The organism is Variovorax sp. MPBD4-3, assembly GCF_058809745.1.
Map to the genome: position 1 here is coordinate 55886 of NZ_JBXASW010000010.1, position 94082 is coordinate 149967.

Genomic DNA, 94082 nt, shown 5'->3' on the forward strand with positions numbered 1-94082 from the left:
TCGCCCAACGGCCGTTGCCGTCCATGACGATGGCAACGTGATGCGGGTTGCGCGGCGTTGACGAGGCCATGGCAGGCCTCAAACGGCCATGATCTCCGCTTCCTTGGCCGCGACCAGGCGGTCGATTTCCGCGATGTGGCGGTCGGTGACCTTCTGGATCTCGGCTTCGGCGCGTTTCTGGTCGTCTTCCGACGCCAGCTTGTCCTTGACCAGCTTCTTGACCGACTCGTTCGCATCGCGGCGCAGGTTGCGCGTGGCGATCTTGGCGCTTTCGCCTTCGTTGCGGACCAGCTTGGTCATTTCCTTGCGGCGCTCTTCGCTCATGGCGGGCAGCGGCACGCGGATCAGGTCGCCCATCGAGGCGGGGTTCAGGCCCAGGTCGCTTTCGCGGATGGCCTTCTCGATCTTGGCGCCCATGCCCTTTTCCCAGGGCTGGACGCTGATGGTGCGCGAATCGAGCACCGACACGTTGGCCACCTGGCTAAGCGGCACTTGCGAGCCGTAGTACTCGACGTGGATCGAATCGAGCAGCGCCGAGTTGGCGCGGCCCGTGCGGATCTTGGTGAGGTTGTTCTGGAATGCGGCGAGCGACTGATTCATCTTCGCGTCGGTCGCATTGCGGATGTCTGCAATGGTCATCTCAAATACTCCTAGGCATGCACCAGCGTGCCCTCGTCCTCGCCCATCACGACACGCTTGAGCGCGCCGTTCTTGAAGATCGAGAACACCTTGATCGGCAGCTTCTGGTCGCGGCACAGCGCGAAGGCCGTGGCGTCCATGATGCCGAGATTTTGCGCGATCGCCTCGTCGAAAGTCAGCGTGGCGTAGCGTGTTGCATTGGGGTTGGTCTTGGGGTCGGCGGTGTATACACCATCGACCTTCGTCGCCTTGAGCACCAGCTCGGCGCCGATTTCGGCGCCGCGCAGCGCGGCAGCCGTGTCGGTGGTGAAGAACGGGTTGCCCGTGCCGGCGGCGAACACCACGACCTTGCCCTCTTCGAGGTACTGCAGGGCCTTGGGGCGCACATAGGGCTCGACCACCTGCTCGATGGCAATGGCGGACATCACCCGGGCCACCAGGTTCTGCTTGTTCATGGTGTCGGCCAGCGCCAGCGCGTTCATCACGGTGGCCAGCATGCCCATGTAGTCGGCAGTGGCGCGGTCCATGCCGACGGAGCCTCCCGCGACGCCGCGGAAGATGTTGCCGCCGCCGATGACCACGGCCACCTCGACACCCATGTTCACCACTTCGGCGATTTCCTCGACCATGCGGACGATGGTGGCGCGGTTGATGCCGAAAGCGTCGTCGCCCATCAACGCCTCTCCCGACAGCTTCAACAAGATTCGCTTGTGGGCTGGGCGGGCATCAGACATGGGCAATTTCCTTGAGTTGGCGGGGGCGAGTGTAAAACGTAGCGGTGAAAAAGCGGCGGCACGCGTTCGCGCACCGCCGCTTGTATGGCGGCTGGATCAGGCAGCGGCCTTGGCAGCGGCAACTTGCGCGGCCACTTCGGCGGCGAAGTCGTCGACCTTCTTCTCGATGCCTTCGCCGACCACGTACAGGGTGAAGCCCTTGATCGTGGTGTTGGCGGCCTTGAGCATCTGCTCGACGGTCTGCTTGTCGTTCTTCACGAACGGCTGGTTGTGCAGCGAGACTTCCTTCAGGAACTTCTGCACGCCGCCTTCGATGCGTTTGGCAACGATGTCGTCCGGCTGCGGCTTCTTGCCTTCGGCTTCGGCCGTCTTGCGGTCTTCGTCGGCCTTGCCCTTGGCAACTGCGCGTTCCTTTTCGATCAGGTCGGCAGGCACGTCGGAAGCCTGGATGGCGACCGGCTTCATGGCGGCGATGTGCATCGCGACGTCCTTGGCCGAGGTGTCGTCGCCTTCGAACTCGACCATCACGCCGATGCGCGTGCCGTGCAGGTACGAAGCCAGCTTGCCGTTGCCCGTGAAGTGCTTGAAGCGGCGGAAGCTCATGTTCTCGCCGATCTTGCCGATCAGGCCCTTGCGCACGTCTTCGAGCGTGGGACCGAAACCGTCCTGCTCATAGGCCAGTGCGCTCAGGGCGGCGATGTCCGCGGGGTTGTTCCTGGCGACCAGCATCGCGGCAGCGTTGGCCATGGCCAGGAAGCTGTCGTTCTTGGTGACGAAGTCGGTTTCGCAGTTGATTTCGATCATGCCGCCGGCAGCGCCGTCGACGAAAGCCGTGACCACGCCTTCGGCGGTGATGCGGCCCGATGCCTTGCCAGCCTTGTTGCCGAGCTTGATGCGCAGCAGCTCTTCGGCTTTTTCCATGTTGCCGTCAGCCTCCGTCAGGGCCTTCTTGCATTCCATCATGGGCGCGTCGGTCTTCGCGCGCAGTTCGCCGACCATGCTTGCGGTGATTGCAGCCATTTGTGTATCTCCGTAAATCCAAAAATCAGGTTAAAAAAAAGGGGCACCAAAGCCCCTTCTTCAGGCTCGCGAGCGCGCCGATCAGGCCGAAGCGCCTTCTTCGACTTCGACGAATTCGTCGCTGCCGCCTTCGGCGATGGCCTTGACCACGTCACCGGTGGCGCTGTTGCGGCCTTCGATGATGGCGTCGGCGATGCCGCGGGCGTACAGCGTGACGGCCTTCGACGAGTCGTCGTTACCGGGGATCACGTAGTCGATGCCTTCGGGCGAGTGGTTGGAGTCGACCACACCGATCAGCGGAATGCCGAGCTTCTTGGCTTCAGCCACGGCGATCTTGTGGAAGCCCACGTCGATCACGAAGATGGCATCGGGCAGAGCGATCATGTCCTGGATGCCGCCGATGTCCTTTTCGAGCTTCTCGATTTCGCGCGAGAAGGTCAGTTGCTCCTTCTTGCTCAGCGAGTCGAGGCCCGCTTCTTGCTGAGCCTTCATGTCCTTCAGACGCTTGATCGAGGTCTTGACGGTCTTGAAGTTGGTCAGCATGCCGCCGAGCCAGCGGGTGTCGACGAAAGGCACGCCGGCGCGGCGGGCTTCGGCAGCCACGATTTCACGGGCTTGGCGCTTCGTGCCGACCATCAGGATGGTGCCGCGGTTGGCCGTGAGTTGCTTGGCGTACTTCATCGCATCCTGGAACATCGGGAGCGACTTTTCCAGGTTGATGATGTGAATCTTGTTGCGGTGACCGAAGATGAACGGGGCCATCTTGGGGTTCCAGAAGCGGGTTTGGTGACCGAAGTGGACACCGGCTTCCAGCATTTCGCGCATGGTGGTAGACATTGAAATTACTCCAAAGGTTGGGTCTAAAATCCAGCCCGTTTTGTGCTCTCTTGGATGGAGTCACAACACCTTGATTGGGCCGGTTTGCGGATGTGTTTGACTGGATGCAACGGGAGCCGTTGCTCAACCAGCGAAACCCAAAGAGTATAGCACGGCCACTCTGCCCCTTTCCTGAACCGAGCCGTCCACGCGGCACCGCAGCCCTACCCATGAACGACCTCCACGCCACCCGTCTCTCCCTCCTGGCAGGTGGCTCCGATGCACGCACCGAATTGGAGCGCGCCATCGACGTCTCGCAGTCGGCGGCCTGCGCGCATGTCTTCACCCGCACGATGTTCGACGAGGCTCGCCAGGCCGTTGCCGGCGTCGGCACCGAAACCCGGCTTGCCGGGCTTGCCTTCACCAGCAAGGACCTGTTCGACATCGCGGGCCAGCCCACACCTGCCGGCTCGGTGGTGCTGTCGCATGCACCAGCGGCCAGCGCCGACGCCCTCGCCGTGGCGCGGCTGCGCGCCGCGGGCGGCGTACTGACCGGACGTACCAACATGACGGAGTTCGCCTTCTCCGGCGTCGGCGTCAATCCGCACCACGGCACGCCCGCCAACGTGAGCGACGCCGCCACGCCCCGCATTCCGGGCGGCTCGTCGTCAGGCGCCGCGGTTTCGGTGGCCAGCGGCGCCGCGTTCATCGGCCTGGGCTCCGACACGGGCGGCTCGATCCGCATTCCGGCGGCGCTGAACGGCATCGTCGGGTTCAAGAACACCGCCCGCCTCACGCCCGCCGATGGCGCGCTGCCGCTTTCGACCACGCTCGACACCGTCTGCGCCATGACAAGGTCGGTGCGCGACGCCATCACCGCACACGAAATCCTTGCCGCGCGGCGCGTCACGGCCGGCAATGCGCCCCTGGCCGCCTACCGGATCGCCGTGGTGAAGAACGTGTTCTTCGATGACATCGAACCCGCCGTGGCCGCCGCCTTCGAGCGCTCGTTGAAGAGGCTGCGCGCCGCCGGCGCCCGCATCGAAGAGATCGCGCTCCCCGAGTTGGCAGAACTGGCGACCATCAACGCCACCGGCGGTTTCTCGGCAGCCGAGTCCCACGCCTGGCACCGGCTGCTGCTCGAACGCAGCGGCGCGGGCTACGACCCGCGCGTGGCCCAGCGCATCCTGCGCGGCGCCGGCATGAAGGCGCATGAATACATCGACCTGATCCATGCCCGCCGCGACTGGATCGCCCGAGTCGAAGCCGCACTGGCGCCGTTCGACGCGGTGCTGTCGCCCACGGTGCCGATCACCGCGCCCTCCATCGCCAGCGTGGCCCCGGGCGCCGAGCGCGACGACGAGTTCTTCCGCATCAACGGGCTGCTGCTGCGCAATCCGTCGATCGTCAACATGCTCGACGGCTGCGCCGTCTCGCTGCCTTGCCACGTCCCCGGCGAACTGCCGGTCGGCCTCATGCTGTGGCATGCCGCGCTGCACGACGACGCCGTGCTGGCGCAAGCCCTGCAAATCGAGCGCACGCTACAGAATCAATAGCTGGCTTCGCCCATACTACGGGCGTCCGCCGTCTCTCTTATCTAGAACATTCAATGAAAATCGCGATCGTGGGCGCCGGCATCATCGGCGTCACCACCGCCTGGGAACTGGTTTCCGACGGCCATGAAGTGACCGTGTTCGAGCGCCGCGGCGCTGCCGCCGAAGAAGCCAGCTTCGCCAATGCGGGCGTGGTCGCCCCCGGATACGTCACCCCCTGGGCCGCGCCCGGCATGCGCGGCAAAGTGCTGCGCTCGCTGCTGTCCTCGCACGGCGCCATCAAGCTGCGCTGGCCCCTGAGTTCGCGCGACATCGGCTGGATGTCGCGCTGGCAGAAGGCCTGCAAGCTCGAGACCTACCTCGCCAACCGCGCCCGCATGCAGCGGCTGGCCTTCTACAGCCGCACCCGGCTGCACGAAGTGACCGAGGCGCGCGAGCTGAGCTACGAGCGCAGCGACGGCTACCTCGTGCTGCTGCGCTCCAAGCGCGAGAAAAAGATGGTCCAGCCCGGGCTCGACGTGCTGCGCGCGGCCGGAAGCGTCTTCAAGGAAATCGATGCCGACGAGACCCGGCTGATCGAGCCCGCGCTCAACCCCGAAACCCCGCTGGTGGGCGCCATCCACCTGCCGGAAGACGAGGTGGCCAACTGCCGCCAGTTCGCGCTGCTGCTCAAGTGGGAGGCCGAGGCGCTGGGCGCGCAGTTTCATTTCAACTGCGACATCGCACCGCTGAGCCGCGCCGCGCCCACTTCGCTCTCGCTGGCCAGCGGGTCGGATCCGGTGCGCTACGACGCCATCGTCGTGTGCGCCGGCCTGGCCTCGGCCGCGCTGCTGCGTCCGCTGGGCCTGCGCATCCCGATGGCGCCGGTCTACGGGCATTCGGTCAGCGCACCGGTGCGCGAGCCGCTCAATGCCCCGCGCAGCGCGGTGATGGACGAGCGCTACAAGGTCGCCATCTCCCGCTTGGGCCAGCGCGTGCGCGTGGCCGGCAGCGCCGAGATCGGCGGCTCGCTGGACACGATGAACCCGGCCTCGGTGCAGTTGCTCTACAAGGTGCTGCACGACTGGTTCCCGGGTGCGGCAACCCTGCAGTCGGGCGTGCAGCAATGGAAAGGCGCACGGCCGATGCTGCCGGACGGACCGCCGGTGCTGGGCGCCAGCGGCATCCCGGGCGTATGGCTCAACCTCGGCCACGGATCGAGCGGCTGGGCACTGTCGTGCGGCAGCGCCCGCGTGCTGGGCGACCTGATCGCGGGCCAGGACCCGGGAATCGACCTCGAAGGGCTCGGCGTCGAGCGGCTCAGTCTTTAGGATCCCAGCGGCGCAGGCGCTCGGGGCTTGCGGGCTGCTCGACGGGAAGCTCGGGCTCCGGCGGCGGCCGCACGCGCTCCGCGATCCATCCCAGCAAGCCGGGGCCGATCAGCGCAAAGAACACCAGGCACATCGCACCGGCACCGAACAGGGCCAACCGCGCCAGCCCAGAAACGCTTCCAGCCGGCAGATCGAACCAGCGGATCACGCTGATGCCGATGCCGACATTGGCGGCCCATGCCACATCCCTCAACGGCACCCAGCGCTTCAGTTGGGCCAGCAGGAAGACGCCCCACACGGCACCCAGCAGTGCCAGTACCCATGCCAATCCGGCGATCCAGGCAACGGTCGCGGCAAGGAAAAAGGCGAGCCCTGCGACAAGCAGGGCGAGCACCCACGCGACGCTCTTGAAGTTCATCCGCCCATGATAGGGAGGCAACGCAGCGGCACAATGGATCGATGCAACGCATCACACCCGCCACCGCCGCAAACCTGTTCGACATCGCCGCCACACGCCGCATCGAACAGGCCGCGGCAGCCGCCCTGCCCGCTCACGCGCTGATGCAGCGTGCCGGCCTCGCAGCCGCCCGGCTCGCAATGGCCATCGCACCCCATGCGCGAACCATATGGGTGGCGTGCGGACCGGGCAACAACGGCGGAGACGGTTTCGAGGCGGCGGCGCAATTGCGTCATCGGGGCTTCTTTCCCGTGGTCACGTTCGCCGGGGACGAAAGCCGGCTGCCGCCGGATGCCAAAACATCGCTGCAACGCGCCCGCGACGCGGGCGTCGCCTTTGCGCAGAACCCGCCGAGCGCCTACGAACTCGCCATGGATGCGCTGCTCGGCATCGGCTCCACGCGGCCACCCCAAGGCACGATGGCCGAATGGCTCCGGCAGATGCATGCGAGCGCGCAGCCGGTGCTCAGCGTCGATGTGCCGTCAGGGCTGAACGCGGACACCGGCGTGCTGCCGAAAGACGCCGCCCGCACGAACGCCTCCACACGCCACTGCATCACCTTTCTCACGCTGAAGCCCGGCCTCTTCACCGCACAAGGGCGCGACGCGGCAGGCATCACCTGGTTCGACGATCTCGGCTGCAGCCACGTCACGGATCAGCCAGCAGCGGTGCTGACCGGCACGCCGAAGGCACAGCCGCGCGCGCATGCCTCGCACAAGGGCAGCTACGGCGATGTCGCCGTGATCGGCGGAGCGTCCGGCATGGCGGGCGCGGCGCTGCTGGCAGGATCGGCCGCGCTGCATGCCGGCGCGGGCCGGGTGTTCGTCGGCCTGCTCGACCCCGGCGCGGCCGTCGTCGACACCTCGCAGCCAGAACTGATGCTGCGCGACGCCCGCTCGCTCGACCTGTCGGGAATGACCGCCGTCTGCGGTTGCGGCGGCGGCGAAGCCGTGCGCGAACTTCTGCCGCGCGTGCTGGCGACAGCCGCCGCGTTGGTGCTCGATGCGGATGCACTCAACGCCGTCGCGGCCGACGGCGCGCTGCAGGCACGACTCGCATCGCGCGGAAAAGACGGATTGCCCACCGTGATCACGCCGCATCCGCTCGAAGCGGCGCGCCTGCTGGGGTGCACGGCCGCCGACATCCAGGCCGACCGGCTAGCGTCGGCGCGGCAGCTTGCGTCACGCTTTGGCGTGGTCGCGGTGCTCAAGGGATCGGGGACGGTGGTTTCGGACGCAAGCGGCGCGCCTCCAGCCATCAACCTGACAGGCAACGCCGCGCTGGCCACTGCCGGGACTGGCGACGTGCTGGCCGGCATGATCGGGGCCGCACTGGCGGCCGGTCGCCCCGCCTTCGAGGCGGCCTGCGAAGCCGTCTGGCAACACGGCCACATCGCCGACACCTGGCCGGCCAACGCCGCCCCGCTCACGGCAGGCACTCTGGCCCGCCGCGCGCCCGCCTGACGCGGCTCTTTGCTTAGCCGCGCCCGACGAAGGGCATCTTCGTCGCCATGATGGTGTGGAACAGCACGTTCGCTTCCAGCGGCAGGTTCGCCATGTAGAGCACCGACTGGCCGACGATCTTCACGTCGATCAGCGGCTCGATCGCGAGTTCGCCGTTGGCCTGCGGCACGCCCTTGGCCATGCGCGCGGCCAGTTCGGTCATCGCGTTGCCCACGTCGACCTGCCCCACCGCGATGTCGTACTTGCGGCCGTCCAGCGACGCGGTCTTGGTGAGCCCTTCCACCGCATGCTTGGTCGCCGTGTAGGCCGCCGAATTGGGCCGCGGCGCGGTGGCGGAGATGGAGCCGTTGTTGATGATGCGGCCGCCCATCGGCGTTTGCGCCTTCATCGTGCGGAACGCCTGCTGGATGCAGAAGAACATGCCCGTCAGGTTGATGTCGACCACGCCCTGCCATTGCTCCGGCGTCCAGTCCTCGAAGGGGCCGGGCGGGTTGCCGACACCCGCGTTGTTGAACAGCAGGTCGACACGCCCGAAGCGCTCGACCGTCGCTGCGAACAAGGCCTGCACCGAATCGGCCTTGGCCACGTCGGTGGGCACGGCGAAGGCGCGCGCACCGGCGCCCGACTCTTCGGCGACCTGCTCCAGCGGCTCCAGCCGGCGCCCGGCCAGCGCCACGCTCCAGCCGTCGCCCAGCAGTGCCAGCGCCGCGGCGCGGCCGATGCCGGAACCCGCCCCCGTGACGATGGCGATGCGGCCCTTGTTGTCTTCAGCGCTCATGCTGTCTGTCTCTTTCTTTCTTGAGGTTGTCGATGGTTCATGCGGCAAGTCATCAGCGGCGCGGCTTGCGCCCCTTCATCTTGTTGGCGGCCTTCTTCACCGCAGACTTGAAAGCCTGCATCGCCGATTGCGGCCCGGCCGGCGCCGAAGCACCTCGCTCCAGGCGTGGCTCGCCGACGCCGCCGGCCTCCGCCGCCTTGTGGCGGCTGCCGCGCTTGGCCGACGCCTTGACCGGCACGCCCGACGATCCCACGCCCTTGTCCTTCATGGCGCGCGCCGTGAGCTCCTCGCCTTCGCGCACGAGGCGGAAGTCGATCTTGCGGCCGTCCAGGTCGACGCGGCTCACCTGCACCCGCACCCGCGTGCCGATGGCATAGCGGATGCCGGTGCGCTCGCCGCGCAGTTCCTGGCGCATCTCGTCGAACTTGAAGTACTCGCCGCCGAGCTCGGTGATGTGCACCAGCCCTTCGACGTACATCGCATCGAGCGTGACGAAGATGCCGAATGTGGTGGCAGCGGTGACCACGCCGCCGTACTCCTCGCCGAGGTGCTCTCGCATGTACTTGCACTTGAGCCAGGCCTCGACGTCGCGGCTGGCCTCGTCGGCACGGCGCTCGTTGGCGCTGCAATGCAGGCCCGCGGCCTCCCATGCCAGCACTTCCTTGCTGGGCGCGACGGTGGCCTTCTGCGGCTTGTTGGTCGGCGCCTTCACGCGCGAAGCGAGCCGCTTCGCCAGCTTGGCATGCGCCTCGCCGGGGGTCGGCAGCATCGGCAGCTGGTAGCGCGTCTTGCCGAGGATGGCCTTGATCACGCGGTGGACCAGCAAGTCAGGGTAGCGCCGGATCGGGCTCGTGAAGTGCGTGTATGCCTCGTAAGCGAGGCCGAAGTGGCCGCTGTTGATCGGCGTGTAGATCGCCTGCTGCATCGAACGCAGCAGCATCGTGTGGATCTGCTGCGCGTCCGGCCGCTCCTTGGTGGCCTCGGCGATCGCCTGGAATTCACCCGGCCTGGGGTCGTCGGTGATGCTCAGGCCCACGCCCATCGCCTTCAGGTAGCCGCGCAGGATTTCCTTCTTCTCGGGCGTCGGGCCTTCGTGCACGCGGAACAGGCCCGGGTGCTTGCCTTCGGCGATGAAGTCGGCGCTGCAGACGTTGGCCGCGAGCATCGCTTCTTCGATCAGGCGGTGCGCTTCGTTGCGCGTGCGCGGCACGATCTTCTCGATGCGGCCGGCGTCGTCGCAGATGATCTGCGTCTCGGTGGTTTCGAAGTCGACCGCGCCGCGCTTGCCGCGCTGCTTGAGCAGGGCCTTGTAGACGTCGGCAAGGTTCAGCAGGTCCTTGACGCGGTCCTTGCGCTTGGCGGCTTCGGGGCCGCGCGTGTTGCCGAGGATGGCGGCCACTTCGGTGTACGTGAAACGCGCGTGGCTGAACATCACGGCGGGATAGAACTGGTAGGCGTATATCTCGCCGTCGGCCGCGACCAGCATGTCGCACACCATGCACAGGCGCTCGACCTCGGGGTTGAGCGAACAGAGGCCGTTCGACAGCTTCTCCGGCAGCATCGGGATGACGCGGCGCGGGAAGTAGACGCTGGTGGCGCGGTCGTAGGCGTCGATGTCGATGCCCGAACCGGTCTGCACATAGGCGCTCACGTCGGCAATCGCGACCAGCAGGCGCCAGCCCTTGCCACGGCCCACCTTCGCGGGCTCGCAGTACACGGCATCGTCGAAGTCGCGCGCGTCTTCGCCATCGATGGTGACGAGCGGAACGTCGGTGAGGTCGACGCGCCCCTTCTTGTCGGCGGGGCGGACCTTTTCAGGCAGCGCCCTGGCTTCGGCCAGGCACTCCGCGGAGAACTCGTGCGGCACGCCGTACTTGCGCACGGCGATCTCGATCTCCATGCCGGGGTCGTCGATCTCGCCCAGCACTTCTTTCACTCGGCCCACGGGTTGGCCGAACAGCGCCGGCGGTTCCGTGAGCTGCACGACCACGACCTGGCCCACCTTCGCGGGGCCGGTCGCACCCTTGGGGATCAGTACGTCCTGGCCGTACCGCTTGTCTTCCGGCGCAACGAGCCAGATGCCGCCTTCATGCAGCAGGCGGCCGATGATCGGCTGCTCGGGGCGCTCGACGATCTCGACCACGCGCCCCTCGGGGCGGCCACGCCGGTCTTGCCGCACCACGCGCGCCTTGACGCGGTCCTTGTGCAGCACCGCGCGCATCTCGTTCGGCGGCAAATAAATGTCTGCTTCACCGTCATCACGCTGCACGAAGCCGTGCCCGTCGCGATGTCCTTGAACAGTTCCTTCGAATTCGTCCAGCAAGCCGCTGGAAGTGCCATTATTTTTGATATGATCTCCTTCTTTCCTGAAATTCAAAACGCAGTTGCTTCTGCAACTACGTGGGCCCAGATGGCGGAATTGGTAGACGCACTAGTTTCAGGTACTAGCGAGTAACATCGTGGAGGTTCGAGTCCTCTTCTGGGCACCAAGTTTAAACAGACCTTTACCAGGTCATTCGATTCAAGCCACCGGCCTCCGGTGGCTTTTTTCATGGTCGCTCGCATCTGCGTGACACGCGACGCGTTCACGAGATTGCCCCCACGGACACCGACCTCGCGCGCACGAACACGCTCGCCCGTGTTCGGCAACACACCGTCCACATGGGCAGAACCATGCAGGCGCAAAAATTTCGACTGGCCAAAAAGGTTGCGCCGAATCTGTGTATATAATCGCAGTCTTTGCTGAAAAGCAGAGAACGCCCAGATGGCGGAATTGGTAGACGCACTAGTTTCAGGTACTAGCGAGTAACATCGTGGAGGTTCGAGTCCTCTTCTGGGCACCAAATTCACACTGACCCCCGCCAGGTCGTGTTCCGAAACAAGCCACCGGTCTCCGGTGGCTTTTTTCTTGTCCGTTCGAATCTGCATCAAATCGGCAGGGCGATCAGGTCGTGGCCTTCGGCGCCCACGATGCGCGCGCGCGTGAACTCGCCGACCTTCAGCGTCTTGCTGATCTTCTCGGGCGGCAGCAGGCGCACGGTGCCATCGATCTCCGGCGCATCGGCGTACGTGCGCCCCACTCCACCCTTGCGGCCCAGGCCCGACGCCGAATCGACCAGCACCTGCATGGTCGAACCGATGCGACGCTGGAGCTTGGCGATCGACACAGCCTCCGCCACTTCCATGAAGCGGGCACGGCGCGCTTCGCGCTCCGGTTCGGGCAGCATGCCCGGAATGTCGTTGGCAGTGGCGCCTTCGACCGGGCTGTAGGCAAAGCAACCGGCACGATCGATCTCGGCTTCGCGGATGAAGTCGAGCAGATGCTCGAATTCCTGTTCGGTTTCGCCAGGAAAGCCGGCGATGAAGGTACTGCGGACCACGAGCTCCGGGCACACCTCGCGCCAACGCGCAAGACGCTCGAGGTTCTTCTCGCCGCTGGCCGGGCGCTTCATGCGCTTGAGCACATCGGGGTGGCTGTGCTGAAGCGGCACGTCGAGATACGGCAGCACCTGTCCGCTCGCCATCAGCGGAATGACTTCATCCACGCTCGGGTACGGGTACACGTAGTGCAAGCGAACCCAGGCGCCGTACGGCTCGGCGATCTCACCGAGCGTGCGCACCAGTTCGAGCATGCGGGTCTTGACCGGCTTGCCGTCCCAGAAACCGGTGCGGTACTTCACGTCGACGCCGTAGGCCGAGGTGTCCTGGCTGATCACGAGCAGCTCTTTCACGCCGCCCTCGAACAGGGCCTTGGCTTCGCCCAGCACATCGCCGACAGGCCGCGACACGAGGTCGCCGCGCATCGACGGGATGATGCAGAAGGTGCACCGGTGGTTGCAACCTTCGCTGATCTTCAGGTAGGCGTAGTGCCGCGGCGTCAGCTTGAGGCCGGCAACGCCGAAGGTGTTGGGCACCAGGTCGATGAACGGGTCGTGCGGCTTGGGCAGGTTCGCATGCACCGCATCCATCACCTCCTGCGTGGCATGAGGGCCGGTAACGGCCAGCACGCTCGGATGCATCTGGCGCACCAGGTTGCCGCCTTGGTCGCCGGTCTTGGCACCCAGGCAACCCGTGACGATGACGCGGCCGTTCTCGGCCAGCGCTTCGCCGATGGTGTCCAGGCTCTCCTTCACGGCATCGTCGATGAAGCCGCAGGTGTTGACGATCACGAGATCGGCACCTTCGAAGGTCTTGGCGGTCTGATAACCCTCGGCACTCAGCTGGGTCAGGATCAATTCGGAATCGGTAAGGGCCTTGGGGCAGCCCAGGCTCACGAATCCGACCTTGGGGGCGGTCGGCGTGGCCGTTCGTTCGGGGGAGGCAACTTCGCTCATATGCCTCTATTGTCCCAGCTATCGGCGACGGCCGGGCGCCCTTCGAAAAACCTTCGACTTACGGCGATCGGGCGGTACTCACGGACGCTTGATGCCAAAGGCCCCCAATACCTGCTCGGTGTTTTTCTGCATCTGCTCCTGCATCTGCAGGAAAACGTTCTTGGACTGCTCGACGTAGTTGCCCATCAGCCCCTGCAGCATCGGCGACTGCATGGTCATGAAGCGCGACCACATCTCGGGCGTCAGGCCCTCGGCCTTGTCGGCCAACTGCGCCTGTACTTCGGTCATGGCCTGGATGTTCTTCTCGAGATACGGCCCCATGTACCCCTGCATCGCCTGACCGTAGAAGCGAATGATGTTGGCCAGCACCTGCTCGGTGAACATCGGCGCGCCGCCCGCCTCTTCTTCGAGAATGATCTGCAGCAGGATGCTGCGCGTGAGGTCGTCGCCGGTCTTGGCGTCGCGCACCACGAACTGCGCATTCTGGATGACCAGCTGCTTCACCTCGGTCAAGGTGATGTACGTCGATGTCTCGGTGTCGTAGAGCCTTCGGTTGGGGTATTTCTTGATCACACGCTGCACCGGCTTGACCCCGGACTTCTTGCTCTGCACTGCGGACTCCTTCACATGGACGCCCATGTCATCGGATGATTCTAGGGAGCCGTTTTGCTGCATCGCGACAAGGTTTACCCTGACCGCGCGCCGCACATTGTTCAATCCGGCGATGTTGCGTACTCCGCGCCGCACGCGTGGCAGAGCGCGGTTTCGGGCCGCTCTGCGGCGGTATCACGAAAACGCAGCGGATTCTTCTGCCCGTAGACAACCCAGCAGCGCGGGCAGTGCTCCTGCCCGGCGGTAGGCAGATAGGCGCGCGCACGCTGTTCAGCCCGCTCTTCGGTCACCGGCATACCCTGGCGTTGTGCACGCGCCACCTCGCGTGCGGCCATGGTGTCGGTGCGGCCGCTCGAGTGGTCGTTGATGCCGTAGACAGCGCGTGCAAACTCGAGAGGAGCCTGCCTCATCAGCGCCGCGAGACGTTTCTCGCCATGAGCCGGATCAACCAGCGTTGATCGCGTATGTATCGGATCGCTAATCAAGAAAATTGGAATGAAATTTCAGAGCCCTCAAGGTAGCACAACAACAAGGCCGAGGTCTTCCAAAACCAGACTGCATGACGCAAACATCCGAACGCTGATGTCGGATCTGTGCGAGATGAATTGAGGGTGCCATCACGGCGGCAAGAAAGAAAAGTTGCAGGCTGCTTTTCTAGGCAGCTGCAGTTTTCAAATTTTCCCTGTGGGCCTGAAGACTGGTCTTCTTCAGAGGGAAAATTGGTAGGCGCGATTGGACTCGAACCAACGACCCCCACCATGTCAAGGTGGTGCTCTAACCAGCTGAGCTACGCGCCTAAGGATGTGTCCGAGAAGCAGCTATTGTAGCAGGAGAAATGGCACTTTTTAGCGACGACGTGCAGATCGCACACCAATTACTGCAGTGACCACGCCAAGCACCTGCGTGAGCCGCGCGGCGTCGGCGATCTCAACAGTGAACGTCATCCACGCCGTGCCCTTGATCGATTGCGTCTGCACGCCGATGACGTTCATCTTCTCGCGCGCAAAGACATCGGAGATATCGCGCAGCAGACCCTGGCGGTCGGCCGCTTCCACGGCCACGTCCACCGCATATACGGGTACGTCGCCCCCCTTCTTGGGAGCACCCCACTCGACATCGATGACGCGCTCGCCATCCTTGGCCGCCATCGTGCGGAAGTTGCTGCAATCGCTGCGGTGAACGCTGACGCCATGCCCGCGCGTGACGAAGCCGCGAATCGCATCCGGCGGCGCCGGCTTGCAGCACTTGGCCAGTTGCGTCATCAATGAAGACACGCCAACCACCAGCACGCCGCCCTTGCCCGACTTCTCGCTGCCGCGCGCCTTCTTGATGAGCACGCCGTCGTCCGGCCCAGGCGCCGGCTCCGGCGGACGCAACAGCGTCTCTATGTTGCGCAGCGAGAACTCGTCCTTGCCGACGACTTCGAACAGATGGTCCGCCGACTTGAAGCCCAGCTGCGAAGCCAGGTCTTCCAGCCGCACCGCCGTCTTGCCTTCTCGCTGCAGCAGCTTCTCGACCGCCTCGCGCCCACGCGCCACAGTCTCGTGCGTGATCTGCGCGTTGAACCATGCGCGCACCTTCGCGCGCGCACGATGGCTGGCGAGATAACCAAGCTCGGCGTTGAGCCAGTCGCGCGACGGCCCGCCTTCCTTGGCGGCGATGATCTCGACCGTCTGCCCGTTCGACAGCGGCGTGTTCAGCGGCACCATCGCGCCGTCGACACGCGCACCGCGGCAGCGATGGCCCAGCGTCGTGTGCACGGTGTACGCAAAGTCGACCGGCGTCGCACCTTGCGGCAGCTCGACGATCGCCGCATCGGGCGTCAGTACGTAGATGCGGTCGTCGAACAGGCCCTGCCCCTGCAGCCCGCCGGACAGATCGCGCTCCCACGCCAGCAGTTGCCGCAGCACCGCGATCTTGGCGTCGTACTCGCCGCTCGCCCACACGCCCGCATAGCCCTTGTGGCCAGCTTCCTTGTAGGCCCAATGCGCGGCCACGCCGTGCTCGGCATGGTCGTGCATTTCCTCGGTGCGGATCTGGATCTCGATGGGCTTGCCCGGCTTGCCGTCGACCAGCTCGCGCACCACGGTGTGCAGGGACTGATAGCCGTTGGGCTTCGGCCGCGCGATGTAGTCGTCGAACTCCTCGTCGATGGGCTGGAAGTGCGAATGCACCCAGGCCAGCGCCGCATAGCAGTCCTTTACGTCGGGCACCACCACGCGCAGCGCGAGGATGTCGAAGACCTGCGCGAAGTCGAGCGACTTGCCGCGCATCTTCTTGACGATGCTGTAGATGTTCTTGGGCCGCCCCTGCACCGTGGCCTTGACGCCCTCGGCCTGCAGTTCGCGCTCCAGTTGCGAGCGCAGTTGCTCGACGTGCCCTTCGCGCTCGATGCGCTTCTCGTCGAGCAGCCGCGCGATCAGCTTGTAGGTTTCGGGCTCGAGGAAGCGGAAAGAAAGATCCTCGATCTCCCACTTCACCTGCCAGATGCCCAGCCGGTTGGCCAGCGGCGCGAACACCTGCAGCGACTCCCGCGCCACACCTTCGGGCGCCGGCTGCTTGCTTGCCGCCGCATGCCGCAGGGTCTGAAGGCGCGAAGCCAGCCGCAGCATCACCACGCGCAAGTCGCGCGAGAACGCCAGCAGCATCTTGCGCACGTTTTCCGTTTGCGCGCCCGCGCCTTCGGCGTGGTTCCCCTGCGAGGCCGAGCGCGCCTGTTCCTGCACGCGCACCAGCTTGGTCGTCTCGACGGCGAGCGCCGCGAAGTTGTCGCCGAACACCTTGGCGATCACTTCCTGCGGACGGTTCAGGTGCTGGCAGGCATAGACCAGGTAGCTCGCCGCCTGCATCGCCTCGGAACCGCCCATCTTCGCGACGATGGCGGCCACCGCATCGGCATGCGCGAGCGTGTTTTCGCCCGTGTCCAGCTTCTCATCGGCAATCAGCGGCTCGGCGAATGCGCGCGCACGCGCCAGCATGTTCTCCATCACCGGCGAGCGCTCGGCTGTTGCGGCGGACAACGGATAGTCGACCATGGCCGCGTCGGTCACGGGCGCCGTCTGGAGGCTCGAGGAATCGCGCTTCACGCTTCTTCACTCAATCGAAGAGGAAGCGGGTGACGACGGCGATCTGTGCGGGGTCGACGAAGGTCGGCGCATGGCCCACGCCTTCGAACTCGACCAGCGCGGCGTGCGGGCCGCGCTGCGTCATCGCTTGCGCGGTTTCGCGCGACAGCAGATCGGACACGGCGCCGCGCGTGATGAGCGTGCGCGCCTCGATGGCGTCGTACAGGCCCCACATGATCGCGCCGCCCTGCGCCGCGGCCTCGGGAGTGATGGCCCGCAGAGCCACGCCGATGGCGGGGTCGTAGTGCAACAGCCAGCCGCCCTCTTCACTGCCCTCCTCGCCGCTTGCCTCGACCTTGGCCGAGCCGTCGGCCGTGCGCCGGGACGCCGGCACAACCATGTGCCGCGACAACGCCAGCCATTGTTCCGGCGTGTGCGGCCCGAAAGTGGTCGACAGCGCCCACATGGCATCGGCCGCTGCCTGCACGCTTTCGTAGCGGCCGCTCTTGCCCACGTAGGCGCCGATGCGCTGCACAGCAGCAGGCTCGATGGTCGGGCCGACATCATTCAGGACGAACCGGCGGATCGGCCGGGCCAGGGGCAGCTCCTTGTGCCCCGCGAGCACGAAGCCGATCAGCCCGCCCATGCTGGTGCCGATGTAGTCGAGCGTGTCGATGGGCTGTTCGCGATGCAGCTGCGCCACCAGAGCCACCATGTCGGCCGCGTAGACGGGCACCTGGTAGAAGGACGGATCGCGCAGCCAGTCGCTGCGTCCGCGCCCGACCACGTCGGGGCAGACCACGCGCACGTTGCCGCCGGCGCGTGCCACGATGGCCTGTGCCAGCAAGTCGAAATCGCGCCCCTGCCGGGTCAGGCCGTGCACGCAGACGACGACGTGCGCACTGCGTGCGTCGCCCCATTGCCAATAGGCCATGCGATGGCCGCCTTGGGCGTCGTCGCACGCCACGTAATGAAGCGTCGGTTCGGTCATGAAAACGAAGTCGTCCTGGTGCGGATAATTGTCTCGTCGCATCCTAATTCATCCGGAGATTGATCTACATGCTCAAAGGCAAAACCGCGCTTGTCACGGGGTCCACAAGCGGCATCGGCCTGGCTATCGCCAAGTCGCTCGCGCAGCAGGGCGCGAACATCGTGCTCAATGGTTTCGGCGACGCCGAGGCCCCAAGGTCGCAGATCGAGGCGCTGGGCGTTCGCGCCGAATACCACGGGGCCGACATGAGCAAGCCCACGCAGATCGAGGACATGATGAAGTTCGCCGCGTCGAAGTTCGGCCGCGTCGACATCCTCGTGAACAACGCCGGCATCCAGCACGTGGCCAAGGTCGAGGACTTTCCCGCCGAACGTTGGGACGCCATCATCGCGATCAACCTCACCAGCGCATTCCACACGACCCGGCTGGCGATTCCGGCGATGCGCGAGGCCAACTGGGGCCGCGTCATCAACATCGCCTCCGCCCACGGGCTCGTGGCGTCGGCACAGAAGTCGGCCTACGTGGCGGCCAAGCACGGCATCGTCGGCCTGACCAAGTCGGTCGCGCTGGAAACCGCGACCACCGGCGTCACCGTCAATGCCATCTGCCCCGGCTGGGTGCTCACGGCGCTGGTGCAAAAGCAGATCGACGACCGCGCGGCGCGCGAAGGCATCACGCCCGCGCAGGCGCAGAACGAACTGCTGGGCGAAAAGCAGCCTTCGCTGCAGTTCACCACCGTCGAGCAGCTGGGCGGCCTGGCCGTGTTCCTGTGCTCGCCGGCGGCCGACCAGGTCCGGGGTGTTGCCTGGGCCATGGACGGCGGCTGGACTGCCCAGTAAAGGGTAGCCCGGCGGTACGCAGCCTTCTTATTTGAGCTGCACGGAACCCGACACGTTCACGACCACGCTGGTCTTGCCGGCCTCGACCGGCACGGCCGAATCGGAAGAGAACGACGCCTTCGCCTGCATCGCCATCATGCGCGGGCGCGGGCCGTTGTCGCTCGCGTTCACCGACACCTCGCGCAGCGTGTAGCCGCCGAAGCCGAAGCCCTTGGCCAGTTCGGCAGCCTTCTGCTTGAAGTTCTCGATGGCGATGCCCTGCGCCTCGGCCTCGGTCTTGGCGCGCTGCTCGCGGCTCAGGCCGAAACCGACATTGCCCACGCTCAGCGTGCTGATGCGGCCGGCGGTCTGGGTGATGCGCGGGAAATCGCGGCCCTCGAGCACCAGCTCGGTGGAGCCCTGCCAGCCGTTGATCTTGCCGTCCTTGGTGTAGCGCGGCGAGAGGCTGAAATTGCCGGTGTGCACGTCCAGCTGGCCCGGCTGGGCGGTCTTCCTGGCCTCGCTCAGGGCGGCGTCGAGCGCTGCCTTGAGCTGCGTCTGCACGGTGGCGGCATCGGCGGCGTCGCGGGTGGTGGTGAGCGTCATGCTCAGCATGTCCTGCTGCACCTCGACCGTTCCGGCCGCCGACAGCTGCAGCACGTTCTGCGGCGCGGGCGTGACGACGCTTTGCGCGATGGCGGTGCCGGCCATGGCCAGGGCCGCGCAGGCCGCGAGCAATTTGATGGATTTCAAGGTGTAGTTCTCCCCAGTTGGTATGAAAGACAAGCCGAGGCCGGCAGGCCATCCGGCTGGCCCGCCGGAACGCCTCAGCGGCGTTGGCTGCTTGGAGACGTCAGCGGGCGGGCCGCGGTCGGCGGTGCCGGTGCGATCCGCTCGGCCGGCTGCGATTCTGCCGAATTGACCAATGCACCCGCGGCGGGCGGGGTCCATTGGCCGCGAACCTGCTGGCGCAGCTCGAACAGTTCGGCGGCCGTCAGCCGCCGGCCGGCCATGGCTTCCTCGCGGCGGACCTCTTCGCGCTGCCCGGCCCGATGGGCCGCGACGGCATCGCGAACCTCGCTGCGGCGCACCTCGCCCACCCTCAGGAAATTGCCGGGAACCGCCTGCGCCCACAGCGGCGCACACGCACAGGCGACAAGAAATGACCGGGCGAAATATGGTTGTCTCATTGAGCGAAAGTCATAAGGCAGCAGTGACTTTGCCACCTCAACGCGTACGGCTGGTGACCAGACCGCGAGCGTCCGCAAGTTTTGTAACTTAGTGTCAAACCATAAGTAAATCTGGCTCAACGGGTGCTCAACGCCTTCAGAATCGGCCCTGTTACAAATTCATCGTTGTAGAAATGACTCAAGTTCCCGCTCGCACCGACAAGATCGTGATCGTCGACGACGACGCCCGCATCCGCGACCTGCTGCGCCGCTACCTGACGCAGGAAGGTTTTGAAGTGATCGTGGCCGAGGACGGCAAGGCGCTCAACCGCATCCTGTTGCGCGACACGGTCGACCTGATCGTGCTCGACCTGATGATGCCCGGCGAAGACGGCCTCTCGGTCTGCCGCCGCCTGCGCGCCGCCAATGACCGCACGCCGATCATCATGCTCACCGCCAAGGGCGAGGACGTGGACCGCATCGTCGGCCTCGAAGTCGGCGCCGACGACTACCTCGGCAAGCCCTTCAACCCGCGCGAACTGCTGGCCCGCGTGCACGCCGTGCTGCGCCGCCGTCCGCCGCTCGAGGCGCCCGGCGCCCCTTCCACGGAGAACGAGACCGTCACCTTCGGCCCGTTCGCTTTCGATCTCGGCTCGCGCACCCTGAAGAAGGATGGCGAAGAACTCTCGCTGACCACCGGCGAGTTCGCGATGCTGAAGGCGCTGGTGCGCCATCCGCGTCAACCGCTGTCGCGCGAAAAGCTGGCCCAGCTGGCGCGCGGGCGCGAGTTCGAGCCCTTCGACCGCAGCCTGGACGTGCAGATCTCGCGCCTGCGCAAGCTGGTCGAGTCCGACGCCGCCGCGCCGCGCTACATCCAGACCGTCTGGGGCGTGGGCTACGTGTTCGTGCCGGACGGCACGGCCTGACCGCCCGTTTGAAAGGTGCCCATCGGCCAACCCGCCAGACAGGGCCTGGTCCAGGAGGACGGCGCACAGGTCACGATGCCGAGCCCGCTCGAGGCGAGTTCGCACCGTGACCGTCGGCCCGGCCTCAAGCTGGGTTTCAGCCTTTTCTGGCGCACCTTCTTCCTGCTCGCGCTGCTGCTGATCGGCTGTACGGTCGCCTGGCTGCAGACCTTCCGCTCGCTCGAATACGAGCCCCGTGCCATCCAGACCGCGCACCAGATCGCCTCGCTCGTGAACCTCACGCGCGCGGCGCTGGTGTATTCGGACGCGATCACGCGGGTCTCGCTGATCAAGACTCTGGCCGACCAGGAAGGCGTGCGCATCCTGCCGCGCGAGCCCAACGACCGCTTCGAGCCCTACACCAGCGGTGCGCTCGACCTGCGCGTGACCGAGGAACTGATCGACCAGCTCGGCGAAGGCACCACGGTGGCGAGCCGCGTGAACGACGAAGCCGGCCTGTGGATCGGCTTCACCATCGAGAGCGACACCTACTGGCTGCTGCTAGACCCCACGCGCTTCAGCCGGGTGGGCGGACGCACCTGGCTGGTCTGGCTGAGCACGGCGATGGCGCTGTCGCTGGCGGGTGCGGCGCTGATCACGCGGCTCATCAACCTGCCGCTCAAGCAGCTGTCGCGCGCGACCATGCAGGTGCGCGAAGGCGAATACGAGGCCCACCGGCTCGACGAGCGCGCCCGCACCAACGAGATCCGCGCCGTGAACATCGGCTTCAACCGCATGGCCGACCAGCTCGCCAAGATCGAGCAGGACCGCGCCATCATGCTGGCCGGCATCTCGCACGACCTGCGCACGCCGCTGGCACGGCTGCGGCTCGAAACCGAGATGAGCGTGGCCGACGAGGACGCCCGCGACCACATGGCCGCCGACATCGCCCAGCTCGACGCGATCATCGACAAGTTCCTCGACTACGCCCGGCCCGACCATGTCGATCCGCGCCCGGTGCTGCTGCGCGACGTGGTCGACGCCTGCACCTACGCCGTGCAGGACTACGACGAGATGAACATCACCGTCGACGTGCCCGCCGACCTGCGCGTGCTGGGCGACGAGGTCGAACTCACGCGGGTGATCTCCAACCTGGTAGAGAACGCGCGGCGCTACGGCAAGACGCCCTCCACCGGCGTGGCCGACGTGACGATCCAGGCGCAAGCCAACAACGACGCGGTGCTGATCAAGGTGCGAGACCACGGCGCGGGCGTGGAGCCTGCCCTGCTCTCGCAGCTGACCAAGCCCTTCTTCCGCGGCGACACCGCCCGCACCTCGGCGGCCGGCGCGGGCCTGGGCCTGTCGATCGTGGCGAAGAACATCGAGCGCATGGGCGGCACCTTTGCGCTGACCAGCACGCCGGGGCGCGGTCTCGCGGCCCACATCCGGATGCCGCGCGCAATGCCGGCGGCGGCCGGCAAGCCCGGAGAGTCGCAGGGCGGCAAGAAGCCGGCCTGAGCGCCGCCGCCTCAGCGGTGGAGCAGAACGGCCGCGCGCGCTTCCATCGCGCGGCCCTCGCCCACCGGGCCCAGCTTCTCGGCCGTCTTGGCCTTCACGTTCACCTGTTCCAGCGCCACGCCCAGCGTGTCGGCGATGCGCTGGCACATGAGCGGAATGTGCGGCGCCAGCTTGGGCGCCTGGGCGATCACGGTGCTGTCGACGTTGCCGATCTCCCAACCCGCCGCGCGCACCCGGCGTGCCGCCTCGGCCAGCAGCACCGACGAATCGGCACCGCGGAACTGCGGATCGGTGTCCGGAAAATGCCGGCCGATGTCGCCCAGCCCGGCGCCGCCCAGCAGCGCGTCGGTGATGGCATGCAGCAGCACGTCGGCGTCCGAATGGCCCAGCAGGCCGGTGACGTGCGGCACCTCGATGCCACCCAGGATCAGCTTGCGCCCGGCCACCAGCTGGTGAACGTCCCAGCCCTCGCCGACGCGGATGTTGAAAGCGCCCGTCATGCCATGCCCTTCCTGCGGCCGAGCAGCACGGCCTCGGCCAGTGCGAAGTCTTCGGGGTAGGTCACCTTGAAGTTCTGGGCGCTGCCCGGCACCAGCAGCGGCGACAGGCCGATGGCCTCGATGGCGCCGGCCTCGTCGGTCACGGCGTCGCCGATGCGCTCCAGCGCGTCGAGCAGCATGCCGATGCGGAACATCTGCGGCGTCTGCGCCAGCCACTTGTCGGCGCGCGGCAGGGTCTGGGCCACGCGGCTTTCCGTCGTGGACGCTTTCAGCGTGTCCGCCAGCCGGTGAGCCAGCAGGCCGCCCACGGCGTCGTGCTCGCAGGCGGCAATCAGCGCCTCGATCTGGCTGGAGCTGACGAGGCAACGCGCCGCGTCGTGCACCAGCACCCAGTCGTGCGCGCCGGCGCCCTTCTGCCGCAGCGCCGCCAGGCCGTTGCGCACCGTGGCCGCCCGGGTCAGGCCGCCCACGCGCAGCAGGTATTCGTTCTCGGCGGGAAAGCGCGGCAGCGAGGCATCCACATCGCGGTCGTCCGGCGACACCACCAGCGCCAGCCCCGCAAAGCGGCCCGACAGCGCCCGGAAGGCCTCCAGCGTGTGCGCCACCATCGGCAGGCCGGCCAGTCGCTGGTACTGCTTGGGCTGGCTGGACTGCGCATGGCCCGCGCGATGGCCGGAGCCGGCGCAGGGAATCAGCACGAAAAGTCGGGAAGAAGACATGAGGTCCTGTACGGGCGGGCCAATGGCCGACAAGCGGATGAAGGGCCGCCATTCTAGAATTGCCCCTCGCACACCCCTCGCCAGCCGGCGCGGGGTGTTGTGCATTTCCTAAGCGTTACATGGACCTCCCCCACCTCACGGCGGGCAAGCGTTTCACGCTGCCGCGTCCCCCGTTGTCGGCCGATGCACTGCTGCTGGCGCAGCTGGCCATGCGCGAGAAAGCCGCCGGGCGCGCCACGGCGATGTTCACCGCCGATGCCAACGACGCCCAGCGCCTGATCGACGAGATCGCCTTCTTCGCGCCCGACCTGCGCTGCGCCCTGTTCCCCGACTGGGAGACGCTGCCCTACGACAGCTTCTCGCCCCACCAGGACCTGATCAGCGAGCGCCTGGCCACCCTCTGGCGCATCAGCCAGAAGGAAGCCGACGTGGTGCTGGTGCCCGCCACCACCGCGCTCTACCGGCTGGCGCCGCCGTCCTTCCTGGCCGGCTACACCTTCCACTTCAAGGCCAAGCAGAAGCTCGAGGAATCGAAGCTCAAGGCCCAGCTCACGCTGGCCGGCTACAGCCACGTGACGCAGGTGGTGAGCCCCGGCGAATATGCGGTGCGCGGCGGGCTGATCGACCTGTTCCCCATGGGCTCGCCGGTGCCCTTCCGCGTCGACCTGTTCGACGACGAGATCGACTCCATCCGCACCTTCGATCCCGACACCCAGCGCAGCCTCTACCCCGTGCCCGAGGTGCGCCTGCTGCCGGGCCGCGAGTTCCCGATGGACGACGACGCGCGCGGGCGCTTCCGGGGCCGCTGGCGCGAGCTGCTTGAAGGCGACCCGACCAAGAGCCGCATCTACAAGGACATGGGCAACGGCGTGGCCACCGCCGGCATCGAGTACTACCTGCCGCTGTTCTTCGACGAGACGGCCACGGTGTTCGACTACCTCGGCCCCGACGCCACCGTGGTGCTGCACGGCGACCTGGAGCCCGCGTTCCAGCACTTCTGGCAAGACACCAACGAGCGCTACCGGCTGGTGCAGGGCGACCCCGAACGCCCGGCGCTGCCGCCCGAAGCGCTGTTCCTGAACGCCGAGCAGTTCTACCAGCGCGCCAAGCCCCATGCGCAGCTCGCCATCCGTGGCGACGTGCCCACCGAGGCGCCCTACGCCGAGTTCGACAAACTGCCGCCGTTCGCCGTGGTGCGCGGCGCCGAAGACCCGCTGGTCGGCCTCAAGGCGCACATCGCGAAGACGCCGCACCGCGTGCTGCTGATCGCCGAGAGCGACGGCCGCCGCGAGAGCCTGCTCGACTTCCTGCGCGCCAGCGGCGTGAACCCGCCGGCCTTCGACTCGCTGGCCGAATTCGAAGCCTCCGCCGACGAAAAAGTCGGCATCGCCACCGCCGCGCTGGCGTCGGGCTTTGCCTGGCGAGAACAGGGCATCGACCTCGTCACCGAGACCGAGCTGTTCGCCACCGCGCCCACCACGCGCCGGCGCAACAAGAAACAGGAACAGGTCAGCGACGTCGAAGCGCTCATCAAGGACCTGTCGGAGCTGAACGTCGGCGACCCGGTGGTCCACACCGCGCACGGCATCGGCCGCTACCGCGGCCTGATCCACATGGACCTGGGCCAGGGCAACGGCCCCGACGGCAAGCCCCTGCTGCAGGAAATGCTGCACCTGGAGTACGCCGACAAGGCCACGCTCTACGTGCCGGTGTCGCAGTTGCACCAGATCAGCCGCTACACCGGCGTCAGCGCCGACGAGGCACCGCTGCACAAGCTGGGCTCCGGCCAGTGGGACAAAGCCAAGCGCAAGGCTGCCGAGCAGGTGCGCGACTCGGCTGCCGAGCTGCTCAACATCTATGCCCGCCGCGCCGCGCGCGAGGGCCATGCCTTCCGCTATTCGCCGGCCGACTACGAGGTGTTCGCCAACGACTTCGGCTTCCAGGAAACCGCCGACCAGAAGGCCGCGATCCATGCGGTGGTGCAGGACATGATCTCGCCCCAGCCCATGGACCGCCTGGTGTGCGGCGACGTGGGCTTCGGCAAGACCGAAGTTGCGCTGCGCGCCGCCTTCATCGCGGTCACCGGCGGCAAGCAGGTGGCCTTCCTTGCGCCCACCACGCTGCTGGCCGAGCAGCACTACCAGACGCTGGTCGACCGCTTCGCCAAGTGGCCGGTGAAGGTGGCGGAAATGAGCCGCTTCCGCTCCGCCAAGGAAATCACCGCCGCCGCCAAGGGGCTGGCCGAGGGCCAGGTCGACATCGTGGTCGGCACGCACAAGCTGCTGTCGCAGTCGGTCAAGTTCAAGAACCTGGGCCTGCTCATCATCGACGAGGAACACCGCTTCGGCGTGCGCCATAAAGAGGCGATGAAGGCCATGCGCGCCGAGGTCGACGTGCTCACGCTCACCGCCACGCCGATTCCGCGCACGCTGGGCATGGCGCTGGAAGGCCTGCGCGACCTGAGCGTGATCGCCACCGCGCCGCAGCGGCGCCTTGCCATCAAGACCTTCGTGCGCAACGAAGGCACCGGCGTGATCCGCGAAGCCGTGCTGCGCGAGCTCAAGCGCGGCGGGCAGGTGTACTTCCTGCACAACGAGGTCGAGACCATCGAGAACCGCCGCCAGAAGCTCGAGGAAATCCTGCCCGAGGCCCGCATCGCCGTGGCCCACGGCCAGATGCCCGAGCGCGAGCTGGAGCGCGTGATGCGCGACTTCGTGGCGCAGCGCTACAACCTGCTGCTGTGCTCGACCATCATCGAGACCGGCATCGACGTGCCGACCGCCAACACCATCGTGATGAGCCGCGCCGACAAGTTCGGCCTGGCGCAGCTGCACCAGCTGCGCGGCCGCGTCGGCCGTTCGCACCACCAGGCGTATGCCTACCTCATGGTGCCCGACACAGAGGGCCTGACCAAGCAGGCGGCACAGCGGCTCGACGCCATCCAGCAGATGGAAGAACTGGGTTCCGGCTTCTACCTGGCCATGCACGACCTGGAGATCCGCGGCACCGGCGAGGTGCTCGGCGAAAGCCAGAGCGGCAACATGATGGAGATCGGCTTCCAGCTCTACAACGAGATGCTCAGCGAGGCCGTGCGCGCGCTCAAGGCCGGCCAGGAGCCCGACCTGCTGTCGCCGCTGTCGGTCACCACCGAGATCAACCTGCACGCCCCCGCCCTGCTGCCCGACGACTACTGCGGCGACGTGCACCTGCGGCTGTCGTTCTACAAGAAGCTGGCCACCGCGAAGACGCCCGACCAGATCGACACGCTGCTTGAGGAAATCGTCGACCGCTTCGGCAAGCTGCCGCCGCAGGCGCAGACGCTGATCGACACGCACCGCCTGCGCGTGCTGGCGCGGCCCTACGGCGTGGTGAAGGTCGATGCCGCGCCGGGCATCATCAACATCACCTTCAGGAAAGACGCGCCGGTGGACGGCATGGCCATCATCCAGCTGATCCAGAAGAACAAGCACATCAAGCTCGCCGGCAACGAGAAGCTGCGCATCGAGCGCGAACTGAAAGAGCCGAAAGACCGGGCCCAGTTGGTGCGCGACGTGCTGCGCAGCCTGGGCCAACCCATCGTCAAGGAAACCGCCACCGCATGAGCGCCACTCAAGAAATCTCCCCCGGCCTGGTTCTCCAGCGCGTGAAGCCGCCGCTGAAGCTGGCCGACTTCAAGCTGATCGCGTTCGACATGGACTCGACGCTGATCAACATCGAGTGCATCGACGAGATCGCCGATGCGGTCGGCAAGAAGGCCGAAGTGGCGGCCATCACCGAAGCCACGATGCGCGGCGAGATCAAGGACTTCAAGGAGAGCCTGCGCCGCCGCGTGGCGCTGCTCGAGGGCGTGCCGGTCGAGGCGTTGCAGCAGGTGTACGACGATCGGCTGAAGCTCAACCCGGGCGCGAGCGAGCTGGTCGCGGCCTGCAGGAAGGCCGGCCTCAAGGTGCTGCTGGTGTCGGGCGGCTTCACTTTCTTCGCGAATCGCGTGAAGGAGCGCCTGGGGATCGACTTCGCGCGCTCCAACCTGCTCGACGAAGCCGATGGCAAGCTCACGGGCGAGGTCGTCACGCAAAGCTGGGGCGACATCTGCGACGGCGCCGAGAAACGCCGCACGCTGCTGGAGGTGGCGTCGCTCATGGGCATCTCGCCGCAGGAAACTATCGCCGTCGGAGACGGTGCCAACGACCTGCCGATGATGGGCGAGGCCGGTCTCTCGGTGGCCTACCACGCGAAGCCGAAGGTGCGCGAGCAGGCGATGGTCGCGATCAACGAAGGCGGGCTGGACCGCGTTCTCGAAATACTGCGATGAGATTTTGGGGGCGTGACTCGGGGCGCGCTCCCGCCGACGGGGTACTCTGCTCCGCGAATGTCCCCCGGCCTGCGGCCTCCTCCTTTATTTCGCTGCGCAGAGCACCCCGCCAGCGTGATCGTTCAGTGCACTGGTTGATCGGCCGGCACAACGGAAGCGCCCATGTGCGCAGGGCGCCGGGGACATTCGCGGAGTGGAGTACCCGATGGCCTGCGCACAAGCCCTGAACAACAGCAAGCAACACGACGAGACAACATGACCGACACCACCCCGCTCTACAACGCCGACGCCCTCAAGGACTACGCCAGCGCCCTCCTCCAGAAAGCCGGGCTCGAAGCATCCAAGGCCGACAGCGTGGCCCGCACCCTGGTCGAAGGCGATCTGCTGGGCCACGACACCCACGGCCTCGCGCTGCTGGCTGGTTATGTGAAGGAACTGGAATCGGGCGGCATGACCCGCGACGGCACACCCGAAGTGCTGTCCGACCGCCCCGCCGCCGTGCTGTGGGACGGCAAGCGACTGCCCGGCCCCTGGCTCATGGACCAGGGCATGGACCTGCTGGTGCCCCGCGCGCGCGAACTGGGCACCGCCTCGCTCGTCATCCGCCGCAGCCACCACATCGCCTGCCTCGCCGTCTACATGCTGCGCGCGCTGCAGGAAGACATGCTCATGCTGCTCGCCTGCTCCGACCCCAACACCGCCAGCGTCGCGCCCTTCGGCGGCACGCAGGCCGTGTTCACGCCCAATCCGCTGGCCATGGGCTTTCCGCTGTCGCAGGGCGGCGTGATGGTCGACATCTCGGCGTCCATCACCACCAACGGCATGAGCAACCGCAAGCGCGCCGCCGGCGAGACCTTCGCCGAGGAGTGGCTGATCGACGCCGCCGGCAAGCCGTCGAACGACCCGCAGGTGCTGTTCGACCAGCCGCCCGGCACGCTGCTGCCCGTGGGCGGCCTGAGCCACGGCCACAAGGGCTACGGCATGGCGCTGCTGGTCGAGACGCTCACCGCCGGCCTCGCGGGCCACGGCCGGGCCGACCCGCCCGAAGGCTGGGGCGCCACGGTGCACATCACGCTGCACGACCTGAACGCCTTCGGCGGCAAGGAAGCCTTCCTGCGCCAGATGGACCACGTGGCAGCGCAGTGCCGCGCCAACACGCCGATCGACCCGGCCAAGCCTGTGCGGCTGCCGGGCGAAGGCGGTCTGAAGCGTAGGGATGCGCAATCGAGGAACGGGGTGCGGCTGCACCCGTCGATCGCGCGTGCGCTGCACGATGCCGAGCAGCGCTACGGCCTGCGGCTGGCGCAGGCGCTGGTCTAGACCGGAGGCAGGCTCAGTCTTCTTCGGTTTCTGAAGAGGCGGGAGCGGCTTCGCCCGCGGGCCGCGGCTTGCGCTTGCCGGGCTTGGCCACGACCTCGACATAGAACTGCTTGCCGCCGTCCTTGACCACGCCGTCGATCAGGCCGGTGATCGCCGAGAGGTGGACGACTTCGGCCGATTCCTCGGCCGCGCCGAACTTGCAGTCGAAGTCCCAGAAGTCCGCGCCTTCGGGCAATTCGCGCCGCCGCTCGCGCTTGATGTACTTGCGGATCTCGTGCTTGATGGCTTCGAGGAGACGGTCGGGGTGCTTGCCCTCGACCTGAAGCTGAAAGGTTTTTCTCATGGGTGATCGTAACCAATGTGAAAGCCGCCGAATCCGGCACCGCCTGATGTCCCGGATGGGCACCGATCTTGCTCGCTACCATGGCTGCCAGGCAACAGATCCCGCGGCGGCCATGCCGATTCACCCATGCTGACCTTCTTTCATCCGGAGCAACTGCTGCACCACCCGCGCAGCTACCTGTCGCGCGGGCAGATGCGCACCCCGCAGGAAATTCCGGACCGCGTGCAGGAAGGCGGCTATCACCTCGAGAGCCTGGAAGCCAACGCAAGCGCCTTCTTCGGGGGATTCGCGGATATCGCGTGATGGTCTTGGCGGCGGCGGCCGCCGCGCTGTGTACAGTCGGCGCTTCGAATGGAAGCAGGTGAAGACATGGCGCGCGCAAACGACTGGGCAAGCAAGGTGATGGCATTGATCAACGGTGGCAACCCCACCGCAGCCATCGCGCAGATCAAGGTCGCGCCCTCGGTCAAGGACCTGAAGGCGCTGCAGACCATCATGACGCTCTCGAAAATGAAAGGCCGCTATCCGAACGTGGATGCGGCCATTGCGGACAACCTGGAGCTGCTCGCAGCGCCCCGGCTGCACCGCTCGCCGTGATTTACAGCGCCTGACCCAGGCGCTTCACGCCCTCTTCGATCTTGGCCACATCGGCCGTCGCGAAGCTCAGGCGCAGCGTGGCCACGTCGGGCTTCTCGGCGAAGAACGGAGCGCCGGGCACGAAGGCCACGAGCTTCTCGATGGCGCGCTTGGCCAATTCGTTCGCATCGGCCAGCTTGCCGTTGGCGCCCGTGAGGCGCGCCCAGAAGAACAGGCCGCCGTTGGGCTGGGTGAAGCTCACCGCGTCGCCCAGTTCGCGCTTGAGCGCATTGCCCATGGCCTGCGCGCGCTGGCCGTACACCTCGCGCACGTGTGCCAGCGTGGCGGGCATGCGGCCGCTCTTGAGGTACTGGGCCGCCGTGGCTTGCGAGAAGGTGCTGGTGTGCGCATCGCTGAACTGCTTGCACATGGTGGCCTTGGCCAGCAGCTCGGGCGGGGCGATCATCCAGCCGATGCGAAGGCCCGGGCTCAGCACCTTGCTCAGGCTGCCGCAGTGCGCCAGCAGCTCCCGGCTGCCGGGCACGTCCTTGCTCAGGGCCATGATCGACGGCGGCGGGGCTTCGCCGAAGTACAGGTCGCCGTAGGGGTCGTCCTCGACGATCAGGGTCTGGTATTTGACGGCCAGCTCGAGCACCTTCTTGCGGCGCTCCAGGCTCAGCATGGCGCCGCTCGGGTTGCCGAAGGTGGGAATCAGGTAGACGAACTTGGGCTTGTGCTCGGCGATGAGCTTCTCGAGCTCGTCGGTCTTCACGCCGTTGGCGTCGATGGGTGCGCTGATGAGCTGCGCGCCGTACAAGCGGAAGCACTGGATGGTGGCCAGGAAGGTCGGGCCCTCGACGATCACCTTGTCGCCGGGCGAGATCATGGTCTTGCCCAGCAGGTCCAGCGCCTGCTGGCTGCCGGTGGTGACGATCAGGCCGGAGGGGTCGACATCGACGCCCTTGGTCTTCATGAAGGCGCTCAGCTGCGTGCGCAGCGGCTCGTAGCCTTCGGTGGCGCCGTATTGCAGCGCGCCGCCGGGTTCTTCGGTGAGTGCCTTGTTGCTCGCCTCCTTGAGGCCCTCGACGTCGAACATGGCGCTGTCAGGGAAGCCGCCCGCGAAGCTGATGATGCCGGGCTTGCCCAGCAGCTTGAAGAGTTCGCGGATGGCGGAGGTCTCGACGTTGTCGAGTCGGGAGGCGAATTGCATGGTTTGGCTCTCTTTCTGGGGTGCCATTGTCGCGAAAGCCGCGGGCAATAAAGCTGCGTAAGGCTTTGGCCTTTCAACGATATATTGCGCTAACGCCGACCTCCGCCCCATGAAAAAAGAAAACATCCCGCTCTTCTTCGCCACGCTGCAGGCGGCCAACCCGGAACCCCAGACGGAACTCGAATACACCACGCCCTTCGAGCTGCTGGCCGCCGTGCTGCTGTCCGCGCAGGCCACCGACGTGGGCGTGAACAAGGCCACGCGCAAGCTGTTCCCGGTGGCGAACACGCCGCAGGCCATCCTCGACCTCGGCGTGGAGGGGCTGGAGGAATACATCAAGACCATCGGCCTGTACCGCAGCAAGGCCAGGCACCTGATCGAGACATGCCGCATGCTGGTGGAGCAGCACGGCGGCGAAGTGCCGCGCACCCGCGCCGAGCTGGAAGCGCTGCCCGGCGTCGGCCGCAAGACCGCTAACGTGGTGCTGAACGTGGCCTTCGGCGAGGCCACCATCGCGGTCGACACGCACATCTTCCGCATGGGCAACCGCACCGGGCTCGCGCCGGGCAAGACGCCGCTGGAGGTGGAACTCAAGCTGGAGAAGCGCGTCCCACTGCAGTACCGGCTGCACGCGCATCACTGGCTCATCCTGCACGGACGCTACGTCTGCGTCGCGCGCAAGCCGCGTTGCTGGGAATGCGCGGTCGCCACCTTCTGCGACTACAAGCCCAAGACACCCGCGCCGAAGACGGCCTGAAGAAACACATCTGACGACACACCGAATGACAATGAAGAAGCCCCCGTCCCGCGCGCTCCTGGCCACCGTCCTGCTCGGCATGGCCGCCTGCTTGCCGGCCGTGTCGTGGTCGCAGGCCGCATCGCCCGGCCTGGGCGCCGATGCGATGGCGCAATACGGCGGGCGCTGGTCCACCGACTGCGCCAACGCCGCCGCACCCACCGTGCAGGTGCACGCCGACATGCTGATCGCCGAGAGCGGCAAGCGCCGCGTGGTCGGCACCGCACCGCAGACGGCCCACAGCTTCTTCGGCAACAGCCCGCCCCCGCCCAACTTCGACGTGGCGCTGATGAGCAGCGTGCCCAAGGCCGGCGCCCTGAACTTCCTGGTCTACCGCGAGGCGCGCGGCCAGTCGATCACGCTGGACGCCGAAAAGCCCGTTGCCGGCCAGCTCGGCCCCGACATGATGAAGCTGCGCTACTGGCGCTGCGACGGCGCCGCGCGCGCCGTGCCGCCGCCGGCCGAAGCCGCCGTGCCAACGAAGCAGCCGGCGCCGCCCACAGGCAGCCCCGCCGCGCTCGCGCAGGGGCCGGCCATGCAGAAGGCCTGGCGCGCCGCACTCGGCACGCGCGAAACCGACCGCTGGCTGGTGCGCCGCGAGGGCCCGGCGCCGGAACCCCAATGGGTGACCGTCGACGGCACGCGCTACCTGCTGCATGCCTTCTGCAAGCCGCACGACTGCTACGACAACAACGCCATCGCCCTGTACGACCAGGGCTCGGGCCGCATCTACGGCCTGGTGCAGCGCGGCGGCAGGAACCGGCTGGTGGGCACGCCGCCCGCTGCGCTCGCCCCCCAGCTCGACAAGCTCTGGCGCGAGCAGTGGCGCAAGAAGAGCTGAGCGGCGCCCGCCCCGGGGCCACGCTAGGCGGCACTCAGGCCAGCTTGAACATGCGCACCGCATGCACCAGGCCCGCGGCCTGATCGTTCATCGACTGCGCGGCGGCCGAGGCCTGCTCGACCAACGCGGCGTTCTGCTGCGTGGTGCGGTCCATCTGCTTGATGGCGTCGTTCACCTGCTCGATGCCGGCCGACTGCTCCTGGCTGGCCGCGGTGATCTCCGCCATGATGTCCGTCACCCGCCGCACGCTGCCCATGATCTCTTCCATGGTCTTGCCGGCTTCATTGACCAGCGTGCTGCCGGCCGCGACCTCGCCCACCGAGTCGCCGATCAGCGTCTTGATTTCCTTCGCGGCCGCGGCCGAGCGCTGCGCCAGGCTGCGCACCTCCGAGGCCACCACCGCGAAGCCCCGCCCCTGCTCGCCGGCACGCGCCGCCTCCACCGCCGCGTTCAGCGCGAGGATGTTGGTCTGGAACGAGATGCCGTCGATCACGCCGATGATCTCCACCACCTTGCGCGACGAGGCGTTGATGGACGCCATCTTCTCCACCACCTGGTCCACCACCGCGCCGCCGCGCGAAGCCACCTGCGAGGCCGAGTCGGCCAGCTGGTTGGCCAGCCGCGCGTTGTCGGCGTTCTGCTTGACGGTGGAGGTCAGCTCCTGCATGGAGGCCGCCGTCTGCTCCAGCGAGCTGGCCTGAGCCTCGGTGCGCGAAGACAGGTCGCGGTTGCCCGAGGCGATCTGGCTCGACGCCGTGGCGATGGAATCAGTGCCGTCGCGCACCTGCCCCACCACCTTGGCCAGCTCGTCGTTCATGGAGCGCAGCGCGCGCATCAGCATGCCGGATTCCGAGGAATCGGCCACCTCGATGCGCGCCGTCAGGTCGCCCGACGCCACCTGCTGCGCCACCGTCACCGCCTGCCCGAGCGGCCGCGTGATCGAGCGCGTCATGCGAAAGGCCAGCAGCAGCCCGCCGACCAACGAGGCGCAGCTGATCCACACGATCAGCCACTTGGCGCGCTGGTACGCGGCCTGGGTCGACGCGGTGCTTTCGTCGGCGCTTTTCTTCAGCTGCGCCTGGAAGGCCGCGACATGCGCCAGCACCTGGTTCAGCAGCGGCATGCATTCCTGGGTCAGCACCCAGACTGCCGCCTCGGTCTGGTGCGAGGTGGCGAGCGCGACCACGTTGCCGGCAATGGGCAGGTACTGCGCCTCGAGCGCGCGCAGCTTCTCGAGCATCTGGCGCTCCTCCGGGGTCGAGGCGGCCGGGTCGGCCATCACCGCGGCCATGCCCTGCAGGCCGGCGTCGATCTCGCGCTGCGAACTGCCGACGAGCTCCATGTCTCCTTTCTGCCCGGCCGAATCTTTCACCAGCGCCAGGTTGCGCGCCGCGATGGCGCGCTTGCCGATGGCGGACTGCACGCTGTTGAGCTCGTCGAGCTTGCGCTGGCCGACCTCGGTCGCGAAGGCGATGCGCTGCGAAAGATTGGCCATCTGGTGCAGGCCGATGCCGGTGATGACCAGCTGGAGCAGCAGCAACAGCGCAAAACCCAGCCCGAGGCGGGCTCCAATCCTGAGATTCGAAAGATCGAGCATGTGGCTTCCTCAAAAAAAGTTGCGTGGTCTCCCCTTCGTCATCGGCGGCCCCGGCATGCGCCACCCCACCCCTGAAGGGTGGGATGGGCAAACCCGGATACATGTGTTTCAGCGGGCGCCGGATGAATGAAAATTCACACGGATGCAATCCGACCTCTCCCCCGGCGCGACCGCACTGCGCGCCCGCAGCCGCAGCCGCCGGCTGCTGGTCCGCCAGAGCCTGCTCGACCGGCTCGCCGGGCCGGGCACGCGCCGCTGTGTCGTGCTTCGGGCGCCCGCCGGCTTCGGCAAGAGTTCGCTCCTGCTCACATGGCAGCGCGAACTGGTCTCGGCGCAAACCGATATCGCCTGGCTCAGGCTCGCCGACGTTCCCGAGGGCGACCTTCATTTCATGACCGCCCTGATGGCGGCACTGGGCGCCATCGATGCCGCCATCACCCGGCAGGCGGTGGCACACGCCCGCCCCGATGCCTACGCCATCGAGCGGCTGGTCATCGCGCTGGTGCGGGGCATCGCCGCGCACGGCCGCAAGGTGGTGCTGATCGTGGACGACGTGCACTGCGCGCAGAGCGAGAACGTGCTGCACGCGCTGCAACTGCTCGTCGAATACGCGCCGCCCAACCTGCTGTGCGTCTTCGCAAGCCAGCAAGAGCTGCCGATGACGCTGGCGCACACCCCGGGTTCCAAGACGGTGCTGGAGCTGCGCAGGGACGACCTGCGCTTCAGCCTTGCGGAGTCGATCGACTACCTCGACATGCGCCTGCCCGACCTGGACGAACGCGCCGCCACGGCGATCCACCGGCTCACCGAAGGATGGCCGGCCCTGTTGCGGCTGGCCAGCGCCGACGTGCGCCGGCGGCGCGGGGTGCAGTCGTCGCCCCTGGTCCACGGCGTGCCCGACCCCGAGCCCTTTGCCGCGTACTTCCACGCGCACGTGTTCTCCCGCCTTTCGGCCACGCAACTGCGCCTGCTCACCTGCTGCGCCGCCGCCACCCGCTTCAACGCGCTGCTGTGCGCCGACCTGGCGGGTGCCGGCTACACGCCCACTCTGTGCTCGGAGCTGCTGGAACCGCTGGCGCGCGAAGGCCTGCTGTCCTCCCCGCCGGAAGTGCCGGAAACACCCGAACCGCTGGAAGCACAAGACGCCGCACCGCCGCGCGAACGCTGGTGGCACATGCACCCGCTGCTGCGCAGCGTGCTGCTGACGCGCTTCGAGGCCTGGCCGGAGGCGGAGCGCCTGCGGGTGCATGCCACGGCCTGCCAGGTGTTCGCGCTGCGCGGCCTGCACCACCAGGCCGTGCGGCATGCGCTGGCCGCCGGCCACCGCGAGACGGCCGCCCGGCTGGCCGAGCGCGGCGCGGCGGCCCTGTTCACCCAGGGCCGGATGAACGAGGTGATCGCGCTGGTGCGCCAGCTCGACGCCCGGACCGTCGGCGACAACACCAATCTCGCTCTCTGGATGGCCTGGGTCGAACTGGCCGACTACCGCCTGGACGACTGCGCGCGCAGCATCGAGCGGCTGCGCGGACAGGCGGGCGCCATTACGCCGGATCGTGCGCCGGATCGCGCGCCGGATCGCGCGCCGGATCTTGCGCCGGACATGCGCTACCGGCTCACGCTGCTGAGCTGCCTGCTCGCCATCCGCAACGACGACAACGACGCGCTCTCGCAGCTGCTGCCGGAACTGCTGGCCCCGCCGCCGGGAGCCGACGACTTCGCGCTGGCCGGACGGCGCAACGTGCTCACCTGGCTCTACCTGCACCGCGGCGAGTTCGAGCAGGCGCGGCGCATACAGCGCGACGAGCCGACGCCGCGGGTGGACGGCGAACCGATGGTCGGCACCCTGTTCGGTTCGCTGATGGGACGCTGCCTCGTCGGCCTGTCGTATGCGGTCGAGGGCCAGATGCACCGCGCGGAGCGCATCTACCGCCAGGTGCTGAACGAAGCGCAGGAACGCGGCGCGCGCTGCGCCGAGGCCGAGCGGCTGACCGCGCAGTTGCTTGTCGAGGTGCTCTACGAGCAGCACGGTCCCCTGGTGGCGGCGCGCTTCATCCAGGAACAGCTGGGCGCGCCCGACGGCCTGATTCCGGACACCGCCCTGCGCATGATCATCGTGTCGAACCGCGCGCAGCAGGCCGCCGGCCGACGGCGCGAGGCGCTGGAGCATCTGGCGCAGGCCGCGAGCTTCCTGGGGCGTTTCGGCATGGACCGCGCACTGGCCTGCGTGCTGCTGGAGCAGTTCAGGATCCAGCTGGCGGGCAAGGACGCCGAAGCGGCACGGGCGTCGTTGCAGGAACTGGAAGTGCTGCAGAGCCGGCACCCGGGCGTCGAGCCCGGCACCCTGCGGCGCATCGCCGACGTCGTGGAGCAGGCGCGCATCTGGCTGGCGATGCACGACGGCGAACTGCTGCCCACGCTGGCGAAGATCGAAACCCTCTCGCACCGCTACGGGCAACGCGGGCAGATCGGCTTCGTCGCCGCGCTCCAGCTCCAGGCGGCCGAGGTCGAGCGCAGGCTCGGGCGCGCCGAAGCGTCGAGGGCGCGCGTGTGTGCGGCCCTGCGCCTGGGCCACAGGCTGGGGCTGCTGGCCACACTGCTCGGCGCGCACGACAACGCCCTGGAGCTGATCCGCACCGCGACCACGATTCCCAATCTCGACCCGGTGCTGTCGTTCTTCATCGAACGCATCGAGGCGCTGGCGCAATCGCAACGCGACGCGAGCGCCGAGCCCGCACCGGTGCCGCGCTTCAGGGACGACCGCCGGCCGAGCAGCCAGCTCACGCTGCGCGAAGCCGAGATCGCCGAGCTGCTGCTGCAGTCGCTGCCCAACAAGAAGATCGCGTTGACCCTCGGCCTGTCGCTGGACACGGTCAAGTGGCACCTGAAGAACATCTACATGAAGCTGGACGCCCACGGGCGCAGCGCCGTCGCGCAGCGCATGCGGCAGGAGGCGGAGCGCGACGACGACGGCAGGTAGCCGCCGGTACCTCTCTCCGTCAGGCGGAAGGCGGATGCCCGAAGGTCAGCCAGCCGCCGAACGGCATCTCGCCGCCGGGCCAGTCGCCCGCTGCCGCCGGGCAACGGATGCCGCGCTGCAGCAGCGTCACCGCGCGCAGCACGCCGGAGTGCGTGACCCAGAGCGTGTCGCGCCGCTGCGCCAGCCATTCGTCGTGCGCGGCGGCAATGCGCGCCATGAAGGCGCGCACGCTCTCGCCGTGGGTGCCCACGCGCAGGTCCGCGAAATCGGCGGTCCAGGCGTCGAAGTCTTCGCGCGGAATGGAGGCCCACGCGCGGCCTTCCCAGGCGCCGAAATCCATCTCGGCCAGCCTTGCGTCGCGCCGCACCGGCAGCTCGGGCCGCAGAGAGGCGATGGCGTCGGCCAGCGCGACGCAGCGGCGCAGCGGCGAACAGCACAACAGCGTGCCGGCCGGCAGCAACGGCGCGATGCGCCGGGCGGCGTCCAGCGTGGCGCCGGCTTCGGCTTCGAGGTCCGTGGCGCCGTAGCAGAGGCCCGGTTCGGCCACCACCGGGGCATGGCGCTGGAGCCAGAGCGTGCTCATGCCCGCCAGGCCAGCGCCAGGTAGATCGCGAGCTCGCAGACCTGCTGGGTCGCGCCCAGGCCGTCGCCCGTGAAGCCCTGCAACCGCCGCATGAAAAGCCGTGCCATCCAGCCCGCGGCCAGCAGGGCCATGAGCACCGCCGCCCCGACGTGCACTGCGTCGTGCGCCAGCAGCAGCAAGGCCACGGCCGGCACCGTCCACAGCACGGCGATGAGCAGCGCGCCGCCGCTGATGGCGTCCGCCAGCGGCTTGGCCTTGCTCGCGCCGCTGTCGCCCACATAAGGCAGCCAGCGGATCAGGAACAGCGGCATCAGCCGCGACAGCACATGCGCACCGACGATGGCGATGGCCACCGGCTGCAGCCCACGCGCGGCCAGCGTGGCGAGCAGCGCGAACTTCAGGCCCAGCGCCAGCACCAGCGCCACCGCGCCGAAAGCGCCGATGCGCGAGTCCTTCATGATTTCCAGCGCGCTTTCGCGCCGGGCCGAACCGCCCAGGCCGTCCGCCACGTCGGCCAGTCCGTCTTCATGGAAGGCGCCGGTCAGCATCACCGTGGCGACGGTGCTCAGCACCGCAGCCGCCAGCGCGCCCGCCACGCCGGGCAACCCCATGCCCACGCCGGTGAAGACCAGGGCGGCCACGCCGCCCACCAGCCAGCCGATGCCCGGCAGATGCGCGGCGCTCGCGCGCAGCATCTGCGGACTGAAGCCGACCCAGTCCGCGAGCGGGCCCGTCACGGGCACCCGCGTGAAGAACTGCAATGCCAGCAGGAAGTGCCTGATGCCGCTCATGCGTCCTTGCGCGACACGCCCGCCGCCTCGAAGCTCGCCATTTCGCGCAGGATGCGGCAGGCCGATTCGAGCAGCGGCCACGCCAGCGCCCCGCCGGAGCCTTCGCCCAGCCGCAGGTCGAGGTTCAGCAGCGGCTCCAGGCCCAGTTGCTCGAGCAGCAGCACGTGGCCCGGTTCGGCCGAGCAATGCGCGGCGACGCAGCGCTGCGCCACATGCGGCTGCAGGGCCTGCGCCACCAGCACGGCAGAGCTCGCGATGAAGCCATCGACCACGATCACGCGGCGCTCTTCGGCCGCCTGCAGCACGGCGCCGACCAGCGTGGCCACCTCGAAGCCGCCGAAGGCCGCCAGCGCGTCCAGCGGCGCCGTCGCGTCCGCGTGCAGCGCGAGCACCTGGCGCAGCACTTCGCGCTTGCGCGCCAGCCCCGCGCCGTCGAGCCCGGTGCCGATGCCGGTGCAGTCGTCGATGCGCAGGCCGCCCAGCCGCGACAGCAGCAGCGCGGCCGACGAGCTGTTGCCGATGCCCATCTCGCCGAGCAGCAAGGCGTTTCCCGGCAGCGCCCGCACCACTTCGCGCCCGTTGGCGATGGCCTGGGCGCATTGCTCCGGGCTCATGGCCGGGCCGACCGAGGCGTCGGCCGTGCCGGCGGCAATCCGGCGCGAGACCAGGCCGGGCCGGGGCTGGAAGTCGCGCCGCACGCCGCAGTCGACCACCGTCAGCGCCAGCCCGTGCTGGCGCGCCAGCACGCTCACCGCCGCGCCGCCGGCCAGGAAGTTCTCGACCATCTGCCAGGTCACGTCGCTCGGATAGGCCGAGACGCCGCGCGCCGCCAGCCCGTGGTCGCCCGCGCAGACCAGCATCTGCGGCGCCTCGAGCAGCGGCAGTTCGGTGCCCAGGATCAGCCCGATGCGCAAGGCCAGCGCCTCCAGCCGGCCGAGCGCGCCGAGCGGCTTGGTCTTGTTGTCGAGCGCGCTCTGCAGGCGCACCGCCAGCGCTGCGTCGGCGAGGTCGGGAATGGTGGGAATGGCGGGAATGAGGTCGTCGTCGTTGTTCATGCAATCAGCCCGGCCAGCACGCCGGCGTCGAAGTGTGTGTCGATGAAATCGGCCAGGCCGTCGAAGGTGGCGTCCAGCGTGGGCGCCGAGGCGCCGAACAAGGCATGAAGCGCGCCGGGGTCTTCGAACAGGCCGTGCATGTAGATACCCAGCACATTGCCGCGCGCGTTCTGCCAGGCCAGCCCGTCGGGCATCACCGGCCGGCCGTCGTGCGCCAACTGCGGATGGGCGGCCGTCTGGCCGTGGTGGATTTCGTAGCCGGCCACCGGCACGCCGGACAGCGCGGCCCAGGCGCCGCCCAGTTCGCCGAAGGTGGCGGCGCGGTGGCGCACCGTCTTCTCGCGCGCGAACACCGTCACCAGCGGCAGCAGGCCCAGCCCCGGCGCGTTGCCGTCGATGCCGTGCGGATCGACCAGCGCCTCGCCCAGCATCTGCAGGCCGCCGCAGATGCCCAGCACCGCGCCGCCGCGTTCGGCGTGCGCGGCCACGGCGCTGTCGAGCCCCTGCGCGCGCAGCCAGGCCAGGTCGCCGCTGGTGTTCTTGGAGCCGGGCAGCAAGATCCAGTCGGCGCCCGCCACGTCGGCCGGCGTGCGGGCCCAGACCAGCCGCACGCCCGGCACGTTCTTCAGCGCCTGGAATTCGTCGAGGTTGCTGATGCGCGGATACGCCACCACCGCCACCGTGCGGGTCACGGTGCCGCTCGCGCGGCTGCGGTCGTCGAACACGCCGTCTTCCTCGGGCAGGCCGTGCTGCCACCACATGGGCAGCGTGGCCACAGTGGGCACGCCGGTCAGTTCCTGCAGCTGCTGCGGCGCGGGGGCCAGCAGCGCGGCGTCGCCCCGGAACTTGTTGAGCACGAAGCCGTGCAGCAGCGCGCGGTCGGCCTCGGGCAGCAGCGCCCAGGTCCCGTACAGGTGCGCGAAGGCGCCGCCACGGTCGATGTCGGTCGCCAGCAGGCAGCGCGCCTGGGCATGGCGGGCGATGCGCATGTTGACGATGTCGCTGGCCATGAGGTTGATCTCGGCCGGCGAGCCGGCGCCTTCGATCACCACCACGTCGTTCCCGGCGCGCAGTTCGTCGAGCGCCCGGGCGATCTGCGGCCAGACGCGCTCGCTGCGCCCGCGCCACGGCAGGGCCGACAGCTCTTCGCTCACCTGCCCCATCAGCACCACCTGGCTGCGGGTGTCGCGCTCGGGCTTGAGCAGCAGCGGGTTCATGCGCACGTCGGGCACGGCGTTGGCGGCCAGGGCCTGGAAATACTGGGCGCTGCCGATTTCTCCGCCGCCCACCACGCGGGCGTTGTTGCTCATGTTCTGCGCCTTGAACGGCGCCACCTTCAGGCCGCGCCGCGCATACCAGCGGCACAGCGCCGTGGCCAGCCAGCTCTTGCCGGCTCCGCTGGTGGTGCCGAGGACCATGACGCACCGCGCCGGCCGGTTTGTTGCCGATGAACTCATCGGCGAATTGTCGTTGAGCGCCAAAACCGTCCAGGCGGAGCGACGAAATGAGACATCTTTCACACCTGGAGCATTTCAAATGCTGCGCTTGAATCCAAAAGTGGCTCTGATGCGTAGACACGGCTCACACAACGCACAGCATTCAGGGACCATGCCAGTTTTGAACGATTTGGCGCTAGCCGTCGAGGAACACGAGCCGGGCCAGTTTTTCTGGACCCTTCTCGAAGCCCATCACGGCGGCAACGCATCCGAGACCCTCGACTACCGGGTCTACCGCACCGCCGCCAAGCCGCAGGCCACCTACTCCAACGCGCTGGCGATGGGCGTCCTGGAACTGCAAAAAATAAGCGCCGCCGCAGGCACAGCCGGCAATACCGACTGAACCCACGGCGGCGCAAAGACCGCCTTGCAGCGTTCAGGCTTTCACTCTTTCCAAATCTTCTGTCGTTTCCCGGCCGCTCAGCGCGCGGCCACGGCCTGCCCGGCCGCAGGAGCTGCGCCCGCCACCGGCGCCGGCACGTCCCAGCTCCCGCCGATCGCGCGGATCAGCCCCACGGCCGCCTGGTACTGCGCCGACTTCACCTGCAGCGCCTGCCGACGGTTGCGCAGCTCGCTGCGGCGTGCGTCCAGCAGGTCGAGCTGGCTGATGTAGCCGTTGCGATAGCGCGTGTCCGAAAGACTCGTGGCGCGCTGGGCCGAGGTCACGGCCTGCGCCTGCACCACCGACTGCTCCTGCAGGATGCGGATGGCCGCCAGCTGGTCTTCGACCTCCTGGAACGCCACCAGCGCCTGCGTGCGGTAGCTGGCCAGCGCGCCGTCGAGCTGGGCGTTGGCGCCCTGCACGCCGGCCTCGCGGCGGCCGCCGTCGAAGATGGGCAGCGACAGCAGCGCGCCCACGCCCCACGAGCGGGCCGACCACTTGAACAGGTCGCCGATCTCGGGCGATGCGTAGCCGGCGGCACCGGTCAGCGAGATGTCGGGGAACCACGCGGTCTGCACCACGCCCACGCGGGCCTGCGCGGCCAGCACGGCGCTCTGTGCGGCCGACACGTCGGGCCGGCGCATCAGCACGGTGGAGGGCACGCCCGGCGGAATGTTCGGCAGCACCGTCGACCACTCGTCGGTGCGCAGGCCGAAGCTGGAGGCCGAATCGCCCACCAGCACCGCCAGCGCATGCTCCACCTGGGCGCGCTGCCGGTCGAGCGCGAGCGCGTCGGACTCGGTGGACGACACCTCGGTCTGCACCCGCGCCACGTCGAGCTCGGCGATGTCGCCGGCCTGCTCGCGGCGCTGCGACAGGCGCAGCGTGTCGCGGTAGGCCTCGACCTGCTCGCGCACCAGGGCGCGTTCGGCATCGAGCGCGCGCAGTTGCAGGTAGGTCTGCGCGGTCTGCGCCTGTATCGCGAGCCGGGTGCTCTGCAGCAGCGCCTCGCGGCCCGCGGCGTCGAGCCGGGCCGCGTTGCTGGCGCCCGAGAGGCGGCCGAACAGGTCGAGCTCGTACGAGAACGTGGCGCCGATGTTGGTCATCGTGGCCGGCCGGGTGCTGGCCGTGGCCTTGTCCAGCCCCGCGCCGCGGTTGGCGCCGGCGCCCAGGCCGATCTGCGGCAGGCGGTCGGCGTCGGCGGTGCGCGCCAGCGCGCGGGCCTCGGCCAGCCGCGCGGCGGCGGCCTGGATGTCGTTGTTGTGGATGTCCGCCTTCTCGACCAGCGCATTGAGCGTCGGATCGTTGAACACCAGCCACCAGGCGCCGCGCGACTGTGCCTCGGAAGGCACGGCACGCGTGAAGCCGGCGGGCGGCGTGGCGCCCTGGTCCTTGCCCTGTTCCTTGAACTGGGCCGTGGTCGTGATTTCGGGCAGGCCCGAAGGCACGGTGGCGCAGCCGGCCAGCGCCAGGGCGGCCAGCAGCGGCAGCACGGCGGCGCGAAGGGGCCTCGCCAAAGTCTTTGCTTGGATATTCATGATGAACTTTCTTGATCAGTCGTCATGCGAAGGACGCGGCGACGCAGGCACGGGGTGCAGCCCGCCGCCACCCGAACCACCGTGCGACGAAGGGGCCGGCGCGGCCGGATGCTCGGCCGACACGAAGTCTTCGCCATGCGGCACCTGGCCGTGCAGCTTGAGCGGCCGGTTGCCCGCCAGGCGGCGCAGCAGCACGTAGAACACCGGCGTCAGGAACAGGCCGAAGGCCGTCACGCCGATCATTCCGGCGAACACCGCCACGCCCATGGCCTTGCGCATCTCCGAGCCCGCGCCGGTCGACAGCACGAGGGGCAGCACGCCCATCACGAAGGCCAGCGAGGTCATGAGAATCGGGCGCAGGCGCAGGCGGCTGGCTTCGATGGCGGCCTGCACCGGTGTGCGGCCGGCAAACTCCAGCTCCCGCGCGAACTCCACGATGAGAATCGCGTTCTTCGCACTCAGCCCCACCAGCACGATCAGCCCGATCTGCGTGAAGACGTTGTTGTCACCCCCCGATATCCACACGCCCGTCATCGCGGCCAGGATGCCCATGGGCACGATCAGGATGATCGCGATCGGCAGCGTCAGGCTTTCGTACTGCGCGGCCAGCACCAGGAACACCAGCAGGATGGCCAGCGGGAACACCAGGAAGGCGGAGTTGCCGGCCAGGATTTCCTGGTACGTCAGCTCGGTCCACTCGAAGCTCACGCCCTTGGGCAGCGTCTCGGCCGCGATCTTGGTGATCGCGTCCTGCGCCTGGCCCGACGAGTAGCCCGGTGCCGGGCCGCCGTTGATGTCGGCGGCCAAGTAGCCGTTGTAGCGCATGGCGCGTTCCGGCCCGAAGGTCGAGTTGACCTTCATCAGGGCCGACAGCGGCACCATCTCGCCCGAGGTCGAGCGCACCTTCAGCAGGCCTACGTCTTCGGCACGGGCGCGGTAAGGCGCATCGGCCTGCACCCGCACGCTGTAGGTGCGGCCGAACTTGTTGAAGTCGTTCGCATACAGGCTGCCGAGGTAGATCTGCATGGTGTCGAAGATGTCCGTCACCGGCACGCCGAGCTGGCGCGCCTTGGTGCGGTCGATGTCCGCGTACAGCTGCGGCACGTTGACCTGCCAGCTCGTGAACATGCCAGCCAGCTCGGGCGCCTGCTGTGCCTTGGCCATGAAGGCCTTCACCGCCGCGTCCATCTGGTCGTAGCCCACCGAGGCGCGGTCTTCCAGCTGCAGCTTGAAGCCGCCCGTGGTGCCCAGGCCCGCCACCGGCGGCGGCGGGAACATCACGATGAATGCGTCCTGGATGCCGGCGAAGGCACCGTTGAGCTGGCCGGCCACCGCGCCGCCGCTCTGGTCGGGGCGCTTGCGCTGGTCGAAGGGCTTGAGCGTGGCGAACACGATGCCCGAGTTCGAGCTGTTGGTGAAGCCGTTGATCGACAGGCCCGGGAAGGCGATGGCGTCTTCCACGTTCGGGTTCTTCTTCATGATCTCGCCCATGCGCTGGATCACTTCGTCGGTGCGGTCCAGCGTGGCGCCGTCGGGCAGTTGGGCAAAACCGATCAGGTATTGCTTGTCCTGCGCAGGCACGAAGCCGCCGGGCACCGCCTTGAAGAGGCCGAAGGTCACGGCGATGAGCGCGACGTAGATCGCCAGCATCAGCGCCTTGCGCGAGATGACGTTCTTCACGCCGCCGCTGTAGGCCTCGGAGCCGCGATGGAACAGCCTGTTGAAGCCGCGGAACAGCCAGCCGAAAGCCTTGTCCATGCCGCGCGTGAGCGCGTCCTTGGGCTGGTCGTGGCCGCGCAGCAGCAAGGCGGCAAGCGCAGGCGACAGCGTGAGCGAGTTGATCGCCGAGATCACCGTCGAGATCGCGATCGTCACCGCGAACTGGCGGTAGAACTGGCCCGTGAGGCCGCTGATGAAAGCCAGCGGCACGAACACGGCCACCAGCACCAGCGCGATGGCGATGATGGGACCCGACACTTCGCGCATCGCGCGGTATGTGGCTTCACGCGGCGTGAGCCCGGCCTCGATGTTGCGTTCGACGTTCTCCACCACCACGATGGCGTCGTCCACCACGATGCCGATGGCCAGCACCAGCCCGAACAGGCTCAGCGCGTTGATCGAGAAACCCAGCACGTGCAGCACCGCGAAGGTACCGATCACCGACACCGGCACGGCCAGCAGCGGAATGATGGAAGCGCGCCAGGTCTGCAGGAACAGGATCACGACCAGCACCACCAGCATGATGGCTTCGAGCAGCGTGTGGATCACCGATTCGATCGATGCGCGCACGAACTGCGTCGGGTCGTAGGCGATGCGGTATTCCAGGCCCTCGGGCATGTTCTTGTTGAGCTCTTCCATCGTCTTGCGGACGTTGGCCGAGATGTCGAGCGCATTGGAGCCCGGCGCCTGGAACACGCCCATGCCGACGGCCGGGTCGTTGTTCAGCAGCGAACGCAGCGAGTAGTCGGCGGCGCCCATTTCCAGGCGGCCGATGTCGCGCAGGCGGGTCACGGCGCCGTCGGTGCCGCTCTTGACGATGATGTCGCCGAACTCTTCCTCGCTCTGCAGGCGCCCTTGCGCATTGATGGAGAGCTGCATGTCCACGCCCGACAGGCCCGGCGAAGCGCCGACCACGCCGGCCGCGGCCTGCACGTTCTGGCCGCGGATGGCGGCCACCACGTCGCTGGCCGAGAGGCCGCGCTGCGCGACCTTCTGCGGGTCGAGCCACACGCGCATGGAGTAGTCGCCGCCGCCGAAGATCTGCACCTGGCCCACGCCTTCGATGCGCGCCAGCGGGTCCTTCACGTTCAGCACCGCGTAGTTGCGCAGGTAGTTGATGTCGTAGCGGTTGTTGGGCGAGACGAGGTGGACCACCATCGTCAGGTCGGGCGCGCTCTTGACGGTCGTGATGCCGAGCCGGCGCACTTCCTCGGGCAGGCGCGGCTCGGCTTGCGAGACGCGGTTCTGCACCAGTTGCTGCGCCTTGTCGGGGTCGGTGCCCAGGCGGAAGGTGACGGTGAGCGTCAGCACGCCGTCGGTGGTCGCCTGGCTGCCCATGTAGAGCATGCCTTCGACGCCGTTGATCTGCTCTTCGAGCGGGGTGGCGACGGTCTCGGCGATCACCTTCGGGTTGGCGCCGGGGTACTGGGCGCGCACCACCACCGAAGGCGGCGCGACTTCCGGGTACTCCGAGATCGGCAGCCCGCGCAGCGCGATCAGGCCGGCTATCAGCATCAATAGCGACAGCACGCCGGCAAAGATCGGCCGGTCGATGAAGAATTTTGAGAGATTCATGTTGGTTCTCCGGCGGGCGCGGGAGCGCCCTCCTCCGAAATCAGGACTTCGCGGCCTCGGCCACGCGTTCCGGTTGTTGTTGCTTGGGGTCGGCCTTGGCGTCCATCGTCACTTGCTGCGGCGCCACCAGCGCGCCCGGGCGGATGTGCTGCAGGCCGTTGACGATGACGCGGTCACCCGCCTTCAGGCCCTTGCTCACGACACGCAGGCCGTTGATGGAGGCGCCCAGCGTCACTTCGCGGTAGGCGGCCTTGCTGTCGTCGCCCACGACCATCACGAACTTCTTGTTCTGGTCGGTGCCGATGGCGCGCTCGCTCACCAGCAGCGCGCTGTCGCTGCGCGCCTGGCCCATGCGGATGCGGGCGAACTGGCCGGGGATGAGCGCGCCGTCCTTGTTGTCGAACGAGGCACGCACGCGCACCGTGCCGCTCTTGGCGTCGACCTGGTTGTCGATCAGCTGCAGCTTGCCGGTGAAGGGCGTGCCGTCGAGGCCGGCGGTGCCCATCTGCACGGGAATGCTCTCGATCTGGCCGCGGGCACTGGAGCCGGTGGGCAGTTCCTTCAGGGCACGGGTGATGACCTGCTCGTCGGCGTCGAAGCTCGCGTAGATCGGGCTCACCGACACCAGCGTGGTCAGCACCGGGGCGCCCGGACCGGCGGCCACCAGGTTGCCCACCGTCACTTCGATGCGGCCGATGCGGCCCGACACCGGCGCGCGCACCTGGGTGTAGCCCAGGTTCAGGCGCGCCGACTGCAGCGAGGCTTGCGCCGCGCGCAGGTTGGCGTCGGCTTCGCGGCCGGCGTTCACGCGCTCGTCGAATTCACGCTGGGCGATGGCCTTGTCGTCCCACAGGCGCCTGGCGCGCTCCTGCTCGCTGCGGCTGAACGACTGGCGGGCCTGGGCGGAGGCTACCTGCGCCTCGGCGCGCTCGACCTCGGCCGCGTACGGCGCGGGGTCGATGGTCACCAGCAGGTCGCCCTGCTTCACCAGCGCGCCTTCGCGGAAGTGCACCGACTGCACGGCGCCCGCGACGCGGGAGCGCACATCGACGCGCTCGACGGCCTCGAGCCGGCCCGAGAACTCGTCCCAGGCGTTGATCTCGCTCGAAGCCACGGTCGCCACCGACACCGGCGTGGCCTGCGGCGCGGCCGGGGCGTTGTTGGCTTCGGCCTTGAAGCTGTACATGCCCACCACCGCTGCAGCCACCGCCAGCAGCGCGGTCAGGCCGGTCACGGCGGGCCACAGGCCCTTGCGGGTTGCGGAAGACAGCTTTTTCTCGTTGTTCGACATGATGGTTCGTCCTTCTCGATGACTTTTGGGATGCAACAGGCCAGCCCGGTGCTTTTCGGCACCAGGAGGCGGATTTCGGAAAAAAAGAGGCCCTCGCACGCTGCCGCGCTGGCAGCGTGTCGATCAGGCGGACGGGGTCGGCCGGCTACTAACTGGGGTGGTTGGGCGCCGTGCCCTTGGGCACGGCCTTTGGCGTGGTGGCGCTGAAGAAATCACGGAAGTGCTGCTGCACCGTGGCCTCGCAGGCCACGCAAGCCGTGTTCTCGGTGTCGTACAGCGCCTTCGGCCAGTCGGTGGCGCTGGGCAGCACGCTGCTCGTCACCTCGATGCCGGCGGCGCGCAGGCGGCCCGCGAAGGTCAGCGCCTCGTCGCGCATGGCGTCGTCCTGCCCCACCAGCACCAGCGCGGGCGCCAGGGCCGACAGCCGCAGCGAGCCGCTGGGCACGGCATAGGGGTGCGTGGCGTTCGAGGGGCAGCTCAGGTACTTTTCCCAGCCGCTGGCCCAGCGGCATTCGGCCGCGTCGTTGGTGGCCTTGCGCAGCGAGGCGGTGCCGGCGCACGGGTCCAGCATGGGCGACAGCAGGATCTGCCCCGCCACCGGCGGATGCGCCCGGTCGCGGGCGATCAGCGCCACGGCCGCGGCCAGGTTGCCACCGGCTTCCTCGCCGGCCAGGTAGACCTGCGCGCCCTTGCCGCCCAGCTTGGTGCGCTGCTTGTAGAGCCATTCGAGGGCGGCATAGCCCACCTCGATCGGCTCCGGGAACGGCGACTGGGGTGCCAGCGGGTAGGCCAGCGAAACCACCACCGCCCCGGCACCGGCCAGCAGCCGGGCCACGTTGCGGCCGTTGTCCAGGCCGCCGCACACGAAGGTGCCGCCGTGGAAATGCAGCACCAGCGGCACCACGTCGCCCTTGGCGCGCTGGCCATACACCCGCGCGCCGACCGGCTCACGGCCGGGCAGCTCGATCGACAGATCGGCTTCCACGCCTTGTGCCGCGGCGCGCGCTGCGGCTTCGGCTGAACTGGACGATGGAACGGGTGACATGGGCGACCTCGGGGGAATGGGCGATGGTTGAAATATAAGGCGCTACATGGGGCCTTAAACAGGAAACATGGCCCCACTCTGTTTCCAAACCGACAACAATCCCGGGCGCCATGGGGAATGCCCGCATATGTGAGAATCCGCTCCCCCCGGTGTGGGCCGGGTATCCCAGAACAGGCATTCAATGGATCAAATCCAGGCCATGCGGATCTTTGTCCGCGTCGTGGAGGCAGGCACTTTCACCCGGGCCGCCGACTCGCTCGCGCTGCCCAAAGGCACCGTCACCAAGCAGATCCAGGCGCTGGAATCGCGCCTGCGGGTCAAGCTGCTCAACCGCACCACGCGCCGCGTGACGGTCACGCCCGACGGCGCGGCGTACTTCGAGCGGGCCGCGCGCCTGCTGAACGACTTCGACGACATGGAAGCCAGCATGACGAATGCGCAGGCCAACCCCACGGGGCGGCTGCGCATCGACATCGGCACCTCGGTGGCGCGGCTCATCATCCTGCCCGCGCTGGCCAGCTTCTGCGACCGCTACCCCGACATCCAGGTCGACCTGGGCGTGAGCGACCGCACGGTCGACCTGATCAGCGACAACGTCGACTGCGTGATCCGCGCGGGCGAACTCAGCGACCAGTCGCTGGTGGCGCGGCGCATCGGCACGCTGCACTTCGTCACCGTGGCGTCACCGGCGTACATCAAGCGCTACGGCATGCCGCAGCATCCGAACGACATCGAGAAGCGGCACCACGTGGTGAGCTATTTCTCGGGCACCACGCGGCGGGTGTACCCGCACGAGTTCAAGAAGGGCGACGAGCAGATCGAGCTGAACGGGCCCTACCGGGTGTCGGTGAACGAAAGCAACGCGCACATCACGGCGGTGCTGGGCGGCTTCGGCATTTCGCAGTGCATCACCTTCATGGCCGAGCCGCTGCTGGAAAGCGGCGAACTGGTCGAGGTGCTGCCCGACTGGAGCCGCGACCCGCTGCCCATCCACGTGGTCTACCCGCCCAACCGGCACCTGAGCGCGAAGGTACGGGCCTTCGTGGACTGGGCCGCGGAGCTGTTCGCGAAGAATCCGAGGCTGCAGCGGCGCTGATTGCGCCACATTTGCAGAAGATAATTCGCGCCGGACCCTAAAACTTGGCCGTCCGATGCCGCTATTAACTGAGGTCCGATTCCGGAAAGCGTCGCGATTTCCGGTTGGAGGCACGTGCCGCGGGCCCACGGGGGCCGCGCAGCAGCCCCGGCAGGAGCCTTGGTACGCGCCCGCAAGAACATACACACCGGCAAGCTCATGGATACAGACCAGTCGAACGGCCAAGCCGACGCGCCCGACGAAAGCACAGGCAATTTCGGACGCCGCACGCCGGCGGAAATCGGCGTTCAGCTGCGCAATCTCGTCAATCGCAGCAACAACCTCACCGTCCAGTACGCGGGCGGCCAGCTCGTGACGCAGCTGCTGGACGTCGATCTGCGCAGGCGTGTCTTCACCTTCGACTGGGGCTCGCAGCCCGAGCAGAACCGGGGCCTGCTGGCGGCGCGGCGCTGCCTGTTCCAGGCCCAGCCGGAAGGCGTGCGCATCGAGTTCTCCATCGGCACGCCGCGCGAGGTGCGCTACGAAGGCATGCCCGCATTCGAGGCCGACTTTCCCGAAGTGCTGGTCTACATGCAGCGCCGCGAATACTTCCGCGTCGACGCGCCCATCCTCGATTCGTACACCTGTTCGGGCCGCCTGCCGCCCAAGGGCGATCCGTTCAGCTTCGAGGTGCAGGACCTGTCGATCGGCGGCGTCGGCCTGCGCACCAAGGACGAGCGCGTGGCCGAACTGCCGGTGGGCACGCGCCTGCTCGACTGCGAACTGTCGCTCGGCACGCTGGGCCAGCTCACGCTCGACATCCAGCTGGTGTCGCGGCGCGACACCACGCTGGAGAACGGCACGATCCGCTACCAGCTGGGATTCCGATTCGTTGCTCTGCCGGCCGGCGCCGAAACCGCGCTGCAGCGGCTGATCACCCGGCTCGAGATGAAGAGCCGTTCGCTGGTGGGCTGAAGCCGGTCGGCCGGTCAGTACACCGGCTCGCAGCGCACCTCGGTGCGGACCGAATTCGCGATGAAGCACTCTTCGTGCGCGCGGTGGTGCATCTGGTCGATCTGCTCGCGCGTGGGCAAGTGCTCGCCCGAGAAATGCACCTCGGGCCGCAGCGTGACCACGGTCATGGCCATCTTTCCCTCGGCGTTCTTTTCCATCGTGCCGACGGCCGCGTCGAAGTAGCGGTCGACCACGAACTTGCGCTTCACCGCCATCGTGAGGAACCACAGCATGTGGCAGTTCGACAGCGAGGCGACGAACATTTCCTCCGGGTCGACGGCCGAGGCGTCGGACATGGGCAACGGCACCACGTGCGGCGACGACGACGCCGGCACCTCCGCCCCGCCGTCGAAGCGCAGCGTGTGCCGCCGGCTGTAGGTGTTGCCCAGGAAATCCTGCTCGCCTCGCTGCCAGAGGACTTCGGCTGTGTAGTGGGCCATGGGCGGCGCTCCTTGCCTGTCGGCGGTTGTCAGAGATGGATGAAGTAGCGGAACTTGGTCAGGCTGCCCTGGCTTGGCAGGGTGAGGAAGGTCTCGGCCTGCACGCCGCCGTTGGCCAGGATCACCTTCTGCGACGCGAAGTTGTCGGGGCTGGTCGTGATCTCGACGCGGCTCAGCCCCTCGGCGGCGGCCAGCGTGAGCATGGCGCCCAGCGCGCGCGTCGCGTAGCCCCTGCGCTGCTTCCACGGCACCACGCTGTAGCCGATATGGCCCAGGCAGTAGACCGGCAAGGCAATGGTTCCGGGCTGCCAGCGCAGGTCGATGCTGCCGCAGAACTCGCCGTCCCACATCCAGAGCTTGTAGCCCGGCAGGCGCGGCACCCGCGAGCCGTCGGGCAGCGTGACCGGCGGGCCCTTGGCCTCGCGGTCCACCAGGTTCTCGAGGAACAACGCGGCATCGGCCTCGATGGCCGCGCGCTCCTCGGCGCCCGATTCGGGCCGCGACTCGTCGCGCGCCCAGCCCCGGTTCAGGGCCGACACATAGCTGGCCAGGTACGGCTTCGCGGGCCAGACGAGCTCCATCGGCCGCGGCTCGGTGATGGATCTGGGCCAGTACCGCGGCACGCGCCTCAGGCCCCCATCAGCCTGACGATCAGCGGCACCAGCAACGCCGTCGCGATGCCGTTGAGCCCCATGGCCAGCGCGGAGAACGCGCCCGCCGTCTCGTTGACCTGGATGGCCCGCGCCGTGCCGATGCCGTGCGCAGCCATGCCGACCGCAAAGCCGCGCACCGCGGGTTCGCGTATGCGCAGCAGGTTCAGGAGCCCGGTGGCCATGATGGCGCCCGAGATGCCCGCAATGGCCGCCGCCACCGCGGCAAGCGACGGCAGGCCGCCGATCTTCTCGGCCACGCCCATCGCGATCGGCATGGTGGCCGACTTGGGTGCCAGCGACATCATCAGCTCGTGCGAGCCGCCCAGCACCCACGCGATGCCGATGGCCGAAACAATGGCGGCGACCGAACCCACCAGCAGCGCCACTCCGATGGGCAGCCACAGCCTGCGCAGCCGGCCGACCTGCCCGTAGAGCGGCACCGCCAGCGCCACCGTGGCCGGGCCGATGAGGAAGTGCACGAACTTCGCGCCCTCGAAATACGTGTCGTAGGGCGTGCGGGTGAGCAGCAGCACGGAGACGATGACGATCACCGATATCAGCACCGGGTTGACCACCGGATTGCGCCCGCTGCGCGTGTGCAGCCACAGCGCGCCCAGGTACGCCAGCAGCGTCAGCGACAGCCACAGCAGCGGCGACTGCGCGAGGAAGACCCAGATTTCGGACAGCCTGGCAGGTGCGCTCATTCCGCATCCTTGCCGGTGATGCGGATCATCCAGCGGAAAGTGAGCGCGGTGACCGTCATGGTGAAGGCCGCGCCCACGATGCCTGCCGCGAGGAACGGCAGCCACTCGCGCCCCACCCGCTCGAAGTGCAGCATGACGCCGGCCACCGCGGGGATGAAGAGCAGCATCAGGTTGCGCAGCAGATGGCCCGCGGTGTCGCCCAGCGACTGCGGCACGCGGCCGCGCACCAGCAGGCCGACGAACAGCAGCACCATGCCGATCAGCGGCCCCGGGATCGGCAGGTTGAGCCACTGCACGAGCAGTTCGCCGGCGAGTTGGCAAAGAAAGAGCGTGGTGATGGCGTAGAGCATGGTTCTTTTCGGTTGTCGGCTCAGCACGGATGTTCGGGGGAGCGTGCGGCGCTTGTCCACCCCTGCTTCAGGGCTTGCTGGCTCGCGGGCGGCAGCACGCCCAGCCGCACGTGGCCCGGCAGGCCGAACGAAGCGCAGTCGCGCAGCTTGATGCCCTGCGCGCGCAGTGCCGTGGCGACACGGGGATACGGCTCGTCGGTGCGCGCGCAGAAGAAGTTCGCGTCGCCGGGCAGGCACTCCCAGCCGAGGGACTCGCACACGGCGCGCTGCCGCGCTTTCCATTCGCGAAGGGTGTCCAGGCTTTGTTCGAGCCAGCACTGGGCTTCATTGCCGGTCCATGCCTCCAGCAGCGCCACGCCATGCGTGCCCAGAGGCCACGAGGGCGCCAGCAGTTCGAGGCGCTCCATCAACGGAGAGCCGACGGCGTCGAGGGGCGCGATGGCATAGGCGGCGCGGATGCCGGTGAGGCCCATGGCCTTGTTCGGCGTCCACATCTGCCAGACGCGGTCGCGTTGCGCCGCGCCCAGCGAAGGACGGCCTTCGAGGCGCAACGGCTCGTAGGCCATGTCGAGCACGCAAGGCCCGCCCTCGCCCTGCGCATGCGCCACCAGATCGGCCTGCGGCTGCCCGAGCGGGCTCGACGGTTCGCAGCACCAGCGCAAGCCGGCGGCATCGAACGGCGCCGGCGCGCGCAGCACCTGCAGGCCCCAGGCGCGCGCGGCGCGCTCGTAGTCGCCGTAGCTGTGGGCCGGCAGCCAGGCCGTGCGGGCGCCGCCCTGCGCGACGGCGGCGCTGATGCGGTGGATGAATTCGCTCGCGCTGGCCGCGATCACGATGCGCTCCGGCGCCACGCCGTGAAAGCCCGCGAGCCGGTCGCGCAAGGCGGTGTAGCGCGGGTCCGGGTAATGCGCGGCGTCGGCGTCGCGCAGCGCGGCCAGAACGGCCGGGCACGCACCCACCGCGTTGCCGTTGGTCGAGAAGTCGTGCGGCGCGGCGCCCGATGCGTCGGGGCCGCCGTGGATGAGGCCGTGCGTCATTCGCGCGTCACCCCATCACCGCGAAGATGACCGCCGAAGCACACACCGCCCAAGCCACGACCGCCCTTGCGCCCAGTTGCGCGGCACGCCGGGTGTCGGCCGCGGCGACCGCTCGCCCTTCGGCATTGAGCGCATACACGCCGGGCTTGGCCAGCCGAACGCCGAGCAGCAAGGCCATCGCCGCCATCGGCCAGCCGCTGTTGGGCGACGGCGTGCGACGAGCCTCTTCAGGCAACCCGGCCGGCCAGCGCCAGGCGGCCAGCGCAAGCAGCAATGCCGTGATGCGCGCGGGCACCCAGGAGAGCACGTCGTCCGCGCGCGCGGCCCATTTGCCGAACCATGTCCAGTCACGCCCGCCGCGTTCGCCGCGGTAGCCCCACATCGCATCCGCCGTGTTGGCGAAACGGTAGACCGCGGCGCCCGGCAGGCCGAACAGCAAGAACCAGAACACCGGGGCCACCAGCGAGTCGTTGAGGTTCTCGGCGAGCGACTCGATGGCGCTTTCACGCACCTCGCGCTCGCCGAGCCCGGCCACGTCGCGGCTCACCAGCCGCGCTAGTTGCGCGCGGCCCGCGTCGAGCGACACGGCCAGAGCGTCCTCGACGGCCAGCACCTCGTCGCGCAGCATGCGCCATGCGAACAGCGGCTTGAACAGCAGGCCCAGCAGCACGGCCACCGCCCATGCGGGCAGCCACTGCACGATCGCGCCCTGCAAGGCCGAGGCCACGCCCCAGACGGCCATCGCGCCGATGCACCAGGTCAGCGCGCCGATGAGGAAGGCCGGCAGGTCGACCGGCTTCGCCCGGGGATGCAGCGGCGCGACGCTCGATCCGATCCAGCCGAGGTAGTTGCCCATCCACACCACGGGATGCAGGTAGGCGCGCGGCTCGCCGAGCCAGCGGTCGATGGCCAGCGCGATCCACAGCGCGCCGACCAGGGCGAGGGAATAAGGCAGGAGCGAATCGTCAGCAGGCATGGGAGCCGCCATTGTCGCGAATCAGGCGGCCGCCCTGCCGCGCCGCCACTGCGCCAACGCGCCGAGCGCGACCAGCAATGCGGCGCCGAACACGACCCACAGGCGCAGGACGACGGATTCGGCCTTGGGCGCCGGGGGCATATCGGGCGTGGGTTCGAGCCTGAGGCCGCTCACGGGTTGCGCGCCGTCGGCCACGGGCTCGGCCGCCGGGGCCTTGGCGGGTGCAGGCGCCGGCGAGGCCGCGACCACCGGCACGACCGGCACGGCCCGCACGACGGGCGCTGCCGGCGCGGCAAGCTGCTGCCGCACGAACCGCTGCACGCCATCGTTCCGCTCGCGCAGGCCGGTGGCCCGCGCCGCCTCGGCATACGCACGCACAAGTTCCCGGCGCGTGGCTGCGTCCGGCTTCCAGTAGTTCAGCCGCACCGCATCGAGCATGCGCTCCAGCGTCTGCGCGAACGCCGCGCGGTTGTCGCCTTCCAGCCATTCGCGTGTGCCCAGCCTGTATCTGTCGCGCACGTACACGTCGTGCAGCGACTGCCACTGGTCCTGCCGCACGGCGTCGGGCGCGGTGACCTGCCAGCCCCAGAGGAACTGCGCCGTCTTCAGCACCTGCACCGTGCCGCTGTAGCCCTCGGCCTTCTGCGCGGCGATCCACTGCGGATGCAGGTAGCGCGTCTGCATCTCGCGGGCGATGGCGCCGGCGGCGGTGTCGGTGCGCACCGCCGTGCCGTCGCGCAGGTTCTGCACGTACAGCGCCGGGTCCTTGCCGGTGAGCTGCCGCACCGCCTGCGCGACGCCGCCGAGGTACTGGAAGGGATCGTCGTTGGTGAGCACGCCATAGAGATTGGAGCTGCGCGCCATCAGCGCCGCGTCCACTTGCGCCAGGTTGCCCGCATAGGCGCCGGGCCGCGCCGCACCGTCGAGGCCCTTACCATAGGCGTGGCCCATGCGGTCCATGTAGAGCTGCGCCATCTGCGCGTCGCCGCCGCCGCGCTGCTGGCGCTTCCACGCATCGCTCGCGAGCGCGGCCTCTTCGAGCCCGGCGCCGTAGCTGCCCTGCTCGTTCGAGAACACGCGCGCGGTGGCCCAGCGCTTCGCCTCATCCGGCGTCGCGCCCTGCGCGCGCAGCCTGGCGGCCAGCGCCTCGCTGTGCTGCGCCACCGCGTTGCCGGGCTCGTGCAAGGCGGCCACCTGCTGCACCGCTTCGTCGAGCCAGCGCATCACGTTCGGGAACTGGTCGCGGTAGGAGCCGGTGACGCTGACCAGCACGTCCATGCGCGCACGCCCCAGCACCTGCGCCGGAATCACTTCGATGCCGCTCATGCGGCCCGCGTCGTCCCAGCGCGGCTTCGCGCCCATCGCATAGAAGGCCTGGCTTTCGAGCACGCCCTGATGGCGCGAAGCCTCGCCGGCCCACAGCGTGAACGCGATCTTGCCGGGCGTATTGCCGCCGTGGCTCTTCGCATGCTCGGCGATCCAGGCGTCCATGGCGGCCACGCCCGCCTCCCATGCCGCGCGCGTCGGCACGCGGCTCGGGTCGAAGCCGTAGAGGTTGCGGCCGGTCGGCAGGCTGTCGGGGTTGCGCACCGGGTCGCCGCCGTAGCTGGACTTGAGGTAGCGGCCGTCCAGTGCGGTCAGCAGGCCGTCGATTTCCTCGTTGTGCGCGAGCACTGCGTCGAGCTTGCGGGCGCGCTCGGCCAGTTCGCCCAGCTTCTGCACGTCGGCCGGCGACTTGCCCATGGCGCTCGCGGCTGCGGCGTCGCTCAGCGCAAGCTCGACCCAGCGCGCGGGCCGCGAGCCGGCCAGGTTCTTCGCATCGATGAGAAAGGCCTCGTCGATGTCCTCGCCCAGCGCTTCCACCAGCGGCTTGCCGAGGATCTGCAGGATCGTCATGCGGCGGCGTTCGGCATCGGGCGCCTGGCCGAAGGTGGCCAGGCCCAGCGGCTGCGCGGTCTGCGCGAGTTCGTCGAGGTACGGGTGCAGCACCGCGATGAAGCCCGCGAAGTCGGCGCGGATGCGCGCGGGCGTCCACTGCAGGTCGCGGTCGTAGTGCTGCTCTACGAACTCGGCCGTCAGCTGCCTTTCCATGGCCGTCTTCACCGGCCCGGGCGACAGGGTTTCCCAGTCGTGCATGCGCTCGTGCATCGCCTGCACGCCGGGGCGGAAACCGGCGGGCGCGAACATCGGCGTCGAATGGCTCACCATCGTCGCGCGGCCGCGCCGCTTGGCGGTGGTGGCCTCGCCGAGGTTGTCCATGATGTACGGGTACACGTTCGGCAGGTCGCCCAGCGCGAGCAGCGGATCGTCCTGCACCGACAGCCCGCGCTCCTTGCCTGCCGACCATTCGAGCGTGCCGTGCGTGCCCACATGCACCACCGCGCTCGCGCCGAACTGCGTGCGCAGCCACAGGTAGGTGGCCAGGTAGCCGTGGCTCAGCGGCACGGCCGAGCGGTGATAGACCTGCCGGGCCTTGTCGACGACCTGCGTGCCGGGCTCGAAGCGCGGCGGCTGGCGCAGCACCACGACATTGCCGAAGCGCACCCGTGGAATCACGAAGGCCGGCTCGCCCGCAACGGGGCGCAGCATGGTCGATTTTTCCGGCGGCCCCCAGTAGGCCTCGATGCGCCGCTGCGTCTCGGCGGGCAACGTGCGGAACCACGCGAGGTAGCGCGACAGCGGCATCGCGTCGGCCAGTCCCCGCTCCAGCAGCGGCTGCAGGGCGTCGTCCTGCCCTGTGGGGTAGTAGGCCTTCATCGTCGCCTGCACCTGCGCGATCAGCGCGTCGGCGCCCGGCAGCTCGGTGCTGTAGCCGGCGGACTTCATCGCCGCGAGCATGTTGTTCACGCTGCGCGGCACGTTGAGGAAGGACGCGCCGAAATTGGCCTCGCCCGGCGGGTAGTTGTAGACCAGCATCGCCACGCGCCGCTGCGACGCGGGCGTGCGCTGCAGCCGCAGCAGCGCGGCGGCCTTGGCGGCCACGGCGTCGATCTGCGCGGGCAGCGGCTGCAGCGTGCCCGATGCGGCGTCGCGCGCGCTCACCAGCATCGGGTCGGTCATGCCGGCCAGCTCGCTCGGGCTGTAGTACGAGGCAATGTCGGCCTGCGCGAGACCGTCCTTGCTGCGTGCCCATTGCGTTGCGTCCATCGCCAGCGAGGGCAGCGTCTGCAGCACGGGCACGCCGATGCGTTCGAGCTCGGCCTTGCGCTCGTTGGGGTTGAAGACCAGCGAGGCATTGACGATCAGGTCGGCCACGCGCCGGTCGCCGGCATGCGTCATGCCGAAGAACAGGTCCTTCTGCTGGCGCGGGCCGTAGAACGCATAGGCGCGCAGGCCGCGCTGCTCCAGCGCGGCGATGAGCGCGTCGAGCCAGCCGGTGTCGTCGCCGGTGACGGTGGCGCTGTTGATGGCCACGGCGACGGTGCCGCTTGCGGGATCGCCGGGCAGACGGTCGAGCGCGGCAATGTCGGTTTCGATGCGCGGCCAGCCGGGGTGATAGAGGCCGGCGAGCGGCAGCGGGACCGGCGCCGGAAGCCCCGCCGAGTCGCCGGGCATGGCCAGCGCCTGCATCGAGGCGGCAAGGTTGGCCGTTCCGGAAAAACGCCAGTACTCGCGCAGCCGCTGCGCCCAGGCGGCATCGACGCCGCGTTCCGCCGACAGCGGCGCGGGGGCGGAGGCCTGCCCCTTGGCGACGAGCGCGAACTCGCCGACCAGCACATAGGGCACGGCGCCGCGCGAAATCACGTCACCGAAGCGGGCGGCGGCAGCCTGCGCCACGCTGATGTGCGGCGCATCGATGACGAGCAGCCGCGCACCTTCGAGCGCGGCCGCCAGCGTCTCGGGCGAATCCTTCGAAGCCGACATCACCTGCAGCGGCAGCCCCGCCTCGCGCGCCACCGCCTCCAGCCGGACCACCCGCGCCGGCGACACCAGCGAGGTGCCCAGCACCACCACGCGCCCGCCCGCCGGCTGTGCATGGGCCGACGCCAGAAGGCCCAGCGTCGCCAGGGCCCCGAACAGCCAGAAGAGAACCCGCGTCACTTCCCGCCTTGTGCAGGCACCGCGTCCGCCGGCACGTAGACCATGGTGCCGTCCTTCAGCCGCCAGGCCGTGCCGGCCTTCTCGCCGTCGCCCTGCCCCGTCGCGCCGCTGGCCTTGAAGCGCGTGAGCTTCTGGCCCTCGCGCGTGATGATCTCCATGTCGGGCTTGCCTTCGTTGCGGATGATCGTCACCTTGTCCTGCGCGAACGGGTTCATCGGGTTGTTGATGACCGCGATCATCAGCATGCCGATCACCACCATGAACACGTCGATCAGGTTGATGGTCGAGAGCACCGGATCGTCGTCGTCGCTGTCCAGGCTGCTCAGGATGGAGAACTGCCGCCGGCTCATGAGAGACGGTCCCGCGCGTCCAGCATCGTCACCAGTTCGCGCATGAGCCAGCGGCGGCGCACGGTGTAGACCACGAAAGTAATGGAGGCCGAAGCCAGCGCCACGATCACGCTGGCGAACGCCGGCGCCAGGCTCTGCGCCACGCCCTGCGATTCACCGGAAGCCACGGCCACCAGCGCCGGGCCCATCGGGATCATGGTGGCGATCAGCCCCAGCATCGGCGCCACGCGGCTGCACAGCCGCACGCCTTCGAGTTGCTTGAGCACGACCAGCTCCATCTGCTCCTGGCTCGCGGCGGCATGGCGTTGCAGCACCAGCGCTCGCGAAGGATCGCGGCGGCGCTGCACATACTCGATGCCGAAGGCGCCGAGGCAATACACCGCATAGACGAAGGACAGCAGCACGCCCAGCGTCACCGGCCAGAGGAACAGGCGCGCAAGCTCGAAGAGAACGGTGTCGAAGGCCAGCATCAGGTCGGGTCCGTGGGAGAAGAAGGTTTGTCGAACAGGTCCGAAGCACGGCCCCAGCTTTCATCGAACACCAGCGACGCGAGCGGTTCGCGCTTCGCCCAGCGCTCGCGCTGCAGCATCGGCTCTTCGTAGAACTGGTGCACGGGCCCCAGGCACAGCAAGGCGATGGGCTCGGCACCTTCGGGCAGGCCGAGCAGCACCGACACCTCGGCCGGATCGAACAGCGACACCCAGCCCATGCCCAGCCCTTCGGCGCGCGCCGCGAGCCAGAGGTTCTGGATGGCGCAAGAGGCCGAGGCCAGGTCCATCTGCGGCAGCGTGCGACGGCCGAACACATGCTTCTCGCGTCCGTCCGCCAGGGTCACAACGAGCAGTTCCGCGGCGTCGAGCAGGCCCTGCACCTTGAGCCGCATGAACTCGTCTTCACGCTCGCCGAGCGCGCGGGCCGTGATCACGCGTTCGTGTTCGACGACGCGGTGCAGCCGCCGCCGCAAGGCTTCGCCGCGAATCCTGACGAAGCGCCAGGGCTGCATGAAACCGACGCTGGGCGCGTGGTGTGCCGCGTCGAGCAGCCGTCGCAGTACATCGGGCTCCACCTGGCCGCCGGCGAAGTGGCGCATGTCGCGGCGTTCGTGGATGGCGCGGTAGACCGCTTCTTTGTCGTTTCTGGTGAAAGCCGGGGTGGTCACGCTGCTCTTTCGGGGTGGGTGCACAGGCCACCGGGTACTCCCCTCCGCGAATGTCCCCCGGCTTCGCCTCCTCCTTTATTTCGCTGCGGGGAGCACCCGGCGCCCTGTGCACATCGGGCGCTCTGCTCATGCCGTCGGATCAACCGCTGCGTCCATCGATCACGCTGGCGGGGTGCCTTGCGCAGCGAAATAAAGGAGGAGGCCGCAGGCCGGGGGACATTCGCGGAGCAAGGTACCCCGTCGGCGTGAGCGAGCCCCCGAACAGCAGCGCCTCAAACAACAGCTCAGGCAACAGGCAAAGTAGCCTGCATCGAAGCACGCTGGTTGAACACCTCGAACCACTTGGCGCTGCGAGGCGCTTCAGCACGCCAATCCACATCGGGAAAGCGGAAGTCCATGTACCCCAGCGCGCAACCGAATGCGATGGTGCCGATGTCCACTCGGTCGCCGAAGGAAGGCGCCGCAGTCTCGAGCCATTCGAGGCCGGTTCGCACCTTCGACAGCTGGCCATCGGTCCACTCAGACCAGCGCAAGGCCTCGGGACGCAACACGTTCTCATAGCGTGCGAGCAATGCGGCACCCGTCATGCCGTCGGCCAGCGACAGCTCGGTCAGGCGCGCCCAGCGGCCCGCACCTTCGGCCGGGAACAGCTTGCCCGACTGCGTGGCGTTGAGGTACTCGCAGATCACGCGGCTGTCGAACAGCACCTGGCCGTCATCGGTGAGGAACGTCGGCACCTGGCCGAGCGGGTTCTTCGGGATGATGGTGGCGTCGCGCTTCACGGGGCCGGCCGCGCTCGGCAGCTTCTCGATGCGATCGGCAATGCCGAGCTCGTGCGCCACGACCATGCACTTGCGGACGAAGGGGGATGCGGGAGAGAAGAAGATTTTCATGACGAGGTGCTGTTGTCTTTCAATGGTGTTCGGCGGCGGCGCCGTGTGCCAGGTGCATGCCCGCCACCCAGCCGAAGGTTAGCGCGGGTCCGAGCGTGATGCCCGGCGCGGGGTACTCGCCACCCATCACGGAGTGCATGTCGTTCCCGGCCACGTACAGGCCAGCGATGGGCTCGCCTTGCGCATCGAGCGCACGCGCGTTGCCGTCGGCGCGGATGCCCAGCGCGGTGCCGATGTCGCCGGGGTACACCTTCACGGCATAGAACGGCGCCTGATTCACCGGCGCAAGACAGGCATTGGGTTGATGCTCCGGATCGCCGAGGTAGCGGTTGTAGGCATCGCTGCCCTTGCCGAACACCGGGTCCTGGCCCTGCGCGGCAAGCGGGTTGAACCTGGCGACGGTTCGCGCCAGCCCGGCCGGGTCCACGCCCGCCTGCTGCGCGAGCGCTTCGAGCGTGTCTGCGCGATGGAGATAGCCGGCGCGCACCAGATGCTCGCGCGGACGGCCGCCGGGCAACGCAAGGCCCAGGCCCCACTTCTCCATGAACGCGCTGTCGCACACCAGCAGCGCCGGAATGCTAGCGGCCTTGGCGTTCGCACGGTACATGCCGCGCACGAACTCGTGGTACGAGGTCGATTCATTGACGAAGCGCTCGCCGCGCGCATCGACCGCGATCAGCCCCGGCTTGGCGCGGTCCCACACCAGGTGCGGGTACCGCAGCACGCTGCCGTCGGGGCGCGTGAGCAACGAGACGGGCGCCCACAGCGCCGGCCCCGCGTGGCCCGTGCCGAGCACGCCGCCGGCCTGCTGCGCCATCGCAATGCCTTCGCCCGCATTGTCTTGCGGCGACATCGAGTACGGCCCGGTGGGTGCCGGATAGTGCTGGCCGCGCATGGCGGCGTTCCACGGAAAGCCACCGGTGGCGATGACCACGCCGCGCCGCGCGTGCACCGTCAGTTCCTTGCCGTCGCGGCGCAGGTGCACGCCGGTGACGGCGCCTGTCGCGTCTTTCTCCAGCCCCAGCGCCGGCGTGTTCAGCCAGAACGGAATGCCCTTCTTCAGCACGCTGTGAAAAAGCCGGGCAGCCAGCGCATTGCCCAGCAGCAGCCGCGTGCCGCGGTGGTGGCCGCTCAGGCGGTCGCCGAAGTAGCGCAGCACCATCTTCACGCCATGCTTCCAAGATGCGAACGAACGCCAGACCGCAAGCAGGTGCTTCACGTCGGTCATGTTGACCATCATGCCGCCGAGCACGCAGAACTCGGGCAGCGGGTCGCGCAGCGTCTTGAAGTGCGGACCGAGCAGCCGGCCGTCGAACTCGATGGGATCGAGCGAGCGGCCGCCCATCGCGGCGCCTTCGCGGTCTGGGTAGTAGTCGGGCGAGTAGGTGCGCGCGGCGAGCTGCACGTCGGTGCGCTCGCGCAGGTAGCGCAGCGCGAGCGGGCCGGCGTCGAGGAATGCGTGGCGCAGATCTTCGTCGCCGGCCGCGCCCACGGTGTTCTGCAGGTAGGTCCAGGCCTTGCCGCGCGTGTCGGGATGGCCGGCCGCCTCGGCCTGGTCGTTCAGCGGCACCCACACGGCGCCGCCCGAGATGGCCGTCGATCCGCCGATGCGGTCGGTCTTCTCGACGACCAGCACGTCGAGGCCTTCGAGGCTGGCGGTGAGCGCGGCGGAAAGGCCGCCCGCGCCACTGCCGACGACGACCACGTCGTACGCGGTCTTTTCCTGTTGTTGCTGCCGTGCCATCAGGACCCCGACCCGCCGAGCGACTTGCCGCCGTCTACGAACAGCACCTGCCCGGTGACGAAGCAGGTCGCCGGCGACGCGAAGAAGGTCACCGCGTGCGCGATGTCCTCGGGCCGTCCCGCCGCGCCGGTGGGCTGCAGCGCAAGCTGCGCGGCCAGGCGTTCGGGCGAGAGCGCGCGCAGCAGCGGCGTGTCGATCAGCCCCGGCGCGATGGCGTTGACCATGATGCCGCGCGGCGCAAGCTCCATCGCGCTGGCGCGCGTGTAGCCGACCAGTGCAGCCTTGGAGGCCACGTAGTGCGCGTGGTTCTTCGCGCCCAGGTAGGCACGCGATGCGATGTTGACGATGCGCGCGCCGTCCGCCATCTTGCGCGCGGCCTCCTGCGTGAGCGTGGCCACGGCCAGCAGGTTCACTTCGTACATGCGGCGGAAGTCCGCCGAGGTCACGTCGAAGAAGGCTCGCTCGTCGAAGATGCCTGCGTTGTTGACCAGCGCGGTGAGCGGCGGCAGCTGCTGCACCATCGCGCGCACGGCGGCCTCGTCGGTCAGGTCGATGGCGCGGCATTCCACGTCGAGGCCCGCGCTGCGCAGCACCTGCGTTTCGCGCTCGGCAAGCTCGCCGTTGTAGTCGGCCATGACCACGCGCCAGCCGCCCTGCGCCATGCGCTCGACGATGGCGCGGCCCATGCCGCTGGCGCCGCCCGTCACGAGGACGAGCGGCTTCTCTGTACTGCTGTTGTTCATGATTGTTCCGATGTGCGGCGGTGCTCAGACCGCCAGGTAGCCGCCATCGACCGGCAGCACCACGCCATTGACGTAGCTGGCCATCGAGGAAGCGAGAAAGACGACCGGCCCGGCGATCTCGTCGGCTTCGCCGTGGCGCTTGATGGGCACGCGGCTCATGTACCAGTCGGTGCCGTGTTCGGTCTCGCGCTGGCCGGCCGTCATGTCCGTGACCATGAGGCCCGGCGCCACGGCGTTCACGCGCACGCCGTAAGGCGCCAGGTCACGCGCCAGCACCTGCGTGAGGGAGCGCACGCCGCCCTTGGCCACCACATAGCCGGCCGACGAGATGCCCGCACCGAAGGCCACGATGGACGACAGGTTCACGATGTTGCCCTGCGTGCGCTTGAGCGCCGGGACGAAGGCCTGCGTGACGTTGAACACGCCCTGCAGGTTGACCGACATGACGCGGTCCCAGGCTTCGCGCGCACCGGGCTCGTCGAACTTCGAGCGCGCGGAGATGCCAGCGTTGTTGACCAGCACGTCGATGTCGCCGTGCGACGCCGCGACGCGCACCGCGAGCGCATCGACCGCCGCCGAATCGCTCACGTCGACGCTCTCGGCATCGGCGCGGCCGCCGGCTTCGCGGATCGATGCGGCCACCTTTTGCGCGACTTCGAGGTCGCGGTCCACCACCAGCACATGCGCGCCTTCGGCCGCCATGCGGCGCGCGATGGCTTCGCCCAGGCCGCGCGCGGCGCCGGTGACCAGCGAGAGTTTGTCTTTGAGGAGCATGAACTTTCTTTCTGGGAAGCGGCGTCAGACGCCGAGGTAGGCGCGGCGCACGGCCTCGTCGTTCGCCAGTTGTGCGGCAGGGCCGTGCAAGGAGATCTCGCCGTTCTCCAGGATGTAGCCGTAGCTCGACACCGCCAGCGCGAGCTGCACGTTCTGCTCGACCAGCAGGATCGTGATCTTCTGTTCGCGGTGCAGGCGCTCGATGATCCCGAACATCTGCTCCACCAGCAGCGGCGACAGGCCCATCGACGGTTCGTCGAACAGCATCACGCGCGGGCGCGCCATCACCGCGCGGCCGATGGCCAGCATCTGCTGCTCGCCGCCCGACAAGGTGGCGGCCATCTGGTGCTGGCGCTCCTTCAGGCGCGGGAACATCGTGTAGACCGACTCCAGGTCGTTGCGGATGCCCGCGCGGTCGCGCCGCAGGTAGGCACCGAGGTCGAGGTTCTCGCGCACGCTCATGTCGCGGAACACCTGGCGGCCTTCGGGCACCTGCACGATGCCGCGCCTGACCAGCGCGTCGGAGCCCAGCCGGTCGATGCGTTCGCCGTCGAGCCGCACCTCGCCCTCGGTGCAGTCGACCAGGTTCGAGATGCAGTTCAGCGTGGTGGTCTTGCCTGCGCCGTTGCTTCCGAGCAGCGCGACGATCTCGCCCTCCGGCACGTCGACCGACACGTCGCACAGCGCCTGGATGCGGCCGTAGGCGGCCGAGATGGCGCGCAGGGACAACAGTGCTTCAGCCATGCGCGGCTCCTTTTCCACTTCCTTTGCCAAGATAGGCCTCGATCACGCGCGCATTGCTGCCGATTTCCGCGGGCGTGCCTTCCGCGATCTTCTCGCCGAAGGCCATGACGGTGATGCGGTCAGAGATCGACATCACCAGCTGCATCACATGCTCGACCAGCAGCACGGTGATGCCGTCGCGCGCCACAAGCTCCTTGAGCAGCCGGTCGAGGCTTTCGATCTCGCGGTTGCGCAGGCCGGCCGCGGGCTCGTCGAGCAGCAGCAGCTTGGGCTTGATGGCGAGCGCGCGCGCCAGCTCCAGCAGCTTCTGGCGGCCGAAGTCGAGGTCGCGCGCCGGCTGGTGGCGCTCGTCGGCCAGGCCGACGCGCTCCAGCAGGTGCATCGCAAAGTCTTCGGTCTCGCGGTCGGGACGGCGCAGCAGCCTGCCCAGCGTGGCGGCGCCGCGCGAGTGCGTGCCGAGCAGCACGTTCTCGAGCACCGACAGTTCGGCGAACAGCTCCAGGTTCTGGAAGGTGCGCGCGATGCCCAGCGAGGCCATGCGGTGCGGCGACACGCTGGTGAGCTCGCGCCCTTCGAAGGTCACGCTGCCGCTGCTGGGCGTGTAGAAACGCGAGATGCAGTTGAAGGTGGTCGACTTGCCCGCGCCGTTCGGCCCGATGAGCGCATGGATGCGGCCCTGCTCCACCTGGAACGAGAGACCGTTCACCGCCTTCAGGCCGCCGAACACCACGCTGATGTCGCGCACGTCGAGGAATGCGGTCGTGTTCATTGAATAACCTCCGCGCTGCGCGCTACGGTGCGAGCTTGCTCGGGGCGGCCCAGCGCGGCGCTCATGCGTGCTTCTCCGTTGCGTTCACGGAAGCCGCGCGCTGCGGCTTGCGCCGCGCCGCGAAGAGCGACGCCATGCCCTTGGGCAGGAACATCATGAAGAGCATGAGGATGCCGCCGTAGATGATTTCCTGGTACGACGGCGCCTGCCGCAGCAGCTCCGACGCCAGGCCGAACACGATGGCGCCGGCCACCGCGCCGCGCACCGAACCCAAGCCGCCCACCACCACCATCGTGAGGATCAGGATGGTGGTCTGGAAGCCCAGGCTCTCGGGATGGATGAAGGAGGTGAACAGCGTGTACATGCCGCCCGCCACGCCCGCGAAGGCGGCCGACAGCACGAAGGCCGCGACCTTCACCGCGCGTGTGTTCACACCCATGGCGATGGCCGCCACGTCGCTCTCGCGCACTGCGCGGAACGACGACCCCAGCCGCGAGCGCGACAGCGCCACCGTGAGCCACAGCATCAGCGCCGCGATGGCCACCACGAAGGGGTATGCCTGCAGGTCGTTGAGCAGCTGGTGGCCGCCGAGCGAGGCCGGCTTCATCTGCAGGCCGTTGGAGCCGTTGGTCACCGATTCCCAGTTCAGGAACACCCACTGCATCGCCTCGCCGAAGGCGAAGGTGGCCAGCGCCAGGTAGATGTCGCGCATGCGCAGCGCCAGCAGTCCGATCACCCAGCCCAGCGCGGCCGACAGCACGGCGCCCGCGAGGATCGACACGAAGAACGGCGGCTGCCACTGGTTGTTGATGAGCCCGGCCGTGTAGATGCCGATGCCGAAGAAGGCCGCGTGCGACAGCGCGAACTGGCCCGTCTCGCCGATGACCAGGTGCATGCCCAGCGCCAGCACCGAGAACACCATCAGCAGGTTGACCACGTACAGCACATAGCCGCTGGTGGTGAAGGGCAGCACCGCGAGCACCACGGCCATGCCGAGCAGCACCCCGCGGTCCCACCAAGGGGACGAAACTGTCGAAGCGCTCATACCTTCTTCACCTGAGGCTTGCCGCCGAGCAGCCCTTGCGGACGCACCAGCAGCACCACCATGATCGCCACGAAAGGCGCGACCACGATGGCGTTGGACGAAATGAAAAGCCCCACCAGGTTCTCGACGATGCCGATGATGAAGCCGCCGACCACCGCGCCCGGCAGGCTGGTGAAGCCGCCGACGATGGCCGCCGCGTAGGCCAGGATGGCGATGTGGCCGATGTCGGGCGTGATGAGGATCTTGGGCGTGATCAGCAGCGCCGAGATGGCCGAGATGACACCCGTGAGCGCCCAGATCTTCATGCGGATGGTGCCGAGCTTCACGCCCACGATCTGCGCGCCGCGCGGGTTCATGCCCACCGCGCGCATGGCCTGGCCGGTGCGGGTGCGCGTGAACATCAGGTACAGCAGCACCATCACCACCACGGCCGAGCCGAAGATGGCCAGGTCGAGCAGCGTGAGCGAGGCCTGCCCGATCATGATGGGGTCCTGCGGCACCAGCGAGGGCAGCGAGCGCGGCGTGTCGCCCAGGCCGGTCTTGCGCACCAGCCCTTTGAGCAAATACGCGAAGCCGAGCGTGGCAATGACGAGCTGCACGCCCACGCCGCGCGAGGCGGTCACGCGCTGCATCACCACGCGCTGGAAGGCCGCGGCGAGCAAGGCGGTGACCACGATGCTCGCGAGCACCGCGGCCCAGTAGGGCCAGCCCCACACCACCAGCGGAAAGAGCGCGGCGTAGCCGCCGGCCATGAAGATTTCGCCTTGCGAGAAGTTCGGCACGTCGGTGGTCTTGAAGACCATGACGATCGCCACCGCGAGCAGCGCGTAGACGCTGCCGGTGACGATGCCGGACAGCACGCCCTGCTGGACGAACAGCCAGATGTCGGAAAGACTCATGTCGCGCCGGCCGTCAGGGCTTGTACTGCCACACGCTCTTGTAGCTGCCCGGCACCAGCGCCATGTTGCTGCCGTCGAACTTGATGTAGATGGCCGCTTCCTGCGCCGCGTGGTCCTGCGGGCCGAACTCGATCGGGCCGGCCATCACGCCGGAGTCGAACTTCATCGTCGACAGCGCCGCGAGCACCTTCTCGCGCGTCGGGTTGGGGCCGGCCGCCTTCAGTGCGTTGACCACGGCCATCGCGGGCGGAATGCCGTAGGGCATGTAGGCCTGCGGATAGCCCGGCTTGGAGGCCAGGTCGGGGTAGGAGGCCTTGTACATGTCGTACACCCACTTGAGCTTGGGGCCGCCGGGCACGTCGGCCAGCACTTCCTGGATGTAGACGTTCTTGAAGGCATCCTTGTTGCCCACGTTCTCCACCAGCTGCTTGAGGTCGGCGGTGGAGTTGACGGCCAGCACGATGGGCTTGTTGAAGCCCAGCTCGAAGGCGCGCTTGACGATCAGGCTCACCGGCCGTGCGTAGGTGGTGAGCAGCAGCACGTCGGGGTTGGCGGCCTTGATCTTCAGCATGGGCGCGGTCACGTCGGTGATGTTCGGGTTGACCGACTGCACCTGCAGGTCGACGCCGCCCAGGGCCTTGGCCTGCGCCTGGGCCGACTCGAGGTTCCAGCCGCCGTAGGCGTCGTCGTGGTTGATGTAGCCGATCTTCTTCGCCTTGAGCTGCTCGCTCGCGAACTGCACCATCGAGCCGCCCACCGCATGCTGCGAGATGGAGAACGCGCCGTAGATGTACTTCGACGGCGGATACAGCGCTCCGTCGCCCGAGGCGTTGAGCATGACCAGCGGGATCTTCGCGCGCTCGACGTATTCGCGCGCGCCCACCACGGCGGCCGAGCAGGAGCCGCCGTTGAGCAGGAACACCTGGTCCTGCTCGGTGAGCTTCTTCACCGCGGCCAGCAGGTCGTTGGCGTTGCAGCGGTCGTCTTCCACCACGAGCTCGATCTTGCGGCCGTTCACGCCGCCTTCCTTGTTGATCTTGTCGTAGTACATCTTCGCGGCGTTGATGACGTCGAAGCCGTAGTTCATCGACGGGCCCGACATCGGCGAGAACATGCCGATCTTGATGGTCTTGTCGGTCAGGCCGGGCTCGGCCTGCGCGAGCGCGGCGGGCGCCGTCGCGCAGAGCGCCACGCCCAGGGCCAGTGCCGAAATCAGGAAGTTCTTTTTCATGAGCTGTCTCCGTTGGAATGAAAGGGTGAAAGACCTGCGCGGCCGTCACTGCATGCGGTAGCCGCCGTTGACGTCGATCACGTTGCCGGTGATGTACGCCGCCTGCTCCGACACCAGGTAGTCGACCGCGCCGGCCACGTCGTCCACCGTGCCGATGCGCCCGAGCGGGATGCTGGCGGCGGCCGCGTCGAGCGCGCCGCTGCTGCGCACGGTGCCGCGCAGCATGTCGGTGTCGATCAGCCCGGGGGCCACCGAATTGACCGTGACGCCCAGGTGCGCCGATTCGCGCGCCATCGCCTTCGTGAGGCCGAGCACCGCCGACTTGGCGCCGATGTAGGTGGCGCTGGAGCGGTAGCCGCCCAGCTGCGCCGCCACCGAGCCGAAGGTGACGATGCGGCCGTGCGCCACGGGCGCCGCTTCGCGCCGGCGCAGGTAGGCGCGCCCGCACAGGAACACGCTGCGCGCGTTGACGGCGAAGGTGCGCTCCCAGTCTTCGAGCGTGGTGTCCTTGATGGGCGAACGCTCGCCGCCGGGCATCAGCAGGATGCCGGCCACGCAGACCATTGCGGCCACCGGGCCGAGCGTGCTCTCGATGTCGTCGAACGCGGCTTCGACGGCGGCTTCCTGGCTCACGTCGAACTCGCGGAAGTGGTGGCCCTCGCCGAGCGACCCGGCCACGGCGCGGGCGTTGTCGCCGTCGATGTCGGCCACCACGACGCGAAAGCCGCTGGCCGCGAGGCGGCGGCACACGGCCTCGCCGATGCCGCGGCCGCCGCCGGTCACGAGGGCCAGCCGGCCGTGAGGTTGTGCATGATGTTCCGACATGGGCTGCAAGGTCTCCGGGCCGCTTCGAGGCGGCATGAAAGTTGATCGAGGGCCGCATTGTGTATACATGAACACTTTTCGAAGCCCTCGTTTTCCCTGATATCACGCCTTATTTCCGACTTTCACTGGCATCATGTATACCTGACATGGACACACTCTCCCAACAAGTCACCGAGACGCTGCGCACCTGGATCCTTCACGGCAGGCTGCAGCCGGGCATGCGCGTGGAAGAAGTGCCGATCGCCGAAACCCTCAAGGTGTCGCGCACGCCGGTGCGCGCCGCGCTGGCTGCGCTGGCGATGGAAGGGCTGATCGACCACCAGCCGAAGAAGGGCTACCTGGTGCGCTCGTTCGCGCTCGAGGACATCCTCGCGGCCTACGAGGTGCGCTCGGTGCTGGAGGGGCTGGCCTGCAGGCGCTTCGCCGCGCTGGGCGTGGACGAGCCGACCGCCGCGCTGTTGCAGGAGTGCCTGCGCGAAGGCGACGAAATACTTGCGAAGGGAAAGCTGCTGGCCGAAGACCTCGCGCCCTACCAGCAGATGAATGTGCGGCTGCACAACGCGCTGATGCAAGGTGCGGGCAACCAGTGGATCGTGCGCTTCGGCGCGCAGGCGCAGGCGGTGCCGTTCGCGTCGGACCGCATCATGCTGTGGCACGACCACGGCGTGATCCTGCGCTCGCACGACGACCACCACCGCATCGTGCAGGCCGTGATTTCAGGCGACGCCGCTCGCGCGGAGCAGCTGATGCGCGAGCATGTGTACTACGCCGGCATCCTGCTGCGCGACAACTACCAGCGGCTGCTGGGCGAGCGCAGCCGCGACGGGCTGCAGCAGGCCGCGCTCACGGGCGAGTCGTCGCCGTCCACGGCTTCCTGATGCGCAGCATGCCTTCCTGCGCGGCCGAGGCCACAAGGCGGCCGTCGCGCGCATAGAGGCTGCCGCGGCACAGGCCGCGCGCGCCGCCGGCGCTGGGCGAGTCGAGCACGTACAGCAGCCAGTCGTCCATGCGGAAATCGCGGTGGAACCACATCGCGTGGTCCAGGCTGGCGGGGCGCACCTGGCCGCTCATGAAGCTCAGGCCGTGCGGCAGCATCGCGGCGCGCAGCAGGCCGTGGTCGGAGGCGTAGGCCAGCAGTGCGCGGTGCACCATCGGGTCGTCGGGCAGCGGCGCGATGGCGCGCATCCAGATCGCGCTTTGCGCCGAGGCCGGGCGCGGCAGCGGCGCCATCAGGTCCTCGGGGTCGACGCGGCGGTACTCGATGCCGTGCGGCTGGATCGCCTTGCTGCGCCATGGCTCCGGCAGGCGGTCGCCGAGGGCGATGCGCTGGTCGAGCTCGCTGGCGAGGCCTTCGGGGCCGGCCACGGCGGGCATGTCGAACTGGTGCTCGACGCCCTCGTCCACGGTCTGGAACGAGGCCGACATCTCGAAAATGATGCGCTCCTGCTGGCGCGCCACCACGTGGCGGGTGGTGAAGCTGCGGCCGTCGCGCACGCGGTCCACGCTGTATTCGATGGGCGCATGCTCGCCCGGCAGCAGGAAGTAGGCGTGCATGGAATGCACCGGGCGCTCGGCGCCGACCGTGAGGCTGGCGGCCATGAGCGACTGGCCGAGCACCTGGCCGCCGAAGACGGCGGGGGTGCCGATGTCCTCGCTCCGGGCCCGGAAGCGGTCGCCGCCCAGGGGTTCGAGCTGCATGAGCGCGACGAGTTCGTCGACGAGGCGGGAGGCGGTGGCGGAGTCGGTGGTCATCGGGAGGGAGAAAGCGGGTCGAGGCTGTCGAAGCGGGCTGGAAGCAACCCTCCACCATAGCAAAGCCCGGGCCGGCCAGCTGTCGCGGGCCGGTCAGCAGCCCCACCGTCAGCTGCCGCTACTTGTAGAAGCACATGCCCATGAGGCGGGCGCGGCAGCCGTAGTCCGTGCCGCCCTGCACCACGCGCACCGGCACGCCGGCCAGCAGCAGCGAGCCGTCGTCGGCATACACCAGCGGCGAAGGCGCGGCCTTGCTGAAGGGGGCGCTGAGCGTTTCCTGCTCGACGTAGCCCAGGTACTGGCGCCGCGAGAAGTCGACCGTGTCGGCCGACTTGATCGGCACCGCCGCGTAACGCTTGCCGTAGACGGTGCCGAAGTAGCGCAGCGTGGGGCCGGGGCGGTCGCCGTATTTCGCGTCGGTCCTGGCGAAGCCGGTCTGGATCAGGAAGGCGCGGTCCTCGGGCGTCAGGTCGGCGTCGAAAGCCATCAGCACGTACTGGCCCTCGAAGCTCTGGTTGCGCGCCACCTTCAGCTCGCCGAGCAGCGCGGGCGTGACCTTGGCGCGCCCTTCCCAGCGCAGCAGCGCCGCCACCGACGGATCGCCGTCGAACACGTAGTGGTAGTTCTCGCCGGCAATGGCGACCTTGCGGCCGTCCTTGGCGGCGAAGAAGCTCAGCAGCCGGTCCTTGCCGTGCACGGGCTCGCCTTCGGGGGTACTGGCGCAGCCGGCCAGCATGAGGCCGATGGCGGCGCAGGACAGCGTCAGGAGGGTGCGACGCGCGGGTGTCGACAACGAAGGAAAGTGCACGGTTCGTCCGGGGTTCGAGTTCATCAAGCCCCGGACTCTAGCGCGCCGCCGCGATCAGCGGTCGAGGTCGACGCCGTCGGCGAGCAGCTTTTGCTGCAGCGCGGGAACGTCCACCTTCGCGAAGCTGCCGCCGCCCAGCGAGGCCGCAGCGGTGCCCGCCGCCTGCCCCATGACGAAGCAGCCCCCGCTCGCGCGCGCGGCCGACTGGCCTTCGTGCGTCATCGATGCGCAGCGGCCGGCCACCAGCAGGTTGTCGACCGCCTGCGGCACCAGCATGCGCCACGGCAGGTGGTTGTAGGCGTTGTCTTCGTCGCGCGGGAAGGCCCACTCGATGCGGCCGTCGGCGTGCATTTCCATCGGCCAGGCATTCAGGCCGATGTTGTCGTCGAACCTGGCCGAAGAAAGGATGTCCTCGCGCCCGAGCGCGTACAGGCCCTGGATGCGCCGCGTCTCGCGGATGCCGACCTGCGGCGCGATCTCCACGATGGCCGACTGCGCGAAGCCCGGCACCTCGGCCTTCAGGAACCTGAAGTACTCGCTGATCTGGCGGCGGCCTTCAAGTTCGCCTTCGGTCAGCTCGCGCGCGTCCACGCCGTTCATCGCGCGGCCCTGGGCGTTGCGGATCTGCGTGACGTTGGCGCGCCATTCGCGCGGGTCCTTGTTGGGCCGCAGGATGGCGCCTTCGCGCGGGAACTTGTAGACGCCCGGCTTCTGCTGCTCGGCGCGCGCCATGAAATCGTTGATGGCCTTGAACTCGCCCACCGCCTCCAGCGCGGCCGGCGCGTCGACCTGGCCGATGCGGAACATGGTGGTCGGGAACAGCCCGCTGCCGTGGCCGTCGCCCACCTCGAAGGGCACGCCCGCAAAGGCGGCCACGTCGGCGTCCCCGCTGGCGTCGATGAAGGCGTTGGCGCGGATGGCCTGGCGGCCCGACTTGGTCTCGACCACCAGCGCCGCGATGCGGCTGCCGTCGCGGATCGCCGCGGCCGCATACGCATGGAACAGCAGCTTCACGCCGGCCGCATCGAGCAGTTGGTCGGCGGCCAGCTTGTAGGCCGAGGTGTCGTAAGAGCGCACGCAGATGCGCCCGCCCATGCCGTTCTGCGGCTGGTTCATGCCGTTGAGCCCGGCGATGCGCTCGATCAGCTCGTCGACCACGCCGCGCACCAGCTGGGTCATCTCGCCCTTGCGCTTGCCATACAGGCCCGCGAAGTTGGTGACGCCGCCGGCCGTGCCCATGCCGCCGAGGAAGCCGTATCGCTCCACCAGCAGCGTGTTGGCGCCGTGGCGCGCAGCGCTCACGGCGGCGGCGATGCCGGCGGGGCCGCCGCCGACCACCACCACGTCGTATTCGCCGAAGACCGGCAGCTCGCGCGCCGGTTCGTGCAAGGTCTGGACTGTCGTCATCACTGGAGCTTGATGCCGCGTGCGGAAATGATCTTCGTCATGATGGCCGCCTCTTCGTTCACCCGCGTGCGCATGCCGTCCGGCGAGGTGCCCACGGCCTGCCAGCCTTGCTCGAAGAGCTTGCGGCGCACGTCCGGGTCCTTCATGACCACTTCGAGTTCGCGGCTGATGCGCGCCTGCGCCGCCTTCGAGAGGTTGGCCGGGCCCAGCAGCGCCACCCACACCTCGAGGTTGAAGTCCTTCACGCCGGCCTCCGACAGCGGCGGGATCTCGGGCACCAGCGCGCTGCGTCCGCCCGTGAGGCCGATGGCCTTGAGCTTGCCGGCCTTGATCTGCGGCATGGCCACGCCCGGCGGGATCAGGCCCATCTGCACCTGGTCGCCCAGCATGGCGGTGATGACCTGCGGGTTGCCCTGGTAGGGCACGTGCTCGGGCTTGAAGCCGGGCACGCGGGTCTTGAGCAGTTCCATGCCCAGGTGGCCGACCGAGCCGATGCCCACGGAGCCGTAGTTCCACTTGTCGCCGGCCTTGCGGCCCGCGTCGAAGAAGGCGGCGCCCGAGGGCAGGTTGTTCTGAGCCACCAGCACCAGCGGCGCGGTCGCGATCAGCGACAGGTAGGTGAAGTCCTTGACCGGGTCGTACGGCAGCTTGGCGTACAGCATCTTCGACGACGTGAGGTTGCCGTTGATGACGATGCCCAGCGTGTGGTCGTCGGTGGCCTTGGCCACCTGGTCGGCCGCGATGTTGCCCGATGCGCCCGCCTTGTTGTCCACCACGATCGGCTGGCCCAGCGCCTTGGACAGCGGCTCGGCGATGGTGCGCGCGGCGATGTCGGGCGTGGAGCCGCCGGGGAAGCCCACGAGCAGGCGGATCGGCTTGTTCGGCCAGGCGGCGTTCTGCGCGCCGGCGGTCATCGGCAGCGCGGCGGCGGCGGCCAGGCCGCAGGCAATCAGGAGGGCTCTCTTGGTGACGGACATGGAGAAAAGTGTGAAAAAGTTAGCAAAAAGCAAAGAGGGCCAGCTTAACTGCCGAGCGAAGCGCTGGGCAAGGCGCGGGCCGCGCTAATCGAGGCTGATGTTGCCCCTGCGCACCAGCTCGCCATACACCTTCGACTTCGCCTCGGCGTTGCGCTCGATTTCCTCGGGCGACCAGGCCAGCGGCTCGAAGGCGAAGGTGTCGAAGCGGGCACGGATCTCGGGATCGGCGATGACCTTGGCCACGTCGGCGTTGATCTTCGCCTTCACGGCCGCCGGCACGCCCTTGGGCGTGAGCAGCGACACGAAGGAATTGACCTCCAGCGAGGCCGGGCCGCCGGCCTCGGCCATGGTCGGCACGTCGGGCATCTGCGGAATGCGCCGTGGCGCCGCGACGGCCAGGTAGCGCAGCTTGCCGGCCTTGTAGATGCCCTGGCTCGACGGAATGCTCGCGAAGGCCCACGGCACTTCGCCGGTGCCCACGTTGGAATACAGCTGCGACACCTCGCGGTACGGCGCGTGGCGCATGCGGATGCCGGTGAGCGCCTCGAGCTGCTGCGCGCCCAGGTGGCCCGGGCTGCCGACGCCCCACGAGCCATAGACGATGGCGTCCGGCTCGGCCTTGGCGGCCGCGATCAGATCGCCCATGTTCTTCCACTTCGAGTCGGTGCCCACCGCCACGAAGAAAGGCGTGCGAAACAGCGAGGCCACCGGGTCGAAGTGCTGCAGCGTCACGAAGTTCTTCGACTTGTACAGGTGCGGCAGCGCGGCGATGTGCTCGCTGTCGAGCTGCAGCAGCGTGTAGCCGTCGGGCGCGGCGCGGCGGGCCTGGTCGATGGCGATGAAGCCGCCGCCGCCGGGCTTGTTGTCGATCAGCACGCGCTGGTTCCACAGGCGCGAGAGCTTGTCGGACACCAGGCGCAGCACCGCGTCGGGGCCGCTGCCGGCCGCGAAGGGCGTGACCAGCGTCACGGGTTTGTTCGGAAAATCGCCGGCCTGCGCCAGCGCGGCGGTGGTGGCGGTGGCGCCGGTCACGGCAAGGATGCCGGTCAGCAGTGCGCGTGGGAAGTTCATGCTTTGTCTCCTGGGCCTCTGGCCTCGAATAGTGATGATGAAGGGAACAGGTTTCAGCGCGGCGAAAGCGCCCGGGGCGCGTCGTCCAGGCAGTGCTCGGGCCGCCATGCATAGAGCCACTCGACCGCATCGTAGAAGCGTTCGGGCGTGCGGCCGGTCCAGAGGCTGTTGCGCACCAGCCGCTCCACGCCCTTGGCGTGATAGATGCGGCCCATCTCGCGCACCGACAGCACCACGCGCGCGGTGCGGGCGACGCGCGCGGCCTCGTACAGCTTGAACGCGGCGGCCATGTCGAAATCGCAGGCTTTCACGGCCTCGCCCAGCGTCACCGCGTCTTCGAGCGCCATGCAGGCGCCCTGCGCGAGGTACTGCATCATGGGGTGCGCCGCGTCGCCCAGCAGCGTGGCCGGGCCGTCGCTCCAGCGCTCGACCGGGTCGCGGTCGGCGGTGCTCCAGCGGCGCCACGAGGTCGGGCGGTCGAGCAGCTGGCGCGGGCGCGCGTGCACGCCCTCGAAGTACGACAGCACTTCCTCCTTGCTGCCGTCGGTCACGCCCCACTGTTCCTGCTCGCGGCTGTGGAAGGTGACGACCAGGTTGTATTGCTCGCCGTGGCGCAGCGGGTAGTGCACCAGGTGGCAGTCGGGGCCGGCCCACACCACCGGCGCGTTCCAGCACAGGTCGGCCGGCATGTCGGCGGCGGGCACCACCGCGCGGTAGACCACGTGGCCCGACACGCGCGGCGCGTCGCCGATGAGCCTGGCGCGCACCACCGACTTCACGCCGTCGCAGCCGACGATGGCGTCGGCCTTGAAGCGGCGGCCGTCGGTGGTGACGGCGGCCACGCCCTGGGCGCCGATGTCGAGCGCCTCGACCTGCGCCGAGGTGTGGAAGCGGATCAGCGGATGCTGCTTCACCGCCTCGTGGATGGCGCCGTGCAGGTCGGCGCGGTGGCTCACCGCATACGGGTTCCGGAAGCGCGCGCGGAAGGCTTCGCCCACCGGCACCGAGGCCACTTCGCCGCAATCGACGGCGTCCATCATCACCAGCCGGTCGGTGAACACCGAGCCCCGGCGCACCGCCTCGCCCACGCCCAGCGCGTCGAGCGCGGCGAAGGCGTTGGGGCCGAGCTGCAGGCCGGCGCCGATCTCGCCGATGGCGGCGCTCTGTTCCAGCAGGTCGATGGACACGCCAAGGCGCGCCAGCGCCAGCGCCGCGGCCATGCCGCCGATGCCGCCGCCGACCAGCAGCACGGAGGGGGGATTCTTCGAAAGGGTCATGGCGCGTGCCTGTGCGATCGGGAGAAAGACTCAGTCGATACGGACCGTGAGAGACGGCAGGCGCTCGATGCTCACCTTGATGGTCTGCCCGGCCTTCACCGCGCCCACGCCTTCGGGCGTGCCGGTGAAGATCAGGTCGCCGGGCTGCAGCGTGAAGAGCGTCGACAGGTTGGCGATGACCTCGTTGACCGACCAGATCAGGTGCGTGATGTCGCTGTTCTGGCGCACCTGGCCGTCGACTTCGAGGGTGATGGCGCCGGCGTTGATCTCGCCCACGTCGGCCAGCGTGCGCAGCGGCGCGATGGGCGCGGAGAAGTCGAACGCCTTGCCGATTTCCCAGGGGCGGCCCTGCTCGCGCATCTTCATCTGCAGGTCGCGGCGGGTCATGTCCAGGCCCACGGCATAGCTGTGGATGTGGCTGGCGGCGTCTTCGACCTTGATGTCCTTGCCGCCCTTGCCGATGGCCACGACCAGTTCGGCTTCGTAGTGGTAGTTGCTGGTGAGCGGCGGGTACGGAATGCTGCCGGTCGCGCCCGCGGCCACGGGCACCACGGAAGCGTCATCGTTCGGCTTGCAGAAGAAGAACGGCGGTTCGCGGTCGGGGTCGAAGCCCATCTCGCGCGCATGGGCCGCGTAGTTGCGGCCGACGCAGTACACGCGGCGCACGGGGAACAGCTTGTCGGAATCCACGATGGGCAGGCCGACGACGGAAGGAGGCGTGAAAACGAAGGACATGGGGGGTTCCTGCCGCGCAGAGCGGCACACGGTCAACAAAACAAAAGAAGAAATTCGGCCGGCGCCGGGCCGCCCCAAGGCGGCCGAGCCTCCCCCTCGGGGGGTGGCGAATTACACGAAGCGAAGCGCAGCGAAAAGCCGGGGGGTCAACATCCTTCGAGGAAGGCTTCGCGCAGGATGCCCATGGCCTGCTGCACGGGGCGGTCCGAGAAGCTGAAGAGCACGGCGTCTTCGTTCGGCGACGACAGCTTCAGCGGCGCCCACGAAGGCACCACGAAAGTGTCGCGCGGACCGAAGTCGAAGCGCTGGCCGGCGATCTCGGCCGTGCCGTGGCCTTCGACCACGCTGTAGACGGCGCCGTCGGTCGCGCGGTGGGTCTTGCCCGCGAAGCCCTTGGGGCAAAGCTGCAGGTTGGTCGAGATGGTCGGCATCGGCGAGCCGCCCGTCAGCGGGTTGACGTAGCGCAGCTTGTGGCCCAGCCACGCGTCGGGCGCTTCCTGCTTCTGCAACAGGGCCAGTGCCTCGCGGCTGCGCGCATAGGGGTAGTTGAAGATCGGCGAGGTGGCCGACACATGGTCGTGGCGCACCGGCACCATGTTGTGGCCGAAGCGCGCGAGGCTGTTGCCTTCCGCGCGCGACACGTGCTGCACCTTGGAATCGTCGTTCTCGGCGAAGCCCGCGTCGAAGAAGCGCAGCATCGGAATGTCGAGCCCGTCGAGCCACACCACCGGCTCCACGCTGCCGCCGATGCCCTCGTTGCCGTGGTCGTGCCAGGCCCACGACGGCGTGATGATGAAGTCGCCGGGGTACATCGTGGTGCGCTCGCCGCCCACCGTGGTGTAGGCGCCCTTGCCGTCGACGATGAAGCGCAGCGCCGACTGCACATGGCGGTGCGAAGGCGCCACCTCGCCCGGCATGATGAGCTGCAGGCCGGCATACAGCGACTGCGTGATCGACGAATTGCCGGGCAGCGCCGGGTTCTCGAGCACCAGCACGCGGCGCACGGCCTCTTCGGCGGTGATGAGGTCGGCCGACTCCATCAGCAGCGGGCGGATCTCGTCGTAGCGCCACAGCGCGGGCACGCAGGGGGTCTGCGGTTCGCGCGGCACGAGCGCGTGCAGCGATTCCCACAGCGGCGTGAGATGCAGCGGGCCGATGCGGGCGTAGTAGTCGCGGCGCTCTGCCGCATTGGAGGGAACGGGTTTCATGGGCGTGGTTGTCTCCGTGGCCGGGCATTGTTGAGCCGCACCACTATTTCCTCAAGCCCGGCAGCCAATACACGGAATCGGGAATTTCGATAATGGTGCCTTTCGCTCCAGGGAAACACCCATGTCCAGGCTCGATCTCGAATGGCTCGCCGTGTTCGACGAGGTCTACAAGACCGGCAACGTCTCCAAGGCGGCCGAGCGGCTGGGCATGGCGCAGTCGGCGGCCAGCACCGCGCTGAACAAGCTGCGCGCGCACTTCGACGACCGCCTCTTCACCCGCACCGCGCAGGGCATGCAGCCCACGCCGCATGCGGAGCGCATCTACCCGAACCTGCGCGAGGCGCTGGGCCAGCTGGCGCAGGCCCAGGGCAACCGCAGCAGCTTCGACCCCGCGCAGGCGCAGCGGCGCTTTCGCATCTGCATGACGGACATCAGCGAGGTGGTGCTGCTGCCAGGCCTGCTCGACCATCTGCGGCATGCGGCGCCGGGGGTGCACATCGAGACCGAGATCATCTCCACCATCAGCGGGCGCCGCCTGCAGGACGGCGAGGTCGACCTGGCCGTGGGCTTCATGCCCCAGCTGGACGCGGGCTTCTACCAGCAGACGCTGTTCATGCAGAACTTCGTGTGCCTGGCCGCGCAGAACCATCCGCGCATCGGCGCGCGGCTCACGCGCAGGCGCTTCGAGGCGGAGGCGCATGCGGTGGTGTCGACGTCGGGCACGGGGCACGCCATCGTCGACACCACGCTCGCTCGGCTGGGGCTCAGGCGCAACGTGGTGGTGCGGCTGTCGAGCTTCCTGAGCGTGGCGCGCATCGTGGCGCATACCGAGCTGCTGGTGGTGGTGCCGCGCATCCTGGGCAAGGTGCTGGCCACTCAGGAGCCGGTGAAGCTGCTGGAGCCGCCCTTCTCGCTGCCCGACTACGCGGTGAAGCAGCACTGGCACGAGCGCTTCCACGCCGACCCGGGCAACGCGTGGCTGCGGCGCACGCTGGCCCAGCTGTTCAGCGGCGCCTGAAGGGGGCGCGTGAAGGGGCGCATGGAGGGGCGCATGAAGGGGCGCGCGCTCGCATAATCGCGGCTCCCCACCACAGCCATTCCAGAAAAGGCGAACCATGTCCTCGATCACCCTGCGCTTTCTTGCCGAGCCGAACACCGTCAACTTCGGCGGCAAGGTCCACGGCGGCACGGTCATGAAGTGGATCGACGAGGCCGGCTACGCCTGCGCGACCAGCTGGGCCAAGCGCTACTGCGTCACCGCCTTCATCGGCAGCATCCGCTTCCACCGGCCGATCATGATCGGCGACCTCGTCGAGGTGGAGGCCCGCCTGGCCTACACCGGCAAGACCAGCATGAACATCTCGGTCGAGGTGCGCAGCGGCGACATGAAGGGCGGCGCGATGGAGAAGACCACCGAGTGCCTGATCGTCTTCGTGTCGGTCGACTCGCACGGGCGGCCATTGCAGGTCGAGAGCTTCGCACCGGGCACCCCGGGCGAAATGGCGCTGGCCGAGCGCGCCAAGGCCCACCTGGACGCCAGCCGCGCCGCCGGCGCCACGCCCTGAGCCCGGCGCTAGGCGCAAAGCCCTAATCGCGAGCGCCGGGGGCCGCTAGAGTCCTGCGATCGATTCGAATCTTTCAAGGAACACCTCGCATGGCCTCCCAGGACGACAACAGCAAAGCCGCCGACCGCATCAAGGACTCCGCCCAGCAGATCTGGCTGGCCGGGCTCGGCGCCTTCGCCAAGATGCAGCAGGAAGGCAGCAAGGCCTTCGAGGCACTGGTCAAGGACGGCGCCGGCATGCAGAAGAAGACCCAGCAGGCCGCCGAGGAAACGCTGGCCCAGGCCCAGCAGCGCATGGCCGGCTTCGCGAGCGAGTTCGGCACCAAGGCGGCCGGCCAGTGGGGCAAGCTGGAGAACATCTTCGAGGAACGCGTGGCGCGCGCGCTCGAAAAGCTCGGCACCCCCTCGGCCGCCGACATGGCCGCGCTGCAGGCGCGCGTCGAAGCGCTCGAGGCCCAGCTGAAGAAGCAGGCGGCGGCAACAGCAGCCCCGCGCAAGGCTGCGGCCCGCAAGACGGCGGCTCCGGCCGCCAAGAAGACCACCTTGCGCCGCAGCAAGGCCGGCTGACCCGCCGCGCCGGCCCGCATCGGCCGGCCGCTATTGCGGCACTGCACAAGAAAACAGCCCCGCAAAACATGCACCGCGCCGTTCATGGTGCGGTGCACATGCGCTAGAGTGCCTTCAAGAGACAACCGGGGGCACCGAGACATGGCAAAGAAGGCGCCACGCCGCACAGCGCAACGCATCCTCGAAGCCGCATTGGACCTGTTCAACCGCTTCGGGGAGCCGAACGTCTCGACCACGCTGGTGGCGGGCGAACTCAACATCAGTCCGGGCAACCTCTACTACCACTACCCGGCCAAGGAAGAGCTGATCAACAAGCTCTACGAAGGCTACGAAGCCGAGCTCAACGAGCTGCTGCACGCGAGCGAAGGCGTGCACGACGTGGAGGACGCGTGGTTCTTCATGCACAGCCTGTTCGAGCTGATCTGGCGCTACCGCTTCCTGTACCGCGACCTCAACGACCTGCTGAGCAAGAACCGCCACCTGGAAACCCAGTTGCAGCTGGTGCTGGAGAACAAGGCTCGCGCCATCCGCCAGCTGATCGCCGGGCTGAGCCGCGCCGGCCACCTGGAGATCGATGCGCACGAGGTCGGCACCCTTGCACACAGCATGGTGGTGGTGCTGACCTACTGGCTGAGCTACGAGTACGTGCGCAACCCGCGCGAGGCACTGGAGCCGGCGCATGCGCAGGGTGCGCTGATGCGCGGCGGCCAGCACACGCTGCACCTGCTGGCGCCGTACCTCGGCACCGAGCAAAGGCGGCATCTGCTGACATTGAGCAATGCCTACGGCGCGGAAGATGCAGCCAACGCGACGTCCCCGGTCGATATGGCGGCCTAGACAAGACCATGCCCCACCCCGATTTCAAACCGCTCTCGCTGATGTCCGGCGGCGCCGCGGCCGCCGCCACCGCCGCGCAACCGTGGACGCCCCTGCCCTACGCCGACACGCCCCGCCACGACGCGCGCAGCGTGCTGGCGCACTGGCCGCGGCTGCACGCGGGCCACGACCACATGCCGCCGCCCGCCGCGGACTCGCCGCTCGCCGAGGGCTGGGCGCTGTACCACAGCGGCGAATTCGAGCGCGCGGCCACGGTCGGCCTGCTGCACGGCGCCGACGGCATGGTGCTGGCCAACCAGGCCACGGCCATCTACGCCAACTACCTGGAGCCGCGCGAAGCCGTGCGGCTCGCCATGTTCCGCCAGGTGATCGAGCGCGCCGGCGCGCAGGTGCTGGCCGATCCCGGCAACTGCCAGGCCCTTTACTGGCAGGCCTATGCGCTGGGTCGCTACAGCCAGGGCATCAGCGTGGCGCGCGCGCTGGCGCAAGGGCTGGGCAGCAAGCTCAAGGGCGCGCTCGAACGCGTCATCGAACTCCAGCCGGGGCATGCCGATGCGCACGTCGCGCTGGCGGCGTTCCACGCCGAGGTGATCGACAAGGTCGGCGCGCTGGTCGGACGCATGACCTACGGCGTGCGGGCCGAGGCCTCGATCGAGCTGTTCGAACGCGGCCTGGCGCTCAACCCCGATTCCGCCGCCGGAATGATGGAATACGCCCGCGCGCTGGTGATGCTGCACGGCGAGTCGCGCATGCGCGAGGCCACGCAATGGTTCGAGAAGGCCGCCGCGCTGAATCCGGCCGACGCCCGCGAGCGGCTGGACGTGGAACTGGCGCGCGCGGGGCTGCGCGACTGACCCCGGTACTTTCAAGTACCACGCGATTTAAGATGCGCGTTTTCAGCTTTTCAATTCGACCAAGCCCATGTCCGACCTCAACGCCCAATTCGAAGCCGCCCAGGCCAACTCCAAGCTGCTCGCCGAGCGCCCCGACAACCCGACGCTGCTGAAGATCTACGGCCTGTTCAAGCAGGCCACCGAAGGCGACAACACTGCCAAGAAGCCGAGCTTCAGCGACATCGTCGCGCGCGCCAAATGGGACGCCTGGACCGCGCAGAAGGGCGCGAGCGCCGACGAAGCCAAGCAGAAGTACATCGACCTGATCGAGTCGCTGCGCGGCTGACCAGCCAACCGCCGGCTCTACCCCACGATCCCGCGCGCACGCAGCGCGGCGATCTGCTCCTCGCTCAGCCCGATTTCCTTCAGCACCGCATCGGTGTCCGCCCCCACTGCCGGTGCGTTGTGCCGGTGGCTGGCCGGCGTGAGCGACAGCTTGGGAACGAAGCCCGGCACGGCCAGCTGGCTGCCGTCGCTCATTCGCACCTGCTGCAGCATGCCGCGCGCCGCGTAGTGCGGGTCGGCCGCGATGTCGGCGATGGTGTAGATGCGCCCTGCCGGCACGTGCGCCGCGTCGAGCGCGGCCAGCACCTCTTCCACCGTATGCCGCGCGGTCCAGTCGCCGATGGCGGCGTCCAGCATCCCGACCTGCGCCACGCGTCCGGCGTTGCCGGCCAAGGCCGGGTCGCCCGCCAGGTCGGGCCGGCCGATGCATTCCATGAGCCTGCGGAAGATGCTGTCGCCGTTGCCCGCGACGATGGCGTAGCCGCCGTCCGCGCAGCGGTAGGCGTTGGTCGGCGCGATGCCCGGCAAGGCGCTGCCGGCCGCCTCGCGAACCGCGCCGAAGGCGTCGTACTCGGGCAGCAGGCTTTCCATGCAGTTGAACACCGCCTCGTAGAGCGCCACGTCGATCACCTGCCCGCGGCCCCTGGGGTATTCGGCGCTCACTGTCGCATGCCGGTGCTGCATGGCCAGCAGCACGCCGATCACGCCATGCAGCGAAGCCAGCGTGTCGCCGATCGACACGCCCACGCGCACCGGCACGCGGCCCGGTTCGCCGGTGAGGTGGCGCAGCCCGCCCATGGCCTCGGCCACCACGCCGAAGCCGGGCCGGTCGCGGTACGGCCCGGTCTGGCCGTAGCCGCTGATGCGCAGCATGACGAGGGCGGGGTTGGCGGCCAGCAGCTCGTCGGGGCCGAGGCCCCAGCCTTCCATGGCGCCGGGGCGGAAGTTCTCGATCAGCACGTCGGCCTCGGCCGCGAGCTTGCGCACCACGGCCTGCGCCTCGGGCTCGCGCAGGTCGAGCGCCAGCGAGCGCTTGTTGCGCGACTGCACCTGCCACCAGACCGAGGTGCCGTCCTTCAGCAGCCGCCAGCTGCGCAGCGGATCGCCCGTGCCGGGAGCCTCGATCTTGACGACCTCGGCGCCGAAGTCCGCCAGCGTGCGCGCCGCGAACGGCCCCGCGATCAGCTGGCCCAGTTCGATGACCTTGAGGCCGGCCAACGGACCGCCGGCATGAGTAGAAGAGGCGTTCGTCGTCGCGGTCATGCCCCGGACCGCTCAGGCCAGCCGGGTACCGCCGCCGCCGGGCGCGCCGAGCAGCGCGTCGAGGTTGCGCGTGATCTTCTGCTCGATGACCTCGCTGAAGCTGCTGAACAGGAAGCCCAGCGTCGCGTCGAGCGTGAAGGTGTTGGCCGTGACCTCGACCGTGCCGTCGATGCCGGCGCGGGTGAACTGCGCCACGTCGCGGTCCTTGCCTTCGGTGTAGGCGCATTCGAGGCCGAATTCCTCCTGGGCCTGCTTCACCCACTGGCGCGCGACTTCGCGTGCGCCGGCAATGCCAAGCGCGTGGTTGCGTTCGATATGGATGTCAGGCACCGGGATCTTCCTTCTTGTCTTGGGGGCTGGAATGGGTCTGCAGCACGCCGCTGGCCGCCTGCAGCGCGGCGCGGCGCGCCTGCTCGGTCGGCAGCGCGGCGATGCGCTTGACCTCAGTGTAGAAGCGCGGCCAGTCGCGGCCTTCGCGCTCGAAGAGTTGCTCGAAGCTCGGCACCAGGTCGTCGTAGGCGCCCTGCGCGCCGAAGGCCGCGTTGTTGGCGCGCGCCACCCAGGCGTCGTAGGCGTTCTGGCGCGGGCCGCTCCAGCCGGCCTTCAGGCTGGCGTAGCGTTCGCGGAAGTCGGCCATGGCGGCCTGCTTCATGGTCTCTACCCTGGCCCAGTCCTTGGCCTTGGCTTCGGGCGACTCGTAGACCTTCGTGAGCGCGCGGCGGGTGTCGAGCGCGAGCGCGCGAAAGTCCTGGCGCTGCCTGTCGAACTGCGCGTATTCGCGGCGGGCCGGCTCGCCGGCCTCGCGCTGCAGCCACAGCGCGCCGCCGATGCGCTCGACCGCGGTGGCGTAAGACTCGTTGAACACCGTGTCGCCCGGCACGTAGAGCACCTGGTGCGCCAGCTCGTGGAACACGATGCGCGCCAGTTCGCCCTCCGGATAGCCGATGAAGGTGGACAGCAGCGGATCGCCGCCGGCCCAGTTCATCCAGCCCAGCGTGGAGTACGCGGGCACGGGGTAGACGGCCACCTCCATGCCTTCTTTCTTCTGCGCCTCGGCTTCGGCCTTGGCCGAGGCTTCGTCGTAGTAGCCGCGATAGCCCACGCAGCCCGCCACCGGGAAGCACCAGCTCTTGAGCGTGAGCGAATACGGCGGCGCGGCCACCACGTTCCACACGGCGGCGGCGCGGTGCAGGTCGGCGTACGACTTGTAGCTGGGGTTGTCGGGCAGGCCGAGTTCGGAAGAAGCGAAGCGCCGGATGCGCTGCGTGAGCTCGAGCTTGGCTTTCAGCGCCGCGGACACCGCCGGATCGGCCAGCCACTCGGGCACGGGCTTGGCGGCCCGCATGATGCCGATGTGGCCGCTGGCGGACTGCCAGTAGTAGCCGAGGTCGGCACAGCCGGTGAGCAACACCGAGCCTGCCAGCGCGAGCGCCGCGAGCAGCTTCACGCCTTCTCGACCTCCACGAGGCAGTCGTAGAAGGTCGGGCCGCGGCCGATGTCGGTCAGGCGCTGGCTGGTGAGCTCGTTGACGTTGGTGCCGTCCATGCCGAACTTGCGCCACCAGATGCCCATGCCGTGCACCACGCCCTGGCGTGCGCGGCGCGAGACCTCGGCGCGGCAGCGGTGCTCTCCGCGCTTGTTGAACACGCGCACCAGGGCGCCGTCCTCGATGCCGCGCGCGGCGGCGTCGGCCTCGTGGATCTCCAGCAGCGGCTCGACCTCGATGGCGCGCAGGCTCGTCACGTTCACGAAAGTCGAATTGAGGAAGTTGCGCGCCGGCGGCGAGATCATGGCCAGCGGGAACTCGGTCGAGCTGCCGGCCGGCTCCCAGTTGGGCACGTGGTCGGGCAGGCCGTTCATGCCCATTGCCTCGAGCCGCGCGCTGAAGAATTCGCAGCGGCCCGACGGCGTGGGGAACTTGCCCTCGGCAAACGGCGCTTCCGGCAGCTTCAGGCTGGTGAAGCCTTGCGCCAGCAGCTGCGGGAAGTCGATCGCGTTCTCCGCAAAGGCGGTGCGGCACAGCGTCTCGTCGGAATCTGAAAAACAGGGTTCGGTGAAGCCCATGCGCTTCGCCAGTTCGCGGAACACCCAGGCGTTGCTGCGGGCCTCGCCGCGCGGCGCCACGGCCGGGCGGTTCAGCAGCACGTCGGTGTGGCCGTAGCTGCAGTGGATGTCCCAGTGCTCCAGCTGCGTGGTGGCGGGCAGCAGGTAGTCGGCGTAGTCGGCGGTGTCGGTGCGGAACTGCTCCAGCACCACGGTGAAGAGGTCTTCGCGCGCGAAGCCCGCCGCCACCTTGGCCGATTCGGGCGCCACCGCCACCGGGTTGCTGTTGTAGACCACGATGGCCTTCACCGGGTTGGCGGTGTCCAGCAGCGCGTCGCCGATGGTGCTCATGTTGATGGTGCGCGGCTTGCGCCCGGCCAGCAGGTCGGGGCGCTGCAGCGCGGCGCGGTCGACCGGGTAATGCCCCGAGCTGCTCAGCAGCAGGCCGCCCGCGCGGTCGCGCCAGGCGCCCACCAGCGCCGGCAGGCAGGCGATGGCGCGGGCCGCGTTGCCGCCGCCGCGCACGCGCTGCATGCCGTAGTTCAGGCGGATCGCGGCCGGCTTGGTGGTGCCGTAGGCCCTGGCCAGCGAGACGATCTGTTCTTCGGGAATGCCGCAGACTTCGGCCGCGCGCGAGGGCGGCCACTGCAGCGCGCGTTCGCGCAGCTGCTCCCAGCCCAGCGTGTGGCTGGCGATGTAGTCATGGTCGAGCCAGTCGTGCACGATCAGCTCGTGCATGAGGGCCAGCGCCAGCGCGGCATCGGTGCCTGGCAGCAGCGCGATGTGCTCGTCGCACTTGTCGGCGGTTTCGGTCTTGCGCGGGTCGATGCACACCAGCCGGGCGCCGGCGCGCTTGGCGGCCTGGGCGTGGCGCCAGAAATGCAGGTTGCTGGCGATGGAGTTGCTGCCCCATATCAATATGAGCCTGGCCTCGGCGAAGAACTCGATGCGCATGCCGACCTTGGCGCCCAACGTGTAGACCATGGCCTCGCCGCCGGCCATGGAGCAGATGGTGCGGTCCAGCAGGGTGGCGCCCAGCTTGTGGAAGAAGCGCCGGTCCATCGACTCGCCCTGCACCAGGCCCATGGTGCCCGCATAGCTGTAGGGGACAATACCCTCGGGTTTTCCCTGTAATACTCGAAGATGCGCGGCGATGTCGTCCAGCGCGGCCTCCCAGCTCACCGGCTCGAACTGCCCGCTGCCCTTGGGTCCGACGCGCTTGAGCGGCTGGACCAGCCGCTCGGCGTGGTCGTTGCGCTCGATGTAGCGCGACACCTTGGTGCACAGCACGCCGCCGGTATGCGAATGCGCGGCATTGCCCTGCAGCTTCACGGCCACGCCGTCCTTCACGGTGGTGACGAGCGCGCAGGTGTCCGGGCAGTCATGGGGGCAGGCCCCCAGCACGGTGGACGTGGCGGGCGGGGGTGCTTCTTCGAGCAGGGAATCCGGTGCGTGGGGCATCGGGCAAGTCTAATTTGTGCGCAAGTCAGAGCGCGGGAACGGGTTTTCAACATGACGATGAATCGACGACATTTTTCGCTGGCCGCCGGCGCGGCCGCCACGCTGGGCGGCTTCGGCATCGCCCGGGCACAGGGCGACACGCCGCTGGTGCTGGGCCAGTCGGCGCCGTTCAGCGGGCCGTCCGCCCAGCTGGGCATCCAGTTCAACCAGGGCGCCAAGCTGTTCCTGGACCAGTACAACGCCCAGCCGGGCCGCCGCAACCTGGTCATCAAGAACCTCGACGACGGCTACGAGCCCGACCGCTGCGCCGCCAACACGCAGAAGTTCATCGAGGAAGACGTGTTCGCCCTGTTCGGCTACGTCGGCACGCCCACCAGCCTGGCGGCGCTGCCGCTGGCGGTGAAGGACAAGGTGCCCTTCGTGGCCCCCTTCACCGGCGCGATGTCGCTGCGCGAGCCGTTCCAGAAGAACGTGTTCCACCTGCGCGCCTCGTACAACGACGAGACGGCGCTCATGGTGAAGCAGCTCACCCACCTGGGCCTGAAGAAGATCGCGGTCTTCTACCAGAACGACGCCTACGGCAAGGCCGGGCTCGACGGCGTGACGCTGGCGCTCGGCGAGCAGCAACTCAAGCCGGTCGCACTGGCCACCGTGGAGCGCAACTCGGCCGACGTGGCCCAGGCCGTGAAGAAGATCGTGGCGGCGCGGCCCGACGCCGTGGTGCAGGTGGGCGCGTACAAAGCCTGCGCGACCTTCATCCGCGAAGCGCGCAAGGCGGGCTACGGCGGCACCTTCTTCAACATGTCCTTCGTGGGCACGCAGGCGCTGGCGGACGAACTGGGCAAGGACGCGGCCGGCGTGATGATCACCCAGGTGGTGCCCTCACCCTACAACCAGGCCAATGCGCTGGCACGCGAGTTCGCCGAAGCGGTGCGCAAGGCCGGCAACAGTGCGAGCGCCAACTTCTCGAGCATGGAAGGCTACCTGGCCGCGAAGGTTCTGGTCGAGGGCCTGCGCAAGGCGCCGGGCAAGCCTGCGCGCGAGAGCCTCATTGCAGGGCTGGAGAGCATCGACCGCCAGCAGTTCGGCGGGTTCGAGGTGTCGTTCTCCTCGAAGAACCACGTGGCCTCGAAGTTCGTCGAACTGTCGATGCTGACCGGAGACGGCCGGGTCAGGACCTGAGGCCGTCCACCGCCTGGAACATCGCCTGGCGGGCCTGGCTGACGATCTGTCCGCGCCAGGCATCGGTGTCGGTGTAGAAAGCTTCCACCATGCGCGCGCGGATGCTGTCCGCCAGGTCGGCCGGCGCCTCCGGGTGCTTGTGCAGCCAGTGGTCGGCGCGCAGCGCGCCCGTCACTTCCAGGATCGGCAGCGTGCCGTACTCGAGCGCGATGCCGGTGTACTCGGCCTGCGGGCACTCTTCGTACATGGCGTCCCACATCAGCCCGCGCAGCAATGCGGAGGTCGACGAACCGTCGTAGATCGACGTGACCGGCGCGGCCGGCGTGCCCCACCATGCATTGGCGCGCGCGTAGGCGACCTTGTCGTCGCGGCAGGCGAAGATGCGCTCGCCGAGGCCGTTCGGGCCCAGGCCCGTGTGCAGGTCGATCCAGGCCACGCGCCGGGCCTTGCCCGCATGCCGCTTCAGCACGCCGCGGATGGTCTTGTTGCTCCAGGTCGGCGCCTTGCCGCCGAAGAACAGGCCGTCGTCGAACTGGTACTGGCCACTGGTGACGGCCGCCTGGTAGGCGGTGGCGCCGTGCTTCTCGATCCACCTGGCCACGGCCGCCTGGTTCTCCGGCGTGGGCGGCCAGGTGGCGGGCAGCAGCAGTTCGTGCAGCTTGGCGTAGGGCTCGTTGACCGGCACCGGCTTCGAAAAATCGATGAAGTTGCGGTTCAGGTCGACGTTCTCGTGCGTGACGCGCCGGCCGTACGAAAAGCCGTGCGGGTTGAGCGCATGCACGTACAGCACCGCCACGCCCTGCGCCTTGGCCTTCTCGCGCCATTCGGCGTCGTGCAGCGCGAACACCTGCACGCCGCTGCCGCAGTGGCCTTCCACGCCATGGCAGGCGCTGGTGACGATCAGCAGATGCTCGGCATCGGCATTGCCGTCGAGCGCCACGTCCATCGACAGCTCTTCGCCGTCGCGCCCCTTGAGCGGATGCGCATGCGGCTCGACCGTGAGGCCGGCGCTCACGCAGGCCTGCAGGAACTTCTGGCGCGCCTGCGCGTAGCGCGGTGAAAAGGCTTCGGGAATGGCGATCATCGGGCGGTCACTCCGCGGTGGCGCCGGGCTTGAGGAACTGCTCGGCGATCTGCACCCAGCAGGTGGCGCCCAGCGGAATCAGATCGTCGTTGAAGTCGTAGCTCGCGTTGTGCAGCGTGCACGGGCCTTCGCCGTGGTGCACGTCGCGGTGCGCGCCGTCGCCGTTGCCGATGAAGGCATAGGCGCCGGGCTTGGCCTGCAGCATGAAGGCGAAGTCTTCCGAGGTCATGGCCGGTTCCTGCTTCAGCACGTTCTCGGGCCCGACGATGCCGCCCATCACGCGGCGCGCGAAGTCGGCCTCGGCCTCGGTGTTGACGGTGGGCGGGTAGTAGCGCTCGAAGCGGAACTCGCAGGTGGCGTCGTGCGCGGCGCAGATGTTGTCGGCAATCTGCTTCATCTTCGCCTCGATCAGGTCCAGCACCTCCAGCGAGAAGGTGCGCACCGTGCCCGACAGCTCGCAGTTGTCGGGGATCACGTTGTTGGCTTCGCCCGCATGGATGGTGGTGACCGAGATCACGGCCGAATCGGTCGGCTTCATCTTGCGCGTGAGGATGGTCTGGAAGGCCTGCACGATCTCGCAGGCAATCGGCACCGGGTCGATGCCGGTCTGCGGCAGCGCCGCATGGCCGCCCTTGCCGACCACGTTGACGAAGAACTTGTTGCCCGACGCCATCACCGGCCCGGGGCTCACCGCGAACTGGCCGGCCTTCATGCCGGGCCAGTTGTGCATGCCGAAGACGGCATCCATGGGGAACTGCTCGAACAGCCCTTCCTTGATCATTTCGCGGGCGCCGCCGCCGCCCTCTTCCGCCGGCTGGAAGATCAGGTACACGGTGCCGTCGAAGTTGCGGTTCTTCGCCAGGTGCTGCGCGGCCGCCAGCAGCATGGCGGTGTGGCCGTCGTGGCCGCAGGCGTGCATCTTTCCGTGGTGCTTGCTGGCGTGGGCGAAGGTGTTGAGCTCGGTGACGGGCAGCGCGTCCATGTCGGCGCGCAGGCCGACGGCGCGGCTGCTGGTGCCGTTCCTGACGATGCCCACCACCCCGGTGGTACCGAGCCCCCGGTGGATGGGAATGCCCCATTCGGTGAGCTTGCCTGCCACCACGTCGGCGGTGCGGACTTCTTCGAAGCAGAGTTCGGGATGGGCGTGGAGGTCACGTCGCACGGCGGCGATGCCGGCCGCCTGCGTGACGAGCGAATCGATGAGTTTCATGGCGTGGAGGTTTCAAAATGCCAGTCTATACAGTCTGCCCGCCCGGGGCACCGCGTAGATACACGCAGCCCGCGCACCCGCTCAGTGCGCGGCATGCCAGAAGCCCCGGTGCGGTGCGGCCGCCTCGTCCTCGAGCAGCGGGCCGACCACCTCGACCTTGTGCTGCCCGCGCACGAACACCTCGCGGCAGGGCAGCGAGAAGGTCGGGTTCTCGGGGTGGTCCCCGGTCAGGCCCAGCAGCGTGTGTTCCGACAGCGCATAGACCACGCGGCCGATGTTCGTCCAGTAGATGGCGCCCGCGCACATGCAGCAGGGCTCGGCGCTGGTGAACAGCGTGCAGCGCGCCAGCTGCGCAGGCGTGAGCAGCCGCGCGGCCTGCGCGGCGGCCACCAGCTCGGCGTGCTGGGTGGGGTCGCCCTCGGGCGGCATGGAGTTGTTGCCGGCGCTGGCGACGACCTCGCCGTGTTCGTCGGCCACCAGCGCGGCGAAGGGATGGCGACCGCGCGCCTTCGATTCGTCCGACAGGCGGATGGCCATGCGCAGCAGTTCGAGGTCGCGCGCGGAGAGCTCGGCCGGCGTGGCGGGATTTGCGTGAGCGTTCATGGAAATGTTCGGGATAAAAAAAGAGGCGGGACGCCCCGGATCGATGCACCGCAAGCGTGGCAGATCATCGCCGAGCACCCGGCGGCATGGCCACGTGCACGCATCGTGCCGACTTCCGGGAGAATGCGGCGCATGCTCCACACGCTTTCCCCCCAAAGCCTCCTGCTGGCCCAGACCCTGGTGCGCATGAACACCGTCAGTGCCAACAGCAACCTCGAACTGATCGACTTCGCGCAGAGCCACCTGAAGGCCCTGGGCGTGCAAAGCCGCATCACCTACAACGCCGAGCGCACCAAGGCCAACCTGTTCGCCACGCTGGGCGAAGGCAAGCCGGCCGGCGTCATCGTCTCGGGCCATACCGACACGGTGCCCTGGGACGGGCAGGACTGGAGCGTCGACCCGCTCTCGGCCGTCGTGCAGAACGAGCGCCTCTACGGGCGCGGCTCGGCCGACATGAAGAGCTTCATCGCCATCGCGCTGGCCAATGCCCATCGCTTCCTCGAAAGCGACTCGCCCTTCGCGGTGCATTTCGCGTTCAGCTATGAGGAAGAGATCGGCTGCTTCGGCGTGAAGGAACTGATCGCCGACATGCGCGACGCCGGCATCAAGCCGCTGGCCTGCATCGTGGGCGAGCCCACCAGCATGGTGCCGGCCATCGCGCACAAGGGCGTGTACCGCTACAAGTGCTGCGTGCGCGGCAAGGAGGCGCACTCGTCGCTCACGCCGAAGTCGGTCAACGCGATCGAGATGGCGGCGCGCGTGATCGGCAAGGTGCGTGACATGGCGGAGGACTTCGAGCGCAACGAACCGCGCTACGAGGGCTTCGACGTGCCCTTCAGCACCGCCAGCGTGGGCCAGTTCCATGGCGGCATCGCCGACAACGTGGTGCCGCGCGACGCGGAGTTCCGCTACGAGTTCCGCGACCTGCCCACAGCCGACGCCGGGCAGATGCAGGCCAAGGTGGTGGCCTATGCGGGCAGCCTGGAGCCCGCCATGAAGAAAGTGGCGCCCGACGCGGGCTTCAGCTTCGAGACGATCTGCGAGATTCCGAGTTTCCTGGGCGCGGCGGACAACCCGGTCACGAAGCTGGCGCAGCGCCTGTCGGGCGAAGAAGGCACCACGCTGGTGGCTTTCGGCACCGAGGCGGGCCTGTTCAAGAACGCCGGCATTCCCACGGTGGTGTGCGGGCCGGGCAGCATCGAGCAGGCGCACCAGCCGGACGAGTTCGTGAGCCTGGAGCAGCTCGCGCGCTGCGAGCTGTTCATGGAGCGGCTGGCTTCTTCTCCTGCCATCGGCTGACGTGTGTCGGGTGGGGACCGTCGTTTTTCGGGGCGCGCTCACGACGACGGGGTACCTTGCTCCGCGAATGTCCCCCGGGCTTCGCCCTCCTCCTTTATTTCGCTGCGCAAGGTACCCCATCGTCGTGATCGTTCAGCGCACTGGTTGATCGGCTTGCACGAGCGCCGCTTTCATCGCGCGCAGGGCGCCGGGTGCTCCCCGCAGCGAAATAAAGGAGGAGCCCGAAGGGCGGGGGACATTCG

Annotated in this window: 89 protein-coding genes and 3 tRNA genes (1 of these 92 cut by a window edge); 28 read left to right on the forward strand and 64 right to left on the reverse strand. The window is 68.4% G+C overall.

The features are described from left to right. The 5 genes from uppS to rpsB form a co-directional block, all read right to left on the reverse strand. A protein-coding gene (gene uppS / locus AC1RVW_RS08520) for a polyprenyl diphosphate synthase (protein WP_081267262.1) crosses the window boundary here: on the reverse strand, window positions 1–70 show its 5' end (the start). Its footprint begins 659 nt before the window's first position; the window shows 70 of its 729 coding nt (coding positions 1–70); the start codon lies at window positions 68–70; its stop codon lies beyond the left edge, outside the window. Between the two features lie 8 nt (window positions 71–78). Beyond that, the gene (gene frr, locus AC1RVW_RS08525) at window positions 79–639 is read right to left on the reverse strand and encodes a ribosome recycling factor (RefSeq protein WP_081267263.1); all 561 of its coding nucleotides are present in this window, start codon (window positions 637–639) and stop codon (window positions 79–81) included. A gap of 11 nt (window positions 640–650) precedes the next feature. Continuing rightward, a complete protein-coding gene (gene pyrH, locus AC1RVW_RS08530) occupies window positions 651–1373 on the reverse strand; it encodes a UMP kinase (RefSeq protein ID WP_081267264.1) in 723 nt (240 codons plus the stop codon). A gap of 96 nt (window positions 1374–1469) precedes the next feature. Next, window positions 1470–2393 carry a translation elongation factor Ts gene (tsf, locus tag AC1RVW_RS08535; protein ID WP_493199275.1) on the reverse strand — a complete coding sequence of 308 codons (924 nt, stop codon included), beginning with the start codon at window positions 2391–2393 and terminating at the stop codon, window positions 1470–1472. Between the two features lie 81 nt (window positions 2394–2474). After that, the gene (gene rpsB / locus AC1RVW_RS08540; RefSeq protein WP_493199277.1) at window positions 2475–3230 is read right to left on the reverse strand and encodes a 30S ribosomal protein S2; all 756 of its coding nucleotides are present in this window, start codon (window positions 3228–3230) and stop codon (window positions 2475–2477) included. 209 nt (window positions 3231–3439) lie between these two features. On the opposite strand from rpsB, the gene AC1RVW_RS08545 reads away from it, so the two are divergent. Continuing rightward, the gene (locus AC1RVW_RS08545; protein ID WP_493199279.1) at window positions 3440–4765 is read left to right on the forward strand and encodes an amidase; all 1326 of its coding nucleotides are present in this window, start codon (window positions 3440–3442) and stop codon (window positions 4763–4765) included. Between the two features lie 53 nt (window positions 4766–4818). Continuing rightward, a complete protein-coding gene (locus AC1RVW_RS08550; protein WP_081267268.1) occupies window positions 4819–6072 on the forward strand; it encodes a D-amino acid dehydrogenase in 1254 nt (417 codons plus the stop codon). On the opposite strand, the gene AC1RVW_RS08555 is transcribed toward AC1RVW_RS08550, so the two are convergent. Beyond that, entirely contained in the window at window positions 6062–6490 is a 429-nt protein-coding gene (locus tag AC1RVW_RS08555) for a hypothetical protein (RefSeq protein WP_493199281.1), read from the reverse strand. The genes AC1RVW_RS08550 and AC1RVW_RS08555 overlap by 11 nt on opposite strands. Before the next feature lie 41 nt (window positions 6491–6531). On the opposite strand from AC1RVW_RS08555, the gene AC1RVW_RS08560 reads away from it, so the two are divergent. Then, window positions 6532–7992, forward strand: coding sequence for an NAD(P)H-hydrate dehydratase (locus AC1RVW_RS08560; protein WP_493199283.1), 1461 nt, complete (start codon window positions 6532–6534; stop codon window positions 7990–7992). Between the two features lie 13 nt (window positions 7993–8005). Here AC1RVW_RS08560 and AC1RVW_RS08565 read toward each other — a convergent pair whose 3' ends face one another. Beyond that, window positions 8006–8770: an SDR family oxidoreductase gene (locus tag AC1RVW_RS08565; RefSeq protein ID WP_409195367.1), complete on the reverse strand. Its 765-nt coding sequence runs from the start codon at window positions 8768–8770 to the stop codon at window positions 8006–8008. Window positions 8771–8822: 52 nt separating this feature from the next. Further along, window positions 8823–11093 carry a ribonuclease R gene (gene rnr, locus AC1RVW_RS08570; protein ID WP_172839815.1) on the reverse strand — a complete coding sequence of 757 codons (2271 nt, stop codon included), beginning with the start codon at window positions 11091–11093 and terminating at the stop codon, window positions 8823–8825. A gap of 81 nt (window positions 11094–11174) precedes the next feature. On the opposite strand from rnr, the gene AC1RVW_RS08575 reads away from it, so the two are divergent. Both AC1RVW_RS08575 and AC1RVW_RS08580 read left to right on the forward strand, forming a co-directional pair. Next, window positions 11175–11259, forward strand: a tRNA-Leu gene (locus tag AC1RVW_RS08575). Between the two features lie 269 nt (window positions 11260–11528). Further along, window positions 11529–11613 (forward strand) — tRNA-Leu (locus AC1RVW_RS08580). Between the two features lie 84 nt (window positions 11614–11697). Here the strand turns inward: AC1RVW_RS08580 and rimO are convergent. From rimO to AC1RVW_RS08610, 6 genes are all read right to left on the reverse strand, one after another. Beyond that, on the reverse strand, window positions 11698–13104 hold the full coding sequence (rimO, locus tag AC1RVW_RS08585; protein WP_493199286.1) for a 30S ribosomal protein S12 methylthiotransferase RimO: 1407 nt from the start codon (window positions 13102–13104) through the stop codon (window positions 11698–11700). A 78-nt stretch (window positions 13105–13182) separates the two neighbouring features. Further along, window positions 13183–13743 carry a polyhydroxyalkanoate synthesis repressor PhaR gene (phaR, locus tag AC1RVW_RS08590; protein ID WP_081267273.1) on the reverse strand — a complete coding sequence of 187 codons (561 nt, stop codon included), beginning with the start codon at window positions 13741–13743 and terminating at the stop codon, window positions 13183–13185. A gap of 74 nt (window positions 13744–13817) precedes the next feature. Continuing rightward, window positions 13818–14201, reverse strand: a complete 384-nt coding sequence (locus tag AC1RVW_RS08595) for a hypothetical protein (protein WP_493199289.1) — start codon at window positions 14199–14201, stop codon at window positions 13818–13820. A 235-nt stretch (window positions 14202–14436) separates the two neighbouring features. Then, window positions 14437–14513, reverse strand: a tRNA-Val gene (locus AC1RVW_RS08600). 48 nt (window positions 14514–14561) lie between these two features. After that, window positions 14562–16751 (reverse strand): RelA/SpoT family protein, encoded by a 2190-nt coding sequence (locus AC1RVW_RS08605; protein ID WP_234382854.1) that lies wholly within the window; start codon window positions 16749–16751, stop codon window positions 14562–14564. 61 nt (window positions 16752–16812) lie between these two features. Further along, window positions 16813–17814, reverse strand: coding sequence for an alpha/beta fold hydrolase (locus tag AC1RVW_RS08610; RefSeq protein ID WP_409195365.1), 1002 nt, complete (start codon window positions 17812–17814; stop codon window positions 16813–16815). Between the two features lie 26 nt (window positions 17815–17840). Between AC1RVW_RS08610 and AC1RVW_RS08615 the strand changes: the two genes are divergently transcribed. Further along, window positions 17841–18611 carry a 3-hydroxybutyrate dehydrogenase gene (locus tag AC1RVW_RS08615; protein WP_409195364.1) on the forward strand — a complete coding sequence of 257 codons (771 nt, stop codon included), beginning with the start codon at window positions 17841–17843 and terminating at the stop codon, window positions 18609–18611. A gap of 27 nt (window positions 18612–18638) precedes the next feature. Here AC1RVW_RS08615 and AC1RVW_RS08620 read toward each other — a convergent pair whose 3' ends face one another. Together AC1RVW_RS08620 and AC1RVW_RS08625 are read right to left on the reverse strand one after the other, a co-directional pair. Next, window positions 18639–19343 (reverse strand): SIMPL domain-containing protein, encoded by a 705-nt coding sequence (locus tag AC1RVW_RS08620; RefSeq protein ID WP_493199292.1) that lies wholly within the window; start codon window positions 19341–19343, stop codon window positions 18639–18641. A 74-nt stretch (window positions 19344–19417) separates the two neighbouring features. Next, entirely contained in the window at window positions 19418–19900 is a 483-nt protein-coding gene (locus AC1RVW_RS08625) for a hypothetical protein (protein WP_493199294.1), read from the reverse strand. A 53-nt stretch (window positions 19901–19953) separates the two neighbouring features. Here AC1RVW_RS08625 and ompR point away from each other — a divergent pair, with 53 nt between their 5' ends. Continuing rightward, complete coding sequence (gene ompR / locus AC1RVW_RS08630) at window positions 19954–20685, forward strand: osmolarity response regulator transcription factor OmpR (protein ID WP_007837017.1); 732 nt, start codon at window positions 19954–19956, stop codon at window positions 20683–20685. Window positions 20686–20760: 75 nt separating this feature from the next. Beyond that, window positions 20761–22182: a sensor histidine kinase gene (locus tag AC1RVW_RS08635; protein WP_081267293.1), complete on the forward strand. Its 1422-nt coding sequence runs from the start codon at window positions 20761–20763 to the stop codon at window positions 22180–22182. Between the two features lie 11 nt (window positions 22183–22193). Here AC1RVW_RS08635 and ispF read toward each other — a convergent pair whose 3' ends face one another. Next, entirely contained in the window at window positions 22194–22682 is a 489-nt protein-coding gene (gene ispF, locus AC1RVW_RS08640; protein ID WP_081267279.1) for a 2-C-methyl-D-erythritol 2,4-cyclodiphosphate synthase, read from the reverse strand. Continuing rightward, window positions 22679–23401 carry a 2-C-methyl-D-erythritol 4-phosphate cytidylyltransferase gene (gene ispD, locus AC1RVW_RS08645; RefSeq protein WP_493199297.1) on the reverse strand — a complete coding sequence of 241 codons (723 nt, stop codon included), beginning with the start codon at window positions 23399–23401 and terminating at the stop codon, window positions 22679–22681. The genes ispF and ispD overlap by 4 nt, the downstream gene beginning before the upstream one ends. A 119-nt stretch (window positions 23402–23520) precedes the next feature. Between ispD and mfd the strand changes: the two genes are divergently transcribed. From mfd to AC1RVW_RS08660, 3 genes are all read left to right on the forward strand, one after another. Further along, on the forward strand, window positions 23521–27003 hold the full coding sequence (mfd, locus tag AC1RVW_RS08650) for a transcription-repair coupling factor (protein ID WP_106934704.1): 3483 nt from the start codon (window positions 23521–23523) through the stop codon (window positions 27001–27003). After that, window positions 27000–27713 (forward strand): phosphoserine phosphatase SerB, encoded by a 714-nt coding sequence (gene serB, locus AC1RVW_RS08655; RefSeq protein ID WP_493199299.1) that lies wholly within the window; start codon window positions 27000–27002, stop codon window positions 27711–27713. Before mfd ends, serB begins: the two co-directional genes overlap by 4 nt. A gap of 255 nt (window positions 27714–27968) precedes the next feature. After that, window positions 27969–29033: an Ldh family oxidoreductase gene (locus AC1RVW_RS08660; RefSeq protein ID WP_493199301.1), complete on the forward strand. Its 1065-nt coding sequence runs from the start codon at window positions 27969–27971 to the stop codon at window positions 29031–29033. A gap of 13 nt (window positions 29034–29046) precedes the next feature. Here the strand turns inward: AC1RVW_RS08660 and AC1RVW_RS08665 are convergent, their stop codons facing one another. Then, window positions 29047–29376 (reverse strand): DUF6172 family protein, encoded by a 330-nt coding sequence (locus AC1RVW_RS08665; protein ID WP_493199303.1) that lies wholly within the window; start codon window positions 29374–29376, stop codon window positions 29047–29049. Window positions 29377–29502: 126 nt separating this feature from the next. Here AC1RVW_RS08665 and AC1RVW_RS08670 point away from each other — a divergent pair, with 126 nt between their 5' ends. Then, on the forward strand, window positions 29503–29679 hold the full coding sequence (locus tag AC1RVW_RS08670; RefSeq protein WP_493199386.1) for a hypothetical protein: 177 nt from the start codon (window positions 29503–29505) through the stop codon (window positions 29677–29679). Between the two features lie 66 nt (window positions 29680–29745). After that, window positions 29746–29973, forward strand: a complete 228-nt coding sequence (locus tag AC1RVW_RS08675; protein WP_081267286.1) for a hypothetical protein — start codon at window positions 29746–29748, stop codon at window positions 29971–29973. Between the two features lies 1 nt (window position 29974). Here AC1RVW_RS08675 and AC1RVW_RS08680 read toward each other — a convergent pair whose 3' ends face one another. Further along, complete coding sequence (locus AC1RVW_RS08680) at window positions 29975–31162, reverse strand: aminotransferase-like domain-containing protein (RefSeq protein WP_237680200.1); 1188 nt, start codon at window positions 31160–31162, stop codon at window positions 29975–29977. Between the two features lie 109 nt (window positions 31163–31271). On the opposite strand from AC1RVW_RS08680, the gene nth reads away from it, so the two are divergent. Further along, window positions 31272–31919, forward strand: coding sequence for an endonuclease III (nth, locus tag AC1RVW_RS08685; RefSeq protein WP_081267288.1), 648 nt, complete (start codon window positions 31272–31274; stop codon window positions 31917–31919). A 25-nt stretch (window positions 31920–31944) separates the two neighbouring features. Further along, window positions 31945–32799, forward strand: coding sequence for an Ivy family c-type lysozyme inhibitor (locus tag AC1RVW_RS08690; protein ID WP_493199306.1), 855 nt, complete (start codon window positions 31945–31947; stop codon window positions 32797–32799). Between the two features lie 34 nt (window positions 32800–32833). On the opposite strand, the gene AC1RVW_RS08695 is transcribed toward AC1RVW_RS08690, so the two are convergent. After that, complete coding sequence (locus AC1RVW_RS08695) at window positions 32834–34396, reverse strand: methyl-accepting chemotaxis protein (RefSeq protein ID WP_493199308.1); 1563 nt, start codon at window positions 34394–34396, stop codon at window positions 32834–32836. A 142-nt stretch (window positions 34397–34538) separates the two neighbouring features. Here AC1RVW_RS08695 and AC1RVW_RS08700 point away from each other — a divergent pair, with 142 nt between their 5' ends. Continuing rightward, window positions 34539–37373: a LuxR C-terminal-related transcriptional regulator gene (locus AC1RVW_RS08700; RefSeq protein WP_493199310.1), complete on the forward strand. Its 2835-nt coding sequence runs from the start codon at window positions 34539–34541 to the stop codon at window positions 37371–37373. Window positions 37374–37392: 19 nt separating this feature from the next. Here the strand turns inward: AC1RVW_RS08700 and AC1RVW_RS08705 are convergent, their stop codons facing one another. From AC1RVW_RS08705 to AC1RVW_RS08720, 4 genes are read right to left on the reverse strand one after another with little or no spacing between them, the layout of a single operon-like run. Further along, window positions 37393–37956: a histidine phosphatase family protein gene (locus AC1RVW_RS08705; RefSeq protein WP_493199312.1), complete on the reverse strand. Its 564-nt coding sequence runs from the start codon at window positions 37954–37956 to the stop codon at window positions 37393–37395. Further along, the gene (locus tag AC1RVW_RS08710) at window positions 37953–38747 is read right to left on the reverse strand and encodes an adenosylcobinamide-GDP ribazoletransferase (RefSeq protein WP_493199314.1); all 795 of its coding nucleotides are present in this window, start codon (window positions 38745–38747) and stop codon (window positions 37953–37955) included. The genes AC1RVW_RS08705 and AC1RVW_RS08710 overlap by 4 nt, the downstream gene beginning before the upstream one ends. After that, a complete protein-coding gene (gene cobT / locus AC1RVW_RS08715) occupies window positions 38744–39802 on the reverse strand; it encodes a nicotinate-nucleotide--dimethylbenzimidazole phosphoribosyltransferase (protein WP_493199316.1) in 1059 nt (352 codons plus the stop codon). Before cobT ends, AC1RVW_RS08710 begins: the two co-directional genes overlap by 4 nt. Continuing rightward, entirely contained in the window at window positions 39799–41259 is a 1461-nt protein-coding gene (locus AC1RVW_RS08720; protein WP_493199318.1) for a cobyric acid synthase, read from the reverse strand. The genes cobT and AC1RVW_RS08720 overlap by 4 nt, the downstream gene beginning before the upstream one ends. Between AC1RVW_RS08720 and AC1RVW_RS08725 the strand changes: the two genes are divergently transcribed. Then, window positions 41219–41641 carry a hypothetical protein gene (locus AC1RVW_RS08725; protein ID WP_493199320.1) on the forward strand — a complete coding sequence of 141 codons (423 nt, stop codon included), beginning with the start codon at window positions 41219–41221 and terminating at the stop codon, window positions 41639–41641. The genes AC1RVW_RS08720 and AC1RVW_RS08725 overlap by 41 nt on opposite strands. Window positions 41642–41718: 77 nt before the next feature. Here AC1RVW_RS08725 and AC1RVW_RS08730 read toward each other — a convergent pair whose 3' ends face one another. From AC1RVW_RS08730 to AC1RVW_RS08745, 4 genes are all read right to left on the reverse strand, one after another. Beyond that, entirely contained in the window at window positions 41719–43218 is a 1500-nt protein-coding gene (locus AC1RVW_RS08730) for an efflux transporter outer membrane subunit (protein WP_493199322.1), read from the reverse strand. Between the two features lie 15 nt (window positions 43219–43233). Beyond that, the gene (locus tag AC1RVW_RS08735) at window positions 43234–46512 is read right to left on the reverse strand and encodes an efflux RND transporter permease subunit (RefSeq protein ID WP_081271225.1); all 3279 of its coding nucleotides are present in this window, start codon (window positions 46510–46512) and stop codon (window positions 43234–43236) included. A 40-nt stretch (window positions 46513–46552) separates the two neighbouring features. Further along, window positions 46553–47803, reverse strand: a complete 1251-nt coding sequence (locus AC1RVW_RS08740; protein WP_081271224.1) for an efflux RND transporter periplasmic adaptor subunit — start codon at window positions 47801–47803, stop codon at window positions 46553–46555. Between the two features lie 148 nt (window positions 47804–47951). Beyond that, complete coding sequence (locus tag AC1RVW_RS08745; protein WP_493199325.1) at window positions 47952–48848, reverse strand: alpha/beta hydrolase; 897 nt, start codon at window positions 48846–48848, stop codon at window positions 47952–47954. A 181-nt stretch (window positions 48849–49029) separates the two neighbouring features. On the opposite strand from AC1RVW_RS08745, the gene AC1RVW_RS08750 reads away from it, so the two are divergent. Both AC1RVW_RS08750 and AC1RVW_RS08755 read left to right on the forward strand, forming a co-directional pair. Next, window positions 49030–49944, forward strand: a complete 915-nt coding sequence (locus tag AC1RVW_RS08750; protein WP_081271222.1) for a LysR family transcriptional regulator — start codon at window positions 49030–49032, stop codon at window positions 49942–49944. Between the two features lie 198 nt (window positions 49945–50142). Continuing rightward, complete coding sequence (locus tag AC1RVW_RS08755) at window positions 50143–50898, forward strand: flagellar brake protein (protein WP_106937466.1); 756 nt, start codon at window positions 50143–50145, stop codon at window positions 50896–50898. A gap of 14 nt (window positions 50899–50912) precedes the next feature. On the opposite strand, the gene AC1RVW_RS08760 is transcribed toward AC1RVW_RS08755, so the two are convergent. The 20 genes from AC1RVW_RS08760 to AC1RVW_RS08855 form a co-directional block, all read right to left on the reverse strand. Further along, window positions 50913–51377, reverse strand: coding sequence for an OsmC family protein (locus AC1RVW_RS08760; protein WP_106934718.1), 465 nt, complete (start codon window positions 51375–51377; stop codon window positions 50913–50915). Window positions 51378–51406: 29 nt separating this feature from the next. Beyond that, on the reverse strand, window positions 51407–51958 hold the full coding sequence (locus AC1RVW_RS08765; protein WP_493199328.1) for a GNAT family N-acetyltransferase: 552 nt from the start codon (window positions 51956–51958) through the stop codon (window positions 51407–51409). 47 nt (window positions 51959–52005) lie between these two features. After that, window positions 52006–52734 carry an LrgB family protein gene (locus AC1RVW_RS08770; RefSeq protein ID WP_081271219.1) on the reverse strand — a complete coding sequence of 243 codons (729 nt, stop codon included), beginning with the start codon at window positions 52732–52734 and terminating at the stop codon, window positions 52006–52008. Continuing rightward, on the reverse strand, window positions 52731–53084 hold the full coding sequence (locus tag AC1RVW_RS08775; protein WP_285411726.1) for a CidA/LrgA family protein: 354 nt from the start codon (window positions 53082–53084) through the stop codon (window positions 52731–52733). The genes AC1RVW_RS08770 and AC1RVW_RS08775 overlap by 4 nt, the downstream gene beginning before the upstream one ends. Window positions 53085–53104: 20 nt before the next feature. Next, window positions 53105–54121, reverse strand: coding sequence for an aminotransferase class I/II-fold pyridoxal phosphate-dependent enzyme (locus AC1RVW_RS08780; protein WP_106934721.1), 1017 nt, complete (start codon window positions 54119–54121; stop codon window positions 53105–53107). A gap of 7 nt (window positions 54122–54128) precedes the next feature. After that, window positions 54129–55109, reverse strand: a complete 981-nt coding sequence (gene cbiB, locus AC1RVW_RS08785; RefSeq protein WP_493199332.1) for an adenosylcobinamide-phosphate synthase CbiB — start codon at window positions 55107–55109, stop codon at window positions 54129–54131. 9 nt (window positions 55110–55118) lie between these two features. Beyond that, window positions 55119–59138, reverse strand: coding sequence for a cobaltochelatase subunit CobN (cobN, locus tag AC1RVW_RS08790; RefSeq protein WP_493199334.1), 4020 nt, complete (start codon window positions 59136–59138; stop codon window positions 55119–55121). Continuing rightward, window positions 59135–59488, reverse strand: a complete 354-nt coding sequence (locus AC1RVW_RS08795) for a DUF2149 domain-containing protein (protein ID WP_081266948.1) — start codon at window positions 59486–59488, stop codon at window positions 59135–59137. The genes cobN and AC1RVW_RS08795 overlap by 4 nt, the downstream gene beginning before the upstream one ends. Then, a complete protein-coding gene (locus tag AC1RVW_RS08800) occupies window positions 59485–59958 on the reverse strand; it encodes a MotA/TolQ/ExbB proton channel family protein (protein ID WP_493199337.1) in 474 nt (157 codons plus the stop codon). The genes AC1RVW_RS08795 and AC1RVW_RS08800 overlap by 4 nt, the downstream gene beginning before the upstream one ends. After that, window positions 59958–60647 carry a 5,6-dimethylbenzimidazole synthase gene (gene bluB / locus AC1RVW_RS08805; protein WP_493199339.1) on the reverse strand — a complete coding sequence of 230 codons (690 nt, stop codon included), beginning with the start codon at window positions 60645–60647 and terminating at the stop codon, window positions 59958–59960. Before bluB ends, AC1RVW_RS08800 begins: the two co-directional genes overlap by 1 nt. Window positions 60648–60931: 284 nt before the next feature. Continuing rightward, window positions 60932–61540, reverse strand: coding sequence for a glutathione S-transferase (locus tag AC1RVW_RS08810; RefSeq protein ID WP_081270716.1), 609 nt, complete (start codon window positions 61538–61540; stop codon window positions 60932–60934). 19 nt (window positions 61541–61559) lie between these two features. After that, window positions 61560–63284 (reverse strand): FAD-dependent oxidoreductase, encoded by a 1725-nt coding sequence (locus tag AC1RVW_RS08815; RefSeq protein ID WP_493199342.1) that lies wholly within the window; start codon window positions 63282–63284, stop codon window positions 61560–61562. Then, window positions 63284–64027, reverse strand: coding sequence for an SDR family NAD(P)-dependent oxidoreductase (locus AC1RVW_RS08820; RefSeq protein WP_493199344.1), 744 nt, complete (start codon window positions 64025–64027; stop codon window positions 63284–63286). Before AC1RVW_RS08820 ends, AC1RVW_RS08815 begins: the two co-directional genes overlap by 1 nt. A 24-nt stretch (window positions 64028–64051) precedes the next feature. Further along, complete coding sequence (locus tag AC1RVW_RS08825; protein ID WP_493199346.1) at window positions 64052–64801, reverse strand: SDR family NAD(P)-dependent oxidoreductase; 750 nt, start codon at window positions 64799–64801, stop codon at window positions 64052–64054. A 24-nt stretch (window positions 64802–64825) separates the two neighbouring features. Continuing rightward, complete coding sequence (locus tag AC1RVW_RS08830) at window positions 64826–65545, reverse strand: ABC transporter ATP-binding protein (RefSeq protein ID WP_285411559.1); 720 nt, start codon at window positions 65543–65545, stop codon at window positions 64826–64828. Next, window positions 65538–66314: an ABC transporter ATP-binding protein gene (locus tag AC1RVW_RS08835; protein WP_106936020.1), complete on the reverse strand. Its 777-nt coding sequence runs from the start codon at window positions 66312–66314 to the stop codon at window positions 65538–65540. Before AC1RVW_RS08835 ends, AC1RVW_RS08830 begins: the two co-directional genes overlap by 8 nt. Before the next feature lie 61 nt (window positions 66315–66375). Further along, window positions 66376–67359, reverse strand: coding sequence for a branched-chain amino acid ABC transporter permease (locus tag AC1RVW_RS08840; RefSeq protein ID WP_493199349.1), 984 nt, complete (start codon window positions 67357–67359; stop codon window positions 66376–66378). Continuing rightward, window positions 67356–68258: a branched-chain amino acid ABC transporter permease gene (locus AC1RVW_RS08845; protein ID WP_081270710.1), complete on the reverse strand. Its 903-nt coding sequence runs from the start codon at window positions 68256–68258 to the stop codon at window positions 67356–67358. Before AC1RVW_RS08845 ends, AC1RVW_RS08840 begins: the two co-directional genes overlap by 4 nt. Window positions 68259–68271: 13 nt before the next feature. Beyond that, entirely contained in the window at window positions 68272–69489 is a 1218-nt protein-coding gene (locus AC1RVW_RS08850) for an ABC transporter substrate-binding protein (RefSeq protein ID WP_081270709.1), read from the reverse strand. A gap of 45 nt (window positions 69490–69534) precedes the next feature. Next, complete coding sequence (locus tag AC1RVW_RS08855; RefSeq protein WP_493199352.1) at window positions 69535–70314, reverse strand: SDR family NAD(P)-dependent oxidoreductase; 780 nt, start codon at window positions 70312–70314, stop codon at window positions 69535–69537. Between the two features lie 146 nt (window positions 70315–70460). Here AC1RVW_RS08855 and AC1RVW_RS08860 point away from each other — a divergent pair, with 146 nt between their 5' ends. Further along, window positions 70461–71192: a GntR family transcriptional regulator gene (locus tag AC1RVW_RS08860; RefSeq protein WP_081270708.1), complete on the forward strand. Its 732-nt coding sequence runs from the start codon at window positions 70461–70463 to the stop codon at window positions 71190–71192. On the opposite strand, the gene AC1RVW_RS08865 is transcribed toward AC1RVW_RS08860, so the two are convergent. From AC1RVW_RS08865 to gtdA, 8 genes are all read right to left on the reverse strand, one after another. Then, complete coding sequence (locus AC1RVW_RS08865; RefSeq protein WP_081270707.1) at window positions 71158–72066, reverse strand: acyl-CoA thioesterase; 909 nt, start codon at window positions 72064–72066, stop codon at window positions 71158–71160. The genes AC1RVW_RS08860 and AC1RVW_RS08865 overlap by 35 nt on opposite strands. A 118-nt stretch (window positions 72067–72184) precedes the next feature. Then, window positions 72185–72898: a hypothetical protein gene (locus AC1RVW_RS08870; protein ID WP_081270706.1), complete on the reverse strand. Its 714-nt coding sequence runs from the start codon at window positions 72896–72898 to the stop codon at window positions 72185–72187. 30 nt (window positions 72899–72928) lie between these two features. Then, a complete protein-coding gene (locus AC1RVW_RS08875) occupies window positions 72929–74281 on the reverse strand; it encodes an FAD-dependent oxidoreductase (RefSeq protein WP_081270705.1) in 1353 nt (450 codons plus the stop codon). Beyond that, window positions 74281–75258, reverse strand: a complete 978-nt coding sequence (locus AC1RVW_RS08880; RefSeq protein ID WP_081270704.1) for a Bug family tripartite tricarboxylate transporter substrate binding protein — start codon at window positions 75256–75258, stop codon at window positions 74281–74283. The genes AC1RVW_RS08875 and AC1RVW_RS08880 overlap by 1 nt, the downstream gene beginning before the upstream one ends. An 84-nt stretch (window positions 75259–75342) precedes the next feature. Further along, complete coding sequence (locus tag AC1RVW_RS08885; protein ID WP_493199356.1) at window positions 75343–76329, reverse strand: Bug family tripartite tricarboxylate transporter substrate binding protein; 987 nt, start codon at window positions 76327–76329, stop codon at window positions 75343–75345. A 53-nt stretch (window positions 76330–76382) separates the two neighbouring features. Further along, entirely contained in the window at window positions 76383–77606 is a 1224-nt protein-coding gene (locus AC1RVW_RS08890) for a 3-hydroxybenzoate 6-monooxygenase (protein WP_106936025.1), read from the reverse strand. Window positions 77607–77636: 30 nt separating this feature from the next. Then, window positions 77637–78341, reverse strand: coding sequence for a fumarylacetoacetate hydrolase family protein (locus tag AC1RVW_RS08895; protein ID WP_081270701.1), 705 nt, complete (start codon window positions 78339–78341; stop codon window positions 77637–77639). Window positions 78342–78487: 146 nt separating this feature from the next. Next, on the reverse strand, window positions 78488–79549 hold the full coding sequence (gene gtdA, locus AC1RVW_RS08900) for a gentisate 1,2-dioxygenase (protein ID WP_493199359.1): 1062 nt from the start codon (window positions 79547–79549) through the stop codon (window positions 78488–78490). Between the two features lie 121 nt (window positions 79550–79670). Between gtdA and AC1RVW_RS08905 the strand changes: the two genes are divergently transcribed. The 6 genes from AC1RVW_RS08905 to AC1RVW_RS08930 all read left to right on the forward strand — a co-directional run bounded on the left by AC1RVW_RS08905 (window position 79671) and on the right by AC1RVW_RS08930 (window position 83696). After that, window positions 79671–80567, forward strand: a complete 897-nt coding sequence (locus AC1RVW_RS08905; protein WP_081270699.1) for a LysR family transcriptional regulator — start codon at window positions 79671–79673, stop codon at window positions 80565–80567. 97 nt (window positions 80568–80664) lie between these two features. Then, window positions 80665–81114, forward strand: coding sequence for an acyl-CoA thioesterase (locus AC1RVW_RS08910; protein WP_081270698.1), 450 nt, complete (start codon window positions 80665–80667; stop codon window positions 81112–81114). Between the two features lie 89 nt (window positions 81115–81203). Then, complete coding sequence (locus tag AC1RVW_RS08915; protein WP_081270697.1) at window positions 81204–81680, forward strand: phasin family protein; 477 nt, start codon at window positions 81204–81206, stop codon at window positions 81678–81680. Between the two features lie 141 nt (window positions 81681–81821). After that, entirely contained in the window at window positions 81822–82517 is a 696-nt protein-coding gene (locus AC1RVW_RS08920; protein WP_493199362.1) for a TetR/AcrR family transcriptional regulator, read from the forward strand. An 8-nt stretch (window positions 82518–82525) separates the two neighbouring features. Beyond that, a complete protein-coding gene (locus AC1RVW_RS08925; protein ID WP_493199364.1) occupies window positions 82526–83371 on the forward strand; it encodes a hypothetical protein in 846 nt (281 codons plus the stop codon). A 67-nt stretch (window positions 83372–83438) separates the two neighbouring features. Next, window positions 83439–83696 (forward strand): acyl-CoA-binding protein, encoded by a 258-nt coding sequence (locus AC1RVW_RS08930; RefSeq protein WP_007835415.1) that lies wholly within the window; start codon window positions 83439–83441, stop codon window positions 83694–83696. Between the two features lie 17 nt (window positions 83697–83713). Here AC1RVW_RS08930 and AC1RVW_RS08935 read toward each other — a convergent pair whose 3' ends face one another. The 4 genes from AC1RVW_RS08935 to AC1RVW_RS08950 are packed head-to-tail and all read right to left on the reverse strand — an operon-like array spanning window position 83714 to window position 88462. Then, window positions 83714–84958, reverse strand: a complete 1245-nt coding sequence (locus tag AC1RVW_RS08935) for a CaiB/BaiF CoA transferase family protein (RefSeq protein WP_493199366.1) — start codon at window positions 84956–84958, stop codon at window positions 83714–83716. A 12-nt stretch (window positions 84959–84970) separates the two neighbouring features. Next, window positions 84971–85288: a polyhydroxyalkanoic acid system family protein gene (locus AC1RVW_RS08940; protein ID WP_081270691.1), complete on the reverse strand. Its 318-nt coding sequence runs from the start codon at window positions 85286–85288 to the stop codon at window positions 84971–84973. Beyond that, complete coding sequence (locus tag AC1RVW_RS08945; RefSeq protein WP_493199369.1) at window positions 85281–86405, reverse strand: aminopeptidase; 1125 nt, start codon at window positions 86403–86405, stop codon at window positions 85281–85283. The genes AC1RVW_RS08940 and AC1RVW_RS08945 overlap by 8 nt, the downstream gene beginning before the upstream one ends. After that, window positions 86402–88462, reverse strand: a complete 2061-nt coding sequence (locus AC1RVW_RS08950) for a molybdopterin-containing oxidoreductase family protein (protein WP_493199371.1) — start codon at window positions 88460–88462, stop codon at window positions 86402–86404. Before AC1RVW_RS08950 ends, AC1RVW_RS08945 begins: the two co-directional genes overlap by 4 nt. Before the next feature lie 51 nt (window positions 88463–88513). Between AC1RVW_RS08950 and AC1RVW_RS08955 the strand changes: the two genes are divergently transcribed. Then, complete coding sequence (locus tag AC1RVW_RS08955) at window positions 88514–89644, forward strand: ABC transporter substrate-binding protein (RefSeq protein ID WP_493199373.1); 1131 nt, start codon at window positions 88514–88516, stop codon at window positions 89642–89644. On the opposite strand, the gene AC1RVW_RS08960 is transcribed toward AC1RVW_RS08955, so the two are convergent. The 3 genes from AC1RVW_RS08960 to AC1RVW_RS08970 all read right to left on the reverse strand — a co-directional run bounded on the left by AC1RVW_RS08960 (window position 89634) and on the right by AC1RVW_RS08970 (window position 92541). Next, entirely contained in the window at window positions 89634–90728 is a 1095-nt protein-coding gene (locus AC1RVW_RS08960; RefSeq protein WP_081270687.1) for a M14 family metallopeptidase, read from the reverse strand. The genes AC1RVW_RS08955 and AC1RVW_RS08960 overlap by 11 nt on opposite strands. A 7-nt stretch (window positions 90729–90735) precedes the next feature. Next, window positions 90736–91938: a M20 aminoacylase family protein gene (locus AC1RVW_RS08965; RefSeq protein WP_493199376.1), complete on the reverse strand. Its 1203-nt coding sequence runs from the start codon at window positions 91936–91938 to the stop codon at window positions 90736–90738. A gap of 81 nt (window positions 91939–92019) precedes the next feature. Next, window positions 92020–92541, reverse strand: coding sequence for a nucleoside deaminase (locus tag AC1RVW_RS08970; RefSeq protein WP_493199378.1), 522 nt, complete (start codon window positions 92539–92541; stop codon window positions 92020–92022). A gap of 132 nt (window positions 92542–92673) precedes the next feature. On the opposite strand from AC1RVW_RS08970, the gene argE reads away from it, so the two are divergent. After that, a complete protein-coding gene (argE, locus tag AC1RVW_RS08975; RefSeq protein ID WP_409194680.1) occupies window positions 92674–93840 on the forward strand; it encodes an acetylornithine deacetylase in 1167 nt (388 codons plus the stop codon). Window positions 93841–94082 lie beyond the last annotated feature (242 nt).

Coding starts and splice junctions, on each gene's coding strand:
- frr (WP_081267263.1), bottom strand. CDS start 639: ATGACCATTGCAGACATCCGCAATGCGACCGACGCGAAGATGAATCAG.
- pyrH (WP_081267264.1), bottom strand. CDS start 1,373: ATGTCTGATGCCCGCCCAGCCCACAAGCGAATCTTGTTGAAGCTGTCG.
- tsf (WP_493199275.1), bottom strand. CDS start 2,393: ATGGCTGCAATCACCGCAAGCATGGTCGGCGAACTGCGCGCGAAGACC.
- rpsB (WP_493199277.1), bottom strand. CDS start 3,230: ATGTCTACCACCATGCGCGAAATGCTGGAAGCCGGTGTCCACTTCGGT.
- AC1RVW_RS08545 (WP_493199279.1), top strand. CDS start 3,440: ATGAACGACCTCCACGCCACCCGTCTCTCCCTCCTGGCAGGTGGCTCC.
- AC1RVW_RS08550 (WP_081267268.1), top strand. CDS start 4,819: ATGAAAATCGCGATCGTGGGCGCCGGCATCATCGGCGTCACCACCGCC.
- AC1RVW_RS08555 (WP_493199281.1), bottom strand. CDS start 6,490: ATGAACTTCAAGAGCGTCGCGTGGGTGCTCGCCCTGCTTGTCGCAGGG.
- AC1RVW_RS08560 (WP_493199283.1), top strand. CDS start 6,532: ATGCAACGCATCACACCCGCCACCGCCGCAAACCTGTTCGACATCGCC.
- AC1RVW_RS08565 (WP_409195367.1), bottom strand. CDS start 8,770: ATGAGCGCTGAAGACAACAAGGGCCGCATCGCCATCGTCACGGGGGCG.
- rimO (WP_493199286.1), bottom strand. CDS start 13,104: ATGAGCGAAGTTGCCTCCCCCGAACGAACGGCCACGCCGACCGCCCCC.
- phaR (WP_081267273.1), bottom strand. CDS start 13,743: ATGGGCGTCCATGTGAAGGAGTCCGCAGTGCAGAGCAAGAAGTCCGGG.
- AC1RVW_RS08605 (WP_234382854.1), bottom strand. CDS start 16,751: ATGGTCGACTATCCGTTGTCCGCCGCAACAGCCGAGCGCTCGCCGGTG.
- AC1RVW_RS08610 (WP_409195365.1), bottom strand. CDS start 17,814: ATGCGACGAGACAATTATCCGCACCAGGACGACTTCGTTTTCATGACC.
- AC1RVW_RS08615 (WP_409195364.1), top strand. CDS start 17,841: ATGCTCAAAGGCAAAACCGCGCTTGTCACGGGGTCCACAAGCGGCATC.
- ompR (WP_007837017.1), top strand. CDS start 19,954: ATGACTCAAGTTCCCGCTCGCACCGACAAGATCGTGATCGTCGACGAC.
- AC1RVW_RS08635 (WP_081267293.1), top strand. CDS start 20,761: ATGCCGAGCCCGCTCGAGGCGAGTTCGCACCGTGACCGTCGGCCCGGC.
- ispF (WP_081267279.1), bottom strand. CDS start 22,682: ATGACGGGCGCTTTCAACATCCGCGTCGGCGAGGGCTGGGACGTTCAC.
- ispD (WP_493199297.1), bottom strand. CDS start 23,401: ATGTCTTCTTCCCGACTTTTCGTGCTGATTCCCTGCGCCGGCTCCGGC.
- mfd (WP_106934704.1), top strand. CDS start 23,521: ATGGACCTCCCCCACCTCACGGCGGGCAAGCGTTTCACGCTGCCGCGT.
- serB (WP_493199299.1), top strand. CDS start 27,000: ATGAGCGCCACTCAAGAAATCTCCCCCGGCCTGGTTCTCCAGCGCGTG.
- AC1RVW_RS08660 (WP_493199301.1), top strand. CDS start 27,969: ATGACCGACACCACCCCGCTCTACAACGCCGACGCCCTCAAGGACTAC.
- AC1RVW_RS08665 (WP_493199303.1), bottom strand. CDS start 29,376: ATGAGAAAAACCTTTCAGCTTCAGGTCGAGGGCAAGCACCCCGACCGT.
- AC1RVW_RS08670 (WP_493199386.1), top strand. CDS start 29,503: ATGCTGACCTTCTTTCATCCGGAGCAACTGCTGCACCACCCGCGCAGC.
- AC1RVW_RS08675 (WP_081267286.1), top strand. CDS start 29,746: ATGGCGCGCGCAAACGACTGGGCAAGCAAGGTGATGGCATTGATCAAC.
- AC1RVW_RS08680 (WP_237680200.1), bottom strand. CDS start 31,162: ATGCAATTCGCCTCCCGACTCGACAACGTCGAGACCTCCGCCATCCGC.
- nth (WP_081267288.1), top strand. CDS start 31,272: ATGAAAAAAGAAAACATCCCGCTCTTCTTCGCCACGCTGCAGGCGGCC.
- AC1RVW_RS08690 (WP_493199306.1), top strand. CDS start 31,945: ATGACAATGAAGAAGCCCCCGTCCCGCGCGCTCCTGGCCACCGTCCTG.
- AC1RVW_RS08695 (WP_493199308.1), bottom strand. CDS start 34,396: ATGCTCGATCTTTCGAATCTCAGGATTGGAGCCCGCCTCGGGCTGGGT.
- AC1RVW_RS08700 (WP_493199310.1), top strand. CDS start 34,539: ATGCAATCCGACCTCTCCCCCGGCGCGACCGCACTGCGCGCCCGCAGC.
- AC1RVW_RS08705 (WP_493199312.1), bottom strand. CDS start 37,956: ATGAGCACGCTCTGGCTCCAGCGCCATGCCCCGGTGGTGGCCGAACCG.
- AC1RVW_RS08710 (WP_493199314.1), bottom strand. CDS start 38,747: ATGAGCGGCATCAGGCACTTCCTGCTGGCATTGCAGTTCTTCACGCGG.
- cobT (WP_493199316.1), bottom strand. CDS start 39,802: ATGAACAACGACGACGACCTCATTCCCGCCATTCCCACCATTCCCGAC.
- AC1RVW_RS08725 (WP_493199320.1), top strand. CDS start 41,219: ATGACGCACCGCGCCGGCCGGTTTGTTGCCGATGAACTCATCGGCGAA.
- AC1RVW_RS08720 (WP_493199318.1), bottom strand. CDS start 41,259: ATGAGTTCATCGGCAACAAACCGGCCGGCGCGGTGCGTCATGGTCCTC.
- AC1RVW_RS08730 (WP_493199322.1), bottom strand. CDS start 43,218: ATGAATATCCAAGCAAAGACTTTGGCGAGGCCCCTTCGCGCCGCCGTG.
- AC1RVW_RS08735 (WP_081271225.1), bottom strand. CDS start 46,512: ATGAATCTCTCAAAATTCTTCATCGACCGGCCGATCTTTGCCGGCGTG.
- AC1RVW_RS08740 (WP_081271224.1), bottom strand. CDS start 47,803: ATGTCGAACAACGAGAAAAAGCTGTCTTCCGCAACCCGCAAGGGCCTG.
- AC1RVW_RS08745 (WP_493199325.1), bottom strand. CDS start 48,848: ATGTCACCCGTTCCATCGTCCAGTTCAGCCGAAGCCGCAGCGCGCGCC.
- AC1RVW_RS08750 (WP_081271222.1), top strand. CDS start 49,030: ATGGATCAAATCCAGGCCATGCGGATCTTTGTCCGCGTCGTGGAGGCA.
- AC1RVW_RS08755 (WP_106937466.1), top strand. CDS start 50,143: ATGGATACAGACCAGTCGAACGGCCAAGCCGACGCGCCCGACGAAAGC.
- AC1RVW_RS08760 (WP_106934718.1), bottom strand. CDS start 51,377: ATGGCCCACTACACAGCCGAAGTCCTCTGGCAGCGAGGCGAGCAGGAT.
- AC1RVW_RS08765 (WP_493199328.1), bottom strand. CDS start 51,958: ATGGAGCTCGTCTGGCCCGCGAAGCCGTACCTGGCCAGCTATGTGTCG.
- AC1RVW_RS08770 (WP_081271219.1), bottom strand. CDS start 52,734: ATGAGCGCACCTGCCAGGCTGTCCGAAATCTGGGTCTTCCTCGCGCAG.
- AC1RVW_RS08775 (WP_285411726.1), bottom strand. CDS start 53,084: ATGCTCTACGCCATCACCACGCTCTTTCTTTGCCAACTCGCCGGCGAA.
- AC1RVW_RS08780 (WP_106934721.1), bottom strand. CDS start 54,121: ATGACGCACGGCCTCATCCACGGCGGCCCCGACGCATCGGGCGCCGCG.
- cbiB (WP_493199332.1), bottom strand. CDS start 55,109: ATGGCGGCTCCCATGCCTGCTGACGATTCGCTCCTGCCTTATTCCCTC.
- AC1RVW_RS08795 (WP_081266948.1), bottom strand. CDS start 59,488: ATGAGCCGGCGGCAGTTCTCCATCCTGAGCAGCCTGGACAGCGACGAC.
- AC1RVW_RS08800 (WP_493199337.1), bottom strand. CDS start 59,958: ATGCTGGCCTTCGACACCGTTCTCTTCGAGCTTGCGCGCCTGTTCCTC.
- AC1RVW_RS08810 (WP_081270716.1), bottom strand. CDS start 61,540: ATGAAAATCTTCTTCTCTCCCGCATCCCCCTTCGTCCGCAAGTGCATG.
- AC1RVW_RS08815 (WP_493199342.1), bottom strand. CDS start 63,284: ATGGCACGGCAGCAACAACAGGAAAAGACCGCGTACGACGTGGTCGTC.
- AC1RVW_RS08820 (WP_493199344.1), bottom strand. CDS start 64,027: ATGAACAACAGCAGTACAGAGAAGCCGCTCGTCCTCGTGACGGGCGGC.
- AC1RVW_RS08825 (WP_493199346.1), bottom strand. CDS start 64,801: ATGCTCCTCAAAGACAAACTCTCGCTGGTCACCGGCGCCGCGCGCGGC.
- AC1RVW_RS08830 (WP_285411559.1), bottom strand. CDS start 65,545: ATGGCTGAAGCACTGTTGTCCCTGCGCGCCATCTCGGCCGCCTACGGC.
- AC1RVW_RS08835 (WP_106936020.1), bottom strand. CDS start 66,314: ATGAACACGACCGCATTCCTCGACGTGCGCGACATCAGCGTGGTGTTC.
- AC1RVW_RS08840 (WP_493199349.1), bottom strand. CDS start 67,359: ATGAGCGCTTCGACAGTTTCGTCCCCTTGGTGGGACCGCGGGGTGCTG.
- AC1RVW_RS08845 (WP_081270710.1), bottom strand. CDS start 68,258: ATGAGTCTTTCCGACATCTGGCTGTTCGTCCAGCAGGGCGTGCTGTCC.
- AC1RVW_RS08850 (WP_081270709.1), bottom strand. CDS start 69,489: ATGAAAAAGAACTTCCTGATTTCGGCACTGGCCCTGGGCGTGGCGCTC.
- AC1RVW_RS08855 (WP_493199352.1), bottom strand. CDS start 70,314: ATGTCGGAACATCATGCACAACCTCACGGCCGGCTGGCCCTCGTGACC.
- AC1RVW_RS08860 (WP_081270708.1), top strand. CDS start 70,461: ATGGACACACTCTCCCAACAAGTCACCGAGACGCTGCGCACCTGGATC.
- AC1RVW_RS08865 (WP_081270707.1), bottom strand. CDS start 72,066: ATGACCACCGACTCCGCCACCGCCTCCCGCCTCGTCGACGAACTCGTC.
- AC1RVW_RS08870 (WP_081270706.1), bottom strand. CDS start 72,898: ATGAACTCGAACCCCGGACGAACCGTGCACTTTCCTTCGTTGTCGACA.
- AC1RVW_RS08875 (WP_081270705.1), bottom strand. CDS start 74,281: ATGACGACAGTCCAGACCTTGCACGAACCGGCGCGCGAGCTGCCGGTC.
- AC1RVW_RS08880 (WP_081270704.1), bottom strand. CDS start 75,258: ATGTCCGTCACCAAGAGAGCCCTCCTGATTGCCTGCGGCCTGGCCGCC.
- AC1RVW_RS08885 (WP_493199356.1), bottom strand. CDS start 76,329: ATGAACTTCCCACGCGCACTGCTGACCGGCATCCTTGCCGTGACCGGC.
- AC1RVW_RS08890 (WP_106936025.1), bottom strand. CDS start 77,606: ATGACCCTTTCGAAGAATCCCCCCTCCGTGCTGCTGGTCGGCGGCGGC.
- AC1RVW_RS08895 (WP_081270701.1), bottom strand. CDS start 78,341: ATGTCCTTCGTTTTCACGCCTCCTTCCGTCGTCGGCCTGCCCATCGTG.
- gtdA (WP_493199359.1), bottom strand. CDS start 79,549: ATGAAACCCGTTCCCTCCAATGCGGCAGAGCGCCGCGACTACTACGCC.
- AC1RVW_RS08905 (WP_081270699.1), top strand. CDS start 79,671: ATGTCCAGGCTCGATCTCGAATGGCTCGCCGTGTTCGACGAGGTCTAC.
- AC1RVW_RS08910 (WP_081270698.1), top strand. CDS start 80,665: ATGTCCTCGATCACCCTGCGCTTTCTTGCCGAGCCGAACACCGTCAAC.
- AC1RVW_RS08915 (WP_081270697.1), top strand. CDS start 81,204: ATGGCCTCCCAGGACGACAACAGCAAAGCCGCCGACCGCATCAAGGAC.
- AC1RVW_RS08920 (WP_493199362.1), top strand. CDS start 81,822: ATGGCAAAGAAGGCGCCACGCCGCACAGCGCAACGCATCCTCGAAGCC.
- AC1RVW_RS08925 (WP_493199364.1), top strand. CDS start 82,526: ATGCCCCACCCCGATTTCAAACCGCTCTCGCTGATGTCCGGCGGCGCC.
- AC1RVW_RS08930 (WP_007835415.1), top strand. CDS start 83,439: ATGTCCGACCTCAACGCCCAATTCGAAGCCGCCCAGGCCAACTCCAAG.
- AC1RVW_RS08935 (WP_493199366.1), bottom strand. CDS start 84,958: ATGACCGCGACGACGAACGCCTCTTCTACTCATGCCGGCGGTCCGTTG.
- AC1RVW_RS08950 (WP_493199371.1), bottom strand. CDS start 88,462: ATGCCCCACGCACCGGATTCCCTGCTCGAAGAAGCACCCCCGCCCGCC.
- AC1RVW_RS08955 (WP_493199373.1), top strand. CDS start 88,514: ATGACGATGAATCGACGACATTTTTCGCTGGCCGCCGGCGCGGCCGCC.
- AC1RVW_RS08960 (WP_081270687.1), bottom strand. CDS start 90,728: ATGATCGCCATTCCCGAAGCCTTTTCACCGCGCTACGCGCAGGCGCGC.
- AC1RVW_RS08965 (WP_493199376.1), bottom strand. CDS start 91,938: ATGAAACTCATCGATTCGCTCGTCACGCAGGCGGCCGGCATCGCCGCC.
- AC1RVW_RS08970 (WP_493199378.1), bottom strand. CDS start 92,541: ATGAACGCTCACGCAAATCCCGCCACGCCGGCCGAGCTCTCCGCGCGC.
- argE (WP_409194680.1), top strand. CDS start 92,674: ATGCTCCACACGCTTTCCCCCCAAAGCCTCCTGCTGGCCCAGACCCTG.